We start from the raw sequence: 115343 nt of genomic DNA on the forward strand, positions 1-115343 counted from the left end.
TGTAGAAGGTCGCTTCGGATATTCCGTGCTTGCGGCAAACATCGGCCGTCCTCAGGCCGCTCTCCTGCTCTTTCAATATCCCGATGATCTGCTCGCCCGTGAACCGTGAATGCTTCATCCTGTCCGTCTCCTCAGTGTGACGGACTCTACCAAAATTTGGAGGAAGTTCAGGGGCTCAGGTCAATTACACCAAAGGTCGCCTGATCATGACGGCCCGGGTCCACACCCGAAATTACACCATCTTGACGGACGCTATCAAACTTCAGGTTATGCAGACACGACAAAAAGAAGGGCAACGAAGACAATCGCTACGCCGCCCTTCGCGCTTAACTACATAGATGCCTTGATCTTCCCGGCGGCCTCCGGGGTCACCCATCCGCGCCAGATCGCCTCGTGATGACGCAGGAACTCCAGCGCGCCATCGGCCCCGGTCGCCTGATTGTCCGTCATCCAGCTCAGCATTTTGCTGACCACATTATTGTGAAGCGCCCGCTTGCGCAGATAGTCGATCGTCGGACCGCCCTTCCTGAAGAACTCTCCGGAGACGGCCGTCTCGATCGTATCCGACGGCCAGTCGTTCGGCACAGGATCCGGACAATCGCCGACTGTGTTGCAGCGCGTCCATTCCTCCTGGTTGAACGGCGCACCATGACTGAGCTTCACCATCTTGTACTTGCCGAGCAGCGGTGTCGGCGCCCAGTAAAAGCCTACCCAGCCCTGTTCCTTCTCATAGGCACGCACGAGAACGGCATCGAGCGACGCGGCCGTGCCCGACGAGACCAGCTCGAAGCCGGCGGCTTCCGCCTTGTAGGCCTTGTAATACTGCGCGGTGATCAGCGTCGCCGCCCAGCCTTCAGGACCATTGTAGATCGCGCCCTTCGAGGCATCTTCCGGGGCGGGAAAAAGTTCGGGATGCTTCAGTACCTCGGGGATCGATGTGAGATTGGGGTATTTGTCGACCATATACTGCGGGACCCACCAGCCGAGCTGACCGCCATCCGGGAGGGAGTTGCCGAGCGAAACGATCTTGCCCTCCTCCTTGCCGCGCTTGAGGATGTCCGGCAGCAGCGCTATCCAGTTTTCCGGCGCAATGTCGGGCTCTCCCTTCTCCGCCATGGAGGTCATGCTCGGCACGAGATCGCCGGCGACCAGCGTGGCATTGCAGCCATAACCAGCTTCCAGAATGATCTTGTCGATGTTGGCCAGAAGCGTCGCCGATTGCCAGTTCATGTCAGCGATGGAAACGTCTCCGCAGTCGGCGGCCTGGACGCCGGCGGCTGCGAAGAGAAATGGCAGTGTCATCAGAATGCGTTTCATCGGTTCGTTCCCCTTTTTATAAACGTTGTACCGCAGGTGCCCCGGTCAAGGCGTGTAGACGACGAGTACGGTTGCCCCGGTCGCGCTGCCGGCCGTGTGGTTGGTACCGGCTTCGCGTAGAACGTAGTCGCCCGCATTGTAGGTGCGCATCTGATCGTAGAAGGTGCCATCCACCACGAAGATTTGTTCGGTTTGGTCGTGTGCGTGGCTTTCGGCATGGGCGCCGGCATCCACCTTCATCAGAAAAGTTTGCTCGCGCGCTTTCGGCCGGTCGTAGAGGCGCTTGAGCCAGAAGCCCTCACTGCCACCATATTCCCATTCCTGCTTGGATGTCTCGACAGTGTGGAAGGTGACTACGTCACCATCCTTCATTGCCGCCATGAAGATATCGGTCATGCGTTCGTCTCCTGTTTTCGCTCGTGGAATGAGGGCTTCGACAAGCGCATAGGTCAACGGCAGTAAATCTGCCGGCTTGCATAACACATCGTTATGCGTTTAGGTTTGCCGTCAGGAGCAACCCGCCGTGAGCACATTCAGACGCAACATCCCGTCGCTTTCCGCCCTCGTGACGCTGGAATCGGCCGCCCGTCACCTGAGTTTCACCGAGGCTGCGCGGGAGCTGAACGTTACCCAGCCCGCCGTCAGCCGACAGATCCGCGATCTCGAGAAAAGCCTCGGCTTTCCGCTCTTCGTGCGCCGCCACCGCGCGCTTGACCTGACGCCCAAGGGTAGGCAGATGGCCACGACACTGACTCAGTCAATCGAGCATATCGTCAGCACCTGGCAAGATATCCAGGGCAACACGACGCCCACGCAGCTGCATGTCTCCGCTTATGTCGCCTTTTCCAACCTTTGGCTTGCGCCGCGTCTTCCGCTTTTCCGCGTGGAAAATCCCGAACTCAGCGTATTCGTCGACACACAGGATCACGACCCGGACCTGCGCCGGACCGATTTCGACCTCGCGCTACGCTTCGGCGCCGGGCAATGGCCAGATGGCAAGGCGACCTTCCTGTTCCGCGACGAGATAGTCCCGGTGTGCAGCCCCGCCTATCTTGAGGACCTACCCAGGCTGACGCAGGCCGACGACCTCAAGCGTCACCGCATCATCGATTACAGCCGCGGCGGCCGCGCGTGGCAAGGCTGGGACGACTGGACGCAGTTTTCCTTCGGCTCTGTGGCCGAGGTGCGCGTTGATACCTATTACAGTTATTACATGGATGCCGTGACGGCGGCCGTAGAGGGGCAGGGCGTCGTGCTCGGCTGGAAGGCAATCATCGAGAAATATCTCGCAAGCGGCGCCCTCGTGCCCATCTCCGAAGCCGTCATGACCAGTGCCTCTGCGCACTACATCGTGACGCCGCGAGGCCGAAGAGATACTGAAGTTGTGACACGATTCTCGGCGTGGATTATGGAGGCGTGCTCGCGATACCAAGTTGATCGTTAAGCGAAAGCCCTTGAGATCGGCGTTGGTGCACGGATCGGGAACTGAACGGATGGGGATCTTTGAAACGGCTGACTATGGCGTGGCTGCCTTGGGGCGGACTGAATAGCTCCGAGTTTCGTAGCACCCTCGGGTTAGATTTTCTGCTGCTTCTCGAACTCGACGAGCGATAGCATTCCGTTTCTCACGTGCTTGCGCTTCGGGTTGTAGAACATTTCGATGTGGTCGAACACATCCTAGCGAGCTTCATCGCGTGAAGGATAGACCTGCGACGTATTCTCTCTCGCTTCAGAAGATTGAAGAAGCTCTCGGCCACCGCATTGTCATGGCAATTGCCGCGTCGGCTCATCGAGTGAATTGCCGGTCGAGCGTGTTGTCGATAGCGACAGCAGGCCTGCCGCCATAGATGCCGGGACGGCGTTTGTAGCCAATCTGCGCCTTGATCCCGGCAAGACGGGTCAGACGCGCAACCCGTTTCGGGCAGCACATCTCGCCCTGATCGAGAAGGTCGTCGTGCAGCTTGCGATAGCCGTAGACCTTGCCGCTCTCTTCCCATACCTTCAGGAGCAAATCGGTCTGTCGCTTGTCCTCGTTGGCTCGCTTGCTCAGGGGGTTCTTCAGCCAGGTGTAAAATCCACTCGGGTGAACCCGCAGAAGGCGGCACATCGTCCGCTTCGCTGAAATTCGATTTGCTCGCAATGCTCTTCCTGCCTCAAAATTAAGAAAGAAGACGTCTACAAATCTAGGGGCTATTCAGTCCATGTCGCTGACCTGGAGCCAGATGAAGACGGATCTTGATCCCAGGCGTTTCATCATCCGAACCGTGCCGGCGCTCCTGGCGAAGTTGAGCGCCTAGCAGGATTAGGTACCACCTTCGCGACGGCTACACCACGTGCTGCGACACGATCATCTAAAACGCGCGCCGGTACCGGATCACGTCATTTCCGGGTGACACGAGGTCCCATTGATGTAAGCTGAGGCCGAAAATAGCATTGCCTGTTTGATATAGCTGCGGCTTCGAAGGCTGGGTTCCGCCAGCAGGCAAGACATTTGTCGCCTTGAAATATTTACTGATTTTGAAATAGCCCGCAGCTTGATCAACCATGTCCCGACTGCCCGCCATCATATTTAGTCCGGCAAGGCTTGACCAGGCGCACTCTTCGCGAACAGACCCGTGCGCCCGCACGGGACAGGTATTTTGATGCGCTTCAGGGGACTTGCAAATGGTAAGACACTGGCTGATTCCGGCGGTACTGCTCTTCTCCACCGCTTTGACTGCAAGCCCTTCGCCAGCACAAGAGCAACCCAAACCCGCCGTCACTGTCGCAAAGCCGGTGGTTCGTGACGTCGTTGACCGGGACGAGTTTATCGGCCGATTCGCGCCGGTCGACGAAGTGACCCTGCGTTCGCGGGTCGGCGGATATCTCGACCAAATCGGCTTCACCGATGGTGCCATGGTGAAGAAGGGCGACGAGCTCTTCGTGATTGACCAGCGCCCGTTCCAGACCGCGCTGGATGTCGCCACCTCCTCGCAGGAAGTCGCGAAATCGACACTGACCTTCGCAGAAGCCGAATTTGTGCGTACGGAATCGCTGGTCCAGAAAGGGACGCTATCAGTCTCCACCCTGGATGACCGCCGCCGCGAACTGCAATCCGCGCAGGCCAACATGCGCGGAGCCGAGGCGAGCTTAGCGCGCGCGAAGCTCGACATGGAATACACGGTCATCAAGGCGCCGCTCAGCGGCCGCATCGACCGCCGCCTCATTTCGGTCGGCAATCTTGTTCAGGCGGACCAGACGGCCCTGACCACTATCGTTTCGCTCGATCCGATCGACTTCTACTTCGATGTCGATGAACGTCGTCTCTTGAATTACGCCCGCGTCGCCCGCGAGCACGGCAGCGACCTGCAAGAGGGCGGCGGGTCCCTTGAAGTGTCGGTGACCATCGCCGATTCCACCGAAAAGCCCTTCATCGGCAGGCTCGATTTCGCGGAAAACCGGGTCGATCAGGAAACCGGAACGATGCGTGTGCGGGCTCGTTTCGACAATCCGAATTTCGTCCTGCAGCCGGGTCTCTTCGGCCGCGTCGAGGTTACCGCCTCCAATACCTACAAGGGCATCCTGGTCCCCGACGAGGCAATCGGGTCGGATCAGGACCAGCGCGTCGTCTACGTCCTTGCCGAAGACGGCAGCTTCTCGTCCAAAGCGGTGCGGCTCGGGCCAAGGCTCTACGGCTACCGCGTCATTCGAGAAGGCCTAACCGGCGACGAGACGATCGTCGTCAACGGCCTGACCCGGCTGCGCCCCGGCGTCATCGTCGATCCCACGCTCGTGACCCTGCCGCCCGAAGCCGCGCCGACGGAGAATGGTCAATGAGATTTGCCCATTTCTTCGTCGATCGGCCGATTTTCGCATCGGTCGTGTCCATCTTCCTGCTGATCGTCGGCGGCATCGCCTATTTCCAGCTTCCCGTCGCGCAATATCCGGAAATCGCGCCACCGACCATCGTCATCCGCACCGCCTATCCCGGCGCCGATGCCGAAACGATCGCCAACACGGTCTCGACGCCGCTGGAGCAGGAAATCAACGGCGTCGAGGGCATGCTCTACATGTCCTCCTATTCGACGGCCGACGGATCGATGGCGCTGACCGTCACCTTCAAGCTCGGCACCGATCTCGACAAGGCGCAGGTGCTGGTCCAGAACCGCGTGGCGATCGCCGAACCGCGCCTGCCGGAAGAAGTCCGCCGCATCGGCGTCACCACAGCGAAGAGTTCGCCTGACCTGATGATGGTCGTGCACCTGATTTCGCCGAACGACCGCTACGACCAGCTCTATGTCTCCAATTATGCCCGCAGCCGCGCCCGCGATCTTCTCGTCCGGCTCGACGGCGTCGGCGACGTCATCCTATTCGGCGAGCGCGAATATGCCTTGCGCATCTGGCTCGACCCCGAAAAGCTCGCCGCCTATGGCATGACCTCGGGCGATATCGTCCAGGCCTTGCGCCATCAAAACGTCCAGGTCTCCGGCGGCTCGATCGGCGGGCCGCCAAATGCCGGCACCAATGCCTTCCAGTATACCGTGACCACCGAGGGGCGCTTCAGCGATCCGCGCCAGTTTCGCTATGTCATCGTCAAGGCAACGGCGAGCGGTCGCCTCGTCCAGTTGCAGGACGTTGCCCGCATCGAACTCGGCGCCAAGGATTACGTCACCAACAGCTACCTGAACGGCAAGGCCGCCGTCGCCATGGGCATCTTCTCTCGGCCCGGAACCAATGCGCTTAAGGCCGCCGAAGAGATCAAGGCGACAATGGAGACCCTGAAGAAAGATTTCCCGCCGGGTCTCGAATATACCATCGTCTACAACCCGACCGAATTCATCTCGGAATCCATCAACGAGGTCTACAAGACCATCCTCGAGGCGGCGATCCTCGTCGCCATTGTCGTGCTTGTGTTCCTCCAGTCCTGGCGCACGGCACTGATCCCGATCATCGCCATTCCCGTGTCGCTGATCGGCTGCTTCGCTTTCCTCGTCGCCTTCGGCTTTTCTTTGAACATGCTCACTTTGTTCGGGCTGGTGCTGGCCATCGGCATCGTCGTCGATGATGCGATCGTCGTGGTGGAGAATGTCGAGCGCAATCTGGCCAAGGGCATGACGCCGAAGCAGGCGGCGCACGTGACGATGGACGAGGTCGGTACCGCGGTCGTCGCCATTTCGCTGGTGCTGATCGCCGTCTTCGTGCCGACGGCCTTCATCCCCGGCATTTCCGGCCAGTTCTACCTGCAGTTCGCCGTGACGATTTCCGTGGCCACCGCCATTTCGGCGCTGAACTCGCTGACATTGTCGCCGGCGCTCGCAGCGCTGCTTTTGCGGCCGCACCAGGAACATCACGAGACCCGCAATCCCTTCACCCGCGTCGGTCGGGGCCTCGCCAACGGCTTCAACAGCGGCTTTGACCGGATGACGAAAGGTTATGTTTGGGTCGTTGGTCACCTGGTATCGACGCGGATCGCACTCGCCGCCACCCTGATCGTCTTCGCCGGCCTGCTGGCGGCCACCTGGTATATGGGACGGACTGTGCCCAGCGGCTTCGTCCCGACGATGGACCAGGGCTATGCGATCGTCGTCGTGCAGCTTCCGGACGGCGCCTCGCTTGCACGCACAGATGCGGTGGTCAAGCGTGCCTCCGACACGATCCTGAAGGTGCCCGGCGTCAAGAACGCCGTCGCCTTTTCCGGTTTCAACGGCGCGACCTTCACCAATGCGTCCAATTCGGGCGTGGTCTTTGCCGCCTTCGATACGTTCGAGGAACGGTTGAAGCACGGCCAGAGCGCCAACCAGATCATCGGTCAGCTCTATGGTTCGCTGCAGAGCATCCAGGAAGCCTTCATCATCGCCGTGCCGCCGCCCTCCATTCGCGGCATCGGCAATTCCGGCGGCTTCAAGATGCAGATCGTCGACCGCGAAAGTTCGGACATGCGCCGCGTGCTCGGCCTTGCCTACCAGATGATGGGCGCCGCCGCCCAGACGAAAGAGCTGTCCGGCGTCTTCACCACATTCTCCGCGTCCAGCCCGCAGTATTTCCTGGCTGTCGATCGCGACAAAGCGCGGGCGCTGAATGTCCCGATCCCCAACATCTTCGAAACGCTGTCGATCAATCTGGGCACATCCTATGTCAATGATTTCAACGCTTTCGGCCGCGTCTACCAGGTGCGGGCGCAGGCCGACCAGCAATACCGGCTGGAGCGGGAAGACATTCTTGCCCTGAAAGTCCGCTCCGCCACCGGCGCGCTGGTGCCGCTCGGCACGCTGGTCGACATCCAGGACACGACCGGACCGTCGCTCGTCCAGCGCTACAACATGTATGTCTCGGTTCCGCTCCAGGGCAATCCGGGCCCCGGCGTCTCGACCAGCACGGCCCTCGACACGATGGAGGGGCTGGCCGCCAAGATCCTGCCGCCAGGCACCTCGTTCGAGTGGACGGACCTCGCCTTCCAGGAGCGCAATACCGGCAATACCGCGATCTTCATCTTCGCCCTCTCCGTGATCTTCGTCTTCCTGGCGCTGTCGGCCCAGTATGAAAGCTGGGTCCTGCCGCTGGCGATCATCCTCGTCGTGCCGATGGCGGTGCTCGCCGCCTTGGTCGGGGTATCCCTGCGCGGCCAGGACAACAATATCCTGACGCAGATCGGGCTCATCGTCCTCATCGGCCTCGCAGCCAAGAACGCCATCCTGATCGTCGAGTTCGCCCGGCAGGCCCAGGATGACGGCATGAACCCGGTTCAGGCGGCGATCGAGGCCAGCCGCCTGCGCCTGCGGCCGATCCTGATGACCGCCTTCGCCTTCATTCTCGGTGTCGTGCCGCTGATGATCGCCACGGGTCCCGGCGCCGAGATGCGCCAATCGCTCGGCACCGCCGTCTTCTCCGGCATGCTGGGCGTCACCGTCCTCGGCCTGTTCCTCACGCCGGTCTTCTACGTCGCGCTGCGTTCCTTCGGCTACAAACCAAAGGAAAAGCCGATCCCGCTGGAATCGGGCATGATTTGACGCCTGCGAACCGGGCAGAATTGTTCTGCCGTGTGCATAAGAGCCGGGATGGAAATGGTTCCTGCTTCATTGCACCACACAGTCCTTTGCAGCCGTCCTCAACCTTCTCGCAACCGAGACAGCGGCCCCGGGCCTGGGTGCGGACGCCGCCGTGGCCCGGCTTTTCGTACTGCTTTTCATCCACGCGATCCGCGCCTACGTGGAGGACGACGGCAGCCCGAAACCCGGTTGGCTGGCCGCTGTATCGGACGTCCGTCTGTCAATCGGCTCGGAATGTTGACCCCTTATCGGCGTCCAATCTTGGCTCTGACGCAGATTTGGTGCAATTCCCTCATGTCGCGCCGATCAGGCGGGCTTGAAGCAAATCAAGCTTTCCGCGACCGTACATCTGGCGTTTCACCAGCTTGAGCTTGGTGATCTGCCCCTCTGTTTATCCGTTCGACCACGGTGAGACTATCGCTGCGCGGACAGCCTGAATGTCTTTTGCAACGCCATTGCCAAAGGAAGCAACCAGGCTGTCGCGAGCGCGGTCGATCCACGGCACGAGCTCGTTTTCCGCCTTACGCCGGATCATGCGATGGAACTCATCAGGCTGATTCCTTTTGTGGAAACCAGCAAGGCAGCATCGCCAAAACTGCATCAAATCTGGGTCAGAGCCAATATTCCACGCCGAAACACATCCACCATGGAAGGTTGGTGAAAGGCCGAACGCGTTGCATTGTTTGACATCGGCGATGGCATCTCGTGGGGCTTTAAGCTATCGGCAGATGCAATTCTGCACGCTCTTTTCCGCCGCCTGACCCAACAGCTAACGAGGGAACAAGCCCATTGCGAAAGTCAATGATGACCGCCTTGATGGGATCGGGACCCTCGCCCCTGGCCGATTTGAAGCCGGCGGCCAACGCGGGGTGAATCACCGCGCCGCCCAATTGGCGCCACGGCGGAAGATCGTGCGCATCTGCGGCACGTCGAATTCCTTGGCCACGTGGCCGAGCGACGAGTAGAAAACGCGGCCCTTGCCGTAGTTGCGCTTCCAGACCACCGGCATCACCACGCCATCGATCCAGTAGGCGTGGTCGCCGGTGAACGTTGTCGTTGCCAGCACCTCGTTGGAAGGATCGACATGCATGTAATACTGCTCGGACGTGTAGGGGAAATCGGCGATGCCCTCCATCACCGCATCGTCGGGACGTGTGACATTGACTGTGTAGTCGATGATATTGCCCGGATGGGCGACCCATTGTCCGCCGATGATGAACTGGTATTCGACGCATTCGCGGAAGGCGTCACCGGCGCCGCCGTGATAGCCGGCGATGCCGACGCCGTTCTCGACGGCGGCGGCCAGGTTCTTCGCCTCCTCCTTCTCGATCTTCGACATGGTCATGATCGGCACGATCAGCGACAGGTCGTGGATCGACGGGTCGGCGAAGGCTTCCGTGGTGTTCTCCAGATAGACCTTGAACCCCTCCTCCTGGAGAATTCCTTTTATGATATGGGCGCATTCCTGCGGCTCGTGGCCGCTCCAGCCGCCCCATACGATCAAAGCTTCGCGCATGTCAGTCTCCTCTGAAATCTGTTCTAGCGGACCAGACGGCCGTCAATCAGTGATTGCGAGAGCGGCGCCGGCCGCTCCGGCCTGGTGGTGATGGTGACCGTCTCCCCCGTCTCCGCCGCCGTGCCGAAGGCTTCCATCACCTCGAGCACGTGCAGAGCGAGATCTCCATTGGCCCGGTGCGGTCGGTTCGACAAAATGGCATGCGCCATGTCCGCGACGCCGAGCGAGCGGTAATTGCCGTCGGCATAGGGTTCCGTGGTCGGCTGCGGTTCGAAAGCGCCGCCCTTCTTCAGGAGCTCTATATCACCGCCGAAATGGTTCGGATCGGGCACGATCAGCGTGCCCTCCGTGCCGTAGACTTCCAGCGGAACGTGCTTATGGCCGGCGACGTCGAAGCTCATGCCGATCTGCACGACGGCGCCGTTGTGGAAGGCCATCACGCCAGAAACATGCGTCGGAATATGGACGGGGATCGTCTGGCCATTGCGCGGCTCGCTGGTGATGATGCGTTCGCTGCGCGGCGTCATCGCGAAGCCCGCGACCTTCGCCACCGGTCCGAGCAGGTTGACGAGATCGGTGATGTAATACGGCCCCATGTCGAGCATCGGCCCGCCACCGGCCTCATAGTAGAAGTCCGGGTTGGGATGCCAGCGCTCATGGCCAGGGCACATGAAGGTGGCGGTGCCGCCGACCGGCGTTCCCAGCACGCCGGTATCGATGATCGATCGCGCCGTCTGATGCGCGCCGCCCAGGAAGGTATCGGGGGCAGCGCCGATGCGCAGGCCGCTCGCCTTGGCCGTTTCGGCAAGTTTGCGGCCTTCGGCGAAGGTGACACCGAGCGGCTTTTCCGAATAGGTGTGCTTCCCCTTGGCCAGCACCTGCAGGCCGACCTCCACATGCGCCTTGGGCACCGTCAGATTGACGATCAGCTGGATGTCCGGATCGTCGAGCAATTCATCGATGCCGCGGGCGGCGAGATTGAATTCGCCGGCCCTCTGTTCGGCCAGCCCTCGGTTGAGATCCGCGATGCCGCGGATGTCGAGAACCGGAAACGAGGCCATTGCCTTCAAATAGGCCGATGAGATGTTGCCGCATCCGATGATGCCGATACCGAGCTTGTCCATGGTTCTCCTCCAAGACCGAATGATGTCAGATGGCCGCGCCGCTAGAGGCTCGAGGCCGGGCCCGTGGTTCCCCAGGGCGATTCGTAGAGTTCGCGCAGAGCCACAACCGCCGCCCCTTGCGCCCAGGCCTCGTCCGGCGACGGATCGAACACCAGTTCGGCAACCTCGCGGATCGAGCGGGGGATGGCGCGGGCATAGGATTGTCGCAGGCTGTCGATGAAGACGGAACCCAGCAACAGCGTCGATCCGACGATAATGACGCGCGGCGGCCCGAACAGGGTGACGATGTTGGCGACCGCCAAGCCGACTGCCTCGCCGGCCCGCATGGCGGTGGCCGACAGCGGGTTGTCGTCGGCGGAGATCAGCGCCTGCGCATGCGCCATGCCCCGCCCGACGCGGACGGCTTCGGCGAAATGGCCGACCAGTTGCTGCTCGCCGAAGATCGCCGTCTCGCCGGCGATCTCCGACAGGCGGACCGTCTGGTCCGAGACGCTTCCAAGCACCAGGTCGCCGAGATTGTGGCTGAGGCCGCCGGCGCCGCGAAACAGCTGGCCGTTGTGAAGAAGCCCGAGCCCCAGCGTCTGCTCCAGCGAAACGACGACGAAATCGTCCAGGTCGCGGGCATGGCCGAACCAGTGATGCGCCAGCGCAATGGCATGCGCGTCGCTTTCCACGATGGTCGGGAGATTGAGCCGGCTGGTCATCTCTTCGGCGAAATTGACGTCGATCTCCCGGAAGACGGGGCTGGAGCGAACCCTTCCGGTCCGATGCTCGACGACGCCGGGAAGTCCCAGGCAGACGGTATCGATATCGCTCAGCGACAGGCCGGCATCGACGACGCAGCGGCGCACGCCATCCTCCACCAGATCGCTGATCACGCCGATCGGCAGGCGATCGACGCGCACGGGAATGGTGAGCTTGGAGAGCACCTCGCCGCAGAAGTTCGTGAGCGCGAAGACGATGCGGTTGGTGGCGATCTTAGCGCCGACGACGCGGGCCGCATCCGGGTTCAGCTCCAGCATGACGCGGGGCCGCCCGCGGGCCGCGGTATTGCGTATATCGCCCTCGTGGCGAGTAAGGATCAGTCCATCATCGAGCAGTGATCCGGTGATGGCGGAGACCGTGGTGGTTGACAGCTGCGAGCGCTCGCTAATCTCGACGCGCGAGATCGGCCCGCGTCGACGGATCTTGTCGAGCACGGTAAAGCGGTTGATTGCGCGCATCAATTCTGGGTCTGCAGTCTTCATGAAGGGCCGTATGTTCGCAATCGGTCGGACAGGTTGGAGCCCTGATTTAAGCCGGGCAGCGAATTAAATAACGGCGATACCGGCTCCATTGTCAAGCTGGTGTGTCGCTAAAATCGCCAATTGCGGTTGACAACGCGGCAAATGTCGTTTGAATTAATCCGCATAAGGGAAAAATTGAGGAATATTCCCTTTGGAGGAGGAACAAATGACCAATCATGACAAGGCGACGCCCCTGTGGGGCGTCCGGCTCACTGCGCTTGCTGCTGCCACGGCGCTGACTTCACTTCTCGGCGCCCAGGCGGCGGCGGCTCAGACCGTCGTCAAGTGGATGCATGTTGAAACGATCCCGGCTTACATCGAGGCCTGGGAAGGCATAGCCAAGGACTATGAGACACAGCACCCGGATGTCGACATCCAGCTGCAGTTTCTCGAAAACGAGGCGTTCAAGGCGAAGCTGCCGACGCTGCTCCAATCCGATGCGGCGCCCGATTTCTTCTACAGCTGGGGCGGCGGCGTGCTGCGCCAACAGGCGCAGACGGGCGCGCTGATGGATCTCACCGCGGCCATGAATGCCGACGACGGCGCCTGGGCGAAGACCTACAAGCCGGCCGCGGTCGCAGGCCTGACCTTCGACGGCAAGATCCACGTCGTTCCCTACCGCATGGGCACGGTCAGCTTCTTCTACAACAAGGATCTTTTTGCCAAGGCTGGCGTCAAGGCCGAAGATATCAAGACCTGGAACGACTTTCTCGGCGCCGTAAAAACGCTGAAAGCGGCCGACATTACGCCGATCGCCGGCGGCGGCGGCGACAAATGGCCTCTGCATTTCTACTGGAGCTACCTGGTGATGCGCAACGGCGGCGAGCAGGTGTTCGAAGCGGCCAAGAACAAGCAGGGCGAAGGCTTCATGGACCCGACGGTGATCAAGGCTGGCGAGCAGTTGGCCGAACTTGGCAAGCTGGAGCCATTTCAGAACGGCTATCTCGGAGCAAGCTGGTCGCAGACGCTCGGCACGTTCGGTGATGGCAAGGCAGCCATGCTGCTCGGCTTCGAAAACACCGAACCGAACCAGCGCAAGAATGCGGGCGATGGCAAAGGTCTCGCTTCCGACCAGATCGGCCGTTTCGCGTTTCCCATCGTCGAAGGCGGCGCCGGCAAGGTGACCGATACACTCGGCGGCCTGAACGGCTGGGGGGTGACCAAAGGCGCCTCTCCGGCAGCACTGGATTTTCTGCGTTTCCTGACCAGCCAGGAAACCGAGCGGGAGCTGGCAGCCAAAGGCATGATTATTCCTGCCGCGGCAAACGCCGAGGAAGGCCTGAAAGACCGGCTGATGCGTGAAGCGGCGGACCAGCTTGCCGCATCCACCTGGCACCAGAACTTCTTCGACCAGGATCTCGGCCCGTCGGTCGGACGCGTCGTCAATGACATTTCCGTGGACATCCTGTCCGGCCAAATGTCGCCCGAGGAGGGTGCGCAGGCGATCCAGGACGCCATCGAACTCGAGTAAGCCCAAGGGCCGGTGGCAATCCGCCACCGGCCGACCGGCCGCTGCCGGTTGCGCGACGACGATGAACCATGGGATGAGCCATATGACTGCCAGCGTTGGTGATGCGTCCAGCTTGGATGCCGCGACGAAAATCCGCTACAAGAGCCCGACCGCGCGCGGCCGTTTGCCGGCGCTGATCATCTTCCTGCCGCCTGCCATACTTCTGTTCACGCTGTTCGTCATCCTGCCGATGGGCGAAGCTGCCTGGTACAGCCTCTACCGCTGGAACGGCTATGGCACGCCCACCGAATTCGTCGGGGTCCGCAACTTCGAGGTGCTGTTCAACAACGCCGCCTTCTCGCGGGCGCTGATCAACAACGGCCTGATCATCGTCGTGTCGCTTCTGCTGCAGATTCCGCTGGCGATCTGGCTGGCGGTGATGCTCAGCCGCAAGATGGCCGGGGTGGTGGCCTTCCGGCTGGTGTTTTTCCTCCCCTACGTGCTGGCCGACGTCGCGGCCGGCCTCATCTGGCGCTTCGTCTATGACGGCGACTATGGGCTGTTTGCCGCGATCGCCGGCTTCTTCGGCGTCGCGACACCCTATGTGTTGGCGGACCGGGACCTAGCCATCTACGCGGTGCTCGCGGTCATCATCTGGAAATATTTCGGCTTCCACATGATGCTGTTCATCGCGGGGCTGCAATCGCTCGACAAGAGCATCATGGAAGCCGCCGAGATCGACGGCGCGACCGGCTGGCAGCGGTTTCGCTACGTGACCCTGCCGCTGCTCGGCTCGACGGTGCGGCTGTCGGTGTTCTTCGCCATTATCGGCTCGCTGCAACTGTTCGACCTGATCATGCCGCTGACCGGCGGCGGGCCTTCCAACTCGACGCAGACGATGGTCACCTTCCTCTACACCTACGGCGTCACCCGCATGCAGGTCGGGCTCGGCAGCGCCGTCGGCGTGGTACTGTTCGTCATCTGCGTGACGATCGCCTTCGGCTACAAACGGATTTTCATGCGCCATGACTGAAACATCCTCCTCCGTCCGCGTCTCGGCCGGCACGCGCATCTATCTCTACCTGTCGCTGTCGCTGGTGGCGGCAGTTGTGCTGGTGCCGCTGGTGACCACGGCGCTCGGCGGCTTCAAGACGCTGGGCGACTTGCGGCTCAATCCATTCGGGCTGCCCAGCGAATGGGTGTGGTCGAACTATATCGATATCCTGCTGGGCGAACGCTACTGGCGTCAGATGATGAACTCGCTGGTCATCGCCGCCGCCACAGTGTTCCTGACACTGGTCGTGTCGTCGATGGCGGCCTTCTGCTTTGCCCATATCCGCTTCTTCGGCGCCAACCAGCTGCTCAATTATTTCCTCATCGGACTGATGTTTCCGGCAGCGACCGCCATCCTGCCGCTGTTCATCCGCATCCGCGACCTGGGCCTGCTGGACAGCTACTGGGGGGTAATCCTGCCGCAGGTCGCCTTCGGGCTGGGCATGAGCATCCTGCTGTTTCGCAACTATTTCCGCAACCTTCCGGAAGAGCTGTTCCAGGCGGCATTCGTCGACGGCTGCGGCTACATCCGCTTCTTCTGGTATATCTCGCTGCCGCTTTCGCGACCGATCGTGGCGACCGTCGGCATCGTCACCTTCGTCAGCAGCTGGAACAGTTACATCCTGCCGCTGATCATGCTGAACACCGAAAGCAAGTATCCCTGGCCGCTCGGCATCATGGTCTATCGCGGCGAGTTTGGCACCGACTGGCAGCTTGTGCTGGCCTTTATCACGCTGACCATCCTGCCGACGATTATCGTGTTCTTTCTCGCCCAGAAACATATCATTGCAGGTTTGACGGCCGGCGCCGTCAAGTCCTGATCTCCAAGGAGCAACCATCATGGCATCGGTCGGTCTTCGACACATCCGCAAGAGCTACGGCGCGCTGCAAGTGGTGCACGACGTGTCGCTCACCGTCGAAGATGGCGAATTCATCGCGCTGGTCGGCCCCTCCGGCTGCGGCAAGTCGACGCTTTTGCGGATGATCGCCGGGCTTGAGGACATAACCGACGGTCAGGTGACGATCGGCGGCACGGTGGTCAACGCGATGACGCCCCGCGAGCGCAACATCGCGATGGTCTTCCAGTCCTACGCGCTCTACCCGCACATGACGGTGGGCGAGAACATGGGCTTCAACCTGAAGCTCGCCGGCGTCGCCAAGCCCGAGATCGCCAGCCGCGTCGGCGAAGCTGCCCGCATGTTGGCGCTCGAGCAGCTGCTCGACCGCAAGCCGAGCCAGCTTTCGGGCGGGCAGCGCCAGCGCGTCGCCATGGGCCGCGCCATCGTGCGCGATCCTGCCGTCTTCCTGTTCGACGAACCCCTTTCAAACCTCGACGCGAAGCTGCGGGTACAGATGCGCACCGAGATCAAGTCGCTTCACCAGAAGGTCGGCACGACCTCCATCTACGTGACGCATGACCAGATCGAGGCAATGACGCTGGCCGACCGGATCGTCGTCCTCAATGCGGGCCGCATCGAACAGGTCGGCACGCCGATGGAGCTCTACAGGACGCCCGCAAACCTGTTCGTCGCCGGCTTTATCGGTTCCCCGGCGATGAACCTGATTGACGGAACGGTCGATGGGGAGACCGACAGTCCGGTCGTGCGTCTGGCAGAGGGTGCTGCCATCGCCATCTCACCCGATCGTAAAGTGCGTCGCGGCCAGAGCGTCAAGATCGGGCTGCGCCCCGAGCACCTGACGGCCGGCGGCGACGACAGCATCACCGGGCAGACATTGCTGGTGGAACCGACGGGAGCGCAGACGCATGTGCTGTTCGAATTTGCCGGTCAGCAGATGACCGCCGTCGTCGACGGAGATCATCCAGCCCGTCACGGCACGCCGTTTCGCGCCGGCATCGACCACAACCTGGTCTACGTGTTCGACACGGAAAGTGGAAAGAGCCTGTAGATCCACCGCAGCGTACGCCGATCGCGCTCGTCGTTCCCAACTGCGAAATTTACGCAAAGGCTTCCATCATATCCGGTATGCTGGTACTTACCATAACCAGTGCTTCAACTGGTTCATCCTATGCCCGGAAAAGTTCTCGTAATAGACCCCTCCGAACGTCAAGACATCATCAGAGGTCTTGCCAGCGAAGTCCGTGTTTCAATCTTGAAGCTTCTACGAAGCGGTCCGAAGAACGTCAATCAGATTGCCGAAGAGTTGCTTCTGCCGCAATCTACAGTCTCGTCGAACCTACAGATACTCGAGGAAGCTGGGCTGGTCACGACCGAAAGTGTCAAGGCACGCAAGGGCAGCCAGAAAATTTGCCGCTCGGCGTTCAGGGAAATTCTTGTAGCCTTTCACGAAGACATTGCCGAACGAACTGAGAATATGATCGAAGTATCGATGCCGTTGGGGCTTTACACGCAGTTCGAAGTGAGTAGCCCCTGCGGACTATGCTCGAAGGATGGCGTGATCGGGCTGCTTGATGTACCCGACACCCTTCTCGATCCCGAGAGAATGCGCGCCGGACTGCTTTGGTTCACACGTGGATTTGTCGAATATCAGTTTCCAAACAATACATTGCTAAAAAAGGCGAAACCCAGCGCGCTAGAATTTTCGATGGAACTGAGCTCAGAAGTTCCAGGAACCGCGGCAGACTGGCCATCGGACATATTTCTTCAGGTAAATGGCGTGGATGTCGGCACTTGGACGTCACCTGGTGATTTCGGCGACAAGCGCGGCGTTTACACGCCGGACTGGTGGAAATTGGCAGGCTCGCAGTATGGAAAGCTGAAGTATTGGCGCATCAACGACCAAGGCAGCTTTGTCGATGGCGTAAGAATATCCGATGTCACGCTCGATGACCTTGCAATCGACCAACATCGTTCGATCCGCATGCGCATAGGCGTTAAGGAAGACGCCGAGCACCCCGGCGGCATAAACATCTTCGGCCGCGGGTTCGGGAACTATGATCAGGATATTCTGTTGCGCATCCAGATCTGATACCGCCCAACAAAACGCTTGACGACCGTTGCCCTGGCGAGCTTATATGCCGTATCTTCCGATATGTACCGAAAAACATGGTACATTGGCTTCTTGGGGAGGAACATGGAAGCTAGAGTCGTTGCGCATGCGCGCTATACAATCGCCGACATAGACAAAAGGCTTTACGGATCGTTCCTGGAACATCTTGGGCGCGCGGTCTATACCGGCATTTATGAGCCGGGCCACCCGACAGCCGATAAGAACGGCATGCGCGGGGATGTGCTGGACCTCGTACGTGAATTGAACACACCGGTATGCCGCTATCCTGGTGGCAACTTTGTATCTGCCTATAACTGGGAAGACGGGATCGGCCCAAGGGATGCGCGACCAACGCGGCTTGACCTAGCTTGGCGAACCTCTGAATCGAACCATGTCGGTATTCACGAATTTGCGGAGTGGGCGGCTGCCGCGAACACCGAAATGATGTTGGCGGTCAATCTCGGTTCCCGCGGCCTCGACAGCGCCCGCAGTTTTGTCGAGTACACCAATCACCCCGGCGGAACCTACTGGTCCGATCTCCGGAAAAAGAACGGCCGGGCCGATCCGTGGAATGTCAGGCTCTGGTGCCTTGGCAATGAAATGGACGGCCCTTGGCAGGTCGGCCACAAAAGTGCGGCCGAATACGGCCATCTGGCCAACGAAACCGCGAAAGCAATGCGCGCCTTCGACGACACGCTGGAACTTATCGTCTGCGGTTCGTCGCATTCCGACATGCCGACTTATCCGCAATGGGAAGCCACGGTGCTGGAGGAGACATATGATCAGGTCGATTATATTTCGCTGCACATGTACTTTGAAAACTACGAGAAGAATACTGCCGAGTTCCTGGCCCTGCCCGAGAAGCTCGATCGATACATCGGTACCGTGAGTGGCGTGATCGACTACGTTAAAGGAAAGAAGCGTTCCAAGAGGAACGTCAAGATTTCCTTCGACGAATGGAACGTATGGTATCACGAGCGCCGCAGCGACGCGATCCGCATGAAGGAATGGGACTGGCCGCATGCGCCGGTTCTTCTGGAGGATATCTACAACTTCGAGGACGTGCTGCAGGTTGGCTGCATCCTCAACACGTTTATCCGGCGCTCCGATGTCGTGCGCATCGCTTGCATTGCCCAACTCGTCAATGTGATCGCGCCAATCATGACGATGCCTGGTGGCGGCTCGTGGCGGCAGACAATTTACTACCCCTTCAAATTCGCCTCGCTATACGGCCGGGGGACAGCGCTGCATCTCGACGTCGATTGTGCCAGCTATCGCGCCGACGTGGCCGACAACGTATCCTATCTCGATATTTCCGGCGTGCATGATGGCGATGCCGGGACGCTTACCTTTTTCGCAGTCAACAGGCACGGCGACGAACCGATGGCGATCGATCTGTCGCTTGAGGGCTTCGGCGAGGCCAAGTCCGTCGAGCACACGCTGATAAAGCATCAAGATCTCGAAGCGACAAACACCAGGGAAAATCCGGACAATGTGAAGCCGGAAACAACTGATGACGCAGTTCTCAGCGGGAACTCGGTACAGGTTACTGTGCCGCCATATTCTTATTCGATGATTATCGTGAGGTTGTAGGCAAATATCAACGTTGCGGCGGGAGGCCGCAACACAGATGGGAGGAGAATACCCGATGCCGAGAATCGTAACTTTGGCAAAGTGCGTTGCTTTGACTGTGAGCTTATTCGCATCCACCGCGCATGCAGAAGAAAATGTAGTTTGGTGGGATTTCCTGAGCGGCGGTGACGGCGTCCGCATGAAGCAGATGATCTCCGACTTCAACGCTGCCCATCAGGGAAAGATCAAGATCGATGCGACGACGCTGGAATGGGGCACGCCATTCTACGCCAAGGTCCAGACATCGGCCGCGGTCGGCGAAGCGCCAGACGTGATGACCTATCATGCAAGCCGCATACCGCTGGCCGTCAAGCAGGGAATCCTCCAGGAAATCACGGCCGACGACTGGAAGGCGATGGGGATTTCGAAAGACGATTACGCCAGCGCGACCTGGGATGCCGTCACCTCGGACGGCAAGCAATACGCAGTGCCGCTCGATACCCATCCGATCGTTCTCTATTACAACAAGGACATTCTCAAGAAAGCCGGCCTTCTGACCGACGACGGCAAGCCGAAAGGACTGGATTCGGGTGAGAACTTCACCGCCACGCTGAAAGCTTTGAAAGAGGCAGGCGTCAAGTTTCCGCTGGGATCGGTTACGGCAGACGGCAACTTCATGTTCCGCACCATCTATTCGCTGATGGGCCAGCAGGATGGCGAGTTGATGACAGACGGCAAGTTCCTGACAGGGGACAACGGCAAGAAGCTTGAGAATGCCCTTGCAATCCTGCAGGGCTGGACCAAGGACGGCCTGCAATCGTCCTATACGGACTATCCCGCGACCGTCGCGCTGTTCACGTCAGGTGAAGCCGCGATGATGATCAACGGAGTCTGGGAAGTGCCTACGATGACCGATCTGCACAAGAACGGCAAGCTGTTCGAATGGGGCGCGGTCGAGCTTCCGGTTATCTTCAACCATCCTTCGACCTATGCAGACAGCCACACCTTCGCCATTCCCGCCAACAAGGATAAGGATATGAGCGCCGACAAGCGTGCGGCCGTTCTGGAGGTAATGTCGTGGATGGACAAGAACTCGCTCTTCTGGGCAACGGCGGGCCATATTCCGGCCTATGGGCCCGTGACGGCGAGTGCAGAATATAAGGCAATGCAGCCTAATTCCACTTACTCGACGCTGACTGAAAACATGATCTTCGATCCCAAGTCGCCGCTGGCCGGCATTGCAGGCCCGATCTTCGACGTCATGTCGAGTTCCTTCGTGCCGACCTTGAATGGCGAAATGGAACCGGCGGAAGCCGTCGAGGAGATCAAGGCCGGATTGAACGACATGTAACCTCGCTGCCGGGCTGTCCTGATGGGCGACCCGGCACTTTACAGATGCCGGAGCAGGATTCGGGAGTAAGCATGCTCAGGAACAAACGAAGCGAAGCCCTAATGGCCCTTGCGCTGATTGCGCCCTTTATCGCAATTTACGGCCTCGTCTTCGTCTACCCGACGATCAAGCTGTTCATGATCAGCTTTACCGACGCACCGCTTATCGGCGACGGCACCTATGTCGGTTTCGACAATTATACTCGGCTGGCGAGCGACCGCCGCTTCGACACGGCATTGTGGAACACTGCCTATTTCGTTCTGCTGTCGGTCGTTCCCGGAACACTGGTTGCGTTTTCGATCGCGCTCGGAGTGAACCGCCTTGCCGGCAGGCTGCAATCTTTCGTTCTGGCGCTATTCTTTCTCCCCTATATCCTGCCAGTGTCGGTCGTTTATCTGATTTGGGACTGGACGCTGAATTTTCAGTTCGGCATCGCGATGTATGTTTTCGATATGTTGGGCATCGGCCGGGTACCGATCTTCAAGGCGACGGCCTGGTTCATACCAGCCGTTGCTTTCATCACCATTTGGTGGACCGCTGGCTTTTCCATCCTGTTGTTTCTCGCGGGGCTACGGGCCATCCCGGGCGAAATATACGAGGCCGCTTCACTCGACAATGCTGGCCGATGGGCCACGTTCGCCCGCATCACCTGGCCGCTGATGTGGCCGATAACGGCCCTGGTGTTGACTATCCAGTTGATCCTGCAGCTGAAAATCTTCGATCAGGTCTATCTGTTTTCCACGGGCGGAAGGCCGAACGACAATGTGGTCCTGGTTTATTATGTCTTCCAGCGAGCATTCCAATCTGATCAGGGTGGCCGCGCCGCCGCGGTGGCGGTGGTGCTGTTCCTGATCGTCATCGTCGTTTCAGTCCTGAATTTCCAGCTCACGCGGTTGTCGAGGGGAAATAACCGATGAATGCAGAGACTTTGAGGAGGCTGAATCTCGCCGGCTTCATCATCACGCTGCTGACCGTCATTGTTGCGCTGATCTGGGCATTTCCTCTTTACTGGGGCGTTATCACTTCGCTGAAACCCGAAGACGAAGTCGTGCGCCCCTATATCGAACTCTGGCCGGACACACTGACGTTCTCGCATTATTATTTCGCGCTAACGCAGACCGACATCGGCCGCTGGTATCTGAACTCGATCGTAACCGCCCTCTCCATCACCGTTCTGACCGTATTGTCGTCCCTGTTCTGCGGCTATGCACTCTCTCAGCTCAATTTCCCGTTTCGCAACGCGCTCTGGTGGCTGATCCTTGCAAGTTTCATGGTCCCCACACAGACTCTGATCGTCAACCATTTCGAACTGATTGCGCGGCTTGGCCTCGTCAACACTTGGGCCGGCATCGTACTGCCGCAGTTGATCCACCCGGTGATCATCATCGTCTACAAACAGTTTTTCGATGGCGTCCCGAAGGACTTCCGCGAAGCCGCAGTCATGGACAATGCCTCGGAATGGCGCATTCTCACGCGGATCTACATTCCAATGAACTGGGGCGTAACGGCCGCCCTTTCGATCGTAACCTTCATCTGGTCGTGGAACGCGTTCCTGTGGCCGTTTCTGGCGGTCACACGAACCGAAATGATGACTATCACCGTCGGCATCACGCAAGTCAACGATGCATTTGGTATCTATTATGCGCGCGAACTTACCGCAGCCGTGCTTGCCGGTTTGCCGGTTGCCGTCGCTTATCTGATTTTCCAGAGGCGGGTGACTGAGGCGATCACGCTCTCCGCCGGCATAAAGGGATAGATCCCGAAATTTGCCTATTGCCTAGTCATGACCGGCGAGTGATAGGCCCTGCCCTCTGCATCGAAAAGGTGCACTGCCGACGTATCAAAGCGGAGTGTCAGGATATCGCCGGTCTGCACAACCGAACGGCCATCATCCTGGGCGATGAGTTCCGTGCCGTTCTCCAGCGTGCAGTAGACCAGCGTGCGTTCACCGAGCCGCTCAACCACGCCGGCTGTCGCAGTAGCAACGCCGTCTTCGCCCTTAGGAAGGATGTGGACGGCTTCGGGGCGGATGCCGAGTTCATATGCACCCGGACCGGGATGTGCGACCTCGATGTCGAGTGTCGTTGCGCCTCCGAACCTCACCGTCGTCTTTCCGCCTCCGGCCACCTCCGCCTTCAGGAAATTCATTCCGGGGCTGCCGATGAAGCTCGCGACAAATCGGGAAGCAGGCCGGAGATACACCTCCATCGGGGTTCCGATCTGCTCAATCCGGCAGTTGTTCAGAATTACGATACGGTCGGCGAGCGTCATCGCTTCGGTCTGGTCGTGCGTGACATAAATCATCGTTGCCTTCATACGCTGATGAAGCTTGGCGAGTTCAACCCGCGTACGCACCCGCAGAGCGGCGTCGAGGTTGGATAACGGCTCATCGAACAGGAATGCCTTGGGCTCTTTGACGATCGCCCGGCCAATGGCCACCCGCTGACGCTGTCCTCCTGACAGTTGCGCTGGCCGGCGTTTGAGCAAGACTTCCATTTCCAACATGCGGGCGGCTTCCCCCACGCGGCGATCGATGTCGCCCTGGGGCATTCCGATATTTCTAAGCCCGAAGGCCATATTTTCCTCGACAGTCATATGCGGATAAAGCGCATAGTTCTGGAACACCATGGCGACGTCACGCTGTCCCGGCGCAAGATGTTCGCAGCGTTTGCCGTCGATGGTCAATGTGCCACCGTCGATCTTCTCGAGACCTGCAACCATACGAAGAAGAGTCGATTTTCCGGAGCCGGACGGGCCAAGAAACACCATCAATTCGCCAGGCGCAACGACCAGGGATATATCGTCAATAACATTGACGGTGCCAAAACTTTTCGACACGTTGCTAAGCGCGATCTCTGCCATATGATGCTCCCGACTTTTCAACCATCATTCCCGGTACGTATCAGATGTCAAGATGGATTTGGCTCGACAGTTGGCGTAGACGGTCTCAGGCTCTCCGCAGAGCAGTCGACGAGCTGTCACATTTTCGAGCGATGATGATCCATCTTGCGATTGCCTGAAATCAAGCAATGACACCGGTCAAGGTTTTCCAATCCGTCGCTGCGCGGATGCGGTCAATGTGGGTGGCGAGAGCTAAAAAGGGCGAAATACCGCTACCGCCTATAACCACTGCGTTTGAAAGCATTACTTTCCATCAAGCCACTCCTGCAGCTCTGCTTCTGCCCGTTCCAGGGCGCTGTAGTTCAGGAGTTTGCGTAGGAAGGCAACCATGACGGCCCGGGCGCGGAGATTGAAGCGGCCATCCTCGTGGTCGTCGCCTACGCTCTGGTAGACATCAAGCTTGTCATAGAGCTGCTGCAGGCGATTTTGCACGCTACGCAGCGAGAGGCCCCGGCGTTTGGAGATGGTCCGATCCGTGAGGCCGAGCGCGATATCGACGAGGATCTCATATTCGGAATCGGTGAACCCCTTCGTCTGGCCCAGGCTCTTCTGCTGCAGTCCCCGGACCTCGCGGTCGATGACACACTGGCTCTCGATGAAGATCGAGCGAAGTGCAAGCTTCAGCCGTTCATCGGAGGCGGATTTTAGTACATAGCCGTACGCGGCGCCATCGGGCACGATGCGTGAGACGCCACGCACATATGCCTCGTCGGAATAATTCGACCAGAACAGAATGCGGGTCTCCGGCCGCTCCTTCCAGATGGTGCGTGCCGCCTCAATGCCGTTGCGGCTTGTCATCTGGAGGTCCATGACGATATGCGCCGACTTGTGGTCACGGGCAAGCTTCTCGCCGACGGTTCCGTTCTCCGCCTCGATCACTGTGCCGCATTCCGGCAGGGCCGCGCTGACCGCCTCGTGTAGATAGGAACGGTGAAGCGGGTCGTCTTCGATGATCAGTACTTTCATAATGCCTGTTTCCTCAGTTCGGCTCGCCCGCCGGGTCTCGCGGCACGAGTGGCAGCACGACCCGCACCACCGTCCCGCGATTATTGTGCCCTGGCCCGGTCGTGAAGCGCGCCGAGATCAGCCGCGCACGGGTCTTCATATTATCAATGCCGCCGCCGATCCGTCCCCGCGCCTTAGCGAGCCCGGTCCCATCGTCGGAGATTTCGATCGACAGCCTCGCGTCCTCGGCCTCAAGCCGAACCAAGACAGTCAGCGGGGCGGCATGGCGAACCGCATTGTTGATCGCCTCCTGCGCGATCCGGAAAAGCGCGACGCTGACGGTCGGTTCCAGTTGCTCCAGCGCACCGCGGGTCTCGTCGACAAGGCCCCATTCGATGGCTGATCCGGTGTCGCGGGTTGATCGGTCGAGATGATGCTCGATCGCCTGGGCGAGGCCGAAGAGCTGCAGAACGGAGGGTTTTGCCTGCTCGATGATATGCCGCAAATCCTGCATGCAATGCTGGAGGGAGCGAGAAACAGGCTCCAGCGCCTCGGATATTTCCTCGCCATTGCGCGACGACAGCCGATCGATCCGGCGAGCAAGCCGCGTGAGGTCAGCGAGCGTCTGGTCATGCAGGTCCATGCCGATGCGTTGACGCTCCTGCTCCAAGGCTTCTGTAAGCTTCAGTGCGCCTTGCCGCAACCCTTCCTCACGGGCGCGGGCCTCTGCCTCGACAATAGCCGAGCGTTGCGCCTGCTCGGCCGCCTGCAGCGCGAAGAAATAAGGGGTCAACAGATCGGCAATGATGCGTGCGCGTTCGATATCATCCATCGTATAGACGCCCGGCCTTTGCGACGAACAGGAGAGCGCCGCGATAATCGTGCCCTGCACTTTCATCGCTACATGCAAGCGGCTCCTCAGAGACTGTTCGACGATCGGTCGCTTGAAGGCGCCTTCGAAATGGAATCTCGAGTCCGTCATGGCATCGTCCGAGAGCAGAAAATCCACCTCGCCCCAGAGCAGCGAGCGGATGGGGCTGTTGACGACCGGCGCCCCGGCGAGATCGCCCCAGGCGGTCTCAATGCCCGTCTCGTAGGCAGTGTGGTAGTTTCCGCCCTCAAGGAGTACGCAGACATCGAGATGGTCGTGTGGGATGATATGGGCGACCTCGGCTGCGACCGAACGGATAGCCGAGCGAAAATCGAGCTGGCCCGCGAGCAGCCGGGAAATACCGAGATAGTGGTCGAACATGGCTGCGGGTACCAGATGCAGCATCGTCAGTTCCTTTCCGGGCGGCGCAGGCTATTCAACCCGCCGCAATCGCTTCACTAGTAAGCGCCTGCGGAAGCGCCGCCGTCTTGCGTGAACCCGCAGCTTGTTGTGCAAATCCCGCAAACGACTTGCCGTCTTGCGCCTGTACAGGGTCACCGATCTCCCGCATCCTGCCCTTACTGAGAGGAGGAAGCTCAGTGCAAGAACAATTTCACCCGAACCCGAATTACCGGGCGAGGTGACCGATCCGCCTCTTGGCGCGATCATGAGGGAGAGAGACATGACAATTCGTAAGATGCTTTTGGCATCGGCCGCGATCGCTTTGGCCGCGATGCCCGTTTCCGCCTTTGCCGACACGTCGGCAAAGAAAATCGCCCTTTCCAACAACTATGCAGGCAATTCGTGGCGCCAGGCCATGCTGACCAGTTGGGAAAAAGTGACGGGCGAAGCCGTGAAGGCCGGTGTCGTTGCTGCAGCCGACCCTTTCACGACTGCCGAAAACCAGGCGACGGAACAGGCAGCCCAGATTCAGAACATGATTCTGCAGGGCTATGACGCGATCGTGTTGAACGCTGCATCGCCGACGGCGCTGAATGGCGCGGTCAAGGAAGCCTGCGACGCCGGTATTACCGTCGTTTCCTTCGACGGCATCGTAACGGAGCCTTGCGCCTGGCGTATCGCCGTCGACTTCAAGGAAATGGGGCGCAGTCAGGTCGAGTATCTTTCGAAGAAACTCCCGGAAGGCGGCAATCTGCTCGAGATCCGCGGCCTTGCCGGTGTCTTCGTCGATGATGAGATTTCGGCAGGCATCCATGACGGTGTCAAGCAGTTCCCGCAGTTCAAGGTTGCCGGTTCAGTTCATGGGGACTGGGCGCAGGACGTGGCGCAGAAAGCTGTTGCCGGCATCCTGCCGAGCCTGCCGGATATTGTCGGCGTAGTGACGCAGGGCGGTGATGGTTATGGCGCCGCCCAGGCCATCGCCGCGACCGACCGCAAGTTGCCGATCATCGTCATGGGGAACCGAGAAGACGAACTCAAGTGGTGGAAGGAACAGAAGGATGCGAAAAGTTACGAGACCATGTCGGTCTCGATCGCGCCAGGCGTCTCCACGCTCGCCTTCTGGGTCGCTCAGCAGATTCTGGACGGCAAGCAGGTCAAGAAGGACCTCGTGGTGCCCTTCCTGCGTATCGACCAGGACAATCTCGAAGCGAATCTCGCCAATACCCAGGCCGGCGGCGTTGCCAACGTGGAATACACGCAAGACGACGCTGTGAAGGTCATCGCGGCGTCAAAATAGTTCTCCCGGGGATTGCCGCGCGATCGCAAATGGCGCGCGGCAATTTTTCAAGCAGATGGTGCAGCAGCATGAACGACGTGGCCACGGCTATAATCGCGATCCGGGGCGCCAAGGTGAGTTTCGGCGCAGTCAGGGCTCTCGACGACGTTGACTTGCGCGTTATGCCGGGCGAGTGCGTCGGACTTGTAGGTCACAACGGTGCCGGCAAATCGACCATCGTCAGCGTGATCAATGGCGGCCTCACGCCTCACGAGGGAACCATCGCGAGCGACGGCGAGCAGTTGGAGCGCTACGGCATCAACGCTGCCCGCGCCCGCGGCGTGCGCTGCGTCTTCCAGGAACTGTCCCTCTGCCCCAACCTTTCTATCGTCGAGAACGCCCGCATTATGCACCGTGATCTTGGTGGCTTCAGGTGGCGGACGCGCGCTGCGGACGTCATCGGGAAGAGCCTCGACATCGTTTTTCCCGGTCATGACATCGATACCAGTCAAGTCGTGGGTGATCTTTCGATTGCCCAGCGTCAGATGGTCGAGATTGCCATGGCCTTTTCCGACGCCGGTATTCCGCCACGGCTGGTAATCCTCGACGAGCCGACATCGTCGCTCGATGCAAGCCTCGCCCGCCAGATGCTCGACCATGTCCGCCGCTTCATTGCAAGCGGTGGATCGGTCATTTTCATCTCGCATATCCTGCACGAGATTCTCGAAACCTGCGACCGTATCGTCGTCATGAAGGACGGCCGCGTGGTTGCTGAACGACCGGCGAATGGTTTCGTTCACCACGGCCTCGTGGAGGCCATGGGGAGCGTCGCGAAGGCGCAAACCGGGCAGCGCTCCGTGTCCGGGCAAACCGCTGCGCCGGTCATCCTGTCCCATCGGATGGCGGATATTCCCTTCGCAGCGCGTAAGGGTGAAATCATCGGCCTTGCAGGCCTTGCAGGCCACGGGCAAACCAAACTCCTTCTAGCCTTGCATGCCGCCCGCTCCAGCAATTGGCTGCCGGAGCGCAACCCGCTCGTCACCTTCGTCGCGGGTGACCGCCGCCTCAACGGCGTCTTCGAGTTGTGGAGCATCCTGCGCAATTTCTCCATCGCCTCACTCGCCGACATGTCTCGCCGTGGCCTTATTCTTGTGGGTGAAGAGGAGACGAAAGGTGCCGACTGGAAGCGGCGGATCGAAATCCGCTCGCCCGATATGAGCAACCACAACATCCTGTCGCTGTCCGGCGGCAACCAGCAGAAAGTGCTGTTCGCCCGCGCCCTAGCCACGCGCGCACCGGTCGTCCTGATGGATGATCCGATGCGCGGTGTCGATGTCGGGACCAAGCAGGAGGTCTACGAGATTATCCGCCAGGAGGCGGCGGGCGGGCGCACCTTCATCTGGTATTCGACGGAAATGGACGAGGTTTGCCTTTGCGACCGTGTCTACGTTTTCCGCGAAAACCGCATCACAGCGGAACTCGCCGGCGATGCCGTCAACGAGACGAACATCATCGCCGCCTCCTTCGAGGTAGCCGCCGCATGAAGTTCCGTTTGTCGTCCGACGCCGTGCGTCTTGCCATTCCTGCCCTGTCGCTGACGCTGCTGCTTGCCGCGATCTTCTGGCTGCAGCCGCGCGCCATGAGCTATGGCGGGCTGAACCTACTATTAAATCTCGCCGTGCCGATCGCGCTTGCTACGATCGCGCAGATGTTTGTAATGGCGGTGAATGATCTCGATCTCTCCATGGGAGCCTTCGTCAGCTTCGTCGCCTGCGTAACCGCGACCTTCCTCAAGGATGCGCCCGTGATCGGCATCCTGATCCTTGCCTGCGCGATCGCGGCCTATGCGGCGCTCGGCGTCGTGATCCACCTGCGCAAACTGCCGTCAATCGTCGTGACCCTCGGCATGAGCTTCGTCTGGGCCGGCCTTGCGGTGTTGCTGCTGCCAGCACCCGGCGGACAGGCGCCCGACTGGGTGCGCTGGCTGATGACTGTCAAACCGCCTTTTGCGCCAATGGCAATTGTCGCAAGCATTATCATCGCCATGTTTGCGCATCTGATCGTCATGCGATGCTCACTCGGTGTTCTCATCCGTGGCATCGGCGGCAACCAGCGCTCGGTCGAGCGCGCCGGGTGGTCGGTCGTTGCGGCGCGTGCGGCCGCCTACGGGCTTTCCGGCTTCTTCGCGGTCCTCGCCGGCATCGCCCTCGTCGGCCTGACCACCTCGGCCGATGCCAACATCGCGCTACGCTATACGCTACTGTCAATTGCCGGCGTCATCCTTGGCGGTGGTGAGTTCATCGGCGGCCGCATCTCTCCCATCGGGGCCGTCATTGGCGCGCTGACGCTGACGCTTGCCGGGTCCTTCCTGTCCTTCCTTCGCATTTCGCCAGACTGGCAGATCGGTGCGCAAGGCGCGATCCTGATCATCGTGCTGGCGCTCCGCCTCACGCTGAATCGCATCGAGAATCGGGAGAAACTTCAATGAAGATTCTTGCGCACCTCTCCGGCAAACCTTGGATATGGTCGTGGCTTGCAGCTTTCATCGTCTGGTTCCTGACAATTGTGGTGACCGGCGGTGCCAGCACGCTCGGCCTGTCGCAGGCTGCCCTCACCTTTGCGGCCTTCTCGATTATCGTCGGCATCGGTCAGATGTTCGTCATCACGCTCGGGCCTGGCAACATTGACCTCTCGGTCCCCGCCACCATGACGCTGGCTGGCACGGTGGCGCTAAAGCTGATGAACGTCGAAAACGAGATGATCCTGCCCGGACTTCTGGTTGCCGTCGTCATTGGTCTGGCTGTCGGGCTTGGCAACTATGCGCTCATCAAGGCGCTTCGCATCCCGCCGATCATCGCAACGCTGTCCATGAGCTTCATCGTGCAGTCGGCTGCGATCTGGACGAACCGCGGCCTGCGTATCAAGCCCCCGAGCGCGCTTGCCGAATTCACCACGTCGAACACGCTTGGTGTGCCGAACGTGGCGATCGTCGCGTTAGCGCTCTCCCTTCTCGCATGGTTCATCCTCGAAAGGACCATCTATGGCCGCTGGATCTCGGCAATCGGCCAAAGCATGCCGGCCGCGCGCATGGCAAGCATTCCGGTCGATGGCACGCGCCTCGTCACCTATCTCTTTTGCGCCGTCCTCGCATCGGTCGCCGGCTATCTGCTCGCCTGCTTCTCGGGAGGCGCGGCGCTCAATATGGGCTCGGAGTATCTTTTGATGTCGATCGCGGTCGTGGTAATCGGCGGCACTGCGGTTGCCGGCGGAGATTCCAACGTGCCGGGTATCTGGGGTGCATCGCTCTTCATGTTCCTGGTCGTCTCGATGCTCAACACCTATGGGCTGGGCGCAGGTATCCGTCTCATCATGACCGGCCTCATCATCATCAGCGTCATCATGCTTGCTGGCGGTCGCCGGACAGGCATGCGATAAACGGGAAGACTGCCATGGCCGAGGCCAACATCTACGAAATCCACGATCCGCGTTTCCGGCAGTTGATCGTGACGAGCGCCGCCCTCGATGAGCTCTATTCCGACTGCCGCTGGGCGGAGGGGCCTGTCTGGTTCAACGACGCGAACCAGTTGCTGTGGAGCGACATTCCAAACCAGCGCATACTGCGATGGACGCCGGAGAGCGGTGTCTCCGTGTATCGACAGCCATCCAACTTCGCCAATGGCCATACACGCGACCGTCAAGGACGGCTCATTTCCTGCGAGCACGGCATGCGCCGGGTCACGCGCACGGAGATCGACGGCGCGATCACGGTGCTCGCTGATCGTTTCGAGGGGAAGCGGCTGAATTCACCGAACGACGTGGTGGTGAAATCCGACGATACGATCTGGTTCACCGATCCCACCTACGGCATCCTGTCGGACTACGAAGGCTATCGCGCCAATCCGGAACAACCGACGCGCAACGTTTACCGCCTCGACCCAGCAACCGGCGTGCTTTCGGTTGTCGTCACGGATTTCATGCAGCCGAACGGCCTCGCCTTTTCGCCCGACGAGACGACCCTCTATGTGGCGGACTCGGCAGCAAGCCATGACGAAAGCCTGCCGCGCCACATCCGCGCTTTCGATGTGGTCGATGGCTCCAGGCTCGCGAACGGCCGCGTCTTCTGCCTCCTCCAAAACGGCGTTCCGGACGGTATCCGCACCGATGTGAACGGGAACCTCTGGTCGAGCGCGGCCGATGGCGTGCATTGCTTCGACCCAACGGGCAAACTGATCGGCAAGATCCGGGTCCCGCAGACCGTCGCGAACCTGACTTTCGGTGGCGCCAAGCGCAATCGGCTGTTCATCGCCGCAACCCGGTCGATTTACTCAGTTTACGTCGCTGTAGCCGGATCTCAGACGCCATAGCGGATGTTCGCCTAGAGACCTCGAAAAATGGCGCGTCTCTACGGACGGGCACCGAAAGGCGAGCGTTGCCGGCCTCCGTTACGCACGGCCACTGGAGACAACCTCCTTCACGGCAGGCTTGCGCATCAACGGGATGGCGACACCTATGTTTCTGGACGGACCGATGAACGGCGATGCCTTCTCGCCTGTGTGCGCCAGGTACTCGTTCCCGAGCTGTCAGAAAGACGCATCAACGAAATGGCAGCCATTTGTGTCGCTTCGCAACCTTCCCGCCCCGGCGTGGGAAATTCCAGAATGCCAATCGGCTGAAGCAGCCGACGCAGGAGAGAAGCAATCTGGAAGATGGAATAGCATCTGGGGTGCCTCTGCCACATGGCAAATCGCGGCGACGGTTCGGCTCTTGATCGGCAGTGGTGGTTTCCCGCCCAAGCACGTTCGCGAAAATGGGCACACATGATACGGTTGTTTTACCATCTCGAGCCCGCACTGTAGACAATTCGATGCATTGCGGTGAAGTTGGATAAATCTGGTCTGGTACCCCGGTGAAACAAAGGGAACAATCATGAAAAAATTTGTAGCTGCGGTAGGGATAGTAATTGCTCTATCGTCCTGCACAGCGACTGAGCGAGGAACCGCAATCGGTGCAGGCTCAGGCGCGATTATTGGCGGCGTCGTAAGCAATAGCTGGGGTGGAGCGGCTATTGGCGCTGTGGCAGGAGGAATTGTCGGCAACCTTATCGGGCGTTCCCACGACCGCCAAGGCTATTGCATATATCGTGATCGCCACGGTCGACGCTTCGAAGCGCGCTGCCGATAAGAAATAGTCATTCACTTTTGAGTTTGGCGAAAAGCGTGCGTGGGTCGTTGACTTTAGGGCGATGCGTTGAAATTGGGTCAGGCTCTGGATCACGCGGCACCCGACAACCCCGCTAAGACATCCTCGAACTCTCGGATGCGGCCATTTACCCAGGTGCCCAGCAAATCGAATTCGCCCCACAGCGCAGCGGCTTAGGTTAGAATTGAATCCGGCGCCACTATGCAGGGTGCCGAATCTAACGAGCCGTTTGACGCCAACGGACGCGTCGTCAAGCTTCACATCCACCTCAGGCGGCGCGGGGTCGAAAGTCGGATCGTGCTGCAGGAGGCCGCAGCACTGCCGGCCAACAAGAATCCGATGCTGATCGGAATGATCGCAAGAGCCCATCTTTATCTCGAAGCCCTCACCGATGGCACCAATGCAAGCCATGCCGACATCGCTGCCCGCTTCGGTGCCCATGGCCCGGACATCAGCCGCATCCTTCCCATGGCCTTCCTCTCGCCGAAGATCACCGAGGCGATTCTTACCGGTCAGCAATCGGTCGATCTCAGCATCGCGAAGCTCACCCGTATGCTCGATCTGCCGGTGGCGTGGAGAGAGCAGCAGGCTGTGCTGATGGGTCAGACACCCACTCGATCTCAAATAACGCGATCGGCTCGTCAGCTGCAAAGTTGACGGGCTGATGCTGTTCGGCCGTGGTTGCGAGCTGGGTCTTCTCGCCAAGCGGATGCGGATGACGTGGCCACAGGACAAGCGAACCCGTCTCGCGAAAACGCCAGCTCAATCCCCAAAACTTTTAGCTGCGAGAATGACGGCGCTGAGACAAGGCTAGGAAAATGGAGAGATTTGCGTCTGCAATGCAGCGATTTCGCCGAAAAATCTGAAGAGAATATCGCCTAAGCCACGGAAATCACGCTACGATTTGGAGACCGTAGCCATGAGACTGGTTTGGAAAAACTATATGGTGCCCGGAGGCGGATTTGAACCACCGACACGCGGATTTTCAATCCGCTGCTCTACCAACTGAGCTATCCGGGCATCCCTGCCTTTGGGGCAGATGTTCTCCTCAAGAGAACCGTGGGGCGGTTGGTTGCGCCCCGGAAGCGAGCGGGGTTATAACATCTTGCCGCGCGGTGTCCAGCACCAAATGCGGTTTTTTCGACAGGAAAATGCCGGCTATCGCAAATATTTGAAAAGCCACGGATATCCGTGAAAAGAACGGCCCGCTATTCGTCCTCCTCAGCCTTCGATTGATCGTCCGAAACCGGAATGGCATAGGAACCGGTCAGCCATCGGTTGAGATCGACATTGCGGCAGCGATCGGAGCAGAAGGGGTAGTGATCGCGGTGCGAGGGCCGTCGGCATTCCGGGCAGGGCACGGTCTTGCGCAGCGGCGCCACGTTGGATGCGCCCTTGTTTTCCTCAGCGCTCATCGCCTCAGCCTTTCGCCCAGTTCCGATGCACGTCGTAGCCTTCGCCGGCAAGCAGGCTCACGGTCTCGTAGAGCGGCAATCCCACGACATTGGTGTAGGAGCCCACCAGCTTGACCACGAAGCTGCCGGCGATGCCCTGAATACCGTAGGCGCCCGCCTTGCCGCGCCACTGGCCGGACGCCAGGTAGCTGTCGATATCGTGGCTCGAAAGCCGCTTGAAGCGGACCTTGGTATCAACGACCTTCTGGCGCACCGTGCGGCCGGGCGTGATCAGGCAGACGCCGGTATGGACGCGGTGGCTGCGGCCGGACAGGAGATGCAGGGCGCTCGAAGCGTCGCTGATCAGTTCCGGCTTGCCGAGGATACGGCGGCCGACGGAAACGACGGTATCGGCCGCCAGGATATAGCTGCCCTCCCAACCGGGCTCGCCCTTGATGGCGGCGAGTGCTGCCTGGGCCTTCTCGGCCGAGAGCCGCCAGGCGAGCGAGCGCGGATGTTCGCTGCGCTTCGGCGTCTCGTCCAGATCCATCGGCATCAGGCGCGACGGCTCGATACCCGCCTGGGCGAGCAGTTCGACGCGCCGCGGCGAGCCGGAGGCGAGAATGAGCTTGTCTGTCAATGCCATCGCAACGGGGCCATACAACTTGAGTTCAGGGCAGGATGCGGAGAGGCCATGCGGGTCTCAAGGCCGGATCATGCTCCGCCGTGCCGGCTTCAGGTGGCCGGCGCAAGGGCGCTTACTTGAAGCGGTAGGTGATGCGACCTTTCGTCAGGTCGTACGGGGTCATTTCAACGAGCACCTTGTCGCCGGCCAGAACGCGAATGCGGTTCTTGCGCATGCGGCCCGCCGTATGAGCGATGATCTCATGTTCGTTTTCAAGCTTGACGCGAAAGGTCGCGTTGGGAAGCAATTCGGTAACGACGCCCGGGAATTCGAGGACTTCTTCTTTCGCCATGTAGGATATGTCTTTCTGTGCTTAGATGCGGACGCACTCGGCGTCTTGGAAAAATTCGGCGGAAATTACACAATCGCCGCGGTTTTGTGAACAGCAGCGACCATGTCTTTTGCGTTTTGTCTGTGCGCTATGCCATCTTGTCCGGCATTTGTCCAAGCAAACGATGCGCAATGAGGCCGGACAGGTGATTTCGCACCTCGCGATAGGCCGAAACGATCTGTTCGCGGGTGCCGGTGGCGCCCGTCGGGTCCGGCGTCGGCCAGTAGACGACATCGACGGCCATCGACCGCGTCAGTTCCAGCGCCGCGTGGTGCGCCTCCGGCGCCAGCGTCACGATAAGGTCGAAGTAATCGTCCTCCAGTTCGTCCAGCGTATGCGGCTGGTGGCGCCCGGCCGTCAGCCCGATCTCGTCGAGCACCACATCGACGAAGGGATCGCGCTCGCCAGGGCGCACGCCTGCGGAGGCGACATAGGTGCCGGGCGGCAGCATGGTCCTTGCCAGGACCTCTGCCATCGGTGAGCGGATCGCGTTCATCCCGCACATGAACAGCACCGAAGCGGGCGTTTTCCCGTTCGGCCGGGCTTGGCTTGGGAGGACGGCAGCCGTCACGCTCACCCTCGCCAGTAGAGCACGCAGACCAGCGTGAACAGGCGCCGGGCCGTATCGAAATCCAGCCTGATCTTGCCCGAAAGCCGGTCCATCAGGGTTTGCGAGCCCTCATTGTGGATGCCGCGACGGCCCATGTCGATCGCCTCGATCTGGCTTGGCGTCGAGGAACGGATCGCCTCGTAATAGCTTTCGCAGATCATGAAATAATCCTTCACGATCCGGCGGAATGGCGTCAGCGACAGGATATGGGTGGCGACCGCCGCGCCGGCCTCGGTGGTGATGGCGAAGACCAGCTTGCTGTCGACCAGCGACAGGTTGAGCCGATAGGGGCCGCCGGCATGATCGACCGGCTCGAAGACGTTTTCCTCGATCAGGTCGAAGATCGCCACCGCCCGCTCATGCTCCACGTCCGGCGTCGAGCGGCCGATCGTTTCATCGAGCACGACATCGCAAAGGCGGTGAGCGCTGATCATCCCTCGCCCCCGAGATTGAGGCGGATGGCGACCGAGCGCGCATGCGCCTCCAGGCCCTCCGAACGCGCAAGCGCGATCGCCGCCGGCCCGAGATCGCGCAACTGGTCGGCCCCGAGCCGCAGGATGGAGGTGCGTTTCATGTAATCGAGCACGCCTAGGCCGGAGGAAAACCGGGCGGAACGCGCCGTCGGCAACACATGGTTGGAGCCGCCGACATAATCGCCGATCACTTCCGGCGTGTGACGCCCGACGAAGATGGCCCCCGCATTGCGGATTTTCGGGATCATCGCCTCGGCATCGGCATGGGCCAGTTCCAGGTGCTCGGCGGCGATGCGGTTGGCAAGCGGCGCGGCATGTTCGAGATCCGGCACGAGGATGACCGCGCCGAAATCCCGCCAGCTGGCGGTTGCCGTCTCGGCGCGCGGCAGCGTGCGCAGTTGGCGCTCGACGGCCGTTTCCACCGCCGCGGCAAAGGATGCGTCATCGGTGATGAGGATAGACTGGGCGCCGACATCGTGTTCGGCCTGAGCCAGAAGGTCGGCGGCGATCCAGTCCGGATCATTGTCCCGGTCGGCGATCACGAGCACTTCGGAGGGGCCGGCGATCATGTCGATACCCACCGTGCCGAAGACCTGGCGCTTGGCGGCGGCGACATAGGCATTGCCCGGCCCCATGATCTTGGCGACCGGCGTAATGCTTTCCGTGCCATAGGCAAGGGCCGCGATCGCCTGCGCCCCGCCAATGCGGTAGATTTCACTGACGCCGGCCATGCGGGCGGCGGCCAACACCGCCGGATTGATCACACCCGCATTTGCCGGCACCACCATGACGATGCGCTCGACGCCTGCGACCTTGGCCGGCAGCGCATTCATCAGCACCGAGCTCGGATAGCTGGCCGTTCCGCCCGGCACATAAAGACCGACGGCATCGATCGCCGTCCAGCGCGAGCCAAGGCCGACACCCATCGTGTCCTCGTAGATATCGTCCTTCGGCCTCTGGCGGGCGTGATGGGCCTCGATGCGCACGGCTGCCACCTTGAGCGCGCCGAGCACCTCGGAGGGAACCATGGCGATCGCCGCGTCGATTTCCTCCGCCGTCACCGCCATGCCGGTGACTGCAAAATCGAGCCCATCGAACTTGCTGGTATATTCGGCAAGAGCCTCATCGCCGCGCAGCCGCACATCCTCGATGATCGTCTTCACCACCGCATTCACATCTTCGGAGACTTCCCGCTTGGTCGTCAGAAAGGCCGCAAACTCACGTTCGAAGCCGGGCGAGAGATAATCGAGACGAAGGGCCAATGGAGGACGTCCTTATGCGTGGTCATGGAAATGCGAAAACGAAGGGGGAATGGATCAGTTGCCGGCCGGATGGCGGGGCTTGAGGCCGGTTTCCCACGCGCCGCCGGTATCCGCAAGCTGAACCTCGATACATTCCACATCGAGCATGATCGAGGCGCCGCCGGAAAGAACAAGCTCGATCGTGCCATCCGGCCCCTCGCCTTCCTGCTCGAACTGAACGGCCAGAAGCGACAGCACTTTGTCGTCGTCCTTACGGTCGAAGCCGATGGAGCGCACGGCGGTGACGCGCTTGAAGGCTAGCAGGCTGCGGCGGCGTTCGAAGGATTTGGCCCGCCGCTCCGCCGTTTCCCAGACGAAGCGGTTGACGGCGAGCGACAACTGCCCGGCCTTGGCGGCATAGGCGAGATCGGAAACCTTGAAGACCGCATCCTGCACATGGGCGGAGACGATCTCTAGATCCTCATTGTCCAGCGCCATCAGCTTCAATGCGTCCATGCCATCCATCCTCGCCTGCGCGACCTTAAGGAGCCGCCGTCATCCTGACAAAGGACATAGGACGCCGGCACCCAATCCGCAACAGCGGAACGACGTCCGATAATCCGGATCAGTCGCTGACACGCTCGACATTGGCGCCACAGCGATTGAGCTTTTCCTCCAGCCGCTCGAAGCCGCGGTCGAGGTGATAGACGCGCGACACCATGGTCTCGCCTTCGGCCACCAGGCCGGCGATCACCAGCGACACCGAAGCCCGCAGGTCGGTCGCCATGACCGGCGCGCCCTTCAGCCGCTCGACGCCCTCGATCTTGGCCGTCTGTCCTGAAAGGGTGATCTTTGCGCCGAGCCGGGCCAGTTCCTGCACATGCATGAAACGGTTCTCGAAGATGGTTTCGGTGATATGGGAAACGCCGCTCGACCTGGTCATCAGGCCCATGAACTGCGCCTGCAGGTCGGTCGGGAAGCCCGGGAAGGGGTCCGTCACCACATCCACCGGGCGAATGCCGCCGCCATTGCGCACCACGCGCAGGCCGGTCTCCGTCTCGGTGATCTCGGCACCGGCGCGGCGGATCGCCTCGAGCGCCGTATCGAGCAGCGTGGCATTCGTGCCTTCCAGCACCACATCGCCACCGGTCATGGCGACGGCCATGGCATAGGTGCCGGTTTCGATGCGATCGGGAAGGACACGGTGGCGGGCGCCCGACAGCGAGGTCACGCCCTCGATGGTGATGGTCGCGGTGCCGGCGCCGGTGATCTTCGCCCCCATGGCATTCAGGCAATTGGCGAGATCGACCACTTCCGGCTCGCGCGCCGCATTGCCGATCACCGTCGTGCCATTGGCAAGCGTCGCAGCCATCATCATCACATGGGTGGCGCCGACAGAAACCTTGGGGAAGACATAGCGCGCGCCGACAAGGCCGCCCTTCGGCGCGGTGGCGTTGATATAGCCGCTGTCGATCTCGATCTCAGCGCCGAGCGCCCGCAAGCCCTCGATGAACAGATCGACCGGCCGGGTGCCGATGGCGCAGCCGCCCGGCAGCGAAACCCGCGCCTTGCCCTCGCGCGCGAGAAGCGGGCCGATCACCCAGAAGCTGGCGCGCATCTTGGAGACCAGCTCATAGGGTGCTGTGGTATCGACGATGTTGCGGGAGGTGAAGTGAATGGTGCGCGAATAACCCTCGCCCTGGCGCTCGCGGCGACCATTGACGGAAATATCGGCACCATGATTGCCCAGGATGCGGATCAACTGCTCGACATCGGCCAGATGCGGCACGTTTTCGAGCGTCAGCGTGTCATCCGTCAGAAGCGACGCGATCATCAATGGCAAGGCGGCATTCTTGGCGCCGGAGATCGGGATGATGCCGCGAAGCTCGTTGCCGCCGGTAATTCTGATGCGATCCATACTCTACCTACGGGCCGCGCCCGCCTTTCCTTGGCATATCGTCTTTTAAGAGATTGCGCCTCCTTAAAGGAAGCGCCGTGAAATGAGAAGCCTGTTGACGGCGGGCGCCACAAGCCTTTGGGGACAGTCGATCACAGCAATTTGCCATTCCTGCACGCGCGGCAGAAAGAGCGCCGCGCCGCAGACCGGCAAGCCGCCACCGGCGCTCCGCAAATGGAGCCTTCCGGCAGCACCGGCGATTATTCCGCAGATTGGTCCGTTTTTGCGGCAGGCAGGCCGGATGTCTCGTCGGCGCCGCCGGCGCGCCTCGCCCGCCCCTGCTGCTTGCGCCTGAGGAGATTGTCGCGCAGCGTCTTTGCCGCCCGCGCCTTGCGCGCCTCGGCCTGGCGCTGTGCCTCCCGCCCGGCCATCCCGCTTGCCTGCGGCACGGAACCGCCGCCGTCTGGTTCGTCATCATTTTGCATGCGCCCCAGATAGCGCAAAACCAGCCTCTCTGGAAGAGAGCCGTCTTTTCTCAAGCCAGATGGGATGAAAACTGAGTTTTGCGGCTTGCGCTCGCCAACAAGCTATGGCAATAGGCCCTCGCTCGCGCCGGACAAACACCGTGCCGCACGATGCTGCTATAGCTCAGGGGTAGAGCACTCCCTTGGTAAGGGAGAGGCCGAGAGTTCAAATCTCTCTAGCAGCACCATCATTTTCCCCTTCCGGTAACATCATGCACGGCGCCGGGTGACATGCCTCCTTGACCGGAGGCAGGCGCGACGGTCGGCGATCAGGCGCTTGGCAGGTCGATGCGGGCTTCGAAACCGTCCGTGCGACCCTTAGCGGGTGAAAGCAGCAGCAGGCGGCCGTTCATCTGCCTGAGCAGATGCTCGACGATCGACAGGCCAAGGCCGGAGCCTGCGGCCTCGGTATTGCCGCGGCTGAAGCGCTTGCGGATCGCGGCGAGCTGACCGACGCTCATTGCCGCGGCTCCATTGACGATGCGCAGCGACCCGCCATCCTCCAGGAATATCTCGACCGGCGCGTCCGGACTGCCGTGAACGAGCGCATTCTCGATCAGATTGCGCAGCACGATCGCGAAAGCATCCTCGCTGACCGGACTTACCAGTCGGGCATCGGGCGCGCGATGAAGCACCAGCCGCCCCGGATTTGCCATGCCGCGCTGAAAATCCGTCAACATGAGATCGAGGACGTGGCCGAGATCGGATGGCTTGTCGGCGATACCGATGCCGGCCTCGGCGCGCGAGAGTTGCAGCAGCTTTTCGGCGAGATGGCTGAGCCGCATCAGCGAGGCTTCGATCTGGCCGGCGCGATGGCGGTTCGCACTGTCCTTCAGCTCCGAAATCAGCATCTGCGTTTGCGCGAGCGCGCCGGCGATCGGCGTGCGCAGCTCGTGGGCGCTGTTGGAGGTGAATTCCCGTTCGGCATCGAGCGCGGTGCGCAGCCGCGCCATCAACCGGTTGACCGAGACCGCGATCGGCTGCAATTCGCGCGGCAATATCGCCGCATCGATCGGCTCCATGTTGCCGCCGTCCTTTGTCTCGATCTCGCCACGCAAATCATCCACCGGCCGCACCGCCCAGCGCACCACCAGCCAGATTGCCGCGCCACTGACCGGGATGAGGAGGATAAGCGGCAGGAACAGGGCGACCGCGCCTTCCCGCAGGGCTTCGTCGCGATTCTCGAAGGCATCGGCCATCTGGACGAAGATCGTGCCATCCTCGTTTGTAGCGGTATAGAACCGAAAGTCCCCATTCCTCCAGAAACCCGGCTTCAGCGGCGTTTCGAAAGCCTTTTCCGGCGCGTCATGCGAACGGATCAGCAGCTGGCCGGACAGGTCGCGCACCTGATAGACCAGATATTCCCTGTCGCCGCTCGAACTTCTTGTCTGCAATTGCCATGGGGAGATGCCGGGCGCGCCGCGATGATCGAGCTCATCGACGACCAACGGCACCAGCCGTTCGGCGGTCTCCTGCAGCGTGCCGTCGAAAATCTCGGCGAATTCCTCTTCCATCACCACGAGGCCGAGACCGACCGCCAGCAGCCAGAGAGAGGTCATTGCCAGCGTCAGCGCCAGGATCAGCCGGCGGCTCATCGATGCGCCTGCCATCGGCCAGGCCGCTCTCATTGCTCTCGTCCAAGCCGGTAACCGATACCGCGCAGCGTGGCGATCCGGTCGCGGCCGAGCTTCTTGCGCAGGCGGCTGACATAGACCTCGACCGTATTGCTTTCGATCTCGGAGCCGAAGGCATAGAGAGCCTCCTCTATCTGTGCCTTCGAGACGATGGCCCCGGGGCGCGACGAAAGCACGTCCAACACCGCCCATTCCCGTCCGGAAAGCGAGACCGCCTCTCCGCCGGCACTGACACGGCGGTCGGCGGCATCGATCTTGAGATCGCCGATCTGGATCAACGAGATCGGCCTGCCGCCGTAGCGCCGGCTGACCGCCAGCATGCGGGCCGTCAGTTCGCCCAGATTGAACGGCTTGACCAGATAGTCGTCTGCACCGCTGTTGAGACCCTCGATCCGATCGGAAATCTGGTCATGCGCGGTCAGGATGATCACCGGCGTGGTGACGCCCCTGGCGCGCATATCCTTCAACAAGGCGATGCCGCTGCCATCCGGCAGGCGCAGGTCGAGCAGCACGAGACCGTAGCTGGTCGTCGCAAGCGCACTTGCAGCGGTCTCGATGGTCTTCATCCAATCGACGGCGTGCTCGCCACTGGCGACGTAATCGCGCACCGCCTCGCCCAGGGTCATATCATCCTCGACCAGAAGTACCCTCAAACCGCGGACTCCGCCCAATTGTTTCCTATCTCCTGTCTAGCAGAGGAAATCGAGCAAGTCCGTTGCTTTCGTGCAGATTGCGCCGGCTCGGAAACGTGGAGACGACGGACTGATCAGGATGTCGCCTCCCTGCGGCAGGCGCTGAGGACATCGAGTGCCGGCTCATAGACGGAGGTCCGTACCGCCATCAATCCGAGTGCGGTGTGGAAGAGATTGTCATGCGACGCCGGCTCCGAAGCACGGTTGTCGAGGCAGGAGGAATCGACCACCGCCTTCATTTCCGATCCCTGCCACAGAACGAACGGCACATGCGTCTGTTGCGACGGCGCCAGGAAATAGGGCGCGCCATGCAGGTAGAGTCCGTGTTCGCCAAGCGATTCGCCGTGGTCGGACATATAGATCATTGCCGGGTCGATGCTGCCCTGGCGGGCCTTCAGCGCCTTGATGACCGAGGCCAGGATATGGTCGGTATAGAGAATCGTATTGTCATAGGCATTGACGACCTCTTCGCGGCTGCAGGTGCCGAGAACCCCGGTGCGGCATTCGGGCTTGAAATGCGCGAACCCGGCAGGGTAGCGCTGGTAATAAGTAGGCCCGTGGCTGCCGAGCTGGTGGAGGACCAGCACGGTGTCTCCCCTGACGCTTGCCAGCCAGGAATCCAGTTGCGCGACCATGCCTTCGTCGAGGCACTCGCTGTTCGTGCAATACCGCGGATCATCGGCTTTGGAGAAGGATCTTGTGGTGGTGCGGTCCGCAACGCCCTTGCTGCCGGTATTGTTATCCCACCATTCCGTCCTTATCCCCGCATGGCCGAGAACGTCGAGCAGATTCTCGTTGGCAAGGCCGGCCCGGTGAGAATAACCGGCGCGCGTCAGGTTGGAAAACATGCAGGGCACCGAGACCGAGGTCGCCGTGCCGCAACTCGACGTATCGGAGAAATAGGTGATGTCCAGCTGCGACAGTTCCGGATTCGTCAGACGTGCATAACCACTGAGCGAGAAGTTTTCGGCGCGGGCGGTCTCGCCGGTGACGATCACCAGCACGCGCGGCTTGCCGGAACGGTTCGATACCCCGATATGCGCGTCCGTGCCCAGCGGCTGGAGGACGATATGCTTGTCCGCCTCGCTGGCAAGCCCGAAGGCGATCGCGTTGCCGATGGGGAGGATCGGGTTCAGCGTCAGGAGCAGATCCTTGTTCAGCCGCGTCACGGCGGCGATGCTGCGGGCGCTGCTGACGGCGCAAGCCAGCGACACCAGCAAGAGGAGCGACACCGCCAGAAGGTTCCATCTCAACTTGGCGAAGAAGGCACGATGTTCGATGCGGATCCAGCAGACCAGCAGCGATGGCACCAGGCCGAAAATGCCCATGTGCAGCATAAAGGGTAGCGTAATCAGGTGGCCGGCTTCGGAAGGGGTCGTCTGCACCGCATTGCGGATCATATCGACGTCGATGATCGTCCCGAAGCCGTCCATGAACCAGGATGCGGCGGCAGCGCTGAGAAACAGGAAAACCAGCAGAGGCTTCAACAGGTATTTGACGGACAGCGCCACGGTGATCGCGCAGAACAGGCAGGTCAGGCCAAGCCCGAAGGCCGCCAGAGCAAGATGGCTGTCGAAATCGGAGAATGCGCGCGTCCAGAAAGTGCGATTGGAGACGGCGATCAGGTAAATCGTCCCGAAGATCGCAAGCGTGATGCTGCCTGTCCGCGGACGAGCGAACGACAAGACGTTGTGGGAAAGACTGTCTATGGACAAGGAAGAGACTCCCGGCAATTTCTGTTGCCGGGTGGATCGCACCGCATCCTGACACGCACCTGAATGCGAAAGCCTTTCTCGCCTCGCGGAATTGTTCTTCGATCCGTTCAGGTGGGTGTCAGGTTGGACACGCAGTCTGTCCGCACCGATATCGGAGCGAACAGAGTTGAATAAGGTAAAAGTGCATTTCGGACTCGTCTATATTGTCGTTCTTGTCATGATCGTTTGTTCGATATCGCTTCTGCGGGAGCCCAGACGCCCGCCTCACACCGTGCCCTGGGCGGCGGGAGAGCACCATCAGATCCACGGCTTCAGCGGCTGACGCGGCATGAAGCCGGCGCAGCTTCCCGCATCGCCGATCGAAATCCCGTTGGCTTCCCGGGGGCTTGACTTTTCATTCAAATTAGAACAAATAGAGAACAAATGGAATGACGAGCGCAGGACATGCTGTCAGCACAGTCATTTTCCGGTCTTTCGATGTCGAGGTTAAAATGAGCCATATCGAGGAAATTACCGAACGGACGCAGGCTATCCTGGCGCGTTCCAGGGCTTTTCGGGAGCGTTCGCAGGCCATGCGGGAAGAACACAGGGCGCTGATCGAACGCGCGTCGATCAAATCCGGCCAGCTTCACTTCGTGTTTTCTCCTCCGGGCCAGGAAGGCGCGAAACACTAAAAGCGATCGGGAGTTCATGATATTGCCGCAGCCGCGCAAATCGCCAGGTTCGGATCGCTGGCGGCGGCAGCATGTCTCCCGATTCGGAAGGAGACTGTCACCCGATAATTGGCACTCCTGCCCTTCCTGGCCGCCCGACCCCTTTCCGGCGACGTTCATGCGATTGCATCGCTGTTGATTACGCGCCTGTGCCGGTTTACTTAAGCGGCAGTGAAATGAGGGCCGACGATGGCAATTCCCGATCTGATTCTGCAGCTTCAGCACGCAAAGGAACCCAGCAGAGAACTCGATATCTCCATCGGCATCGTCATGGGCTATAAACGGCATGTGAAAACCATGCCGAAGGGCGAAGGCGGCGAGAAGCGCAAGGTCGTCTGGCTTTATCCGACCGATGGCGATGAGGGCCGTCTGCCAACCTTCACCGCCAAGATCGACGATGCCTATATCCTCGCACAGAATTTGGTGCCCGGTTGTGTCGGCGGCGTCAGTTGGGATCACCGCGGCGGCTCTGCCAAGATCGACGACGGACCCTATTTCACCGCAAGCTCGCCGGCCATCGCGCTCTGTATCGCGGCCCTCAGCGCGAAACATTTCCGCCATGATGACGACGACGCGCAATAGGCCGTGGTGCGGACAGACGCGCGACACGGAAACGCCCCTGCCGAAGATCGGCAGGCCGGCTGCAGGAATCTGCTAGCGTAGAGACCGGCTATCGCGGATGCCGAACAGGAGCGTAAGGCGCACCCAGCCGCCTCTTGGCAGCAGCCGGCTTCATCATTGGCCCGCCTCCTCCCCATGAATTTCGCCTCCTTCGCTACGCTCACGGATGCGCGTGGCCTTGAAGGCGCCGGCAACTCCCTTACATTTCAACGACCAGGCCGTCCCAACCTTCCTTCCGCGGAGCGAGCCCGATGAAATCATTGATTCCCGTCTGTGTCGTGGTCCTCATGCTTGCCGGCTGCAACAGCACGGCGGAAGTCGAGCCCATCCCGGGCAGCATCACCTATGGCGGCCAGCCGCGCACGAAGCTCACCAAATCGCCGATCGGCAGCACCGTCCAGCATGAATTCTTCACGGGTTTCGGCAAGGCGCGCGAGACCTATGTTCTGCAACCCGACAGATCGCTGAAGCTCGTACGGCGCGACATCATCAACGATATCCGATGGTAGGAATCACTGGCACAAATACAAAAGACCGGCCTTTCCCTCGGAAAAGCCGGTCTTTTGCATTTTGTGCCAGTCGTCGAAATCAGTTCGAAAGATCGTCCGCGACATTCGTCACGGCGGCGGCAACGCCGATAGGCCGGGCAACGAGGCTCAGGAACTTGCTCATATCGACCGACGGGTGACGCGAGGCATAGATGACGTCTCGGCTCTTGACCGGGAAGGTCTGACCGACGATGAGGCTGTCGGGTTGGCTCATATTGAGGCGATAGACGATCGGATAGCGGCCGACGCTGTCGGGCTGCATGCCCTTGCGCAGCATGGCGTCGAAGCGCTGCGGTCCAAGCAGGCTCATTACGACATCGGGCTCCTCGTAGCGGAACACGAAATAGCCCCTGGCATCGATGGCATTGTCATTGCCGCCGCCTGCCAGCGCCACGGCCTCGAGCAGGTTGAGATCGTTTGCGCCGAACTCGACGCGCTTGTTGATCTTGGTCGACCCGAGAACCGTGAAGGTGCGCGGATCGCGGGTGACGAAAATCTGGTCGCCCGGCTGGACGCGGACATTTTCCGATGGATTTTCGATGATCGATTTCAGGAGCGCCGTGCCGGTCTTCTTGCCGCGCACCAGCGTCACATAGGTCTCGTAGGGCTGCGCGGTGGGGCCACCCGCCTTGGCGATGACCTCGTTGATGGTCTCGCTGACAAGGCTCAACGGCACGACCGACGAGCGGCCAACGGCGCCCGAAACGGTGACATTGCGCGATGCCGTGCTCGTGCTGGTGACGATCACGTCGGGCTCGACCGCCTTCTTGACCAGGGCATCGAGAATGGTCTTGCGCGCCTGCTCCAGCGTCTTGCCGGCGAACTGCACCGGCCCGACATAGGGGATCGACGCCTGGCCGTTCGGCTGCACCACGAGGTCGAGGCTGGTCTGCTTGGAATCCGTGGTCGAAAACAGGCCGTCGCTGCCGGCTTCGAAAATGGTCACCTTCAACTGGTCGCCGACGCCGATAACGACGCGGCCGACGCCGCCGCCGATGCCGAAGCGACGATTGAGCGCGGTCGCCACATAGTTGGAAACCAGGCGCGCCGAGCGGGCATCGACATCGATGATGTCATAGGCAACGGTATTCCTGCGTCCGATCTCCTGTCCTGACCGGCCCGCATCGCCCATGATATCGGAAGAAAGCGGGCCTTCACCCGGAACGGCCTGACATCCCGCCAGAACGGCGCATATCAGGATTGCATTCAAACGGTTCAATTAAAGCACTCCGAAATCGACGCCGNCCGATCTCCTGTCCTGACCGGCCCGCATCGCCCATGATATCGGAAGAAAGCGGGCCTTCACCCGGAACGGCCTGACATCCCGCCAGAACGGCGCATATCAGGATTGCATTCAAACGGTTCAATTAAAGCACTCCGAAATCGACGCCGTAGCGGCTTGTAACATCTGCAACGGCGCTGCATTCTAGGAACCGGAATTCCGACTGCCCCTTGAAAAGCACAATCATTGTCCCACAACAAGCCATCATAGGCTGCATCCGCTCAAATAATTTACGGTGCGCCTTTCCGGCAATAGGCTGATCACGACGATTGAGGCATGTTTTCAAAAAGTGTTCGGGCGGCCATGCTGCGCACATCTTCGTCGTGGCAGGGTTGAAAGCTAGTGAACTTAAGTTAAAAGGACGCTAATATGCATCGTCGACGATGATGATGACGAGGCGACCCGACCGGTCGGGAAACTATGTCCGATTTGCTTTTTCGCGCTTCAGGTGCGATCAGCAAGACAATCCAGATCAGTTTAGAGCGTTCGATAAAACATGACAGTTGAAATCATAGGGCGTGCATGTCTCGCCCCTGGAGCCAATTCGCCGCAGGCGCTGTTCCGAATCCTGCGCCAGGGCAAATGCACCGTCACGCGCATTCCGGCCGACCGCTGGGATCTTGCCCGCTTCTGGCATCCGGTCATCGGCAATCCCGGCAAGACCTACTCCTTTGCCGCCGGCGTGCTGGACAGTGTCTATGATTTCGATCCGGCTGCCTTCGGCATGTCGCAGCGTGAAGCGATGCACATGGATCCGCAGCAGCGCGTGCTCCTGCAACTCGCCTGGCGCGCGCTGGAAGACGCCAATATCCCGATTCCCTCGCTGCACGGTGAGAATGTCGGCGTTTATATCGGCGCATCGAGCCTCGATCATGCCAATCTCACGGTCGAGGATCCGGCTTCGGCCGGCCCCTATTTCATGACCGGCAATACCCTTTCGATCGTTTCCAACCGCATTTCCCATATTTTCGGCCTGAGCGGCCCCAGCATGACGGTGGACACTGCCTGTTCGTCGTCGCTGGTGGCGCTCGACCAGGCGATGCGGGCGCTGAATGACGGCGAGATCGAGACCGCCATCGTCGGCGGCATCAACATCCTCGCCCATCCCCTGCCCTTCGTCGGCTTTGCGCAGGCGCGCATGCTCTCGCCCGAGGGCCTGTGCCGCGCCTATGACAATGACGGTGCCGGTTACGTGCGCGCTGAAGGCGGCGTCGTCTTCATCCTGCGCCGGTCCGACAGGGCGCGTCAGGAAAAAGATCGCAGCTACGCCAAGATCATCGCAAGCGGTGTCAATTCGGCCGGCCGCACCAATGGTATTTCGCTGCCTTCACGCGAAGCGCAGGCCAATCTGCTGCGCTCGATCTATGAGAGCAACAATATCGATTCCAATCAGGTCGCCTTTGTCGAGGGCCATGGAACCGGCACCAAGGTCGGCGATCCCGCCGAGGTCTGGTCGATCGGTACCGTGATCGGCGCCAACCGGCGCGCGCCTGTCCCGATAGGCTCGATCAAGTCGAATATCGGCCATACCGAGCCGGCTTCCGGCCTGTTCGGCATGCTGAAAGCGGTAATGGCGCTCGAGAATAACTACCTGCCCGCCTCGCTGCATTTCGATACGCCGAACGACAATATCGATTTCGACGGCCTGAACGTCCGTGTCACGGCCAATCCGATCGAACTGCTGCGCGGCAAGCGCGCCCGCCTCGCCGGTATCAATTCCTTCGGCTTCGGCGGCGCCAACGCCCATGTCGTCATCAGTGATCCCGATCCGGTGCAGGACGAGCGCAATCGCAACAACGCCACCGGCCATGTTTTCATGGCAAGCGCCCATACGGCCACCAGTCTCGAAGAATTGCTGAAGTCGTATAAATCGGCCTTCGCCAAGGCGTCGAAAGACGAATCCCGGTCCATCATCGCCGCCTCCGGCGCCAACCGCACCCAGATGCGCCATCGATTCGCCGCCCGCAGCGACCATCCTGAGGACATCGTCCGCGCCATTGCCAGCCATCTCGAAAAGCCGGCGTCCGATATCGGCGAAGCCGGCGAGGCGGTGACCAAGGCCGCCAAGGTTGCCTTCGTCTTTTCCGGAAACGGCTCCCAATGGGCCGGCATGGGCCTTGAGGCCTTCCGCGAGAACCTGCATTTTCGCCAATGCTTCACCTCGGTCAGCGCACTGTTCAAGTTCCATTCCGATATCGTGCTGACGGATCTCCTCACCGATCCGGATCTCGACCAGAAGCTGGCGGATACGAAGGTGGCGCAGCCTCTGCTGTTTGCCGTTCAGGCGGCCCTGTCCGATTCGCTGGTGGCGATGGGCATCAAGCCCACAGCCGTCTTCGGTCATTCGGTCGGCGAAATCGCAGCGGCTTACGCGGCCGGCGCCCTGTCGCTCGTCGATGCGGTGTCGATCGTCGCCAAGCGCTCGCTGCACCAGGACCTTCTGGCCGGCCAGGGCACCATGGCCGCCGTGATGCTTGGCGAAGAAGCGGCAGCCGCCTTTGCCAAGGCGCGCGGTTTCGACGAAGTCTGCGTCGCCGCCATCAATGCCCATAATTCCGTAACGATCTCCGGCCCGGCGCCGCAAGTCTCCGCCTTCCGGGACGCTGCCCGCAAGGCCAAGATCCCGGTCCAGATTCTCGATATCAACTATCCGTTCCACCACCCGATCATCGACCAGGCCAAGAAGGCCTTCCTCGCCGATATCCCCGACATCGCGCCGCGCAATTCGGAATTGGCCTATCTGTCCACCGTCACCGGCGCGAGGCTGGACGGCACCCAGCTTGATCCGGATTACTGGTGGAAGAATGTCCGCGAGCCGGTCCGCTTCAAGGCAGCGACCGAGGCCGCAATCGAGCTGGGTTGCAGCCTGTTCGTCGAGATATCGCCCCGCCCGATCCTGTCCTCCTACCTGAAGGAAACGGTCAAGCAGTCCTCCATTCCCGGCATGGTCGTGCCGACGCTGCTGCGCGATGCCGGCGAGAAGGGTCAGGATCCTGTCTCGCGCGCCATGGCGCGCGCCATCGCGCATGGCGCCGCCTTCGACGAGGCACGCCTGTTCGGCAAGCGCAACGCCTTCGTGCGGCTGCCCAACCTGCCGTTCGAGCAAAGCGAGTTGCGACCGGCCTCGACCAGCGATGCGACGGATCTGTTCGGACGCGGCACGAAGGCACCCTATACGCTGGCCGGCTGGCGCGCCGATCTCAACAGCGGCAGCTGGAAGAACCATGTCGACGCGCATCTCTTCCCGGATCTTGCCGAACATATCGTCGATGGAAAAGCCATCCTGCCCGGCAGCGGCTTCATCGAGATCGCCGTTTCCGTCGCGCAGCAATATTACGGCACGCCGGATATCGATATCACCAATCTGGAAATCGTGCGGCCGCTGGAGCTTTCCGACAACCGGATGATGGAGCTTTCGACCATCCTCTCGCCGGAGACGGGCGACATCGAAATCCGCTCGCGTGAAAGACTGTCGGAAGACGACTGGGCGGTGCATGCGGTGGCGCGTAGCCGCAAGCTTGTTTCGCGCGACGAGACCATTCCGGCCGGCGCCATGGCAACCCTCGAAAAGACCGCGACCGTCACGCCGGCGAAAGCTTATGAGACCGCACGCCAGTTCGGTCTGGACTATGGTCCGCGCTTCCAGCTGATGGCAAAGGCCGTCTCCTATGGCGACCGGTATATCGAGGTAGAGCTGAAAGAACCGGAAGAGGCCGCAAACCCCTTCGTTTCCTATAGTCTCAATCCGATCTCGGTGGATGCGACCTTCCATGGGCTGGTGGCGCTGTTCGACCGGTTTACCGGCGAAGCCGGCGGCGCACCTTATATTCCGATCCGCTTCGGTTCGGTGCGCGTCAGCCATTCCGGCCTGACCGTCAGGCGGGCAGTGGTGGAAATCGAGCGCATCAGCACAAATTCCATCAAGGCGAAATTCCGCTTCTTCGGCAAGGGTGGCGAAGTCATCGCCGCCTTCGACGATTGCCGTTTCCGCCGCACCTATCTGCGCCAGCACAAGACGCTGGACATGCTGTCCTTCCATTACGAGGCCGTGCCCTCCGACCGCGCAGTGCCGCTTGCCGCTGCCGCCCGTCCCGTGATCCTGCCCTTGCCGCTGGTCGGCACGGTCGAGGACACCGGTATCGACAATACGACGCTGCTGTTCAACGCCGCGATCTATCGCGCCTGCCACGAAATCGCACTCAAGCTTGGCAGGGGAACTGCGAAGGTTGATACGCGCTCGCTGCCCGGCGATTTCGCCTTCCGCTGTTTCCTCGCCAATTGCCTCTATGTCCTGGAAGATGCGGGCCTATGCGAACACAGGGGCGGCAGTTGGAAGATCGCCCCGGAATTTTCGCTTCCGCCCGTCGGCGACATTCTGAAAGAACTTTACGGCGAACGCGCCGAGCGTGCCGTCGAAGCCGTGCTGATCAACAATTCCTACGCCGAGGCTCTTGATCGCATCGCCAGCCTGTTTGCCGCGGAAAGTGCCGGTGGCGAGCCCGATACAGCCGACCGGCCGCAAAGCTTCATCAGTGACGCGACGCTGGACCACCAGATGGTCCATTCCGAATCGACGCGCCAGCGCATGGACCTGGTCCTGGCTGCCGTCGAAAAGGCGCTGGACAGCGACACGGCAAAAACGGGCCTGCGTATCGTCGAGGCCGGAACCGTCTCGACCGGCTTTACCCGCAGGCTCGCTCTCCTGGCCAAGGCGCGCAATGCCAGCCTCATCGTCGTCGAGTCGCGGGAAAATGCCCAGCGCAATCTCGAAATCGCCTTCGAGCAGGATGCGCATGTGCGCGTCCTGAAAAAAGACGCGTTTGCAACGCTTCCGGCCTTCGATCTGATCGTCAGCGCTTCCGACACGGTCTTTACCCTGATCGACGAGGATACCGGCATTCGCAATGCCATGCGCGCCGGCCTGCGTGAAAGCGGTGTGCTGGTGGCGGCGACCAACGCTCCGACAGTCTTCAGCGATTTCGCCTTCGGCCTGACGGAAAGCTGGTTTGCCCGCACTCAGGCGGTCGAGTTCCCGATCGGCAAGCTGGCGACCGTGACCCAGTGGCAGAAGTGCCTGACCGATCTCGGCCTCACCGAGGTCACCGTGGACGACCGCGAGCTGTCGCACGGCAATATCATCATTGCCGAGGCACGCGGCACCGCCCTGGCTCCGGCCGTGGAACCGGCGGCAGACATGCGCGCAACCGACGACGACCGTCCTGTGCTCGTCCTGCACGAAGGCAGCGTATCGAAGCTGCACAGTCTTCTGCCCACCGGCAAGGAGGCGATCCGTTCGCCGCTCGTACCCGTCCAGCTGACCGGCGACATGGACATCGACAAGGCCAAGCTGACGGAAGCGCTGGATGAGCTCCAGGGCAAGCCTGTGCGTGCGGTCTATCTCCCGTCGTCAACTCCGGTTGATCGCCGCGAGGATTCCGCCGTCCTGCAAAACCGCGTGCTTACGCTGAGCGCCTTTGCCGAAGCGCTGCGCCAGCGCCATGCGGGTGACGAAACCGCTGCCGGACAGCGTCCGTGCCTCATTGTTGCAATTCCGGGCGGAGCTCCGGTGACGACGGCGTCGCGTCGCAAGGAAGCCGTCGGCGGAAGCGTCAACAGCGGCTTGTGGGCCTTCACGCGCGTTCTGCAGAACGAATATGATTTCATCGACATCCATTCGCTCGATTTCACCGGCGGAAAGGCCGGCGCCGGCAACCAGCTTGCCGCCGCGATCCTGCTTTTGGCGGACGAAGGCACAAACCGCGAATGGCTGCTTGACGGTACGACCGGCCTTCTTTCGGAAATCCGCGCGGTGCCGGGTCCGGTCGGAGACGAACAGCGTCGGACCGACCGTTTCAGCGCCGCCACCATCCGGCAAAGGGTCAGTTCCCAGGTCGGCAGCATTGCCTGGGAAGAATGCGACATTCCGCAGCCCGGGCCTGACGACGTCGTCGTTGCCGTTGCGGCCACCGGCCTGAATTTCCGCGATGTCATGTGGGCGATGGGCCTGCTTCCGGAGGAGGCCCTGGAGGACGGCTTTGCCGGTGCGACCATCGGCATGGAGCTTTCCGGCCATGTGGTTGCCATCGGCAACAGCGTCAGGGATCTTTCGGTTGGCGACGCCGTGATGGCAATTGCGCCGGCGGCCTTCTCCACACATGCCGTCGTGTCACGCTCAGGCGTCGCCCGGCTGCCGGAAACCGTCAGCCCCGTCGCCGCCGCCACCGTGCCCGTCGCCTTCCTCACCGCCTATTACGCGATGATGGAACTCGGGCGGATCCGTGCCGGCGAAACCATCCTCATCCATGGCGCTGCCGGCGGTGTCGGCCTGGCGGCCCTGCAGGTCGCGAAGCTGGCCGGGGCAAAGGTCATCGCCACGGCCGGAACGCGTGAAAAACGCCGTTTCCTGAAAATGCTCGGCGCCGATCATGTGTTCGATTCCCGCTCGCTCGCCTTCGTCGACGATATTCTCGGCGTGACCGACGGACAGGGCGTGGACCTTGTGCTCAACTCCCTGTTTGCCGAGGCCATGGAACAGAGCCTGTCGCTGGTGAAGCCGTTCGGCCGCTTCCTGGAACTGGGAAAACGCGATTACTACGCCGACAGCAAGATCGGTCTGCGGCCATTCCGGCGCAATATCAGCTATTTCGGCATCGACGCCGACCAGTTGCTGGTGAACGCGCCGGATCTTACCAAGCGCATCTTCACCGAGATCGGCGCGCTGTTCGAAGAGGGCAAGCTCGTGCCCCTGCCCTTCCGTGCCTTCGGCTATGACGAGATCGGCAATGCCTTCCGGCTGATGCAGAATGCCGGCCATATCGGCAAGATCGTCGTGCTGCCGCCGGTTAGCGGGCGCGACGAGGTCGCGAACCGCCCGTCCGGCCGCCTGTCGGTCGACAGCCAGGGCGTCCATCTGGTCGTAGGCGGCATCGGCGGCTTCGGCCTGGCCGCTGCCGGATGGCTGGTCGACAAGGGCGCGCGCAATATCGCGCTCTGTACCCGGCGCGGCATCGCCGACATGGAGACGCTGGAAGCGATCGGGCGCTGGGAGAAGATGGGGGTTTCGGCGACCGTGCATGCCTGCGACGTCACCGACGAAACGGCGGCGGAGGCGATGCTGGAAAACCTGCGGCAGATCGGCCCCCTAAAAACCGTCGTTCACGCGGCCATGGTTCTCGACGATGCGCTGATCAACAATCTCAATCGCGAGCGCAACCGTCCGGTCATCGACGTGAAGGCCAGGGGCGCCGCCGTGCTCGACCGGCTGACGCGGGTGGATGCGCTTGAGCATTTCATCCTGTTCTCCTCGGCAACGACATTGGTCGGAAATCCGGGCCAGGCCAACTACGTGGCCGCCAACGGCTATCTCGAAGGCCTTGCCCGGGCGCGCCGGCTGGAGGGTCTGCCCGGCCTTGCCATCGGTTTCGGCGCGATCGCCGACAAGGGCTATCTGGCTGCGAACACCGACGTCAACGACCTGCTTTCCAAGCGCATCGGCAAGACGGCGCTGAAGGCGCAGGTCGCCCTCAACCAGGTCGAGACCTACATCTGTGGCGATCCCGGCACGGTCGATGCGGCCGTGGTGATGATCTCGGAACTCGACTGGGCGGCGGCGCGCAATCTTGCCGTCGTGCGCAATGCCCTGTTCGAGGTCATCCTGCGCAGCGCCGACCAGCACGCGCCCGGCAGCGATGGGCAGGCGATGGACCTGGTGGCGATGATCGAAGGAAAAACGCCGCAGGAAGCGGAAGACATCCTCTATGATCTAGTGGCCAGCGAAATCGCCGCGATCCTGCGCGTCTCGAAGGATACGATCTCGCGCAACAAGATCCTCAAGGAAATCGGCCTCGACAGCCTGATGGCCGTCGAGCTGGGAATCAGCTTCCAGCAGAATACCGGCTTCGACATGCCGCTCAGCGGCGTCGCCGACAATACGACCGTCGGCGACGTCGCGCGCAAGCTTTACGACAAGGTCAGCAAGCGCGACCAGGGCAGCGAGGACGATAATGAGCCGGCCGACAACAGGATCGTCAACGAGCTCGCCCAGCGCCACACCGGCACCGGCGCGGGCACGGAGAAGGCAGCCAGCCAATGAGCAAGGACGAGGATCGCCACAGCGTCTCCAAGATGAATAGCAGCCTGAAGGAGAATCTGCTGGATCGCATGCGCAATGCCCACCAATCGTCGGAGCGAAACCGCATCGCGCGCTCCGAACGCGACGTACCTCCACCCGTCCGGCGAAAGCAGACACGCTTCGAGGACCTGCCCGAATACAAGCAGGTCCTGACGCAGCAAATGGCCAGCGAACAGCTGCATATAGACAATCCCTTCTACCGGGCGCACCAGACGGCGGCCGGCGCCACCACCGTCATCGACGGACGCAAGCTGATCAATTTCGCGTCCTATGACTATCTCGGCCTCAACCGGCATCCGCATGTCCTGTCGCAGGCGCGCGACACGATGAACACATTCGGCATTTCTGCATCCGCAAGCCGGCTTGTGGCCGGCGAGCGGCCGGTCCATGCCGAACTGGAGGAGCGCATCGCCGCCTTCTACGGTGTCGAAGCCTCGGTCTGCTTCGTCAGCGGCTATCTCACCAATGTCGCGGCGATCAGCTGCCTGACCGGGCCGAAGGACCTGGTGGTGCATGACGAATTCATCCACAACAGCGCGCTCGCCGGCATCAAGCTGTCGGGCGCCACGCGCCGCCTGTTCAAGCACAATGACGCAAACGACCTGGAGCATGTGCTGCGCACGGTTTCCGGCGACTACCGCCGCATCCTCGTCATCGTCGAGGGCGTCTATTCCATGGACGGCGACATCGCCAACCTGCCGGCGATCATGAAGCTGAAGGCCGAATACGGCTTCTGGCTGATGGTCGACGAGGCGCATTCGCTTGGTATTCTCGGCAAGCGCGGCAGGGGCACATTCGAGCATTTCGGCGTTGATCCGCGCCAGGTCGATATCTGGATGGGAACGCTCTCCAAGACAACATCCAGCTGCGGCGGCTATATTGCCGGAAGTGCTGCCCTTGCGGCGGTGCTGAAGGCCACTGCCGGCGGCTTCGTCTACAGCGTCGGGCTGGCACCGGTGCTGACAGCCTCGGCAATCGCCAGCCTCGACATCCTGGAAGGCGAGCCGGAGCGCACGGCCGCCTTGAAGCGCAACGGCGCGCTGTTCCTGAGGCTCGCGCAGGAGGCCGGCCTTGATACGGGCCTTAGCGCCGGCTTTTCCGTGGTTCCGGTTTTGGTGGGGGATTCGCTCCGGGCGGTGCAATTGTCGAACGACCTGCTTGCCGCTGGCGTCAACGCGCTGCCGATCATCCATCCCGCCGTACCCGAAGGCATGGCCCGCCTGCGGTTCTTCATCACCAGCGACCATACCGAGGAACAGATCCGCCAAACGGTGGAGCTGACGGCGGAAAAGCTGAAAGACTTGTCCGAGCGAAATTTCGGGCTCGCCTCGATCGACGTCCAGCAGATGATGAAGATGCTCGCCTCCCGATAGCTCTTAGCCGACTGCTGGCGGGAACCTTGTCAACCGGACCGATCTGCGCATGAACCATGTGATCATTACGGGCGGATCGAGCGGCATCGGCCTCGCACTTGCCGGGCTCTATGTGGAAAAGGGTGCACGCATCTCCCTGGTGGCGCGCGCCCTGCCGGCGCTGGAAGCTGCACGAGACAAGCTTTCCCGAGCTTCGAATGTCGATATTTCCAGTATCCATATCGAAAGTGCTGACGTTGCCGACGAAGCGCGGATCGCCGAGGCGCTACGCCATTGCGAGGATATGTTCGGTCCCTGCGACATCCTGATAACATGCGCCGGCATCGTTGAACCGGGGCTGTTCGAAACCCTGTCGCCGGATGGCTTCGAGCGGCAGTTGCGGACAAATCTCCTGGGGAGCGTTCATGCGGTGCGGGCGGTCTATGCCGGCATGAAACAGCGGCGCTCCGGCCGGATCATGCTGGTCTCCTCCGGCGCCGGCCTTATCGGCATCTACGGATACAGCGCCTATTCGGCCTCGAAATTTGGACTTCACGGCTTTGCCGAGGCGCTGCGCTCGGAAGCAAGGCCGCATGGCGTGCGGGTCGCCGTCTGCTTTCCGCCCGATACCGAGACGCCGCAATTTGCCCGCGAACTGGAGCATCGACCGCTCGAAGCCGCGGTGATCATGGGGCGGGTCGCGCCCTGGTCCGCCGATGCCGTCGCCCGCCGCATCGCCGGCGCGATCGACAGGGGTGATTTCGAGGTGTTCTTCGGCTGGACGCTTCGCGCTCTCGGTCGTTTCGGTTCAACGGTAAAGCCGTTTCTCAACTGGTGGTTCGACCGCGCCATCGCCCGTATCGGCCGCCGCCCCTGAAAGGGCACAGATTGCTTGTAACCACCGGAAATAGGATTTAAGTGTCGCAGTGTCGCGGCGGCGCATGACGGGCCGGCACGGATGAAACAGGTGAAGGTATCCGTTTGGCGTCGACGTCGCTTCATATTCATGATTATCCGCTGACGCTGACTGCCTTCTGCTATGTCCTGGCCTGCGCCGTCGTCCTGTTTACCGACAGGTTTGCCCTGCCCAAGCGCGAGCGCCGCAAGAACCGTCCTGCCGCCAGCCTTAGAAGGACCGCCATCGATATCCTGGCAAGGCTGCCGATCATTGCGCTCGTCTTCGCCGGGTTTTTCTCGATTTCCTGGCGCCCGCTCTATGCCGGCGCCGGCACGATGAGCTTCTTCATCATCTTCACCGGAATATCGCGCGCCAAATACAAATTCATCCGCGAACCCCTGGTGTTCTCCGACATTGCGCTCGTCGCCGATGTCTTCAAATACAAATCGATCTTCTACGCCAATTCGCTGAACATCGTCTTCTGGGCCGCGGCCTTCCTCTATGTCTTCGGCGTCTCGGCGCTCTACATGTATTTCGAGCCGAGCATCCTGCATTCGCGCCGTCCCTTGCTCTGGATCGTCGCCATGATCCTGCTTGCCGATCTTCCCTGGGTCCTGCTGTTCTACGGCCCGGTCAACCGGCCGGTGGCGGATTTCGTCCAGCGTCTCGTCGGCAAGCCCAATGTGAAGGTCAGCACCGTTCGCTTCGGCACATTCGCCTCGGTAATCTTCCACTTCATCCTCTGGCTCGGCCGCCGGCGGGAGAAGATCGTTGCCGAGCTGTCTGGACGTCTTATTGCCGCTGTGAAGGACCTGATCGGCCATGATGCCGACAACAAGGCACCGCTGGTCATCGTCTGGCAGTCGGAATCCTTTCTCGACATGCGCCATTGCGGTGTCGATCATGTCAGGCTGCCGACGATCGACAGGCTGCAGAAGATGGCGGCACAATGGGGACGCCTGGCGACAGTTTTCGAGGGCGGTTATACGCTGAGGACGGAGTTTGCTGTACTGAGCGGGCTCGTGCCCGACGATCTCCACATCGATGCGAGCTATCCCTATCTCAGGGCAAGCCACTATACCGACGTGGTCTGGCCGACGAAGCTGAAGAATGCGGGCTGGAGCACGCATTTCATGCATCCCTACGACCGGACCTTCTTCCTGCGCCACAAGGCCATGCCGCAACTCGGCTTCGAGAAGATGACCATGCTCGACGAGTTCGATCACGATCCCGCGCGCGACGGCCCCTATGTCTCCGATGCCGCCCTCACCCGCAAGGTCATCGAGGAAATCGAAACACAGACGGAGGACGACAAGGGCGACTTCCTGTTCGTGGCCTCGATGGCCAATCACGGCCCCTGGGAGCCGGACCGCGTCGAGGGCATGACCGACCCGGTCGATATCTATCTGGACATCCTGCAACAATCCGACAGGGCTCTTGGCGAACTGGTCGATCATCTCGACACGCTCGACCGCCCGGTCTGGCTGGTGTTCTACGGCGACCACGCGCCGCTACTCAAATCCTTCGCCGATCCCTTTCCGGACCCCCGCACCGACTATTTCATCGTTCCGCTGGCCACAGTGAAGCGCGCGCAGCAGGCGCCAACAACGCCGCGTGACGAGGTCCCCTGGAAGCTACTGGAAGCCATGCTCAAGCACGCCAATCTGCAGAAGGATGAATTGCAATAGTGCCGGCGCCCCAGAAGCCTTCGCGCGTGTTCCTGTTTCTCCAGGGACCTTCGTCGCCGATCTTTGCCAAGATCGCCGATCGCCTCGAAGAGCGCGGTCATATCTGCCTGCGTATCAATCTCAATGCAGGTGATCGGATCTTCTGGCGACGGAAGAATGGCCATGACTATAGGGGTCGGGACGGCGACGCCTGGCACGAGCACGTCGCGCTCTTCATGGATCGACATCGCGTCACGGATTTGGTGCTCCTCGGAGAAGAGCGCCCCTACCACTGCATCGCCGTTCTTGCCGCCACGCGGCGCGGGATCGAGATCTCCGTCGTCGAGATGGGCTATCTACGGCCTGATTGGCTGACCCTCGAGCGAGACGGCATGTCGTCCAATTCGCATTTTCCGGTGGATGCCGGCCAGATCATCAGGGCAGCGGCAATCCTGCCCGAACCGGACTGGAAGCGGCGCTATTCGCAAAGCTTTCTTGCCGAAGCCGGCTATGACCTGCTCTACAACCTCCCCAATGTCTTCCTGTGGTTTCTCTATCCGCATTATCGCCGGCATGCGCTCTTCCATCCTCTGGCCGAATATGCCGGCTGGATCAGGCGGCTGGCCGGCGGCCGGAAACGGAAAGCCGAGGCAGCGGCGCTGATCGACAACCTTCTTGCTGGCAAGACGCCCTTTTTCGTCCTGCCGCTACAGCTTCAGACCGATTACCAGCTTCGGGCGCATTCGCCCTATAATGACCAGCGCGAGGCGATCGACGAGGTTCTCCTCTCATTCGCCGGCCAGGCCCCAGACAATGCGCTGCTCGTCGTCAAAATCCATCCGCTCGACAACGGCCTCATCGACTGGCGTGCGCATGTAAATGCCGACGCAGCCAGGCTCGGTATCGGCGAGCGCGTCCACTTTCTCGACGGGGGCAATCTCAATACTTTGCTTGGCGGATGCGCCGGGCTGATCACCGTCAACTCCACCGCCGGACTGCATGCCCTGCAACGGGGCAAGCCCGTAAAAACCCTGGGGGCCGCGATCTTCGACATTGCGGGGCTCACCGACCAGGCCACGCTCGACCGGTTCTGGGGTGCTCCTACCCCACCCGACAAGGATTTACGGCTCGCCTTCCTCCGCCTCATGGCGGCGACGATCCAGGTGCGCGGCAATTTCTATTCCCGCTCCGGAACCGATGCCGGCGCCGAGGCAATCGCCGTCCGGCTCCACGACCGCACGGTCAACCAGCCGGGCGGCTTCGTCGATCCGCCGCCGCGGCAAAGGCCGGCAAAGATCAGTCCTCGTCGCTGATATCCTGATCCGGAATGCGCCAGGCGTCCAGTTCCTCCTGCGAATAACGGCGCTTTCGCCACCTGTTCCAGGTCACGCCGCGCTTGACGATAGTCGCCGGCGTGCCGGCAAGGACGACGCTGCTCTCGGTAAATGCCTTATTGACGAAGGACTTGGCACCGACAACGCAATCCGCCGGGATGACAGTGCCCTTGTTCAGGATCGAGCCCACCCCGACCCAGACATGGTCGCCGACCGTGACGGAGGCCGCGCGGTTGAGACGCCGGCCGTCGCGTTTGCGTATCAGCCCATGCGCATCGCTGGTGCGTACCTCGATGTTGCGGGAAAACATGCACCAGCGGCCGATGCTGATGTCGCAGCGCTCCATACAGAGGAGATAGACCGATTCGAAGGTCGTTCCCTCGCCGACCGTTACCGTTTGGTTGTGACCCTTGACCATGAACTCACCGTACAAACGGCAATTTTCACCGATCACGATGCGGTTTCCCTGTCCGTAAATGGTGATATGGCCGGTAAAGGAGGAGGTCTTCGGCAGCTCGACATAGTTCTGGCTGCCATAGAGACGGATGGTGGCCGTCAGCCGGCCTTTTGCAGCGATGCTATTGCCTTGTCCCCAATCCAGCCGGACGGCGAAAGGGTGGTGAAAACGGAGCCGTGGCAGCGATTTGAGAAAACGGCCAACCCTCGAAAAAACATTCATATAGAAAAACCGTGCACGCGCCATGCCGACATTTGGGGAGGAAGGACGATCCACTGCCGGATCGTCCCTTCGCCGCGCCACAACGGCTTGCGGCAGAAATCAGGCCTCAGGTCCGATCGCGGATATTATAATAGCCCATGACGAAAATGCCCCAGGCAAACAGGAGACCCAGCCCGACCAGGAAAGAATTGAGGATACGCGTCGGATATTGCGCCAGCTGCGACAGCGTCGGCTGGATGAAGACGGCGAGATAACGCTGCTTGTTGGAGGCATCCAGGCGGGCTTTTTCGATGCTGGCCAAAGCACCGGTATAGGCGCGCTCCGCAAATTCGCGCTCGGTTTCCAGAACTTCGAACTGCTGGATGCGGCCGGCAACATCATTGGTGCCGGATTTGGACGGATCGCCGCTGCCAAGCCGTTGCCGTTCCGCGTCGATCTGTTCCTGAACGCTGGCGATCCTCGTCTTCAGGACGCGAACGCGCGGCGTGTCGTCGCTCATCTGCGATTTGGCCGTCGCCAGATCGGCGTTCATCTGCGCCAGTTGCTGTTCCAGGCCGCCAATGAGCTGGAGGGCCAGCTTCGCGCCCTCGACCGGGTCCACTTCCTGCGACACGTCGCGATATTCCCGCACCGCAATCCGGGCCTTGGCAAGACGCCCCTCGGCCACAACCAGTTCATCCTGCGCCGATTTGAGGACGCCGTCTCGAGCCGTGGCCGACAGGTTGTTCACCAGTTCTTCGCTTTTTGCGATGACGAAACTGGCAATCTCCTGAGCCTGCTGCGGTTCGAATGCCTTGACCTGCAACTGCATGATCCCCGACGCCGGATCATAATTCACATGAACCATGTCACGCCAATAGTCGAGCTTGTCCTCGACGGGCAAGCCCGACCACATTCCATAGAAATAATCGGATCCGCGCACGGCGTAGATCGCTTCCAGATCGAACTTCTGCTCGACGGCGGCCAGCATGGCTTCGCTGTGCACGAAATCCATCAATATATAGCTGTCGGAACCGGTGTTACCGGTGGAGGCCTGCGAAAACATCCCGAGAATGTCCGACGTATTGGCGGCCTCGATGCTGCGCACGGCAAAGGAAGAGGAACTGTGATACTGGTCGGCCGCGACAAAGAGCATATAGAGGCTCGCAAGCGTCGCCGGCACGGCAACGAAGGCGAGAAAGCTGCCGAGGATCACGGTATGCCGCAGCCGTAGCGTGCTCAACCAGCCCGTCTTGGCGACCTTCTTAGCGGCGATCGAATAGATCTTGTTGCGGCCTTGGGTTTTCTTTTCCTTGGGCACAAGCAGACGGTCGTCGTTGCCCAGCAGTCCCTCTAGAAGATGGACGCTTTTCGGCTTGACCATATCCTTGCCGGTCATCCGCTCGACGGCGGGATTTTTCGGCCCGGTGTTCGCCGGATTCTTGATGACCGCCATCTACCGTTCCCTCATATTGACATTATGCGCCCGGATCGCGTCTTCAATATCATCATAATAGGTTAATTTGCCATTTTCCATAACCACGCCGCAATCACAATAGTCGCGAATGGTCGACGTACTGTGGGACACCATGATCACATCGGAATCCTGCAGCCTGCTTTCGAACACGACCCGGCACTTCTTCTTGAAATTAACGTCGCCGACGGCGGTGATCTCGTCGACGAGATAATAGTCAAAATTGACGCCCATACTCAAGCCGAATGCCAGCCGCGCCTTCATGCCGGACGAATAGGTGCCGACGGGCGCCTTGAAGAACGGACCGAGTTCGGCGAAATCCGCGACATAGTCGATCAGTTCACGGGTATCGACGCCATAGATGCGCGCGACAAAACGGACATTCTGCTCGCCCGTCATCGTCGCCTGAAAGCTTCCCTGGAAGCCCAGCGGCCAGGAAATCTTACCCCGGCGGATAATCCGACCGCTGTCCAGCCTGATCGTTCCGGCGATCAGCCGAAGCAGAGTGGATTTGCCGGCGCCATTGCGGCCGAGCAGGCCGATGCTCTTCCCCCGCTGCAGGACCAGCGAGGCGCGATCGATGATCGGCTTGTTGATGCCTCTGGTGCGCGCGAATTTGGTGGCCTGTTCAAGCCTGATCATTCATTTCTCAACAGTGCGTATGAAGCGGTGAACAATACCATTCCAATAAACAATGTCAAAAATACGAAACCATAGGCACCAAGGGCGATGGCATCGTAGCCATGACGGACCCTGGACGCAACGACATCAGTCCCATGCACGATTGGATGGAGACGCACCATATCGCGATCATCCGTCGAAGGGATAGAAGAGCCGGCCGATCAGCCTGAATTTGCGATCCGTCAGCTCCCGGAAGAACTGGATGGGGTCTTCCCGGTAGTTTTCCGCATCGCGCTGATGGCCAATCCTGGTAATGGCCAGCGCTATGAGCGGTGTCATCAGATGACGCCAGCCAAGAACGCCATAGGGCCCCCAGGCCTGCCACCGCGGACCGAGTTGCCGATGCGCGCCTTCCATTGCCGTCCCTGTCGAGAAATGTTGCTTCACGGCGGCAACGGTTTCCTCGAACGAGACCTGGTTGCCTGTCGCAGGATCGAAATAGCGCGGATAGAGAAGATAGGCACCGGCAAACAGCGCCTCGATGGACAATCGCCGCTTTCGCCTGGGGTTCGGCTGGCGATCGTCCGTCAGCCCCCAGCCGGCATAAAACGGGCATCCGTAAACCGTGACCTTGATCCCCCTGAGCAACGCCTCGAAGCCGGCAAGCGAGGTGATCGTGTAAACATGATCGATGGTCTCGAAGGCTTCCGCCATCGACAACGGCCGGGTGACGATCAGGCAGAGATGCGCGACGTCCTGCGGGTCCGACTGGGCGAAACGGACGCGATTGAGGATATCCGGATGCGGCTTGTAGATGATCTGCGCATCCGGGTTTTCCGCGGCGGCCAGCCGTACCAGGTCATTGTTGGTAACTGGCGTCAGGCAGCCGTAACGGATGGAGGCGTCGTCCTCCACCTGTCCGATAACCAGCACGCGTTTGCCGGTCCTCTGGCCGTAGAGCGCTGCAACATCGGTTTCCGACCCGGAATTGTACTTGCTGATGCCGGTCTTCAAGAGCGTGTCGATTCCGGCCGCCGCCCGGGCCAGGAGATCCGGCGACCTGTCGAAATCATATTCGGTCAACAGCCGTTCGAGATCGGAAGCCTCGCGACAATCGAAATAGGCGGTGCCCCGATCGAGCGCCAGCGACAATGGCGGCGTCCGGCTGGCATTGGCCTCCACCGAGCGAATGAAGCCATCCTCGATGAAGGTCACGGGAATGCCGTGCCGTGCCGCAAAGGCGCGCAGGCCGTCAGGCACTTCCAGGCTCCAGACGAAAATCTCAGGATTTTTTTCCCGCACTATGCGGGCGGACCATGTCTGCAGGAATTCCCGCCCCCTTGTGTACATTGGCACGAAAATGAACGAGCGTTCTGGAAAATAGCGTTTGAAGATCGACTGCTTCCAGCCGGGAATATGGAAAGCGAAGGTCACGATGCCATCACGTGCGGCCGGCATGTGTTTTGGCGAACTGCCTCCGGAATGGTTCACTTCAGGCACGGATATCCGCTCCCAGACCGCTGTTCCAAGTCCGTATCAACGGCATACCGTTTCGGGCTCAGGCGACGCCGGCGCGAAGCAGGTCGTGGATGTGCAATATGCCGCTCGGAAGGCCCGAATCATCGACGAGGAAGAGGACCGTGACCTTCTGCGCCTGCATGAGCTCCATCGCGGCGCTTGCCAGCATGCCCTGCGTGATGACCCTCGGCTTGTGCGACATCACCGCATCGACCGTTTCCAGGAGAAGGTCGCGCGACATATGCCGCCGCAGGTCGCCGTCGGTGATGACGCCAACAAGTCGGCCCTCTTCATCGAGGACCCCGACGACGCCGAAGCCCTTGGAGGACATCTGGATGACCGCGTCGCCCATGGCGCTGCCCAGCGGCAAAAGCGGCATGGCTTCGCCGCTGTGTGCCAATTCCTGGACTAAGAGCAACTGCGAGCCAAGCTTGCCGCCCGGATGGAAAACCTTGAAATCCTGCGCCGAAAAGCCGCGCCGTTCGAGAAGGGCGATCGCCAAGGCATCGCCGACGGCCAGTTGCAGCATGGCAGAAGTGGTCGGCGCCAGGCCATGCGGGCAGGCCTCCTGCACCTTCGGCAAGGTGATGGCAACTGTGGAGTTTCGCGCCAGGAGGCTATCGGCATTGGACGTCACGGACACGACGGCAACGTTGAAACGCTTGGCATAGGTCAGCATATTGCCAAGCTCGACGGTTTCCCCGGACCAGGAAAGCAGAATGAGCAGATCATCCGAGGTGATCATGCCGAGGTCGCCGTGGCTTGCCTCGGTCGGGTGGACGAAATAGGCCGACGTGCCGGTCGATGCCATGGTGGCGGCGATCTTGCGGCCGATATGGCCGCTCTTGCCGATGCCCGAAACGACCACACGGCCACGCCCCTGGGCGATCAGTTCGACCGCATCGACAAAGCTGCGCGACAGGGCGACATCCGCGGAAAAGCAGGTCGCCAACGCATTCACGCCATCGACCGCAGCCGCAATGGATCGAGCGATCGATTGACGCACTGCATCCTGTTCGGGGGTGTTCATATCGACGTGCCTGAGACCCATCATCGTGCTCCTTGATTATTTGGAACCGCTTATATGCGCGGCATCGTCAGATCAAATGAATATTCCACGACAGTCCGTTTTTTGACTCGCAAAATATTCCGATATCAACCTGCCCGTTTCACCCCAAGCCCATCCTCGTCGAGAAGGGGCTGCCCGGGATTACCGACAAAATCTTCCAGCGTCATCGTATCGAGAATATCGGCGATGGCGTCGCGGACGGTCGTCATCGAGCGCCGCACTTCGCAGGTCTCGGGATCGTTGCAATCGTCGCAAAGTTCATAGGCAGTGCGGCTTGCGCAGCGGATCGGCGCCAGCGGGCCGTCGAGCGTGCGCACCACCTGGCCGATGCGGATTTCGCTGGCCGGCCGCGACAGGGAATAGCCGCCCCCCGGTCCCTTCTTCGAACGCAGGATGCCGGCATTGCGCAGTTCCAGCAAAATCGTGTCGAGAAACTTCTTCGGGATATTGTTGCGGGTTGCGATCTCCGTGATGAACGCGGTTTCGCCCGGTTCCAGCTTGGCAAGATCTACCAGCGCCTTCAGTCCGTATTTTCCCTTTTTCGTCAGCATGCCTATGCTCTTTCACAAAGAGGCGCGCAAAGCCGCGCCGCCTTGTCGATTGCCGTCACATGATCCGGCATAGCACAAGAGAAGCCATGTCAATATACCGATTTGATGAAAATCTCGGCTTTATGCCGCTTCTGCCCGTTCACGGCTCAGGCGGCGGCGTATCCGCCCGCAGCCGCGGGCAGCGATATCGGCGCGTCGGGAATATCGCGAGCGGTCATCAACCGGCTGACCGCCGCCCTCGCCTCGTCCGCCGAGCGAAACCGCCGCGAATCCAGATCCCAGACGTGATATTTGACAGCGACGAATTTCAGCCGACCGGCATCCGGAACGACGACGCCGACGGCTTCCCCGTCGAATTCTATAACCTGCTTGTTCATGGAATGACGCTCCTTCCGCGCGCAGCGCGGACAATTCAAAATCGTGCGAATTTCAAGAAAGGACTGTGTGTGGATCACATTCGCCAGGTGGCGAACGCACAAAGGTCTTTTATTGCGCGACAATGGGAACGCGTGCCTTTGAAGGTGGCAATGCGGTCAATCGAAAACATGGCTCTCTCCCTAGGCTGGGCCGTGGCGGCAAGCACCCGGCAGGTTACGAGCATCCGCCCTTGATTGGCTTGGCGGATGTTCAGACGCTATAATAAACCATCATTTTAATCAATTAAAATAGATGGACGTTGGAAAATAATGCTCATTTACTCAAGATTCTCAGCAAATGAAGCATTTCCTGTTTCAGGATTACTGCAAAGTAGAATGAGAATCTCGTTTCGAGCGATGTTTCCGATACGGGCTTTATCTAGTCCATCGCAGTGACGAAAAAAGGGCGGCCGAGGCCGCCCTTTCGATTTTTATCGTCGACCCGTTCAGGTCTTGACCGATTCGACCCCGGGCGCGCGGGCCGTCTCGCGGTCCTTCCACCAGCGGCTTAGGAAGAGCAGGATCGGTCCGCCGATATAGATCGACGAGGTGGTCGCCACGATGACGCCGAAAATCATCGGCCAGGCGAAGCTCTTTACAGCATCCCCGCCCCAAATCGCCATCGGCACCAGGGAGAAGGCCGTTGCCATCGAGGTGAAGATACACCGCGCTAGAACCTGGTTGATCGACAGGTCGATCAGTTCCGAGAACGGCATCGACTTGTACTTGCGCAGGTTTTCACGCATGCGGTCGTAAACCACCACCTTGTCGTTGACCGAATAACCGATCATCGTCAGCAGCGCGGCGATGGCCGTCAGGTTGAAATCGATACCGCTCAACGCAAAGAAGCCGATCGTCTTGGTGATGTCGAGCAGGAGCACCGCGATGGCGCCCACCGCGAAGTGCCACTCGAACCGCCACCAGATGTAGAACAGGATCGCCAGCATCGCGAGCGCCACCGCGAGGAAGCCCGAACGGGCAAGTTCCGCGCTGATCGTGGGGCCGACGACTTCCGTGCGCTCGAAGCTCACATCGGGCACGACCTTGCCGACCGTCTCCTTGATCTTGTTGAGCGCGACGGTCTGTTCCTGTTCGCCGCCAGGCTGGCGCTGGACGCGGATCAGGACAGTCTGTCCCTGCCCGAATTCCTGCAGAGCCACTTCGCCGATGCCAAGCCCTTCAAGCTCGTCACGCAGGGCCGCGAGTTCCAGTTTGGACTTCGAGACAGCTTCGACCTGGATGCCGCCGACAAAATCGATGCCGTAATTGAGACCGGGCGTGAAGAACAGGACGACGGAGCTTACCGACAGGATAGCCGACATGCCGATGGCGACGAAGCGCCCCTTCATGAAGGAAATCTGTGGCAGATGTCGAACCTTGCCGAACAGCGAAGGGATTTCCAGCTTCTTCATCTTCCGGCGGACGACCACTTCGCGCATTGCAAGACGCACGATGGTGATCGAGGTGAACATCGAGATGACGATGCCGAGCATCATGGTGATGGCGAAGCCGCGCACCGGGCCGGTTCCGAACATGAACAGGAGAATGGTGCCGGTAAGCGTCGTCACGTTGCTGTCGATGATCGTCGCATAGGCCTTGCTGAAGCCGATATCGAGCGCCTTCATGGCGCCGGCACCAGCTGCGGTCTCTTCGCGGATACGGGCGTTGATCAGGATATTCGCATCCACCGCCATACCGATGCCGAGAATGATACCGGCAATCCCAGGCAATGTCAGCGTCGAACCGAGCATGCCGAGCACGCCGATGGTCAGGATGGTATGGAGCAGAAGGCCGAGATTGGCGATCAGTCCCCATGATCCGTAGAGAACCACCATAAGCACGACGACGAGGGCGAAGCCGGCAAGGCCGGTATAGACGCCCATGCGGATCGAATCCGAGCCGAGATTGGGGCCGACGGAACGTTCCTCGATAATGGTGAGCGGTGCCGGCAGGGCGCCTGAGCGCAGCAGCGCCGAGAGCACGGTTGCTTCCTGGGCGGTGAAATTGCCGCTGATCTGGCCCTGGCCGCCCGGGATCGGTTCGTTGATGCGCGGCGCCGTCAGAACCTTGCCGTCGAGCACGATGGCGAAGGGCAGGCCGACATTATCGCGGGTGATCTCGGCGAACTGGCGTGCGCCCTGGGCATCGAAGGTGAAGGAAACGATCGGCTCGTTGGTCTGCTGATTGAAGCCGGCTTTGGCGTCCGAGAGCCGTTCGCCGGAAATCGCCACGCGGCTTTCCACCGCATATTTGCCGCCATCATTGGCACCGGGCAGGATATCGACGCCGCGCGGCGCGATGCCGCTGTTCGGATCGACCGAGGTGTCCACCATGTGGAAGCTCATCTGCGCGGTCGAGCCGAGCAGCTGGCGCAGGCGGGTCGGATCCTGCAGGCCCGGCAACTGGACGAGGATGCGGTCCGAGCCGACGCGCTGGATCAGCGGTTCGGCGACGCCGACCTGGTCGACGCGGCGGCGGATGATTTCCAGACTCTGGTCAACGGCGGCGGTCATGCGGTCGCTGAGACCGGCCTCCGTCAGCCTCACATTGATCGTGTCGCCGGCCGTCGTGACCTCGATGTCGGAGCTTCCCGTCCCGAAACCGAGCGTGCCCACCGGCGCGGCCAGTTCCTGGATCTTCGGCATGACCTTGTCGCGGTCGGCCGGATCGGCGATCTTCACGGCAATCGCGTCGCCGGCAATACGGGCCGAGGACGTGGGCACGCGCTCGGCGCGCAACGCACCACGGATATCGTCGAGAAGCGTATCGAGCCGGGCCTTTCGCAGGCCGGCGGCATCGACCTCGAGCACCAGATGCGAGCCGCCCTTCAGGTCGAGGCCGAGGGTGACCGGCGACACCGGCAGGAAGGCGGCGAACCGCTCACGGGCAGCCGGCGAGAGAACATTGGGAAGTGCCGCGACGATACCAAAGAGGGTAATCGCGACATAGGCCAGGACGGCCCATTTCGAAGTGCGCATATTGAGGTTCCATTATGACCCGCTTCCATCCGGTAAAACCTGGAACGCGAGTATGTGCATCAAAGGAAGAGTGCGCCGACGCGCAAGGACTGCCCCGGGAGGCAGCCGTCAGGCAAAAAACGCCGGTGGTCCGCGGACCCGGACGATATCGCCGCGCGCCGCGATCGTGGACGTCGATGAAATCTCGCCGACAGCTTCCCCACCAAGGGCGACGGCCGGGATGAAGACGGGTGCCGGCAGCACGAACGGACCTGTTCCGCCGGGCGAGGCCTTGCCGTCGGCACGGTCCGCCATGAAGCGCAGATCGGCAACGGGAAAGCCGCGAACCGCATAGCGCGACAGGCTGGGATCGGATGCGTCGCCTTGTGGGCTGGAGAAATCGCCGGCGCTCTGCTGCGCCGCAAGCCGCAAGGAAAAGCCCTGAGCCGTGGCTACGAACTGCATGGCAAGGGCGGCCGCCAGAAACCACAGCACGGCAAGAAACCTGCCGGCTTGGCTGCGATCAATCCTGTTGCCGTTCCAGCCCATGGAGGACATCGTTCCTTTGCTTTGGCACACCAGCCTTTTTGGCGGGCCGGCCTGCCGCGAGATGCCGAAAGAGCGTGCGATTCAGCGCGAGCGGGCCTAAAAACCACCGCCCGTCGCCAAAGTCAAATATTTACCATCGGCGCGTTGTTGTTCAGACCGTCGCACCGGATGTCCGGGTCTGGTGGATTTCGATCAGAGAGGGGCCGTCGCGTCCGGCGGCTTCGACAAGGGCGGCAGCGAGGCCGTCGATCTTCTCCAGTCGCATGGCCGGGACGCCATAGGCGCCGGCGGCGAGCAGGAAATCGGGCGCCGACGGCTTGACGCCCTCCGGCGTAATGTCGGCCTCGACCATGAAATTCTCGATCTCCTGATAACCGTCATTGTTCCAGACGAGGAAAATGACCTTGGCGCCGACATCACGGGCCGAGCCGATTTCGGCCAGCGAGAACTGGATACCGCCATCGCCGACAAGGCAGATCACTGGCCTGTCCGGATCGGCCACGGCAGCGCCGACGGAAGCGGGTGGCGCATAGCCGAGCGCGCCGAAACCGGTGGCCGAATTGAACCAGGACTTGGCCCGCGGCGCATCGCAATAGAGATTGCCGGCATAGATGGCCTGGGTCGAATCCCCGACGATCGTGCACTCCGGCAGGGCCTTGTAGATGGCGTCGATAATGCCGATTTCGGTGCGTATCTTCGGCGTCAGCTCCGCCAGGACCGCCTTGCGCGCCGCCGCCGCCCGCTCCTTGCCCCGGTTCGGCGAATTTGCGGTGAGGAATGCGAGAATGCCGGCGGTTGCCGTTTTCGCGCCCGACAGGATGGAGAGCGCCGCATGCGGCCCGCGCGCCAGTTGCGCGGCATCGATATCGGTGCGGATGAGATTGCCGAGGATCGGAAAGCCGCCATTGGCATACATGTCGTAGTCGGTCTGGCCCATTTCGGTGCCGAGCGCGATCACCAGATCGGCATCCGAAACCAGCGCCCGCACGGCATCGAGGCTGGGGCTTGCCGGCACCCGCAGCGGATGCCCCGCCAGCATGCCGCGGGCATTGACGGTCGTCACCACCGGCGCGCCGATGCGTTCCGCCAGCTCCCGGATTTCCGCCTCGGCCGTGATCGCGCCGCCGCCGCAGATGATCACCGGCCGGCTGGCATCGCCGCAAAGAATGGCCGCCTTCTGCAGGGTTTCGGCATCGGCGCGTGGTCGCGTCGCGCCGGCCTTGCGCAGGACGGGCGTCGGGATCGGCGCGCTCATCACATCCGTCGGGATTTCGATATGCACCGGCCCTGGCCGGCCGGAGCCGAGGATCGCGAAGGCCCTGTCGACGACAGAGGCAAGGTCGGTCGGGTTGAGCAGCGTGTGGGAATAGAGCGCCAGCGTCTTGATCATGCCCTGCTGGTCGGGCAGTTCATGCAGCAGGCCCCGGCCGTGACCGAGCGACGAACGTCGGTTGACGCCGGAGATGACCAGCATCGGGATCGAATCCTGGCGCGCCTGCGCCATCGCCGTGATCGTATTGGTCAGTCCCGGCCCGGTGATGACGAGCGCAACGCCAGGCTTGCCGCTGACCCGCGCATAGCCATCGGCCATGAACCCCGCCCCTTGCTCGTGGCGCGGCGTCACGTGGCGGATCTTCGAGGCGGACAGGCCGCGATAAAGCTCGACCGTGTGCACGCCCGGAATGCCGAAGACGACCTCGACCTCGTTGGCCTCCAGCAGATCGACGAGCACTTCCCCAACGGTTTTCATCGCTTCGCTCATGCCCGACGCTCCCTCGGTGCAGTCAGTCGGGTGGCCAATTTCGATATGCGGCGGCAGGCCTCGTCGATCGCCTCGCCTGGCACCGTCAGGCTGACGCGCACGTAGAAGGCCGCCTCTTCGCCGAAGGAACTGCCTGGCATGACGGCAACCCCTTCCTCCTCAAGCAGTGCCCAGGCAAAGGCCTCGCCGGTGAGTCCTGTGCCTGCCACGTCGAGCAGGATGAACATGCCGGCCTCCGGCGGCAACGCAACAATACCGGGCGCATCCGCAAGCCCTTGGGCGATCCGCTCGGCCCGGCCCTTGTAGGTTCGCCGCATCTCGGCGGAGGTCCCGATCTCATGCGTCAAGGCATAGGCCGTCATGTCGGCAATGAAGGGCTGGACGCCGAACAGCATGGTTTCCGAGACAGGCAAGAGCCGCGCTGTGAACTCGGCAGGGCCGATCGCCCAGCCACTGCGAAAACCGGGCGCCGCATGCGATTTGGAAATCGACGACACCACGATGGTCCGCTCGGCAAGGTCCGCATCGTCGAAGGGCGAGGCGAACCGGCCGGAGAAGATCAGTTCCTCATAGACCTCGTCGCAGACGATCCAGAGATCGTGCTTGCGGCAGATCGCACCGAGCGCTGAAATCTCGTCCGCCGTCAGCACCGCACCGGTGGGATTGTGCGGCGTGTTGAGAAGCAGCACCCGGCATTCCGGGGTGATGGCGCTTTCGAGATCGGCCGCCTGCATGTGGAAGCCATGTTCAGGCCTCAGCGGCACCGTCACGCGGTGGGCGCCGGTCGATTGGATGACGCCGTCATAGGTGGCATAGAGGGGATCGCCGACCAGCACACCGTCGCCGGCCTCGACCAGCCCGAGCATGACGGCGAAAAGGGCGGTCTGGGTGCCTGGAAAACACAGCACGTTTTCAGCCGTCACGTCGGCCCGGCGCTTGGCGTAGCGTGCGGTCAGGGCGTTCACCACCGACGGCTCGCCGCGGCCGTTCGAATAGCGGTAGCGTCCGGCATTCATCGCCCTTTGCGCCTCGGCAAGCAGCGCAGGGTCGGGCGGCAGGTCGGGTTCGCCGATGGTCAGTTCGATAATGTCGGCGCCACTGGCCTTCATCTGTCGGGCGCGGATATGCAGGGCCCATTTTCCCGAGCCGAGATCGGCCAGGCGGTCGGTGATCGATGAATAGCGCATGGGTGTCTCCTACCCCTAGATCAAATATGTACGGCATCTTCAGCGCCCTCCGGCGCCGACGCGATGCCTCGTCCTAGTGGCTGCCGAGCGAAAGCCCGAGCAGGGCTTCGATCGCCGACAGCGCGATCGAGGCGAGTTCCGCCTCTTCGAACAATTCACCTGCGAGGCAACCTTCGAGCCACAGCCCGTCGATGATGCCGTTGATGGCGATCGCGTGGCGGCGGCATTCGGCCTCGTCGGCAGGCCTGCCCTCCGCGACCAGGAAATCGCGAATCAGCGCCTGCAAGTCGTTGCGAAAAGCGAGATAGCCTTCGCGATGGATTGCCGCCAGTTCCGAATCCACCCGCACCTGGCTGATGAAGGAGGCCCAGAGCGACAGGCTGCGATCATTGGCGACCGGCGCCGTAAGGTTGAGCACGATGAACTGCCGCAGCCGCGGGCCGGGCTCACCCGCCACATCGCCGGCCCTTGCGGCGAAATTGGCAAGCATCGCACGATAGGCCTCCGCCACCATCTGGTCCTTGGAGGCGAAATAATGCCGCATCAGGCCGGCCGTCACGCCCGCCCGGATGGCGATCTGGCGCACCGTCGCGCCCTGGAGGCCGAGTTCGGCGATCGTGTCGAGCGTCGCCTCGATCAGGTCCTGCCGCCGCTCGCCCTCCGGTGCGCGATGGAACGTCCGGCGGTTCATGCGGCGCGGCGCAGCACCGGCCTCGTCAGGCAGGTCGGGCCGCCCTCGCAGGCGATGCAGAGCGCATCGGCCTCGAATATCTCGACCTTGCAACCGGCCGCTTCCATCGCCGCCTTGGTCTTGGGGAAGCCGGCGACCATGATCACCTCTTTCGGCCTGACCGGCAGGACATTGAGGCTGAGGCCGTTGCTGGCATGAAATTCGTCGGCCGGCGCCTCGATCAGCGTGATGCCCCATTCGTTCAGCAACTGGTAGAAGGATGCCGGCAGCAGCGGCGCAAAGACCAGCGCCAGATCGGCCGACAGCGGGCTCATCACCGACATCAGATGCAGGCAGGCTTCCTCGCCCTGCCAGAGCGGCAGATCGTAGCCAAGCACGGTGACGCCATGCGGCTCGAGCATCCGCGTCAGTTGAACGATGCCCTCTTCGTTGGTGCGCACGCCGCGACCGACCACCAGCGTCGCGGCATCGAGCCAGATGCAATCGCCACCCTCGACCGTGCCGGGCGCCTCGATGCGACCGAGGATCGGGATACCCGCCTTCCTGTAGGCCGCCTCGTGCAGCGCCGTCTCCTTTTCGCGCAGCGGCTTGCCCATCCGCAGAAGAATGGCGCCGTGATCGGACATCAGCGACGGATCATGGGTGAACATGGCATCGGCAAGCCCGTCGCCCTTGTCTTCGAGCCAGAGGATTTCGGCGCCCGATTTTTCGACCAGACTGGCGAATTCGCCGTATTGCCGCACGGCCTTGTCGCCGTCGAATGTCGGGCCGTAATGCCATTTCGCCGGATCGGCGGAGGCAAGGCTTGCGCCCGGGCGACGCATCAGGACACGCGCCAGATTGGCCGACATTTCCTGCGAACCATAAGCCGTCATCATCTGCTCCTGTTGAAATCTGGTCTGCGGAAGGGCGCCGAAAAATGCGGCATGGCCGTTATTATACGGTTGAATAATTTCTGCACAAGTGCCACCATGACCTTCATGGAACAACGTGACAGGCAAAAATGCCGCACGACAGGAAAACCAGGGGAACTGTTTTCATGCGTTCAATGCCGGCTCTCTGCCTCGACGGGGCAGCTACTTCATGACGGAACCAGCCCAGGCGATTGCGGTCACGGACCTCCACAAACGTTTCGGGCCGCTGGAAGTGCTCAAAGGCGTTTCGCTAACGGCGCGGCAGGGTGACGTCATCGCCATCATCGGCGGCAGCGGCTCGGGCAAATCCACCTTCCTGCGCTGCATCAACATGCTGGAACTGCCGACCTCCGGCTCGGTCGCCATCCATGGCGAAACCATTTCCATGAAGAAAGACGGCCGCGACGGTCTGCAACCCTCGGATCGCAAGCAGGTCGAACGCCTGCGCACCCAGCTCGGCATGGTCTTCCAGAGCTTCAATCTGTGGCAGCACATGACCATCCTCCAGAATGTCATAGAGGCTCCCGTGCATGTGCTCGGCAAATCCAAGGCCGAGGCCATCGAGACAGCCGAAGCGCTGTTGCGCCGGGTCGGCCTGTTCGAGAAACGCGATGCTTATCCGGCCTTCCTTTCGGGCGGCCAGCAACAGCGCGCCGCGATCGCCCGCGCGCTCGCCATCCAGCCGCTGGTCATGCTGTTCGACGAGCCGACCTCGGCGCTAGACCCGGAATTGGTCGGAGAAGTGCTTGCCGTCATCGGCGATCTCGCCGCCGAGAAGCGGACGATGATCCTCGTCACCCATGAGATGAAATTCGCGCGCAATGTCGCCAATCACATCGTCTTCCTCGCCGATGGCGTTATCGAGGAACAGGGCCCGCCGGAGGAGATCTTCGACGCGCCGAAATCCGAACGCCTGAAGAAATTCATCAGCTCCATCCACTGAATGCTCAACGACCAAAAAAGGGGAAACAGCATGAAGAAGACGCTCAACACCATCGCATTGACGTTCGCGCTTTGCATCGCCGCGGCCGGGGTGGCTTCGGCCGAACAGGTCAAGGTCGGCTTTGCCGCCGAACCCTATCCGCCCTTCACCTCGCCGGACGCTTCGGGCAACTGGGAAGGCTGGGAAGTGGAATTCCAGAAGGCCGTCTGCGCCGAAGCCAAGCTTGACTGCGTGATCACCCCCGTCGCCTGGGACGGCATCATTCCGGCGCTGACCTCCAAGAAGATCGACATGATCATCGGCTCGATGTCGATCACCGAGGAGCGCCTGAAGACCATCGACTTCTCCGACAAATACTACAATACGCCGACCGGCGTCATCGGCCCCAAGGGCGAGGCCTTCGAGGCGACGCCTGAGGGTATCAAGGGCAAGACCATCGGCGTTCAGGTCTCGACCGTCCACCAGGATTACGCCAACAAATATTTCGGAGAGAACGGCGCGACGGTGAAAGAATACCAGACGCAGGACGAAGCCAATAACGATCTCGCCGCCGGCCGCATCGACGCCGTCCAGGCCGATGCGATCGCGCTCGATGCCTTCCTGAAAAGCGACCAGGGCAAGGAATGCTGCGAGATGAAGGGCAACGTCAAGGACGATCCGGCCATCCTCGGCGCCGGTGTCGGCATCGGCATCCGCAAGGGCGAAGACGACCTGAAAGCCAAGCTGAACGCCGCCATCAAGGCGATCCGCGAAAACGGCAGCTACGAGACCTTCTCGAAGAAATATTTCGACTTCGATATTTACGGGGGCTGATGTCCGCTCGGTAAGGGCAAGCCCCTCATCCGCCCTATCGGGCACCTTCTCCCCGTGGACGGGGAGAAGGGACAAGCGGCAAACTCCGTCGTCCCCTCTCCCCGCCTGCGGGGAGAGGGCTAGGGTGAGGGGCAAACACTCACGCAAAAGATTGAGGTCAATGGCTGATCCTGCATCATTCATCAACTGGGGCCTGCTTGCGCTTTCGCCGCCCGGCTGGGGCGGCGTGCTGCTGAGCGGCTTTGTCGCCTCGATCAAGATCGCGGTCGGCGGCTATGCCTTCGGGCTGGCACTCGGTATCGGCGGCGCCTGCGGCAAGCTTTATGGCGGGCCGATCCTGCGCGACCTGATGGAATGCTACACCACCATCGTGCGCGCCGTGCCGGAACTGGTTCTCATCCTGCTCCTTTATTATGCCGGCACCGACGCCCTCAACCATGTGCTTGGCCTTTTCGGCATCGGCACCGTCGACATCGGCGGCCTTGCCGCCGGTATCTTCGTCATCGGCATCGTCCAGGGCGCCTATTCGACGGAGGTTCTGCGCGGCGCGATCAAGGCCGTGCCCGCTGGCCAGATCGAGGCCGCCCGTGCCTATGGGATGTCGCCGTTCAAGGTAACGACGCGCATTACCCTGCCGGCCATGCTGCCCTATGCCATTCCCGGCCTTTCCAATCTCTGGCTGATCGCCACCAAGGACACCGCCCTTCTCGCCGTCGTCGGCTTTTCCGAACTGACCCTGATGACGCGCCAGGCGGCCGGCGCCACGAAATCCTATCTCCTGTTCTTCTGCGCCGCCGGTGTCCTCTATCTGGCGCTGACTCTCGTCTCGGATGTCTTCATCAGGCTGATCGAGCGCCGCGCGCGGCGCGGCTTCGTGGAGCAGTCATGACCGAGCCGGCCACGCCCGACGCCACCACCCATGCCATGGCCTTCACGCCGGAAGACCTGCCCACATCGGACAGCTTCTTCAAGCCGCATCGCATCGTTCTTCTGCTCTTGGCCGCGGCGCTGGTCTTTTCCATCGCCTGGTTCATGCGCTGGGACTGGCTGCCCCGCTACCTGCCGCGGCTCGGACAGGGCATCCTCGTGACGCTTGCCATGCTGGTGAGCACCTCGATCCTCGGATTCCTCATCGCCGTGCCGCTCGGCCTTGTGCAGGTCACCGGCCCCTGGCCGCTGAAGGCGCTTGCCAAGTCCTTCTGCACCGTCATCCGCGGCACGCCGCTGCTTTTGCAGCTCTGGCTTCTCTATTACGGGCTCGGCTCGCTGTTTCCGCAATTCCCGGCCATCCGCCAGTCCTTCCTCTGGCCCTATCTGCGCGAATCCTGGCCCTATGGCGTCGCGGCGCTGACCATTTCCTTCGCGGCCTATGAGGGCGAAGTGATGCGCGGCGCCTTTGCCGGCGTGCCGGCCGGCGAGCTGGAAGCCGGCCGCGCCTATGGCATGAGCCGCTGGACCGTGTTCCGTCGCATCTGGCTGCCGCGCGCCATCCACCGGGCCCTGCCGACACTGAACGGCGAGACGGTGCTGCAATTGAAAGCGACGCCGCTGGTTGCCACCATCACCGTTATCGATGTCTATGCGGTGATTTCCAAGGTGCGGCAGGATACCTTCATCACCTATGAGCCGCTGCTGCTTTTGGCGCTCATCTATATGTGCCTGACGGCGATCCTCGTCCTCGCCTTCCGCACGCTTGAAAACCGCATACCAACCCGTGGTGCCTGACATGACCTTGAACGTGAACCTTTCCAATTCCATGCCGGAACTGGTCGCCATCCGTCGCGACCTGCATGCCCATCCCGAACTCGGGCTCGAGGAATTCCGCACCTCCGATGTCGTTGCCGCCCATCTGGAAAGCCTCGGGTATACCGTCACGCGCGGTCTTGCCAAGACCGGCCTCGTCGCCAGTTTGAAGAACGGCACGGGCGCCCGCTCGATCGGCATTCGCGCCGATATGGACGCTCTGCCGATCCTCGAGGAAACCGGGCTCGACTACGCCTCGAAGACGCCGGGCCTGATGCATGCTTGCGGCCATGACGGCCATACGACCATGCTTCTCGGTGCGGCCCGCGCCATTGCCGAACGGAAGAATTTCGATGGCACCGTGCACCTGATCTTCCAGCCGGCCGAGGAGAATTTCGGCGGCGCCAGGATCATGATGGACGAAGGACTGTTCGACAAATTCCCCTGCGACGCGGTCTTTGCGCTCCATAACGAGCCCAGCCTGCCGTTCGGCCAGTTCGCTCTCCGGGACGGTCCGATCATGGCGGCTGTCGACGAGGCGAAAATCACTGTCCATGGCCGCGGCGGCCATGGCGCCGAACCACAGGAAACCGCCGATCCCATCGTCTGTGGCGCCTCGATCGTCATGGCCCTGCAATCGATCGTTTCGCGCAACATCCATCCGATGGACCCGACCGTCGTTACCGTCGGCTCCTTCCATGGCGGCTCGGCCAGCAATATCATTCCTGAACGCGCGGAAATCGTTATCGGCATCCGTTCCTTCGACCCGAAGGTGCGCGACGAACTGGAGCGGCGCATCCGGCTGGTCGCCGAAAACCAGGCGGCAAGCTTCGGCATGAGCGCGAGCGTCGACTATCAGCGCAGCTACGACGCTACGATCAACCACAAGGCTGAGACGGATTTCCTGCGCGATCTCGCCATCCGTTTTGCCGGCAAGGACAAGGTGGTCGATCTCGAACGGCCGTTCATGGGAAGCGAGGACTTCGCCTTCATGCTGCAGGAAAGGCCGGGCAGCTATTTCTTCCTCGGCACCAGCGTCACCGGCAAGGAAAGGCCGCTGCATCATCCGGCCTATAATTTCAACGACGACCTCCTGCCGATTGGCGCCGCCTTCTGGACGGAACTGGCGGAAGCCTATCTGGCAAGGGCATGAGACAAAAGAAAAAGGCCGCAGGAAGGGACATTCCTGCGGCAAGTTGGACAGTTTCAGGCAAATTTGGTTCAGGCAAATTTAAGATCGCGTCCGGCGATCAGTCGATGAAGCGCACCGCGCTTAGCGACGCGAAGTCGTAGCCGCTGTCGCGGCGCTTCATCACCGCCGTCCGGCGATGATCGAGAACGAGATCGCCGGTCGATGTCGCGACGACCAGAACCGAATGGCTGCGGCCTTCCGGCGACAGGACGCTGGCAAGCCGCATGGCGCCTGCGGGCAGGCCGGCGCGGATCAACTGGCTGCGCTTCATCATCGCATGGTCGTCGGCGGAAGACGAAAGGCTGAGCGACAGGAATTCGCGGCGCGCCCGGATCTCCGGCATGGCGCGGTTGACGCCGCGATTGACGGAGGCGAGCACCGTGCGCAGCTTGCTCGTATAGGCCAGCACCTGATGGTCCGATATCCGGCACTGGGCGCCATATTGCAAGCAGAACAGCCGGTTGGAAAGGCTCGTGCGCGCGCTGATTTCGACATTCTTCGCCGGCATGGCGGCGCTGATCGAGCGTGCGGCGGAGGAAATGCTCATCGCCTGCGACGGGGCGGCGGTGGTTGCGGTAATGGCGACCGACATGGTGATCGCAAGGAAAATTCGTTTCAGCATGTGCCCTGTCCCTGTTTCGTTCCGATCGTCTACCCCTGTCCGGGCGCGTCGGTTTGAATGCCGGATTCATTCCAGGCAGCGGAGGGTGCATCATGCGGCGGAACCGTTCACCCGGTTTCGTTCTCCGATGGGAAGACCATAGATCGGACAGTTTGCGGGCCGCTTAAACCGATCTCTACAATTTTACGCAATTCGCATTTTTAAGAAAATCCGATTCAAAAACGCCGACAAATCGATGAAAATGCACCGCATTGGAAGGCAGGCGGGAGGTGCGATTATGCCGCAGGCGGGCGATTGTCGCAGCGTGACATTATGGTCGCCGAGGGATCATTGACCTTTTCTCCAGATGCCGCAGATTAAGCACAAGGGTTCTGGTTCCGCCGAACGGCCAATGCCGGTCAAGGCATGACCGCCGGTTCGGACGAACCCATGAAAGGCCGGCGAAAAGAAAGGCCGACCGCGAGAAAGGAACGTGCCCGTGTTCGAGAATTTTGACGCCGCCCTGCTCGCGCGCATCCAGTTTGCCTTCACCATGTCGTTCCATATCATCTTTCCGGCCTTCTCCATCGGCCTTGCCAGCTATCTGGCCGTCCTGGAGGCGCTCTGGCTGTGGAAGAAGGACCAGGTCTATCTGGACCTGTTCAATTTCTGGAAGACGATCTTCGCGGTGGCCTTCGGCATGGGCGTCGTCTCGGGCATCGTCATGTCCTACCAGTTCGGCACCAACTGGAGCGTCTTTTCCGACAAGGCCGGTCCGGTCATCGGCCCGCTGATGGGCTATGAAGTGCTGACCGCCTTCTTCCTCGAGGCGGGCTTCCTCGGCGTCATGCTGTTCGGTCTCAACCGCGTCGGGCCGAAACTGCATTTCCTGGCAACCGGCATGGTCGCGCTCGGCACGCTGATCTCGGCCACCTGGATTCTCGCCGTCAATTCCTGGATGCAAACCCCGGCGGGCTTCGGCATGAACGAGGCGGGCCAGTTCGTCCCGCTCGACTGGTTCGAGGTCATCTTCAACCCCTCCTTCCCTTACCGCCTGGTGCATATGGTGCTGGCCGCCTATCTCACCACCGCCTTCGTGGTCGGTGCGGTCGGAGCTTTCCATCTTCTGGAGAATACTGCCCCGCGCCGGTCACGCACGATGTTTTCGATGGCGATGTGGATGGCGACGATCGTCGCGCCGATCCAGATCATCGCTGGCGATTTCCATGGTCTCAACACGCTGGAGCACCAGCCCGCCAAGATCATGGCGATGGAGGGTCATTATGACAGCCATCCCGACGGCGCGCCGCTGATCCTGTTCGGCATTCCCAATTCGGCCGAAAAACGGGTCGATTACGCCGTCGAGATCCCCAAACTGTCGAGCCTTATCCTCAAGCATGACCTGAACGCGCCGCTGGCCGGCCTCGACAGCATCCCGGAGGACCTGCACCCTCCTGTCGGCATCGTCTTCTGGTCCTTCCGCGTCATGGTGGCGGTCGGCTTTGCCATGCTCGGCATCGGCCTGTGGAGCCTGTGGAGCCGCTATCGCGGCACGCTCGACAGCAATGACTGGCTGCACCGGGCCGCCGTCCTTATGGGGCCTGCCGGGTTCGTCGCCGTGCTTGCCGGCTGGATCACCACCGAGGTCGGCCGCCAGCCCTATACGGTCTATGGCGAGCTTTTGACCGCGCAATCGATCTCGCCTGTCGAAGCCCCCGCCGTCGCCTCTTCGCTGATCGCCTTCATCATCGTCTATTTCTTCGTGTTCGGCGCCGGCACCTTCTATATCCTGCGGTTGATGCGGCGGCTGCCGCGCGATCCCCTGCCCGATCTCGACGACGGGCCGATCCGCACCTCGGGCATCATGCCCGGTCCCGCCGCCGGCAATATCCATACGGGAAATCCAAAGGGGAGTGCTGGGCATGGACATTGATCTCGCCTTCATCTGGGCCGGCATCATCGCTTTTTCGGTGCTCGCCTATGTTATTCTCGACGGTTTCGATCTCGGTGTCGGCATCCTCTTCCCGTTCTTTCCGGAAAAACACGATCGCGATGTGATGATGAATTCCGTCGCGCCGGTCTGGGACGGCAACGAGACCTGGCTGGTGCTGGGCGGCGGCGGCCTGATGGCGGTCTTTCCGCTTGCCTATGCCATCGTGATGCCGGCGCTCTATGCGCCGATCATCGCCATGCTGCTCGGGCTGATCTTCCGTGGTGTCGCCTTCGAATATCGCTGGCGCACCAGGCGCGGCGAGTTCCTGTGGAACTGGGCCTTTGCCGGCGGCTCGATACTGGCGGCGTTTTCGCAAGGCCTCGCGCTCGGCGCGCTGGTCCAGGGCATCCCGGTCATCGGCCGCGCCTATGCCGGTAGCTGGTGGGACTGGCTGACCCCGTTCTCGATCGCAACCGGTTTTGCCATCCTGATCGGCTATGCCCTGCTCGGCTCCACCTGGCTGGTCATGAAGACCACCGGCGCCCTTGCCGAAAAGGCACGTAGGATTGCGCTGCGCACCTGTTTCGCCACCATTGCCGCCATGGGCGTGGTCAGTCTGTGGACGCCGTTCCTGAAGCCGCTCTATCTCGAACGCTGGTTCGGCTGGCCGACGGCGATCTTCAGCGTCATCGTGCCGCTCCTGGTGCTCGGCTGCTTCGTGTTGCTTTTGACGGGTATTCGCGGCAAGCGTGACGCCCAACCTTTCCTCGCCGCGCTCGGGCTGTTTGTGCTCGGCTTTGCCGGCATCGGCATCAGCTTCTATCCCTTCATCGTGCCGACGTCGGTGACCATCTGGGACGCCGCCGCCCCCGACGACAGCCTGATCTTCCTGCTTGTCGGCGCGCTGATCCTGGTGCCGATCATCCTGATCTATACGGGCTATGCCTATTGGGTGTTTCGCGGCAAGGTCGATCCCGAGGAGGGCTATCACTGATGACGACGGAAAACAGCCTGCCGAAAAAACTGCTCTGGTTCGTCGGCCTCTGGCTGCTCGGCGTCGCCACGGTGACGCTGGTCGGCCTTGCCATCAAATTCACCATCGGATCTTAGCCGCCCAACTCGCGCACTGCCGCACATGCAAAGCCTCGCTCAAGTTTCCCGCGCTACCACTTGGGCACACATCGGCAGGCAATGGCTTTGCGCGGGAGACAGGACCGCACCCTCCTCCGGCAAAAAGCGAATTGCCTGCCGATGTGACCAGCTTGGGGCCGCACATTGAACCGCACGGCTTCGGCGAAGATTGCTGTTCACGAGGCACGCCATGACAAAACTCTCGATCTGCATTCCCGTGGAAGCCGGCGCGCCCGATGCGCTGCCGCTGGTCGCGGCGCTTCTGGAAAACAAAAGCGCGGATCTGGACATCGTCATTGCCAAGCCCGCCGAGATTTCCCTTTCGCAAGCCCTGCTTGCCTTGACGGCAGGCGACGAGCGCCTGACGGTCACCGACGCCGAACAGGGCGCAAGCCGCCAGCATCTGTGGCGCCATGCACTCGCCTCCACCGGCGGCGACTGGGTGACGCTCGTCAATCCCGGCGACATGCTGGAAGGCGAGCTTTCGCTGATGGTCGCATTCATCGAGACCAGTTCGCCCAATGTCGATGCTCTGGCCTGGAACGCCTTCCAGATCGACCGCCTCGCCGAACCCGGCAAGGCGGCGTCGGTGGCCATTCCCGCCAGCTACCATATCGAGACGCTCGACAAGACGGCCATGCTCAAGGCGTTCTTCTACTGGGAAAACAGCCTGAACAGCCCGAAAATGCCCTTTGGCCTGCATCATGCCGCCATCCGTCGCTCGCTGGTCGATGCTCTCCTGCAACTGCCGGCGCCTGAGGACTGGTCGACGCCGGTGCCGCACTATGAATGGGCGGCCAAGGTTCTGTTGTTTGCCAATGAGCTGGCCTTCTGTGCCCGCCCCATGTCGGCGATCAATGTCTCGACCTATGTCGAGACGCCGCCGCTTCATCCCTGGAACTTCCCCTTCCATTCCGGTCTTGGCCTTGCCGGTGCGGTGGCGGAAGTGCAGTTCCATGTTCTGCGCGAACTCGGCTCGCCCTTCGGCGGCGGCAACGAGGCCTTCGTGCGCGCCCTGATGATTGATTGCATGATGGAAACCGAGCGCGCCGCCTATACGAAGAAGGGCAATGCCTATTTCGCGGCCCTGCAAGCCTTCGACGGCGGCCGGCTGGCGCCGCTCTTCCGCCCGGAATTCCACGAGACCCGCGTCAAGGATACCCGCCGCGGCCTGCACGGCAGCGCCCTTCTCATCGACCGTTTCGTCGGCGGGGCGCGGGATGCCGGCGAATTCTACAAGACCGTCAAGCTGATGCTGGCGCCGATCGGACTGATCTGCGGTGGCGTCATGCGCGACAAGGACGGCAAGGCCGCATGAGCGAAAAACCGGCGCGCATCTCCTATACCAGGCCCTCGATCACCGAGCGGGAAGTGGCCTATGCCACTGATGCCGCCGCAAACGGCTGGGGCGAGCGCTGCTATGACTATATCAACCGCTTCGAGGATGGTTTCCGCGCCTATCTCGGCGTAGATCACGCCATCGCCACGTCGAGCTGCACCGGCGCCATGCATATGGGCCTTGCGGCCCTCGGCATCGGCTCCGGCGACGAGGTGATCCTGGCCGATACCAACTGGATTGCCACTGCCGCCCCGATCGCCCATCTCGGCGCCACGCCGGTTTTCGTCGATATCCTGCCCGACAGCTGGTGCATCGATCCGGCCGAGGTAGAACGCCATATCACGCCGAAGACCAAAGCGATCATCGCCACCCATATCTACGGCAATCTCTGCGACATGGACCGGCTTCTCGAGATCAGCCGCCGCCACGGCATCGCCATTGTCGAAGACGCCGCCGAAGCCATCGGTTCGTCTTGGCATGGCCGCCGCGCCGGCTCGATGGGGCTTTTCGGCACCTTCTCCTTCCACGGCACCAAGACCCTGACCACCGGCGAAGGCGGCATGTTCGTCACCAGCGACGCGGCTCTTTTCGAAAAAGTGCTGACGCTCAGCAATCATGGCCGGGCGCGCAACCAGAAAAAGCAGTTCTGGCCCGACGAAGTCGGCTTCAAGTACAAGATGTCCAATATCCAGGCCGCACTCGGCTGCGCCCAGCTGGAGCGCATCAAGGACCTGACGACCCGCAAGCGTGAGATCCTTGCCACCTATGCCGAAAAGCTGAAGGCTTATCAGAGCATCAGCCTCAACCCGCAGCGTGCCGGCACCGTCAACGGCGCCTGGATGCCGACCGCCGTCTTCGATCCTGCCATCGGCATTAGCCGTGAGATGCTGCAGCAGGCCTTCAGCGCCGCCAATATCGACGCCCGCGTCTTCTTCCATCCGCTGACAAGCCTGCCGATGTTTACCGAGCGGCGCGAAAACCGCCACGCCTACGACATCCCCGAACGCGCCATCAACCTGCCCAGCTATCATGACATGACCGAAGACGAGATCGATCGGGTGGCGCGGATCGTGATCGACCTGGTCCATAGCCGCACCGCCGCCGAACCCCGCCCGGCGAAATCCGCCTGAGGCCGAAGTCGGCGACCCCCCGCAGGCATCAGAGCCGCATTGAAAGACAAAGGCCAATCCCATGACAGTCAAAGACGATCGCCAGGAATTCGAAGCGCACAAGGAAAAGATGTGCCTGGCGCTTGGCAGCGACAATGAGGCGTTTCGCCAATCCGTCGATGCCCTCGTCACCCTGGACAAATACGATTATTCCTATCTCTGGTCCTTCCTCGGCGTACCGATCATCCAGATGCCCGCCGACGTCATGGCGACCCAGGAGGTAATCTGGACCACGAAGCCCGACATCATCATCGAAACTGGCGTCGCGCGTGGCGGCTCGATGATCATGATGGCGGCGATGCTGAAACTGGTCGGCAAGGGAAAGGTGGTCGGCGTCGATATCGATATCCGCGCCCATAATCGCGCGGCGATCGAGACCCATCCGATGTCACCGCTGATCGAACTGATCGAAGGCCCCTCGACCGCGCCTGAAACGCTGGCCAGGGTCAAGGCCGCGATTCCAGCAGGCGCCTCGGTCATGGTGGTGCTGGACAGCGATCACAGCCGCGACCATGTGCTCGACGAATTGCGTCATTACGGCCCGATGGTGACCGAGGGCCAGTTCCTGGTCGTTGCCGACACGCTGCTGGGCCGGGTCGAAGCCGCGCAGACGCCGACCAAGCGCTCCAAGATCTGGCATCCGGGCGACGAGCCATTGACGGCGCTGAACACCTATCTCGCCGAGACCGACCGTTTCCAGCCAGACGCCATCCTCAACGGCAAGCTGGTGTTTTCCAGCTCCCCCGGCGGCTATGTCCGGTGCATCCGCAATTGAGCGAGACGCCGGCCAAGGAGAGGCGCATCATCCTTCGCCAGGCGGAGGATGATGATTTCGCGTCATTGGCGGAAATCCGCCGTGACCCGTCAACTCAATCCATGCTGATGACAGTGGCGGATACCGTTGATGACGAGGCGGTGCGGAGCTGGATCGCGCGACGGTGCGGCGATGTGGACGGCGCGTTTCGGATCATCGCGGATGCAGCCAGCGACTGCTCGCTCGGCTTTGTTCAGATCAGTCAGGTGCATCGCCGCAATCGCCACGGCTATGGCGGTCTTGCCCTTTGCCCCGGCGCGCGCGGACGCGGGCTTGGGCATGAAACAGTGCATCTGCTGCTCAGCCTCGCCTTTGAAGAACTGGGCCTGGACAAGCTCATGCTCGAAGTGCGGGAAGACAATGTCGTCGCGCTCGGCATCTATCGGGCGGCCGGATTTCGCCATGTCGGAAGACTGGAGAAGCATTTCCGCGATCAGGACGGGCAGATGTATGACGTTCTGCTTCTCGAACGGCTGTTCACCGCCCAGCAATCCTGAAAAGCCGCTTGATACTACTCGAGGAACTCCTTCCAACCGATCGTTCCCGAGCGGATCATCCTCGCACCTTCGGCGCCGCAATTGGCGACAAGGTCGAGGCCGGTCACATAGGGGGTGAAGTCGCCGTTCAGTTGCGGATAGGGCGTCCGCTCATACTGCATGTATTCCACGGCAATGCCCTTTTCCTCGAAGAGCGCATGGTTCAGATAGTTGCGCGCGCCGTGGCCGGTAATGTAGACCGTGCCCTTGAGATGCTCGACGATAGCGCAGACCCGTTCGCTGCTTGCGCCGGGAACCGGCAGCGAACGCGAAGACAGGAATTGCGGCCTGTCCAAACCGAAATAGGCAGCCAGTTCCAGCATGGACTGGCGCGAAATATGGGCGACAGTTTCAGCGTTGCAGGCAAAGACACGGTCCACGAGCGCCAGCATTTCCTCGCGAAACGGCGCCTTCAGATAGGCCTGTCGCAGGATCTCGCGATGTTTGCCACGCCAGTCCGTCCTGTCATCGAGCATGACCTCGTCGATCCGCTGCCCCAGATGATAATCGCGCAAGGGCAGCGTCATCCAGCCGACCCCGTTGGCGCCCTTCACCTGGACCCGATTGCTGAAACTGCCCTTGGAATATTGCACGTCGTCATAATGCACGAAGACATCCGCCAGCCGGATCTGCTCGAGCAGGCCAACCCAGGGAAAATACATCGATTGCGAAATAACGATATTCCGGCTCATGACTGTTCCAGTAAGGCGTGGTTTCGCGAAGGAGCCTTTCAGGCCTCGATCCAGACAATGTCGAGGCCTGGTCGCTGCAACGCCGTCTGGGCGGCTACGGCGGCGCGAGCCTTCAGCGGATTGAGGCCGACAAAGACCACATCGACATCCGGGTGCAGGTTCGCTGGCGCGAGAACCGGGCGGTTGAAATGGGTCGATCCCTGCAGCTTCGGATTCTGGTCGAGGAAGGCGCGAAAATCGACATCCGCCTCGATGCGGCTGCAGATCCAGCTGCCGTAGAAGCCGGAGCCGTAGACGGCCGCGCGCTTGCCGGAAAACTGCTTGGCAGCGCTGTCGAGCCTCTTGGTGGCCTGTTTCCAGAAGGCGCAGATTTCCCTGGCCTTGTCGGCGGCGGCGGCGATCTGAAGGCGGTCGCTATCGATCGCTACCGGCTCTTCCGAGCGCCGGGCAACCGCAAAGAAGGCACCCGGAAAGGCGTCACTGTCGATCGTTTCGAGCGCAAGGCCGGCCAGTTGCAGCGCTCGTTTCAGAGAAGCTCCGCTGAAATGGTTGAGATGATCGGCGACCGTCATGTCGCCCGGATTGGCGGCCACGTCCGGCATTGACAGAAGCAGCCGCCCGTCCGGCACCAGGAGGCCGCGCAACGTCTTGAGGAAGCTTACGGGCTCGGCGACATGCTCGATGACGAAATGGCTGATGATCGCGTCGAAGCGGCCGGCCCAGCTCTCCGGTACGGTGTAGGTTGACTGGTTTTCGCGGGCAACCCAGCCGTCCCACGCCGGCATGTAGTCGCGGCTGACATCGAAGACATGCGGATGCAGGTCCGGCCGCGCCAGGCACATCTTGCGCAGAGTGGTCGCCTTGCCGGCACCATAATCGAGAATGGAAGCGCCCTGCGGCAGGTCGAGGAGACGCAGGCCGACGGCCGCCTGATGATCGGTGCGGTAGATCGGGTTACCATCCGCAGCGACGGCGAAAATCTGGTCATGGTCGTCGGATTCCAGCGAAATCCGGTAGGTCGTGTCGTAGAAACTGTCGATGTCGGGGAGGTCGGCGCATTGTGCATGGCCGCATTCGTCGCAGACATAGGTGAGTGTCGGAATGTCGATGAAGGACATCATCGAGGTCAATGCGGGTGCCGAGGCCTCGTAGGACGCCTCGGCGATCGGCGTGCTGCAAACGCGGCAGGCGATCGTCATGCCGCCGCCTCGCCGTCGGTCACCAGTTCTGGCAGGATCTTGCTGAAATCGACCCCTGCCGCGAAGGAACCGACCCAACCGATGCGCGTTCCCACCGGATCGGCAAAATTGAAATAGCGAAACTGCAGGCTCCAGCGCGGCATGGCCGAGACGTTGTGGCCACCCTGGTGCATGGTCAGGAAGTCCATCAGTATCAGGTCGCCCGGCTGCGTCAGGGGCGCCACCGTCGGATATTTGGCCAGGCGCTCGTCGCAATTGTCCATGAACAGCGCATAGGCGCCGCTCTTGCCGTGGCCGGCATCGTCCCGGTAGACCGGGATCAGCCCTTCCGCATGGGAACCTTCGGCGATCTGGACAGGCCCCATCTCTTGAGTAACCGGCAGAAGCGGGGTCCAGAAGACGATGCCGTCGAGGCTCCTCAACTGGCCGGGAAATTCCTGGTGCCACTGGGCGCGGAACTTCTCCTCGCCGGGATTGTCGATGCGGATGCCGTAGCCGCCGGCGGCGATGCCGGGAACGGAGCCGGGCCGCAGATTTTCAAAAACCGTGGTGTTCTTCGCCTTGGTCACCAGCTGCATGAAGGCCGGGATCTGCTTGATCGCATCATAGACCTCTCCGCCCCAGGCGCGGTTCTTGGCAATAAGCGCAGGATAGGCCTTGGTCATCGCGTTCCAGGATGTATCCGTCGGCGCATCGACCTCGTATTTGCGGCACAGAATTTCCAGGATGATGCGGATACCCTCCTGGATCGGCGCCACCTCGCGCTGCGCATCGTAGAACTGCGGCAGCATCGTATAGCCCTTGGTGTTGAATTCGTCCCTGGTTGTGGCGGGGATGATCGTCTCGTTCTGAATCATGCCTTGCATCCTTTCGATGTCGAAACGCCGGTATCGAACTCAAGCCGCCTTGAAATGCTCGTTGAAGTTCAGGTTCAGTTCCTCGCCGGGCGCCAGCATCTGGTTGACGAGATGATACAGTTCAGCCGGCGTCCGGACGCCGCCGATTTCCTCGTCGAGATAGAGATGGTTGTTCGAAACGCCGGTGAAGAACATCGCCCCGGTCGGATCGGAATATTTGACCGGCTTGAAATGTTTCAGATAGCTGCCGTTCTTCCATCGTCCGAAGGCGGCACGATAGCCCTCGACGGTCCGGTCGTAATCGGCGCGGCTGCCCATGATGCCGCAGCTCAGGCCGCAAGCTTCGGCGAAGTTGGCTTCCCAGCCTTCGATGGCCTTATAGCCATAAGTTGTCCGGAACCAGTTCTGAACCTGAGCGATGCAGGCCGCAAGCCCGAGGGCGGAAGGAAACGGAAAATCCTTCATATGCGGGTCTTCGTCGATATTGCGGCCGGTCTCGATCATGAACTGCGCGTGCGAGTCTTTGATCTTGTCGGTCATCTTGATCTTGGCGGAATTGCTTTGTGCGCAGGAGCCGAGGACCGAGAAGGGACGTTCGGAATAAAACATGTGCTCGGCGGTCACCAGCACCTTGCAGACATTCTCGAAATCGACCACCGGATATTCGCAATATTTGCCGCCGTATTTGGCCTTGATCTTGTCCATTACCCGCTTGGAAACGGCGCCGTGATAGAAGCCAAAGGCCATGTTCGGGGTTGCCGTCTCGCCTTTCCAGGAGAAGAACTCCTTGTAAAGCCAGGCGCGCGGCAGCCGGTGGACATCGGTGCCGAGCGGTGCGGAGACATTGCAATGGTTCGGCCTGTTGTCCGGCCAGTTATAGGTGAGCCGGCTCCAGACGAAGACGTCGACCTCGGCATGCTCCGTCTGCGAACGGACGATCACGTCGGCGACGTTGACGTCGACATAATCGTCATCGCCGATCATGCAGACGAATTCGCCCTTTGCCGCCTCGATGCAGCGATCCCAGTTCTCCACCATCGAATAGACCCGGTCGCCCGAGGGAAGATAGGTGACGCGCGGATCGCCGATCAGGTCCGCCATGAAATCGTTCATGACCGAGGCATCGTCGGAATTGTCGGCGAAGACATATTCGATATCGGTGCGAAGGTTCGTGAGCTGGCTTCTGATCGTTTCCTGGAAATAGGGCTGGCGGTTCCGCGAGGGCACGCAAATCGTCAGTTTCGGCTGTGCGAACATGAAATTTCTCCGTTTGTCGCACCCTAGCGGCATGGGCTTTCGCGAAGCTTGCCCGCGACCCTTTGGCCGGACGGGGTTTTCAAGCTTTTCAGCGGGGAGATCGCTTGGTAATGAGCCCGGACTTATTTGCGCTGCAGCAGGCGGCGGCATGAAAGCCCTGGGAGACCCCGATGCCAAAAAACCCGGCAGACTGCGCCTCGATGACGGACATCCGGGTCGAGATCGATCGCCTCGACCAGGCTCTGGTCGCCCTGTTCGCCGAGCGCTGGGCCTATATCGGCCGCGCCGCCGAGATCAAGAAGGCAGCCGGGCTGAAGGCGGATATCCCTGCCCGCGTGGATGAAGTCAGGCGCAATGCCCGCGACAATGCGGCAAATGCCGGCCTCGATCCGGATTTCTACGAGGATATCTGGGCTCGCCTGATCCGCCATTCGATCGAGCGCGAACAGGTGATGCTCGGCGAAAGCGCGGACTAACGCGCTTTCGCCCGTTTCGTTAACCGTTCTTGGCAGCCGGCTTGCCGGTCTTGCCAGTTACCGCGACGACGACCGCTGCCGGCCGATCCGTGATCGCGCCATCGGCTACTTGTGTATCGTCAGCCTCGGGACCACTGTCACGAACTTGCCACCCCAATCGTTGATATACGAAAGCTGTTGTCTGATTTCGGCCTGAAGATTCCATGGCAATATGACCACTCTTTCGGGTTTTTCGGCTCTGAGAAAATCTTCGGTGACGACTGGAATGCGGCTGCCGGGAAGCAATGTTCCCTGCTTGGCCGGGTTCCTGTCGACGACGAAGGAGAGGAGGTCCGGCTTGACGCCGGCGAAGTTGAGAAGCGTATTGCCCTTGGCGGCCGCACCATAGGCGGCGACCTTCAGGCCGGCGCGCCGGCTGTCGATCAGGAAGGAGAGGAAGCCGTCGCGCACGTTTTCGGCAGCCTCCTGGAAGCCGGTATAGAATCCGTCGTCAAGCATTCCGGCCTCGCGCTCGGCGGCAAGGGTCGCGGCAACCGCCGGGGTGACCGGATGCCTTCCGGTATCGCTGCGCTGCGCGAACACCCGCAGGCTGCCGCCGTGCCATGGCGTCGTTTCGACGTCGAAGACCGCAAGCCCGTTTGCCTCGAAAACGCGGCAGACCGCCATCAGCGACAGATAAGAATAATGCTCGTGATAGGCGGTATCGAACTGCGCCTCGGCCACCATGTTGAGCAGGTGCGGAAATTCGAAGGTGGCGACGCCCTGCTCTTTCAGAAGCCGCGTGAAGCCTGCGACGAAATCATTGATGTCGGGCACATGGGCGAGCACATTGTTGGCCGCCATCAGGTCGGCGGCACGGCCTTCGCGCGCCAGCCGTTCGCCAAGCTCGGTACCGAAGAATTCCTCGACGATCTCGATGCCTTTCTTTCGGGCCGCCGCCGCCGTGCTGGTTGTAGGCTCGATGCCGAGGCAGCCGATGCCCCGTTCCCTGGCATATTGCAGGAGATAGCCGTCATTGGCGGCGATCTCGACAATGTGAGAGGCCTGCGTCAGGCCGAAACGGGCCTGCATGTCGGTGACATAGCGCTTTGCGTGATCGAGCCAGGAGGTCGAGAAGGAACTGAAATAGGCATAGCTGGAAGAAAAGAAGGTCTCGCGGGCGGCGAAATCTTCCGTCTGCACCAGCCGGCATTCGACGCAGCAGCGGATCACCAGCGGATACCAGAGTTCCGGCTTGTGGCGCTCGGCCGGATCGACATAGGAATTGGACGGCGGCGCGGTTCCGAGGTCGAGAAACGGCACCATATGGGTCGACGCGCAATGACGGCATTTCATGCGGCAACCCCGCGATAATCGCCCGAGACAAACGGGTGGCCAGCATCACGCGGCGAAAGACCGGCGACCGGCAGCGGCCAGTCGATGGAAAGCACCGGATCCTGCGGGTTGAGCCCGCCCTCAGCGGAAGCGGCATAGGGCTCGGAGTGTGCGTAGATCATCCTGACCTCGTCGGTCAGCGCCTGGAAACCGTGCGCAAAGCCCTTGGGAATCAGTAGCGAGCAGGCATTGTCTTCCGACAGTTCGACGGCGAAATGGCGAAGGAAGGTCGGCGAATTCTCGCGCAGATCGACCGCGACATCGAGGATGCGGCCGCGGGTGCAGGTGACGAGCTTGATCTCGGCATGCGGCGGGCGCTGGAAATGCAGGCCACGCACCGTTCCCTTATGCGCCGTCGCCGTCTCGTTCAGCTGCGCGATCGGTCCCTGCCAGCCGAAGGCGGCAAGATCCGTGGCGCAGAAAAGCCGGGAGAGAAAGCCGCGCTCGTCGGAAAGCGTCTTGCGCTGAATGACAATAAGCCCTTCGAGCGGCGTTTCCCGGGCGTCGAAACGGGCGCTCACCCGGCTGCCCTCAAAGGCTCGTCCTCGGAGGCAAGCCCGGCAAAGTCGCGGATATCGGCCAGGCAGAGATCAAGCGCCGCCTCGCCGTCCAGCTGCGCCCGGTACCATTCCATCGTCCGCTTCACCGTTTCCGCCAGCCGCCAGCGCGGCTGGTAGCCGAGATCGGCGCGTGCCCTGCCGCTGTCGAGAACCAGATAGCCGGCCTCGTGCGGCCCCTCGCTGCCATCGCCCAGCAGCATCTCGCCATCGCCGAAATGCCGTTCGGCCATTTTCAGCACGGCTCCGACGGAGGACGCTTCGCCGTGATCGGGGCCAAAATTATAGCTCTCGACGCCGTCCGGCGTCTGCCATAGATGCTCGGCAAGGCCCATATAGCCGCCCAAAGGCTCCAGCACGTGCTGCCAGGGCCGCACCGCGCGCGGACGACGCACCTGCAGCGGCTCGCCGTTCTGCCAGGCGCGCACGGCATCGGGGATCAGCCGGTCCTCGGCCCAATCACCGCCACCGATGACATTGCCGGCCCGTGCCGTGGCAAGGCCGATGCGGCGAGCCGCGAAGAAGGAGGAGCGATAGCTTGCCGCGACGATTTCGGCCGCCGCCTTGCTGGCGCTGTAGGGGTCATGGCCGCCGAGCGGATCGCTTTCCATGAAGGCAAGACCGGTCTCGGCATTGTGATAGACCTTGTCGGTGGTTACCACGACGATCGAGCGCACATCTTCCGAAAGGCGGAGCGCATCGAGCAGGTTGGCCGTGCCGATGACATTAACGTCATAGGTCTCGGCCGGATTGCGATAGCCCGCCCGCACCAGCGCCTGCGCCGCCAGGTGAAAGACCACTTGCGGCCGGGAGCGCAGCACATGATGGGTCACCGCATCGCGGTCGCGGATATCGAGAATGCCCGGCCCTTCCGTCTCGCCGCCGAGAAGCAGGTGCAGGGCCGGTTCGGTTTGCGGCGCCAGTGAAAGGCCCGAGACCTCGGCGCCGAGCTGGCGTAGCCAGAGACTGAGCCAGGCGCCCTTGAAGCCGGTATGCCCGGTTACCAGAACCCGTTTTCCAGTCCAGAAATTGCTTGTCATCGGCGTCACCAGCTCTTCCACGGCGGGGCGCCGCTCTGCCATAGATTTTCGAGATAGTTCTTCTCGCGCAGCGTATCCATCGGCTGCCAGAAGCCTTCGTGGAAATAGGCCTGCAACTCGCCTTCGCTGGCCAGTCCCATCAGGGGATCACCTTCCCAGCTCGTATGGTCCGCTTCGATCCGGTCGATGCAGCGCGGCGAAAGCACGAAGAAGCCGCCATTGATGAAGCCGCCCTCGCCTTCCGGCTTCTCGATGAAGCCCTGCACCTCGGTCCCGTCCAGAAGCAGCGCGCCATAGCGGGCGGGCGGGCGCACCGCCGTCACCGTCGCCAGCTTTCCATGGTTCTTGTGGAAGGCGATCGTCGCGCCGATATCGACATTGCTGACGCCATCGCCATAGGTGAAGCAGAAGGCTTCCTCGTCCTTGAGATAGGAGGCGACGCGCTTCAGCCGGCCGCCGGTCATGGAATTCTCGCCGGTATCCACCAGCGTCACGCGCCAGTTCTCGGCGCTGCGGCGGTGGAATTCGATGCTGTTCTGCGACAGGTCGAAGGTGATATCCGACATGTGCAGGCCGTAATTGGCGAAATATTCCTTGATCATGTAGCCCTTGAAGCCACAGCAGATGACGAAGTCGCGTATGCCATGGGCATAATAGAGCTTCATGATGTGCCAGAGGATCGGCCGGCCGCCGATCTCGATCATCGGCTTGGGCCTGAGATGGGTTTCCTCCGCGATGCGCGATCCAAGACCGCCGGCGAGAATGACCGCTTTCATGCCGTTCCCCTTCAGATGCGAGGGCCGTCGCGGTCGGAACCGTCGATGGCTGCGGGAGAAAAAGGGCAAAGGCCCGACGGATCGCCGCCTGTGAACCGCTCGTCCGGCCCCGGCCGGCGCAGCGCCCTGCATGGCGCAGCCATCGGCTCTTGCGTCAGGCGGTTGTCGGGCTGGGGTCGATTCATGATGCTCAAGGTCCGGTCAGTCTATCCTGACCAGACCCTAGAGCCTGAAACTGTCGTCAAACTGGTGCGATACGAGGTTTTGGCCGGCCAACCGTCCTCGCCCGTGTCTCAATAGGAGTTCTTGCGCATCAGGTGCAGTTCCCAATCGAGCGCGCTGCGGATGATGCCGGCAAGATCGTCATGCTGCGGCACCCAGCCCAATTCCCGCTTGGCAAGCGAAGGGTCGGCGACGATCATGGCCGGATCGCCCGGCCGGCGCTCCGAGAAGCTCACGGCAAAATCGCTGCCGTGCACATTGCGCACCGCGTCGAGCACTTCGAGCACCGAGAAGCCGCGCCCGTAGCCGCAATTGGCGGCCAGCGAACTGCCGCCGGCGCGCATCCGCTGCAACGCCTTCAGATGCGCCTGCACCAGGTCCCAGACATGGATATAGTCGCGGACGCAGGTGCCGTCCGGCGTCGGATAATCGGTGCCGAAGACGCTGATCGACGGGCGTTTGCCGAGCGCCGTGGCACAGGCCACCTTGATCAGATGGGTGGCGGCTTCCGTCGACTGGCCGCTGCGCCCCTTCGGGTCGGCGCCGGCCACGTTGAAATAGCGCAACGCCGTATAGGTGAAGGCATGGGCGCTTGCCGTATCCCGCAGCATGATCTCGGTCATCAGCTTGGAGGAACCATAGGGCGATTCCGGTTTCAGGTTGACGCTCTCCGTCACCGGTTCCAGCACATCGGGCGTTCCATAGACGGCCGCCGTCGAGGAGAAGACGAAATAGGGTATGCCCGCCTTCACGGCGCTCTCGATCAGGCTGCGCGACTTGACGGTGTTGTTGTCGTAATAACCGAGCGGGTCGGCCACCGATTCCGGCACCACGATGGAGCCGGCGAAATGAATGATGGCGTCGATCGCGTTTTCCGAGAAAATCTGCCGCATCAGCGCGGCATCGGCAATATCCCCCTCGTAAAAGCGCGCCTCGGGGGCAATGGCCCAGCGAAAGCCGGTGGACAGGCGGTCGATAACGACGACCTCCTCGCCGGCATCGATCAGCGCCCAGACCATATGGCTGCCGATATAACCGCCGCCACCCGTCACCAATACCGCCATCATGCGCTCCCGCGTTTGTCGTTCCGCCGGGATAAAACCCGTTCGCGGGATGATTCACAAGGGCTTTGTGCGGCTCCGGAGCGGCCGGGTCGCGCTCAGAGCGCGGCGATATAACCGGCCAGACGCTCCGCCGCGATGGCGATCCGGCCGGGATCGCGCAGGAAACAGGCGCGCATGAAGGGCGAACCGCCGGCGCCGAAGGCCGTGCCCGGCGCCAGGCCCACGCCGGTCTTGTCGACAATGTCGAGGGCGGCGGCGCGCACGTCGCTGACGCCGTCGATCTTCAGGAAGGCATAGAGCGCGCCATCCGGTTTCAGCGTCTCCACGCGATTGGTCGCAATCAGCGCATCGCAGAACAGGTTGCGAGAGAGCGTGGCCTTGGCGATATTCTCGCCGACAAAGGCGTCGCCCTCGTCAAGCGCCGCCACGGCACCCGCCTGGATGAATTGCGCCACGCCGGACGTGGAATACTGAATGAGGTTTTCGAGCACTTGGCCGATTGCCGGCGGCGCCACGATCCAGCCGGCGCGCCAGCCGGTCATCGACCAGTTCTTGGAAAAGGAATTGACGAACATTACCCGATCGCCCTCCTCCATGATGTCGAGAAAGGAGGGTGCCCTTTCGCCGAGATAGTAGTAGCGCGCATAGATCTCGTCGGCGACGATCCACAGGCCGTGGCGGCGGGCGAGGTCGAGCATAGCCCGGAGATCGTCATGCGTCGCTGTCCAGCCGGTGGGATTGGAGGGCGTATTGACGAACAGCGCACGCGTCTTGCCGGTGATCGCCCGCTCGAAATCCGCAGGATCGAACTGCCATTTGCCGCCGCTGAAAGTCAGCGGCGCCGGGATCGCCCGCACGCCGGAAAGCTCGGCGCTGGCCGCGAAATTCGGCCAGGCCGGAGACAGGAAGACGATATCGTCGCCGGGCGAGGCGACCGCCTCGACGGCCAGCTTGATCGCCTGCATGCCGGAACCGGTGACATAGAAATTTTCCGGTGAGAGGGCCTTGTCGAAATGGCGCTGGTAATAGCGCGACAGGGCGTCTCGCAAGGGCGGGATGCCGCGCTGCCAGGTGTAGAAGGTCTCGCCATTGCCAAGCGATTGCTGGGCCGCCCGCGAAATGAAATCCGGCGTCGGCAGATCGCCCTCCCCCACCCAGAGCGGGATCAGTCCGTCGCGGCCGCGCGCATAGTTGACCACCTCGACGATGCCGCTTTCAGGCGCTGCAAGCGAACGGGGACTGAGGCTGGAAAGTAGGGTCATCGGCGGGCTCCTGTTGCCCGCCGCTTCTAGCGTTTTTTCAGATCACGATCACGCGATATTCGCTGACGGATCAATCGATTTCCGTGATGGATTCGGAGGTATCGAAGACCGCCTCAGACCCTCTGCGTCTTCAGGAGATCGCGGATTTCGGTGAGCAGCTGCACATCCACCGGCGGCGGTGCTGCCGGCTCCTCGTTCTGCTTCTTCTCCATGGTAACCCGCATCCTGTTGACGGCCTTGACCAGGAGGAAAATGATCCAGGCGAGGATGAGGAAATTCAGGACCACGGTGAGGAAATTGCCATAGGCAAAGACAGCGCCCTGTTCGCGGGCGGCGGCAAGCGAGGTGGCGGTCACGGTGCTGGAGAGCGGAAAGAAGAAGTTGGAAAAATCAAGCCCGCCGGTAATGGCGCCGACGACCGGCATGATGATGTCGTTGACCAGGGAATTGACGATCAGCGTGAAGGCGCCGCCAATAATGATACCGACGGCAAGGTCCATGACATTGCCCCTGGCGATAAACGCCTTGAATTCATCCAGCATTGTTCTCTCCTTTGGTTTTGAAGTCCTGTCCGTGCATTCTGGATGCTAATCACTTTTTCCCGCATGTAAATCGCAAGAATGCATGAACGGCAGAGCGAAAGGCGTGCGCCTGTCATTCTGGAAAGGTCCGTTCCTCTTTGACTTAAGGCTTATGGCCGTGCGATTTTCTTCACCGCCGTCTTGTCCTATGCTTGGGATCGGGACAAGGAGAGGACATGCTTTCAGGCTCGATCATTTTCGCAGCCGCCTTCGCCTATCTGCTTCTGCTGTTCGCGGTGGCAAGCTATGGTGATCGCAAGGCGCGGAAAACCGCTCCCGGCAAGGGCAGGCCGCTGGTCTATGCGCTCAGCCTGGCAATCTACTGCACCTCCTGGACCTATTTCGGCGGGATCGGACTTGCCGCCGAGCGAGGGCTGGAATTTACCGGCATCTATATCGGCCCCATCTTGATGTTCACCATCGGCCTGCCGGTGCTTCGCCGCATCATCGCGCTTGCCAAGGCCCAGAAGCTGACGTCGGTGGCCGATTTCATCGCGGCGCGCTACGGCAAGAACCCGGCCGTCGCCGCCATCGTCGCGCTGATCTCGCTGGTCGGCGCCATTCCGTATATCGCCCTGCAGCTGAAAGCGGTCTCCAGTTCGGTCTCCGCGATAATCGATACCAGCGGCTACGGCATCGGCGCCGGCGAAAATTTCATCGACCTGCCGCTGCTCGTCACGCTGTTCCTCGCCTGCTTCGCCATCGTCTTCGGCACTCGCCACACCGATGCGACCGAGCACCAGGACGGCCTTATCCTGGCGATCGCCATGGAATCGGTGGTCAAGCTCCTGGCGCTGGTCACCGGTGGCCTCTATGTCGTATTCTTCCTGTTTGACGGACCGGGCGATCTCTGGGCAAAAGCGATCGCCAATGAACAGGTCATGTCGGCGCTGCAGTACAAGACGCCGATGTCGCGCTGGATCATGCTCGTCGTGCTTTCGGCCTTTGCCATCATCATGCTGCCGCGGCAATTCCATGTGACGGTCGTCGAGAACCGCACGGAAAAGGATCTACGCACCGCCGGCCTGCTGTTCCCGATCTATCTCCTCGCCATCAACCTGTTCGTGCTGCCCGTCGCCATCGGTGGCGTCCTTACGTTCGGCGGAAGCGGCGAGGCCGATCTCTACCTGCTGAAACTGCCGCTTGCGGCCAATATGCCGATCGTGGCGCTGATCACCTTCATCGGCGGCTTTTCCGCCGCCACCGCCATGGTCATCGTCGCCTCGGTGGCGCTGTCGATCATGATCTCCAACGATATCGTCATGCCGGTCTTCATCAGGCGCAAGCTCACCGGCCATGGCGGCTCGCCTGATGTTACCGGCACGCTGCTGAACGTCCGGCGCACCGCGATCTTCGTCGTCCTGCTGCTCGGCTATGGCTATTATCGCTCCGCCGACATGAGCGCCGGTCTCGCTTCGCTGGGGCTCTTGTCCTTTGCCGCCGTCTCGCAGATGGCGCCCGCTTTTCTCGGCGGCCTCGTCTGGCGCCAGGCCAATGCACGCGGCGCCATCGCCGGCATGACGCTCGGCTTCGTCGTCTGGGCCTATCTTCTGTTCCTGCCGAGCCTCGGCGGACAGGACAATTCCCATGTCGCGACCACGGTGCTCGAATTCCTGTTTCCCTTTACCTCGGCCTTTTCCGGCCCAGATGCCGACCCGCTGGTCAATGCCTCGGCGCTCAGCCTTCTGGTCAATGCACTCGCCTATGTCATCGGTTCGCTCACCCGGGTGCCGAAGCCACTGGAGCGGCTGCAGGCCGGCGTCTTCATTCACCGCAAATCGCGCACCGAAAAAGCCTTTCGCGGCCGCAAGACCAAGATCACCGTTCTCGACCTGAAAACCACCATCGCCCGCTATCTCGGCGAGGAACGGATGAAGCGCTCCTTCCAGACCTATGAACGCCAGTCCGGCCGCTGGCTGGAAGATCATCAGCCCGCCGACATGGCATTGATCCAGTTTTCGGAGCAATTGCTCGGCAGCGCCATCGGCTCGTCCTCGGCACGCCTTGTCCTGTCGCTGGTGCTGCAGCGGCTCGATGACACCTCCTCGGATACCGCCTGGCTTCTCGACCAGGCCTCCGAAGCCTTGCAATATAACCAGGACATGCTGCAGACGGCGCTGTCGCAGATGGACCAGGGTATCGCCGTCTTCGACAGTTCCAATAATCTGATCATCTGGAACCGCCGCTTCCGCCAGCTTCTCGACCTGCCGGAAGCGGCCGGCCAGGTCGGCTTTCCGCTGGCCGATATCCTCGCCATCCTCACCCGGCGCGGCGATATCGGCAAGGAGGACGGAAAGGCGCTGGTGGCTGATTTCCTGACGCTCGACAAGCCGTTCCTGCTCGAACTCGCCGGCGGTGCGCGCATCATCGAGGTGCGCACCAATGCCATGCCCGACAAGGGCATCGTCACCACCTATACCGACATCTCCCGGCGCGTGGCCGCCGACATGGCGCTGAAGCAGGCAAACGAGACACTGGAACTGCGCGTCGCCGAGCGGACTGGCGAGCTCACCCGGGTCAACCGGGAGGTCGCCGAGGCGCGGGCGGCGGCGGAAGAGGCCAATATCGGCAAGACCCGCTTCTTTGCCGCCGTCGGCCACGACATCCTGCAGCCCCTGAACGCCGCACGGCTCTATTCGTCCTCGCTGGTGGAGCGGCTCGGCAGTTCGGAAAACAGTGCGCTGGTGCGCAATATCGATTCCTCGCTGGAATCGGTGGAATCGATCCTCGGCGCCGTCCTCGACATTTCCAGGCTCGATACCGGCGCGATGAAGCCGCGGCTGCAATCGGTTCCTCTCAACGACCTCCTGCGACGCATCGAAACGGACTTCGCGCCCGTCGCCCGCGCCGCCAATCTGAGGCTCAAGGTCATGCCGACCTCGCTCACCGTCCGCACGGATCCCAATCTCCTGCGGCGGCTCGTCCAGAACCTCGTCTCCAACGCCATCAAATACACGCCGGCCGGCAAGGTGCTCGTGGGCGTCCGGCGCGAGGGCGGCAATGCGGTGATCCAGGTGATCGATTCGGGCATCGGCATTCCGCCTTCCAAATTTCGCACCGTCTTCAAGGAATTCGCCCGCCTCGACGAAGGCATCCGGACGGCCTCCGGCCTCGGTCTCGGCCTGTCGATCGTCGACCGCATCTCGCGCGTTCTCAATCACGGGGTCGATCTGCAGTCGCAGCCGGCCAAGGGCACCCGCTTTCGGGTGACGATACCAATTGACAGCGCCGGCACTGACGCTGACGCTCCCAGGGCGACCTCCGCCGAGCTAATCCGCACGGCCGAGCCGCTGCACGGCCTGCGCGTCCTGTGCATCGACAACGAACCGCTCATTCTGGCGGGGATGAAGCTGTTGCTGGAAGGCTGGGGATGTACCGTCGTAACCGTTGCGTCTCTGCAACTATGGCAGGGAAGCCTGTCGGCGAATGACCAGCGGCCAAACGCAATCATCGCCGATTATCATCTTGAGGATGGAACCGGCCTTCAGGCGATCCGCGCGATGCGGGAGCATTTTGGCACCCCCATCCCCGCTTTGCTGGTCACCGCCGACCGTTCGCCCGAGGTTCGGGGCGCGGCGGAACGGGATGCCGTAGCACTGCAGAACAAGCCGGTCCGCCCCGCCTCGATGCGGGCATGGCTGACGCAATTGTCGATATCGACGAAGGCCGCAGCGGAATAGCCCGACAGGTTTCAACGATCCTCGTCAAACGGACACTGCCGGTCATTTATCCGGCAAAGCGCTCCATCACGAAATTGGCCGGTGCGACGGCGGAATCCAATCGGCCTGTTTTCTGCAGGTTGTCACTATCGTTGTTGAAGGAAACGACGGCGAGAAAGCAACCAATGCCGAGAACGAAGCCGAATGCGGCATAAGACAAACGGTTGAGCATGGCAGAACTCCTGTTCCGGTTTCATCTGCAACACGAAACAGTTCGTAAAGTTCCCTCCCGCTTGAACGGGATCGTCAATATTCTGGGCAGTTCTGAATATGGACCTTCAGGAGATCGCCCTAGCTCAAGCCGCCACCGCCGCGATCTTGCCAAGCTGGATCACCGCCTGCGTCCGGCTGTCGACATTGAGCTTCAGAAGAATGGCCGAGACATGGGCCTTGATGGTCGCCTCCGAAACGCCGAGCTCATAGGCGATCTGCTTGTTGAGCAGGCCCTCGGCCAGCATGCCGAGCACACGCGATTGCTGGGGCGTGAGCGTCTGCAGCCGCTGCAGCAGGGCCGCCACGTCGGGCTCATGTTCCATGCCGTACTGGAACCCCGGCGGGGTGAAGATATCGCCTGAAATCACCGTATCGATCCCCTTGCGGATTTCCTCGATGCCGGCGGATTTGGAGAGGAAACCGCAGGCCCCGAGATCAAGGGCGCGCTGGATCGTCGCCGGATCGTCATGGGCGGACACGATCATGACCGGCAGGCTTTGGAATTCGGCCCTGAGCGCAATCAGGCCGGACAGGCCGCTGACGCCGGGCATTGTGAGGTCGAGCAGCATCAGGTCGGCCGAGGCGGTATCGATCGCCGCCTGGCGCGCCGAAGCGAAATCCCCGGCCTCTACGATCTGCGGATTGCCGACCATGCCGGCGAGCGCCTGGCGCATGGCGCCGCGAAACAGCGGATGATCGTCCGCGATGATGATGGTCAATCCTGATGTCATGGCGCTCCCTCCCAAGAGCCCGGCGCGCCGGCAAACCCTCCCGTTCGCCGCGCTCGGATGGATCGCCGGATACCGTCAGGTCTTTTGAGGACTCTCGGGCACCGTATCGGACGGCGACCGCTCCTCGCCCTCCAGATCCTTCACAATTCCCATGAAACTGCGCATCATTCTTTCCATGATGCCCATCGTCTGGTCAATCTCTTCCTTCGTGGGAAGGCGCGGTTTCACGCTCGCCTGGCCCTCTTCAACGGCTTTTTCCAGTGTTTCGACGCGCTTGGTCAGGAGATCCAGCTCCAGTTCAAAGGCAGTGCGCTCGTCGGCCGCCATCCGGCAGACGATATCGCCCTGCGTCTCCCGGCAAAGCGAAACCTCGCCCGTCTGGGTGTCGAGCCGGGCAAGGCCGTTCTCGGTTTTCTGCATGGCATAGCGGCCAGGCGCCGGCTCCTGGGCAAACGCGCCAGGCACGATCGACAAACCGCCCAGGAGCAGGACCGGCATCAATATCCTGTTCATCGCACTCTCCCCTTGATTAAAACCAGGCGCCATTGCCGAAATCCCATCCGATGCGCCGCTTGCCGGTGGACATTTACCCGGGATTTTGGCAATCCCGGCAGACAGATCGTCCAGCCCCGGAGCCGTCGCCATGAGCATCATCTATAAAATCGTTCCGGCAAGTCTATGGCAGGATGCGCAGAATTCTGGAGAATTCAAGGGTGCTGCGGTCGATCTCTCGGACGGCTTCATCCATTTCTCAACGGCCGAGCAAGCCGGGGAAACCGCGGCGCGTCATTTTGCCGGCCAGGAAGGCCTGCTGCTGGTGGCCGTCGATGGGGAGGCGCTCGACGAGCGCCTGGTCTATGAGCCCTCGCGTGGCGGGGCGCTTTTTCCCCATCTCTATGGGCCCCTGCCCCTTGAGGCGGTGCTCTGGCAAAAGCCGCTGCCGCTCGGGGCCGACGGCCTGCACCGGTTTCCGGAGCTTACCCGATGATCGACGTTTTTCAGTCGCTTGCCCGCCGCGGGCTTTTCCTGATCGATCCCGAAACCGCCCATGGATTGACCATCAAGGCGCTGAAGACCGGCCTTGCGCCCAGCTGCGCCGCCCCGGGCGATCCGCGCCTGGCGCAGACCGTGGCCGGCCTCGCCTTTGCCAATCCCATCGGCATGGCGGCAGGCTACGACAAGAATGCGGAAGTGCCGGAAGCGCTGCTGCGGCTCGGCTTCGGCTTCACCGAGATCGGCACGGTTACGCCGAAACCGCAGGCCGGCAACGACAAGCCGCGGCTGTTCCGGCTGGTCGAGGACGAAGCGGTGATCAACCGTCTCGGCTTCAACAATGAGGGCCACGACACAGCACTCCGGCGCCTGCGCGGCTGCGACCGCTCCGCCCTGATCGGCGTCAATATCGGCGCCAACAAGGACAGCGCCGACCGCGTGGCCGACTATGTCGCCGGCATTCGCGCCTTCTCCTCGGTCGCCCGCTATTTCACCGTCAATATTTCCTCGCCCAACACGCCGGGCCTGCGCGACCTGCAGGCACGCGACAGCCTTGCAGCGCTGCTCTCCGCCGTCCTGTCCGCCAGAAGTGAGGAAGCGGCCGTTTCGGGCAAGCGCGTGCCGGTATTCCTCAAGATCGCGCCGGATCTCACCGAAGACGGCATGGACGATATCGCAGCGGTGGCGCTTGCGCATGATCTCGACGGCCTGATCGTTTCCAACACGACCCTGTCGCGCGAAGGTCTCAGGGACCGGAAACAGGCAGGCGAAAGCGGCGGACTTTCCGGAAAGCCGCTCTTTGCTGCATCGACGATCGTCCTTGCCAAAATGCGCAAGCGCCTCGGCCCGGACATGCCGATCATCGGCGTCGGCGGCGTTTCGTCGGCCGAGACTGCGGCGGAGAAGATCCGGGCCGGCGCCAATCTCGTCCAGCTCTATTCCTGCATGGTCTATGAGGGGCCGGCGCTGCCGGGCCGGATCGTACGCGGCCTGTCGCAAATCTGCGACCGCGAGGGACTGGCCTCGATCGGCGATATCCGCGGCAGCCGCACCGATCACTGGGCGGCACAGGGATGATTTGAAAGGCCGAAGGCGATCTCCGGCCTGCCGGCTCAGGCGAAAGTCTGTGCCGACCGGCGTGGAATGAGCATCAGCAGGAGCAGGCCGCGAAACAGCAGGAACAGGTTGAGCGACGCCCAGAGGCCGTGATTGCCGAAGGCCGGCACCAGAAGCGCAACGGCCGCCACATAGCCTATGAACGACAGGAGCATCATGTTGCGCATGTCGCGCGACCAGGTGGCGCCGATGAACACCCCGTCCATCAGGAAGGCCAGCGCGCCGACAACGGCCGTGATCGCAGCCCAGGGCATATGGATATAAGCTTCGGCGCGAACATCTGGCGCCGTGGTCAACAGGTTCACCAACTGGTTGCCGAAGATGAGAAGGCCCAGCGTCGTGACGCCGGCGAGCGCGAAGCACCAGATCGCGGTCATCCTGAGCGCCCGGTCGAAAGCCGGCCGGAAGCGGGCGCCGATTGCCCGGCCGGTCAGCTGCTCGGCGGCATTGGCCAGCCCGTCGAGATAATAGCCGGCAACGAGGAAGATCGTCATCAGCACCGAATTTGCGGCAAGCGTCACCGGCCCGAACGAGGTGCCGATACGGGTCATCAGCGTGAAGGCGGCGAGCAGCACGAAGGAGCGGATCATGATGTCGCGATTGAGCCCGAACAACGGTTTCAGGCGCTCGGTGGAGAAGATCATCGCAAGGTCCGGCGCCTTGGCCCGGTCGAAGCGGCGATAGACGATCGCAAACCCGACGATCGCGCCGACCACTTCGCCCAGCATGGTCGCCATCGCCACGCCCATCACACCCCAGCCGAGATAGAGCCCGAGCGTGATCGACAGAACGATGTTGATACCGTTGATCAGGGTCTGCAGCAAAAGGCCCGTCGTTCCCTGGCCGCGACCGAGCACGAAGCCGAGAATGGCGTAATTGGCAAGGGCGAAGGGGCCGGCCAGGATGCGGTACTGGAAATAGATGCGCGTCACGCTCTCGATTTCCGGTCCCGGCGCGAGAAGCCAGAGGCCGGCCGACAGGAGCAGGGGCGACAGCGCCACGATCGCAATGCCGCAGACGACGGCGATGGTCAGCGAGCGCCAGAAAATCGCCTGTTCTTCGGTGCGGTCGCCGCGCCCGAAGGCCTGTGCCACCAGCCCGGTCGTCGCCGAGCGCAGGAAATTGAATGTCGTGAAGATCAGGTCGAACAGGATGGCGCCAACCGCCAGTCCGGCAAGCAATGTCGCCTGGCCGAGTTGGCCGATGACGGCGGTGTCCACCAGCCCCAGAAGCGGAGTGGTGAGGAAGCCCAGCGTCATCGGCACCGCAATCGAAAGGATCAGCCGGTTGGTGACGAGGAAGGGCCCGGCCCCCTCGGCATTTCCGGCAGGCCCGGATATGTCCGATGCGCTCATGCTTGCGTCCTCAAGCCGGGATAGCCGGTCAGCCGTTCGAAAGCACCATGGCCCAATAGGGCCGGTTGCCGGAAGAGGGATTGCGCATCACGGCAACGCCGAGGCCGCTATAGTTCGGCCCCAGCATGTTTTCCAGATGTTTGGGCGAGGCAAGCCAGGCGGCATAGGCGCGCTCCGCACTGTCCTGGCCGACGGCGATATTTTCGGAAGCCGGCAGCGCCACGCCGCCGTCTTTCATGCGGTTCAGGAAACTGTCGCCGATACCGATCAGATGCGTCATCTTGCCGGCCTTGGCCATGCGGCCCGCCTGGTAGAGGGCCGCTTGCGCAGCAGCCGGATCACGCCTAAGTGGCGAAAGGCCCCTCTGCCTTCTCAAGTCGTTGATATGACCGAGCGTCGCTTCCGTCTGGTCGCTGCCCTTGCCGCCGGTATCCGGCTTCAGCGTGCCGCAGCCGGCAAGCGCGCCCAGTGAAAGAAGGACGCCCGCCCGCAGGAGATGGCGTCTTGAGGCAGTAAAACTCTGGTCGTGCATGTTACCGCCGGAAACTGAAGAGACGCAGGATGATGAATGCCGGGATCACCACCGCGGCGCCGAGCAGCAGATAATCGCCGACCCGGCCGAGGGCGTCAAATCCGGAATACCAGAGATCGAGGAAGAAGTCCCTGATCGTGTAGAGAACGCCGTAGGGCGTCCAGCCGAAAACAGCCATGACGAAGCCGACGATGACCGAGACGACCAGCAGCTTGACGATCACCCGCCCGGGCGTGTCGCCCAGAAACCTGTTCACTCCATCGGCCATATCCGTGATTCTCCTGTTTCACCTGACATAAGTTGCCTGCGCCCCGGTCGCAAGCTGCAAGGCCTATGGCTGACCGTCCGGCCGATTATCTTGCCGTCAAATCGCCTCTTGCTAATTCTATACTGTGGCCTCACAAGCGGATGAAACTCCGGGACTCCGGAAGGCGCAACATCAAGGCACGAAACCATGCCGTTCAATCAGCTTTCCTCCGGCGACCTGATCGCCGACCGGCGCGCCGAATATGCGCATATGCTCGCTGACACCGGCGACCATGCCGGCGCGGCCGAGCTGATGATCCAGGCCTTGGATCTTGCTCCCGACTGGCCGTCCGGGTGGTTCAGGCTTGCCGATTATCAGGAGAAATCCGGCAGCACGGAGGCCGCCATCGATGCCTTGCAACGGGTGCTGGCGCTCAATATCGGGGATATGTTCGGCGCCGCCCTGAAACTCGCCATCCTTGCCGGCACCCCCGCCCCCGATCGGCCATCAAGCCTCTACGTGGCGCAATTGTTCGACGATTATGCCGGCCGTTTCGATACATCGCTGGTAAAGGGGCTTGCCTACACCGTTCCGGAAAAGCTGGCGGAACTGATCTTCGAGCATGCGCGCGACGAGGTCTTTGCCCATGTGGTCGATCTTGGCTGCGGCACCGGCCTGTTCGGCGAGCGTATCCGCGACAGGGCCGGCCATCTCGAAGGTTTCGATCTTTCGTCGAACATGCTGGCCAAGGCCGCAGGAAAAGGCATCTACGATCGGCTCGCGCTGGCCGACCTGTCCCTGCCGCCGGAAGCGTGCGGCCTGTTTTCGGGCGATCCGTTTGCGGGCGGCGTGCTTTCGGGCGGTGGGGAAAAGCGCGCCGACCTGGTCAGTGCTGCCGATGTGCTGATGTATCTCGGTGGCCTCGACAATTTCTTTGCGATCGTCGTGAAACTGCTTGCGGAAGGCGGGCTGCTCGCCTTTTCCGTCGAGGAGGGCGACGACGACGCGGATATTACCCTGCGCCCGTCGTTGCGCTATGCGCATTCGCCAGACTATGTGCGCCGGCTTTGTGCCGTCCATGGCCTAGCGCTCTCCGCCGTCAGCAGAACCGACATTCGCAATGATGGCGGAAAACCGGTTGCCGGCATTCTATTCCTTGCCCGGAAAACGGCCTGAACGCATTTTTCGTGCGAAAGCAAAATAGGTCAGCATTGCTTACATAATTTGCTTGATTGGCAATGGCCGAAAGCCTATTTGCTGCATCGCACAAGAACGACGCGAATGCGTCGCCATCATCATTCCTTCACACCCTTTACGGCTGGCCTCTCCACTCAGGCCAGGCGACGGCGGAGCCTGCGATATGAGCCAGCTAATCAATGCCCTCGGCTTCTGGAACACCAGCGCCACCCGGCATACGCCGGTCGAGGACGTGCAGGGAATTTTCTCCGGCAGCCTCGTGGCCGCGCTCGGGCTTTATGTGCTCGCCAGCGCCGGGCTTTTGACCGGCAGCACCGCCGGCATCGCCTTTCTTCTGCACTATACCCTCGACGTCAATTTCGGGCTGGCCTTCTTTGTGCTCAACCTCCCGTTCTTCTATCTGTCCTGGAGACGGCTCGGCATGGCCTTCACGGTCAAGACCTTCATCGCCATCGCCATCACCTCCGCCCTGACCAGCGTCCAGGGCCAGGTCCTGGAAATCGCCAGCATCCACCCGGCCTGGGCGGCCCTGCTCGGCGGCCTGCTGCTTGGCTATGGCGTACTGGCGCTCTATCGCCATCGCGCCAGCCTCGGCGGCGTTGGCATTCTCGGCATCTATATGCAGGAGCGCTTCGGCATCCGCGCCGGTCTCGTCCAGCTCGGCATCGATCTTTGCGTGCTGGCCGCCGCCTTCTTCGTCACGGCGCCACCGGTGGTCTTCTATTCCGTCGTCGGCGTGGTGGTGCTCAATCTGTTCCTGACCGTCAACCACCGCGCCGACCGCTATATCGCGCTTTGAAAGTCCCTTCCCCCCGCGGGCAAGGGGTATTTTCAGGCGGCCTTGGCGGGCTTATCGACCGGGTGCTGCGCGCGGAAGGAGACCATCAGCCTGTTCCAGACATTAATCGTGCCGATGGCAACGGTGATCTTAACGATCTCTTCGGCAGAGAAATGCGCCTTCAGGGTTTCATAGGCCTCATCCGGAACACCGGTCTGGGCAAGATTGGTCACCGTTTCAACCCAGCCAAGCAGCGCCCGTTCACGCTCATCATAGACAGGCGATTCACGCCAGACGCACAGGAGGTTGATCCATTGCTCGCTCAGCCCGGAATGACGCGCCTCCTTGACATGCATATCGACGCAATAGCCGCAGCCGTTGATCTGCGAGGATCGCAGCTTGATCAGGTGAATGAAGCGAGGCTCGAGACCGGACTTCTGGACATGGGTTTCCAGCGCCAATACCGCCTTGTAGGCGTCAGGCGATACTTTCGTCATGTCGATACGCGTTTGCATGGGTTCTTCTCCTTTTGTTAATGGCTCAGCGAGCCGTTTTACGCTCGTGAATTTCAAGGAAGGCGCAGCCTCTCGCTGCGATCGCTCCATCATCGATTTCGGCCAGTTGCACGCCGAGATCGGCAATCGTGGTCTTGGCCAGTTCCGCCCGGTAGACACGCTCCGCCCTCAGCATGGTGGCCGAGATCGTGCAGGGCTTGGAAAAGTAGTGATTGGGGAGAGGGTTCGGCCCCCGCTGGCGGATTTCGCCGCAGCGAAAAGCCGGTGCCGGGCCTTCGACGGCCAGCACGATATCGAGCAGCGTGATCCGATCCGGGCTCTTTGCCAGCCTATACCCGCCCTTCGGGCCGGGCACGGTGGAAAGAATGCCTGCCCCGGACATGGCCTGCAGATGCTTGAGAAGATAGCTCGTCGACACCCCGTGAAATTCGGCGATCGCCGCCGCCGAAAGCACGCCGCCTTCGGAAAGCCCCGCCAGCATCGCAACGCTGTGGATCGCCTGTTCGACACCCTCACCCAGTTTCACGGCCATCTCCTTTATCGTGGATAATTTATATCCATGATTATGAATGCCTGTCAACGACGAAAATGATCCCCACCGCTTGCCTTTCGAAAAAGCGGCGCGATAGAACGGCATAATGGCGACGGGAACAGAGACGATGATAACAGGATTGCGACGCCCCCTTGCCGCTGTGTCCGCGAACAACACGCCAAGGGCCGCGCCATCGCGGCTCAGGGATGTGACACCTCAACTCTGCCAGCGCCGACCCTTGGCTGGCAAGTGCGCCTTGCTGCTGGCCGCCTGTCTTCTGTTCCGGCCTATTATTGCCCACGCCGAATGGCAGGCCGTCGAAAAGGTCGAGCCCTATGCCATCGAAGGCAGGTCCGGCGCGGAGCTTTACGCATCGATCGGCGCACGCGGCCCGAAGGTCGGAGGCGATATCCGCGCCATCGCCCATACGAATTTCAAGCTGACCTGGACGCGCAAATACGAACCTCGGGACGGGGCCTGCGTTCTCGTCTCCGCCCGCCCCAAGCTCATCATCACCTATACGCTGCCCAAGGCCGCAAAAGGCCTGCCCGACCCCACCAGGCGCAATTGGGCCACCTTCATCGCCGGCGTCGAGGCCCATGAGAAAGTGCATGGCGACATCATCATCGACATGGTCAGGAAGATCGAGGCCGCCACCGTTGGTCTGACCGTTCCGGACGATCCCGGATGCAGGAAGATCAGGACGGAAATGACCAGCCGCCTCTCCGAACTGTCGCAGGCGCAACGCCGGCAAAGCCGCGATTTCGACAGGACCGAAATGAGCAATGGCGGCAATATCCACCAGTTGATCCTCGATCTGGTCAATGGCGGCTAACACCGTCCGGCCGCTTCAATTCCCCCATAATTGCACTACATTGACCGGGTGAACCGGATCGAAGCCCTGACGCGCGAAAACCCGCCCTCCCTTTTGCCGCCCCCTTTCCTGCGCTGGTTCGCTGAAAAGGGCTGGCAGCCGCGCGCGCATCAGCTCGATCTCCTGTCGCGCGTGAGCGGCGGCGAAAACATGCTGCTCATCGCGCCCACGGGCGCCGGCAAGACGCTCGCCGGCTTCCTGCCTTCGCTCGTGTCCCTGACCAAGCGCGGAAAAATCCCGCCGGGTTCAGCCTTCACCGGCATCCACACGCTCTATATCTCGCCCCTCAAGGCGCTGGCCGTCGATATCGAGCGCAACCTGATGAAGCCGGTCGGCGAAATGGGATTGCCGATCCGCATCGAAAACCGCACCGGTGACACGCCAGCCGCCAAGCGCCAGCGGCAGAAACTCAACCCGCCGGATATTTTGCTGACGACGCCGGAACAGCTGGCCCTGCTGCTCGCCAATGGCGAGGCCGAACGGTTCTTCAAGAATCTGAAATATGTCGTCCTCGACGAACTCCATTCGCTGGTTGCTTCCAAGCGCGGCCATCTGCTTTCGCTCGGCCTTGCCCGCCTGCGCCGGCTGGCGCCTGCCATGCAGGCCGTCGGCCTTTCCGCTACCGTTGCCGACCCGATGGACCTGCAGCGCTGGCTTGCGCCGCAACGGGAGAGAGAGGACAACCATGCCGGTCTGATCACGGTCTCCGGCGGGGCCCGACCGGAAATCTCCATCCTCGCCACCGAGGAGCGCGTGCCCTGGGCCGGTCACTCGGCGGCCTATGCCATCGGCGATATCTACCGGGCGATCGGCCAGCAGAAGACGACGCTGCTCTTCGTCAACACCCGCAGCCAGGCAGAGCGGGTGTTCCAGGACCTCTGGACCGTGAACGAAGACAATCTGCCGATCGCGCTCCACCATGGTTCGCTCGATGTCGGCCAGCGGCGCAAGGTCGAGGCTGCCATGTCGGAAAACCGGCTGCGCGCCGTCGTTGCCACCTCTACGCTCGATCTCGGCATCGACTGGGGCGATGTCGACATGGTCGTGCATGTCGGGGCGCCGAAGGGGGCAAGCCGGCTCGCCCAACGCATCGGCCGCGCCAACCACCGCATGGACGAGCCGAGCCGCGCCATTCTCGTTCCGGCCAACCGTTTCGAGGTGATGGAGTGCCAGGCGGCCCTTGATGCCAATTATATCGGTGCGCAGGATACGCCGCCGGTCGGTCGCGGCGCTCTCGACGTGCTCGCCCAGCATGTACTCGGCATGGCCTGCGCCGCCCCTTTCGACCCGCTGGTCCTCTATGAGGAAATCACCAGCGCCGCGCCCTATGCCGACCTCTCCTGGGAGACTTTCGAGCGGGTGATCGATTTCGTCGCCACCGGCGGCTATGCGCTGCGCACCTATGAACGCTATGCCAAGATCCGCAAGACGGCCGAAGGCCTCTGGCGGGTTTCCAATCCGCAGATCGCCCAGCAATATCGCCTCAACGTCGGCACCATCGTCGAATCCCCCATGCTCAACGTGCGCATGGTCAAGCACAATGCCCGCGGCAACCGGAGCAGTCCCGGCCGCGGCGGCATGTCGCTCGGCAAGGTGGAGGAGAATTTCGTGGAGATGCTGTCGCCCGGCGATACGTTTCTCTTTTCCGGCAAGGTGCTGCGCTTCGAGGGCATCCGTGAAAGCGAATGCCTGGTGAGCCAGGGCTACAAGCTCGATCCGAAAGTGCCGGCCTATAATGGCGGCAAGTTTCCGCTCTCCACCTATCTGGCGCAGCAGGTGCGCAAGATGCTGGCCGATCCGACCCGGCATGCGACCCTGCCGGACCAGGTGCGTGATTGGCTGGCCCTGCAGAAGGACCTGTCCATGCTGCCGAAGGAGGACGAACTGCTGATCGAGACCTTTCCGCGCGGCAGCCGGCATTACATGGTCATCTATGCCTTCGAGGGACGGTTGGCGCACCAGACGCTGGGCATGCTGCTGACCCGGCGGCTCGACCGGGCGGGACTGAAACCCCTCGGCTTCGTCGCCACCGATTATTCGCTGGCCGTCTGGGGGCTGGAGGATTTGGGCGCGGCCTTTGCAACCGGGCGCCCGTTGCTCGCCGATCTCTTCGACGAGGACATGCTGGGCGACGATCTCGAAGCCTGGCTGAACGAGAGCTTCCTTCTGAAGCGCACCTTCCGCACCTGCGCGGTGATCGCCGGCCTCATCGATCAGCGCCATCCCGGCAAGGAAAAAAGCGGCCGGCAGGTGACGGTTTCGGCCGACCTCATCTACGATGTGCTGCGCAGCCACGAGCCCGATCACATCCTTCTGGAGGCCACCCGCAACGACGCCTCAAGCGGGCTTTTGGAAATCGAGCGGCTTGGCGATATGCTGGCGCGAATCAAGGGCCACATCACCCATCGCCCGCTGGAGCAGATTTCGCCGCTGGCCGTACCGGTCATGCTCGAAATCGGCAGGGAATCTGTCAATGGCGACGCACAGGATTTCCTGCTTGCGGAAGCCGCGGACGATCTCTTCGACGAGGCGATGGCAACAGCGGCGCGCGCCGGTTGAGGCGCGATGCCGCCGATCGACGGTCCCGACATCAATTGAGACGCAAGCCGGATTCCATGCAACGCCTAGCCTTCAGCCTCGCCGTCCGACCGGACAATCCGGCCCACGCCGCTCCCATTACCGTCAATGGCGTCGCTGCCGTCTGCGATCCGCTCGGCGGGCTCTACCTGCCTGATCTCGATATCCTGGTGGTCTCCGACCTGCATCTGGAAAAAGGCTCGGCCTTCGCCCGGCGCGGCATGATGCTGCCGCCTTATGATACGCTGGCGACGCTGAAGATCCTGGAAGCAGTGATCAGCCGCTACGACCCGAAGACGGTGATCAGCCTCGGCGACAATTTCCACGATCGCATCGGCTCGGCGCTGATGCCGGACCATTTCCGCCAGATGATCGCGACCATGGCGCGCGGCCGCGAATGGATCTGGATCAACGGCAATCACGACCCCGACGGCACGGTGGCGCTGCCCGGTTCCAGTGCCGACGAACTCCACTATGCCGGCCTCACCTTTCGCCACGAACCGGGGTTGAACGCGCCTCTGGGCGAAATTGCGGGCCATCTCCACCCGTCCGCTACTGTGCGCCGGCGCGAAAAATATATGCGCCGCGCCTGTTTCGCCTCCGATGGCAGGCGCCTTGTCATGCCCGCCTTCGGCGTCACCACCGGGGGGCTCGACCTGCGCCACCAGGCCATGCGCGGCCTCTTCGACCATCAGACCCTCGTCGCCCATATGCTGGGACGGGACAGGATCTATTCAGTGAGGTTCGTCAATCTGCTGGGGTGATGGTCCGGGAGTTTTGTCTTTCTCTTCCGTTATGATAGCTATTATCAGTAGCTGCTTAAGATGTATCCATGGCCAGTTTCGCGTTGAACGAACATTATGAAGAGATCATCCGGAAACAGCTGGAATCCGGCCGGTTCAACAATGCCAGTGAAGTCGTGCGTGCAGGCTTGCGAATGCTCGAGGATTTCGAGGCGGCGCGCGAGCGATGGCTGAGGGAAGACATACCGTCCCGCCTTGAAGACATCCGTCAAAACCCTGAAAAGGCCATCGCTCTTGAAGACGCTTTCTCGCGGCTTGAAGCAAGGCATCAGGCGCGTGCTGCGCAGACGAAATAGGAAATGCGCTATCGCGTTCTCCTCCATCCGGAAGCTGAAAGAGAACTCAACGCCCTTTATGACGATCTTGCCGATCGCGTCGGACCGGCTATCGCCTGGAGATTGGTAAGCGGGATTGGCTTTTCTGCTCCGAACTGGCAGATTTTCCCGAGCGCGGCACGCAACGCACCGAATTGAAACCCGGCTTGCGCGTCATCGGTTATCGGCAGCGCGTAAGCATTGCCTTTCCGTAGAAACCGAAACGGTGGTCATCCTCGGCATTTTCTACGGCGGCAGAAACTTCACCGCCGAGACATTCGAGGATCGGCTTTAGCGGGAGCCGCGAAAATTCAGATCAAAACGCATTGAACGTCAGCGTCGTCAGCGACCGGTTGATGCCCGGCACGGTGGCGATATTGTCGTTGATGAACTTGCCGATGTCCTGGCCTTCCTGGAGATAGACCTTGATCATCAGGTCGTAATCGCCGCTGGTGGAATACATTTCCGAGACGATTTCCTTCTTGTAGATGGCATCCGCCACCTCGTAGGTCTTGCCGGGGGCGCATTGCAGTTGGACGAAAATCGGCTTCATCGGTCAATCCTTTCAACGGCCTTCGCGGCCAATCGGGCCTTTTCTCCGCAATAGCCTGTTTTCCGGCGGAGGCAAACCCGGCTGATCAGTCGCGGCGGAAGACGACGCTGGCGAGCCAGCCGGTGATGACCGCCAGGAGAACGGCCATGATGCCGTAGAGGAACGGCGATTGATGGGCGGCAGCGGTGATCGCCTCCTCCAGGCCCGTCTTGGTGACACGCAGAGGCAGGGCCTTGGCGGCCACGAAGACGCCATCGCGAAAGAGATAGGCGCGCACGATATGGACGCCGTTCGGCACGTCGGCCGGCAGGCGCACC

The 115343-nt window shown here is 61.5% G+C and carries 107 protein-coding genes, 2 tRNA genes and 3 pseudogenes (1 of these 112 running past the window's edge); 52 read left to right on the plus strand and 60 right to left on the minus strand.

Annotated features, from left to right (window positions below; translation table 11 throughout):
• The 3 genes from ASD31_RS05160 to ASD31_RS05170 form a co-directional block, all read right to left on the minus strand.
• The coding region (locus ASD31_RS05160) for a transposase (protein ID WP_156392519.1) at positions 1-118 on the minus strand (118 nt) is incomplete at its 3' end.
• A 212-nt stretch (positions 119-330) separates the two neighbouring features.
• Positions 331-1317: a glycine betaine ABC transporter substrate-binding protein gene (locus ASD31_RS05165; RefSeq protein WP_056330382.1), complete on the minus strand. Its 987-nt coding sequence runs from the start codon at positions 1315-1317 to the stop codon at positions 331-333.
• A 45-nt stretch (positions 1318-1362) separates the two neighbouring features.
• Positions 1363-1713 carry a cupin domain-containing protein gene (locus ASD31_RS05170; protein WP_056330384.1) on the minus strand — a complete coding sequence of 117 codons (351 nt, stop codon included), beginning with the start codon at positions 1711-1713 and terminating at the stop codon, positions 1363-1365.
• A gap of 127 nt (positions 1714-1840) precedes the next feature.
• Here ASD31_RS05170 and ASD31_RS05175 point away from each other — a divergent pair, with 127 nt between their 5' ends.
• On the plus strand, positions 1841-2761 hold the full coding sequence (locus ASD31_RS05175) for a LysR substrate-binding domain-containing protein (RefSeq protein WP_056330386.1): 921 nt from the start codon (positions 1841-1843) through the stop codon (positions 2759-2761).
• Positions 2762-2892: 131 nt separating this feature from the next.
• On the opposite strand, the pseudogene ASD31_RS05180 reads toward ASD31_RS05175, so the two are convergent.
• A pseudogene (locus tag ASD31_RS05180) lies at positions 2893-3430 on the minus strand (IS3 family transposase); the annotation flags it as partial.
• A 551-nt stretch (positions 3431-3981) separates the two neighbouring features.
• Here ASD31_RS05180 and ASD31_RS05190 point away from each other — a divergent pair.
• The 3 genes from ASD31_RS05190 (at position 3982) to ASD31_RS25165 (ending at position 8583) form a co-directional block, all read left to right on the plus strand.
• Complete coding sequence (locus ASD31_RS05190; protein ID WP_056330391.1) at positions 3982-5133, plus strand: efflux RND transporter periplasmic adaptor subunit; 1152 nt, start codon at positions 3982-3984, stop codon at positions 5131-5133.
• On the plus strand, positions 5130-8303 hold the full coding sequence (locus tag ASD31_RS05195) for an efflux RND transporter permease subunit (protein WP_056330393.1): 3174 nt from the start codon (positions 5130-5132) through the stop codon (positions 8301-8303). Before ASD31_RS05190 ends, ASD31_RS05195 begins: the two co-directional genes overlap by 4 nt.
• Before the next feature lie 61 nt (positions 8304-8364).
• On the plus strand, positions 8365-8583 hold the full coding sequence (locus tag ASD31_RS25165) for a cupin domain-containing protein (RefSeq protein WP_082520415.1): 219 nt from the start codon (positions 8365-8367) through the stop codon (positions 8581-8583).
• A 51-nt stretch (positions 8584-8634) separates the two neighbouring features.
• On the opposite strand, the pseudogene ASD31_RS25170 reads toward ASD31_RS25165, so the two are convergent.
• The 4 genes and pseudogenes from ASD31_RS25170 to ASD31_RS05210 all read right to left on the minus strand — a co-directional run.
• Positions 8635-8841, minus strand: a pseudogene (locus ASD31_RS25170) (transposase); the annotation flags it as partial.
• Between the two features lie 375 nt (positions 8842-9216).
• Positions 9217-9858 (minus strand): ThuA domain-containing protein, encoded by a 642-nt coding sequence (locus ASD31_RS05200; protein WP_056330397.1) that lies wholly within the window; start codon positions 9856-9858, stop codon positions 9217-9219.
• Positions 9859-9881: 23 nt separating this feature from the next.
• A complete protein-coding gene (locus ASD31_RS05205; RefSeq protein ID WP_056330400.1) occupies positions 9882-10982 on the minus strand; it encodes a Gfo/Idh/MocA family protein in 1101 nt (366 codons plus the stop codon).
• Between the two features lie 41 nt (positions 10983-11023).
• Entirely contained in the window at positions 11024-12229 is a 1206-nt protein-coding gene (locus ASD31_RS05210) for an ROK family transcriptional regulator (RefSeq protein WP_056330403.1), read from the minus strand.
• 205 nt (positions 12230-12434) lie between these two features.
• On the opposite strand from ASD31_RS05210, the gene ASD31_RS05215 reads away from it, so the two are divergent.
• The 9 genes from ASD31_RS05215 to ASD31_RS05255 all read left to right on the plus strand — a co-directional run bounded on the left by ASD31_RS05215 (position 12435) and on the right by ASD31_RS05255 (position 22459).
• The gene (locus ASD31_RS05215) at positions 12435-13739 is read left to right on the plus strand and encodes an ABC transporter substrate-binding protein (protein WP_056330405.1); all 1305 of its coding nucleotides are present in this window, start codon (positions 12435-12437) and stop codon (positions 13737-13739) included.
• A gap of 82 nt (positions 13740-13821) precedes the next feature.
• Entirely contained in the window at positions 13822-14751 is a 930-nt protein-coding gene (locus ASD31_RS05220) for a sugar ABC transporter permease (protein ID WP_320409379.1), read from the plus strand.
• Positions 14744-15592, plus strand: a complete 849-nt coding sequence (locus ASD31_RS05225; protein ID WP_056330411.1) for a carbohydrate ABC transporter permease — start codon at positions 14744-14746, stop codon at positions 15590-15592. Before ASD31_RS05220 ends, ASD31_RS05225 begins: the two co-directional genes overlap by 8 nt.
• 19 nt (positions 15593-15611) lie before the next feature.
• Positions 15612-16679, plus strand: a complete 1068-nt coding sequence (locus ASD31_RS05230; RefSeq protein ID WP_056330413.1) for an ABC transporter ATP-binding protein — start codon at positions 15612-15614, stop codon at positions 16677-16679.
• Positions 16680-16799: 120 nt separating this feature from the next.
• The gene (locus ASD31_RS05235; RefSeq protein WP_056330415.1) at positions 16800-17720 is read left to right on the plus strand and encodes an ArsR/SmtB family transcription factor; all 921 of its coding nucleotides are present in this window, start codon (positions 16800-16802) and stop codon (positions 17718-17720) included.
• 105 nt (positions 17721-17825) lie between these two features.
• Positions 17826-19334, plus strand: coding sequence for an alpha-N-arabinofuranosidase (locus ASD31_RS05240; protein WP_056330418.1), 1509 nt, complete (start codon positions 17826-17828; stop codon positions 19332-19334).
• 55 nt (positions 19335-19389) lie between these two features.
• Positions 19390-20664, plus strand: a complete 1275-nt coding sequence (locus ASD31_RS05245; protein ID WP_056330420.1) for an extracellular solute-binding protein — start codon at positions 19390-19392, stop codon at positions 20662-20664.
• A 71-nt stretch (positions 20665-20735) separates the two neighbouring features.
• Positions 20736-21620: a carbohydrate ABC transporter permease gene (locus ASD31_RS05250; RefSeq protein WP_056330422.1), complete on the plus strand. Its 885-nt coding sequence runs from the start codon at positions 20736-20738 to the stop codon at positions 21618-21620.
• Complete coding sequence (locus ASD31_RS05255) at positions 21617-22459, plus strand: carbohydrate ABC transporter permease (RefSeq protein WP_056330425.1); 843 nt, start codon at positions 21617-21619, stop codon at positions 22457-22459. The genes ASD31_RS05250 and ASD31_RS05255 overlap by 4 nt, the downstream gene beginning before the upstream one ends.
• Before the next feature lie 14 nt (positions 22460-22473).
• On the opposite strand, the gene ASD31_RS05260 is transcribed toward ASD31_RS05255, so the two are convergent.
• The 3 genes from ASD31_RS05260 to ASD31_RS05270 all read right to left on the minus strand — a co-directional run bounded on the left by ASD31_RS05260 (position 22474) and on the right by ASD31_RS05270 (position 25825).
• Positions 22474-23565, minus strand: a complete 1092-nt coding sequence (locus ASD31_RS05260) for an ABC transporter ATP-binding protein (protein WP_056330428.1) — start codon at positions 23563-23565, stop codon at positions 22474-22476.
• A 282-nt stretch (positions 23566-23847) separates the two neighbouring features.
• Positions 23848-24570, minus strand: a complete 723-nt coding sequence (locus ASD31_RS05265; RefSeq protein WP_056330430.1) for a response regulator transcription factor — start codon at positions 24568-24570, stop codon at positions 23848-23850.
• 13 nt (positions 24571-24583) lie between these two features.
• Positions 24584-25825 (minus strand): sensor histidine kinase, encoded by a 1242-nt coding sequence (locus tag ASD31_RS05270; protein ID WP_056330432.1) that lies wholly within the window; start codon positions 25823-25825, stop codon positions 24584-24586.
• Positions 25826-26102: 277 nt separating this feature from the next.
• Here ASD31_RS05270 and ASD31_RS05275 point away from each other — a divergent pair, with 277 nt between their 5' ends.
• The 8 genes and pseudogenes from ASD31_RS05275 (at position 26103) to ASD31_RS05300 (ending at position 32954) form a co-directional block, all read left to right on the plus strand.
• Positions 26103-27119, plus strand: a complete 1017-nt coding sequence (locus ASD31_RS05275; protein ID WP_056330434.1) for an ABC transporter substrate-binding protein — start codon at positions 26103-26105, stop codon at positions 27117-27119.
• A 68-nt stretch (positions 27120-27187) separates the two neighbouring features.
• Positions 27188-28642, plus strand: a complete 1455-nt coding sequence (locus ASD31_RS05280; protein ID WP_056330437.1) for a sugar ABC transporter ATP-binding protein — start codon at positions 27188-27190, stop codon at positions 28640-28642.
• A complete protein-coding gene (locus tag ASD31_RS05285; protein ID WP_056330441.1) occupies positions 28639-29586 on the plus strand; it encodes an ABC transporter permease in 948 nt (315 codons plus the stop codon). Before ASD31_RS05280 ends, ASD31_RS05285 begins: the two co-directional genes overlap by 4 nt.
• Positions 29583-30533, plus strand: a complete 951-nt coding sequence (locus ASD31_RS05290; protein WP_056330443.1) for an ABC transporter permease — start codon at positions 29583-29585, stop codon at positions 30531-30533. The genes ASD31_RS05285 and ASD31_RS05290 overlap by 4 nt, the downstream gene beginning before the upstream one ends.
• A 14-nt stretch (positions 30534-30547) precedes the next feature.
• A complete protein-coding gene (locus tag ASD31_RS05295) occupies positions 30548-31462 on the plus strand; it encodes an SMP-30/gluconolactonase/LRE family protein (protein ID WP_056330446.1) in 915 nt (304 codons plus the stop codon).
• Between the two features lie 24 nt (positions 31463-31486).
• A pseudogene (locus ASD31_RS26615) lies at positions 31487-31684 on the plus strand (IS630 family transposase); the annotation flags it as partial.
• 340 nt (positions 31685-32024) lie between these two features.
• On the plus strand, positions 32025-32279 hold the full coding sequence (locus tag ASD31_RS25175) for a YMGG-like glycine zipper-containing protein (RefSeq protein ID WP_082520416.1): 255 nt from the start codon (positions 32025-32027) through the stop codon (positions 32277-32279).
• 219 nt (positions 32280-32498) lie between these two features.
• Positions 32499-32954: a hypothetical protein gene (locus ASD31_RS05300; protein WP_056330448.1), complete on the plus strand. Its 456-nt coding sequence runs from the start codon at positions 32499-32501 to the stop codon at positions 32952-32954.
• Positions 32955-33241: 287 nt separating this feature from the next.
• On the opposite strand, the gene ASD31_RS05305 is transcribed toward ASD31_RS05300, so the two are convergent.
• The 10 genes from ASD31_RS05305 to ASD31_RS05350 form a co-directional block, all read right to left on the minus strand.
• Positions 33242-33317 (minus strand) — tRNA-Phe (locus ASD31_RS05305).
• Between the two features lie 188 nt (positions 33318-33505).
• Complete coding sequence (yacG, locus tag ASD31_RS05310) at positions 33506-33712, minus strand: DNA gyrase inhibitor YacG (protein ID WP_056330451.1); 207 nt, start codon at positions 33710-33712, stop codon at positions 33506-33508.
• Positions 33713-33716: 4 nt separating this feature from the next.
• Positions 33717-34337, minus strand: coding sequence for a Maf-like protein (locus ASD31_RS05315; RefSeq protein ID WP_056330453.1), 621 nt, complete (start codon positions 34335-34337; stop codon positions 33717-33719).
• Positions 34338-34449: 112 nt separating this feature from the next.
• Positions 34450-34668: a translation initiation factor IF-1 gene (infA, locus tag ASD31_RS05320; RefSeq protein WP_004435948.1), complete on the minus strand. Its 219-nt coding sequence runs from the start codon at positions 34666-34668 to the stop codon at positions 34450-34452.
• Between the two features lie 127 nt (positions 34669-34795).
• Positions 34796-35212, minus strand: coding sequence for a low molecular weight phosphatase family protein (locus ASD31_RS05325; protein ID WP_056330456.1), 417 nt, complete (start codon positions 35210-35212; stop codon positions 34796-34798).
• Positions 35213-35280: 68 nt separating this feature from the next.
• Positions 35281-35751: a UPF0262 family protein gene (locus ASD31_RS05330; RefSeq protein WP_056330458.1), complete on the minus strand. Its 471-nt coding sequence runs from the start codon at positions 35749-35751 to the stop codon at positions 35281-35283.
• The gene (gene hisD / locus ASD31_RS05335; RefSeq protein WP_056330461.1) at positions 35748-37052 is read right to left on the minus strand and encodes a histidinol dehydrogenase; all 1305 of its coding nucleotides are present in this window, start codon (positions 37050-37052) and stop codon (positions 35748-35750) included. The genes ASD31_RS05330 and hisD overlap by 4 nt, the downstream gene beginning before the upstream one ends.
• 54 nt (positions 37053-37106) lie before the next feature.
• Entirely contained in the window at positions 37107-37547 is a 441-nt protein-coding gene (locus ASD31_RS05340; RefSeq protein WP_056330690.1) for a DUF2948 family protein, read from the minus strand.
• 109 nt (positions 37548-37656) lie between these two features.
• A complete protein-coding gene (gene murA / locus ASD31_RS05345) occupies positions 37657-38949 on the minus strand; it encodes a UDP-N-acetylglucosamine 1-carboxyvinyltransferase (RefSeq protein WP_056330463.1) in 1293 nt (430 codons plus the stop codon).
• Positions 38950-39188: 239 nt separating this feature from the next.
• Positions 39189-39413 (minus strand): hypothetical protein, encoded by a 225-nt coding sequence (locus tag ASD31_RS05350; RefSeq protein ID WP_082520423.1) that lies wholly within the window; start codon positions 39411-39413, stop codon positions 39189-39191.
• 152 nt (positions 39414-39565) lie between these two features.
• Between ASD31_RS05350 and ASD31_RS05355 the strand changes: the two genes are divergently transcribed.
• Positions 39566-39640: transfer RNA gene (locus ASD31_RS05355), tRNA-Thr, on the plus strand.
• Positions 39641-39721: 81 nt separating this feature from the next.
• Here ASD31_RS05355 and ASD31_RS05360 read toward each other — a convergent pair.
• The 3 genes from ASD31_RS05360 to ASD31_RS05370 form a co-directional block, all read right to left on the minus strand.
• Positions 39722-41080 carry a sensor histidine kinase gene (locus tag ASD31_RS05360; RefSeq protein WP_244483762.1) on the minus strand — a complete coding sequence of 453 codons (1359 nt, stop codon included), beginning with the start codon at positions 41078-41080 and terminating at the stop codon, positions 39722-39724.
• On the minus strand, positions 41077-41739 hold the full coding sequence (locus ASD31_RS05365; RefSeq protein WP_056330471.1) for a response regulator: 663 nt from the start codon (positions 41737-41739) through the stop codon (positions 41077-41079). The genes ASD31_RS05360 and ASD31_RS05365 overlap by 4 nt, the downstream gene beginning before the upstream one ends.
• A 113-nt stretch (positions 41740-41852) precedes the next feature.
• Complete coding sequence (locus tag ASD31_RS05370) at positions 41853-43493, minus strand: phosphoethanolamine--lipid A transferase (protein WP_320409380.1); 1641 nt, start codon at positions 43491-43493, stop codon at positions 41853-41855.
• Positions 43494-43984: 491 nt separating this feature from the next.
• Here ASD31_RS05370 and ASD31_RS05375 point away from each other — a divergent pair, with 491 nt between their 5' ends.
• The 3 genes from ASD31_RS05375 (at position 43985) to ASD31_RS05385 (ending at position 45336) form a co-directional block, all read left to right on the plus strand.
• Complete coding sequence (locus ASD31_RS05375; RefSeq protein ID WP_056330474.1) at positions 43985-44167, plus strand: hypothetical protein; 183 nt, start codon at positions 43985-43987, stop codon at positions 44165-44167.
• 228 nt (positions 44168-44395) lie between these two features.
• On the plus strand, positions 44396-44788 hold the full coding sequence (locus ASD31_RS05380; protein WP_056330476.1) for a hypothetical protein: 393 nt from the start codon (positions 44396-44398) through the stop codon (positions 44786-44788).
• Between the two features lie 290 nt (positions 44789-45078).
• The gene (locus ASD31_RS05385; protein ID WP_056330478.1) at positions 45079-45336 is read left to right on the plus strand and encodes a hypothetical protein; all 258 of its coding nucleotides are present in this window, start codon (positions 45079-45081) and stop codon (positions 45334-45336) included.
• 79 nt (positions 45337-45415) lie between these two features.
• On the opposite strand, the gene ASD31_RS05390 is transcribed toward ASD31_RS05385, so the two are convergent.
• Entirely contained in the window at positions 45416-46585 is a 1170-nt protein-coding gene (locus tag ASD31_RS05390; protein ID WP_413813796.1) for a polysaccharide biosynthesis/export family protein, read from the minus strand.
• A 568-nt stretch (positions 46586-47153) separates the two neighbouring features.
• Here ASD31_RS05390 and ASD31_RS05395 point away from each other — a divergent pair.
• The 5 genes from ASD31_RS05395 to ASD31_RS05415 all read left to right on the plus strand — a co-directional run bounded on the left by ASD31_RS05395 (position 47154) and on the right by ASD31_RS05415 (position 60018).
• The gene (locus ASD31_RS05395; RefSeq protein WP_056330483.1) at positions 47154-54749 is read left to right on the plus strand and encodes a type I polyketide synthase; all 7596 of its coding nucleotides are present in this window, start codon (positions 47154-47156) and stop codon (positions 54747-54749) included.
• Positions 54746-56161, plus strand: a complete 1416-nt coding sequence (locus tag ASD31_RS05400) for an aminotransferase class I/II-fold pyridoxal phosphate-dependent enzyme (RefSeq protein WP_056330486.1) — start codon at positions 54746-54748, stop codon at positions 56159-56161. Before ASD31_RS05395 ends, ASD31_RS05400 begins: the two co-directional genes overlap by 4 nt.
• A 49-nt stretch (positions 56162-56210) precedes the next feature.
• The gene (locus ASD31_RS05405; protein WP_056330489.1) at positions 56211-57017 is read left to right on the plus strand and encodes an SDR family oxidoreductase; all 807 of its coding nucleotides are present in this window, start codon (positions 56211-56213) and stop codon (positions 57015-57017) included.
• Between the two features lie 104 nt (positions 57018-57121).
• The gene (locus tag ASD31_RS05410) at positions 57122-58726 is read left to right on the plus strand and encodes an LTA synthase family protein (protein WP_056330491.1); all 1605 of its coding nucleotides are present in this window, start codon (positions 57122-57124) and stop codon (positions 58724-58726) included.
• Positions 58717-60018 (plus strand): capsule biosynthesis protein, encoded by a 1302-nt coding sequence (locus tag ASD31_RS05415; RefSeq protein WP_413813797.1) that lies wholly within the window; start codon positions 58717-58719, stop codon positions 60016-60018. Before ASD31_RS05410 ends, ASD31_RS05415 begins: the two co-directional genes overlap by 10 nt.
• Here ASD31_RS05415 and ASD31_RS05420 read toward each other — a convergent pair.
• From ASD31_RS05420 to ASD31_RS05480, 13 genes are all read right to left on the minus strand, one after another.
• Complete coding sequence (locus tag ASD31_RS05420; RefSeq protein WP_156392521.1) at positions 60002-60718, minus strand: acyltransferase; 717 nt, start codon at positions 60716-60718, stop codon at positions 60002-60004. The genes ASD31_RS05415 and ASD31_RS05420 overlap by 17 nt on opposite strands.
• Positions 60719-60824: 106 nt before the next feature.
• Positions 60825-62153: a hypothetical protein gene (locus ASD31_RS05425; protein WP_056330498.1), complete on the minus strand. Its 1329-nt coding sequence runs from the start codon at positions 62151-62153 to the stop codon at positions 60825-60827.
• Entirely contained in the window at positions 62154-62813 is a 660-nt protein-coding gene (locus ASD31_RS05430) for an ABC transporter ATP-binding protein (protein WP_056330501.1), read from the minus strand.
• A 168-nt stretch (positions 62814-62981) separates the two neighbouring features.
• A complete protein-coding gene (locus tag ASD31_RS05435; RefSeq protein ID WP_056330504.1) occupies positions 62982-64250 on the minus strand; it encodes a capsular polysaccharide biosynthesis protein in 1269 nt (422 codons plus the stop codon).
• Between the two features lie 100 nt (positions 64251-64350).
• A complete protein-coding gene (locus ASD31_RS05440; RefSeq protein ID WP_056330507.1) occupies positions 64351-65361 on the minus strand; it encodes a KpsF/GutQ family sugar-phosphate isomerase in 1011 nt (336 codons plus the stop codon).
• Between the two features lie 104 nt (positions 65362-65465).
• Positions 65466-65930 carry an RrF2 family transcriptional regulator gene (locus ASD31_RS05445; protein ID WP_056330510.1) on the minus strand — a complete coding sequence of 155 codons (465 nt, stop codon included), beginning with the start codon at positions 65928-65930 and terminating at the stop codon, positions 65466-65468.
• Between the two features lie 146 nt (positions 65931-66076).
• The gene (locus tag ASD31_RS05450; protein ID WP_056330514.1) at positions 66077-66307 is read right to left on the minus strand and encodes a hypothetical protein; all 231 of its coding nucleotides are present in this window, start codon (positions 66305-66307) and stop codon (positions 66077-66079) included.
• A 485-nt stretch (positions 66308-66792) separates the two neighbouring features.
• On the minus strand, positions 66793-69324 hold the full coding sequence (secD, locus tag ASD31_RS05455; protein WP_056330516.1) for a protein translocase subunit SecD: 2532 nt from the start codon (positions 69322-69324) through the stop codon (positions 66793-66795).
• Between the two features lie 108 nt (positions 69325-69432).
• Positions 69433-69861, minus strand: coding sequence for a hypothetical protein (locus ASD31_RS05460; RefSeq protein WP_156392522.1), 429 nt, complete (start codon positions 69859-69861; stop codon positions 69433-69435).
• 142 nt (positions 69862-70003) lie between these two features.
• Positions 70004-71614, minus strand: coding sequence for a 5-guanidino-2-oxopentanoate decarboxylase (locus ASD31_RS05465; RefSeq protein WP_056330522.1), 1611 nt, complete (start codon positions 71612-71614; stop codon positions 70004-70006).
• A complete protein-coding gene (locus tag ASD31_RS05470; protein WP_056330525.1) occupies positions 71611-72801 on the minus strand; it encodes a pyridoxal phosphate-dependent aminotransferase in 1191 nt (396 codons plus the stop codon). The genes ASD31_RS05465 and ASD31_RS05470 overlap by 4 nt, the downstream gene beginning before the upstream one ends.
• A gap of 73 nt (positions 72802-72874) precedes the next feature.
• Positions 72875-73492, minus strand: coding sequence for a TetR family transcriptional regulator C-terminal domain-containing protein (locus tag ASD31_RS05475; protein WP_056330528.1), 618 nt, complete (start codon positions 73490-73492; stop codon positions 72875-72877).
• Complete coding sequence (locus ASD31_RS05480) at positions 73489-74367, minus strand: dimethylarginine dimethylaminohydrolase family protein (RefSeq protein ID WP_056330529.1); 879 nt, start codon at positions 74365-74367, stop codon at positions 73489-73491. The genes ASD31_RS05475 and ASD31_RS05480 overlap by 4 nt, the downstream gene beginning before the upstream one ends.
• Positions 74368-74575: 208 nt before the next feature.
• Between ASD31_RS05480 and ASD31_RS05485 the strand changes: the two genes are divergently transcribed.
• The 5 genes from ASD31_RS05485 to ASD31_RS05505 all read left to right on the plus strand — a co-directional run bounded on the left by ASD31_RS05485 (position 74576) and on the right by ASD31_RS05505 (position 79058).
• The gene (locus tag ASD31_RS05485; RefSeq protein WP_056330531.1) at positions 74576-75349 is read left to right on the plus strand and encodes an ABC transporter ATP-binding protein; all 774 of its coding nucleotides are present in this window, start codon (positions 74576-74578) and stop codon (positions 75347-75349) included.
• Between the two features lie 30 nt (positions 75350-75379).
• Positions 75380-76162, plus strand: a complete 783-nt coding sequence (locus ASD31_RS05490; RefSeq protein ID WP_056330534.1) for a transporter substrate-binding domain-containing protein — start codon at positions 75380-75382, stop codon at positions 76160-76162.
• A gap of 160 nt (positions 76163-76322) precedes the next feature.
• Positions 76323-77051, plus strand: a complete 729-nt coding sequence (locus ASD31_RS05495; protein WP_056330536.1) for an ABC transporter permease — start codon at positions 76323-76325, stop codon at positions 77049-77051.
• Positions 77052-77086: 35 nt separating this feature from the next.
• On the plus strand, positions 77087-77887 hold the full coding sequence (locus ASD31_RS05500) for an ABC transporter permease (protein WP_056330695.1): 801 nt from the start codon (positions 77087-77089) through the stop codon (positions 77885-77887).
• 1 nt (position 77888) lies between these two features.
• Positions 77889-79058, plus strand: a complete 1170-nt coding sequence (locus ASD31_RS05505; RefSeq protein ID WP_056330538.1) for a M20 aminoacylase family protein — start codon at positions 77889-77891, stop codon at positions 79056-79058.
• A 97-nt stretch (positions 79059-79155) separates the two neighbouring features.
• Here the strand turns inward: ASD31_RS05505 and ASD31_RS05510 are convergent, their stop codons facing one another.
• The gene (locus ASD31_RS05510) at positions 79156-79719 is read right to left on the minus strand and encodes a transglutaminase-like cysteine peptidase (protein WP_056330541.1); all 564 of its coding nucleotides are present in this window, start codon (positions 79717-79719) and stop codon (positions 79156-79158) included.
• A 478-nt stretch (positions 79720-80197) separates the two neighbouring features.
• Here ASD31_RS05510 and ASD31_RS05515 point away from each other — a divergent pair, with 478 nt between their 5' ends.
• The 6 genes from ASD31_RS05515 (at position 80198) to ASD31_RS05540 (ending at position 86581) form a co-directional block, all read left to right on the plus strand.
• Entirely contained in the window at positions 80198-81631 is a 1434-nt protein-coding gene (locus tag ASD31_RS05515) for a cytochrome ubiquinol oxidase subunit I (protein ID WP_056330544.1), read from the plus strand.
• Positions 81621-82625 carry a cytochrome d ubiquinol oxidase subunit II gene (cydB, locus tag ASD31_RS05520; protein ID WP_056330547.1) on the plus strand — a complete coding sequence of 335 codons (1005 nt, stop codon included), beginning with the start codon at positions 81621-81623 and terminating at the stop codon, positions 82623-82625. The genes ASD31_RS05515 and cydB overlap by 11 nt, the downstream gene beginning before the upstream one ends.
• A gap of 327 nt (positions 82626-82952) precedes the next feature.
• Positions 82953-84080 carry a hypothetical protein gene (locus tag ASD31_RS05525; protein ID WP_056330549.1) on the plus strand — a complete coding sequence of 376 codons (1128 nt, stop codon included), beginning with the start codon at positions 82953-82955 and terminating at the stop codon, positions 84078-84080.
• On the plus strand, positions 84077-85231 hold the full coding sequence (locus ASD31_RS05530; RefSeq protein WP_056330552.1) for a DegT/DnrJ/EryC1/StrS family aminotransferase: 1155 nt from the start codon (positions 84077-84079) through the stop codon (positions 85229-85231). The genes ASD31_RS05525 and ASD31_RS05530 overlap by 4 nt, the downstream gene beginning before the upstream one ends.
• Before the next feature lie 61 nt (positions 85232-85292).
• Positions 85293-86045 carry a cephalosporin hydroxylase family protein gene (locus tag ASD31_RS05535; RefSeq protein ID WP_056330554.1) on the plus strand — a complete coding sequence of 251 codons (753 nt, stop codon included), beginning with the start codon at positions 85293-85295 and terminating at the stop codon, positions 86043-86045.
• The gene (locus ASD31_RS05540; protein WP_244483763.1) at positions 86042-86581 is read left to right on the plus strand and encodes a GNAT family N-acetyltransferase; all 540 of its coding nucleotides are present in this window, start codon (positions 86042-86044) and stop codon (positions 86579-86581) included. Before ASD31_RS05535 ends, ASD31_RS05540 begins: the two co-directional genes overlap by 4 nt.
• Positions 86582-86595: 14 nt before the next feature.
• On the opposite strand, the gene ASD31_RS05545 is transcribed toward ASD31_RS05540, so the two are convergent.
• From ASD31_RS05545 to ASD31_RS05560, 4 genes are read right to left on the minus strand one after another with little or no spacing between them, the layout of a single operon-like run.
• Positions 86596-87312 carry a WbqC family protein gene (locus tag ASD31_RS05545; protein WP_056330560.1) on the minus strand — a complete coding sequence of 239 codons (717 nt, stop codon included), beginning with the start codon at positions 87310-87312 and terminating at the stop codon, positions 86596-86598.
• 38 nt (positions 87313-87350) lie between these two features.
• On the minus strand, positions 87351-88511 hold the full coding sequence (locus ASD31_RS05550) for a class I SAM-dependent methyltransferase (RefSeq protein WP_056330563.1): 1161 nt from the start codon (positions 88509-88511) through the stop codon (positions 87351-87353).
• Entirely contained in the window at positions 88508-89368 is an 861-nt protein-coding gene (locus ASD31_RS05555) for a phytanoyl-CoA dioxygenase family protein (protein WP_244483764.1), read from the minus strand. The genes ASD31_RS05550 and ASD31_RS05555 overlap by 4 nt, the downstream gene beginning before the upstream one ends.
• 39 nt (positions 89369-89407) lie before the next feature.
• Complete coding sequence (locus ASD31_RS05560; RefSeq protein ID WP_056330568.1) at positions 89408-90625, minus strand: glycosyltransferase family 2 protein; 1218 nt, start codon at positions 90623-90625, stop codon at positions 89408-89410.
• A 170-nt stretch (positions 90626-90795) separates the two neighbouring features.
• Between ASD31_RS05560 and ASD31_RS05565 the strand changes: the two genes are divergently transcribed.
• On the plus strand, positions 90796-91101 hold the full coding sequence (locus ASD31_RS05565; protein ID WP_056330571.1) for a chorismate mutase: 306 nt from the start codon (positions 90796-90798) through the stop codon (positions 91099-91101).
• A gap of 105 nt (positions 91102-91206) precedes the next feature.
• On the opposite strand, the gene ASD31_RS05570 is transcribed toward ASD31_RS05565, so the two are convergent.
• The 7 genes from ASD31_RS05570 to mscL form a co-directional block, all read right to left on the minus strand.
• Entirely contained in the window at positions 91207-92436 is a 1230-nt protein-coding gene (locus tag ASD31_RS05570) for a class I SAM-dependent methyltransferase (RefSeq protein WP_056330574.1), read from the minus strand.
• Positions 92433-92996, minus strand: a complete 564-nt coding sequence (locus tag ASD31_RS05575) for a dTDP-4-dehydrorhamnose 3,5-epimerase family protein (protein WP_056330576.1) — start codon at positions 92994-92996, stop codon at positions 92433-92435. The genes ASD31_RS05570 and ASD31_RS05575 overlap by 4 nt, the downstream gene beginning before the upstream one ends.
• A complete protein-coding gene (rfbG, locus tag ASD31_RS05580) occupies positions 92993-94072 on the minus strand; it encodes a CDP-glucose 4,6-dehydratase (protein ID WP_244483769.1) in 1080 nt (359 codons plus the stop codon). The genes ASD31_RS05575 and rfbG overlap by 4 nt, the downstream gene beginning before the upstream one ends.
• 5 nt (positions 94073-94077) lie before the next feature.
• The gene (gene rfbF, locus ASD31_RS05585) at positions 94078-94848 is read right to left on the minus strand and encodes a glucose-1-phosphate cytidylyltransferase (protein ID WP_056330582.1); all 771 of its coding nucleotides are present in this window, start codon (positions 94846-94848) and stop codon (positions 94078-94080) included.
• Between the two features lie 293 nt (positions 94849-95141).
• Positions 95142-96134: a UDP-glucose 4-epimerase GalE gene (gene galE, locus ASD31_RS05590; protein ID WP_056330697.1), complete on the minus strand. Its 993-nt coding sequence runs from the start codon at positions 96132-96134 to the stop codon at positions 95142-95144.
• A gap of 95 nt (positions 96135-96229) precedes the next feature.
• Positions 96230-97396 carry a pyridoxal phosphate-dependent aminotransferase gene (locus tag ASD31_RS05595; protein ID WP_056330584.1) on the minus strand — a complete coding sequence of 389 codons (1167 nt, stop codon included), beginning with the start codon at positions 97394-97396 and terminating at the stop codon, positions 96230-96232.
• A 113-nt stretch (positions 97397-97509) separates the two neighbouring features.
• A complete protein-coding gene (mscL, locus tag ASD31_RS05600) occupies positions 97510-97938 on the minus strand; it encodes a large conductance mechanosensitive channel protein MscL (RefSeq protein WP_056330587.1) in 429 nt (142 codons plus the stop codon).
• 215 nt (positions 97939-98153) lie between these two features.
• Here mscL and ASD31_RS05605 point away from each other — a divergent pair, with 215 nt between their 5' ends.
• Complete coding sequence (locus ASD31_RS05605) at positions 98154-101657, plus strand: NahK/ErcS family hybrid sensor histidine kinase/response regulator (protein WP_056330590.1); 3504 nt, start codon at positions 98154-98156, stop codon at positions 101655-101657.
• 46 nt (positions 101658-101703) lie between these two features.
• Here the strand turns inward: ASD31_RS05605 and ASD31_RS25790 are convergent, their stop codons facing one another.
• The 3 genes from ASD31_RS25790 to ASD31_RS05615 all read right to left on the minus strand — a co-directional run bounded on the left by ASD31_RS25790 (position 101704) and on the right by ASD31_RS05615 (position 103153).
• Positions 101704-101868 carry a hypothetical protein gene (locus ASD31_RS25790; RefSeq protein WP_156392523.1) on the minus strand — a complete coding sequence of 55 codons (165 nt, stop codon included), beginning with the start codon at positions 101866-101868 and terminating at the stop codon, positions 101704-101706.
• 124 nt (positions 101869-101992) lie between these two features.
• Positions 101993-102640 (minus strand): response regulator transcription factor, encoded by a 648-nt coding sequence (locus ASD31_RS05610; RefSeq protein WP_056330591.1) that lies wholly within the window; start codon positions 102638-102640, stop codon positions 101993-101995.
• Between the two features lie 75 nt (positions 102641-102715).
• Positions 102716-103153, minus strand: coding sequence for a hypothetical protein (locus ASD31_RS05615; RefSeq protein WP_056330595.1), 438 nt, complete (start codon positions 103151-103153; stop codon positions 102716-102718).
• 130 nt (positions 103154-103283) lie between these two features.
• Here ASD31_RS05615 and ASD31_RS05620 point away from each other — a divergent pair, with 130 nt between their 5' ends.
• Both ASD31_RS05620 and ASD31_RS05625 read left to right on the plus strand, forming a co-directional pair.
• A complete protein-coding gene (locus ASD31_RS05620) occupies positions 103284-103628 on the plus strand; it encodes a DUF952 domain-containing protein (RefSeq protein WP_056330599.1) in 345 nt (114 codons plus the stop codon).
• Positions 103625-104710, plus strand: a complete 1086-nt coding sequence (locus tag ASD31_RS05625; RefSeq protein ID WP_056330601.1) for a quinone-dependent dihydroorotate dehydrogenase — start codon at positions 103625-103627, stop codon at positions 104708-104710. Before ASD31_RS05620 ends, ASD31_RS05625 begins: the two co-directional genes overlap by 4 nt.
• 35 nt (positions 104711-104745) lie before the next feature.
• On the opposite strand, the gene ASD31_RS05630 is transcribed toward ASD31_RS05625, so the two are convergent.
• The 3 genes from ASD31_RS05630 to ASD31_RS05640 are packed head-to-tail and all read right to left on the minus strand — an operon-like array spanning position 104746 to position 106904.
• Positions 104746-106104 (minus strand): MATE family efflux transporter, encoded by a 1359-nt coding sequence (locus ASD31_RS05630; RefSeq protein WP_056330604.1) that lies wholly within the window; start codon positions 106102-106104, stop codon positions 104746-104748.
• A gap of 28 nt (positions 106105-106132) precedes the next feature.
• Positions 106133-106636: a CAP domain-containing protein gene (locus tag ASD31_RS05635; RefSeq protein ID WP_056330607.1), complete on the minus strand. Its 504-nt coding sequence runs from the start codon at positions 106634-106636 to the stop codon at positions 106133-106135.
• Between the two features lies 1 nt (position 106637).
• Positions 106638-106904, minus strand: coding sequence for a DUF6460 domain-containing protein (locus tag ASD31_RS05640; protein WP_056330611.1), 267 nt, complete (start codon positions 106902-106904; stop codon positions 106638-106640).
• 186 nt (positions 106905-107090) lie between these two features.
• On the opposite strand from ASD31_RS05640, the gene ASD31_RS05645 reads away from it, so the two are divergent.
• Both ASD31_RS05645 and ASD31_RS05650 read left to right on the plus strand, forming a co-directional pair.
• Positions 107091-108059 carry a methyltransferase gene (locus ASD31_RS05645; protein WP_056330614.1) on the plus strand — a complete coding sequence of 323 codons (969 nt, stop codon included), beginning with the start codon at positions 107091-107093 and terminating at the stop codon, positions 108057-108059.
• A 184-nt stretch (positions 108060-108243) separates the two neighbouring features.
• Complete coding sequence (locus ASD31_RS05650; RefSeq protein ID WP_056330616.1) at positions 108244-108879, plus strand: YitT family protein; 636 nt, start codon at positions 108244-108246, stop codon at positions 108877-108879.
• Between the two features lie 32 nt (positions 108880-108911).
• On the opposite strand, the gene ASD31_RS05655 is transcribed toward ASD31_RS05650, so the two are convergent.
• Together ASD31_RS05655 and ASD31_RS05660 are read right to left on the minus strand one after the other, a co-directional pair.
• Positions 108912-109373, minus strand: a complete 462-nt coding sequence (locus ASD31_RS05655) for a carboxymuconolactone decarboxylase family protein (RefSeq protein WP_056330618.1) — start codon at positions 109371-109373, stop codon at positions 108912-108914.
• Between the two features lie 25 nt (positions 109374-109398).
• Positions 109399-109899: an RrF2 family transcriptional regulator gene (locus ASD31_RS05660; protein ID WP_056330698.1), complete on the minus strand. Its 501-nt coding sequence runs from the start codon at positions 109897-109899 to the stop codon at positions 109399-109401.
• A gap of 244 nt (positions 109900-110143) precedes the next feature.
• Here ASD31_RS05660 and ASD31_RS05665 point away from each other — a divergent pair, with 244 nt between their 5' ends.
• The 5 genes from ASD31_RS05665 to ASD31_RS26960 all read left to right on the plus strand — a co-directional run bounded on the left by ASD31_RS05665 (position 110144) and on the right by ASD31_RS26960 (position 114632).
• Positions 110144-110740 carry a DUF922 domain-containing Zn-dependent protease gene (locus tag ASD31_RS05665; protein WP_056330621.1) on the plus strand — a complete coding sequence of 199 codons (597 nt, stop codon included), beginning with the start codon at positions 110144-110146 and terminating at the stop codon, positions 110738-110740.
• A 39-nt stretch (positions 110741-110779) separates the two neighbouring features.
• Positions 110780-113338 (plus strand): ligase-associated DNA damage response DEXH box helicase, encoded by a 2559-nt coding sequence (locus ASD31_RS05670; RefSeq protein ID WP_156392526.1) that lies wholly within the window; start codon positions 110780-110782, stop codon positions 113336-113338.
• Positions 113339-113394: 56 nt separating this feature from the next.
• Positions 113395-114120: a ligase-associated DNA damage response endonuclease PdeM gene (gene pdeM, locus ASD31_RS05675; protein ID WP_056330627.1), complete on the plus strand. Its 726-nt coding sequence runs from the start codon at positions 113395-113397 to the stop codon at positions 114118-114120.
• Positions 114121-114188: 68 nt separating this feature from the next.
• Entirely contained in the window at positions 114189-114455 is a 267-nt protein-coding gene (locus tag ASD31_RS05680) for a type II toxin-antitoxin system ParD family antitoxin (RefSeq protein WP_056330630.1), read from the plus strand.
• A gap of 3 nt (positions 114456-114458) precedes the next feature.
• Positions 114459-114632 (plus strand): hypothetical protein, encoded by a 174-nt coding sequence (locus ASD31_RS26960; protein ID WP_320409381.1) that lies wholly within the window; start codon positions 114459-114461, stop codon positions 114630-114632.
• 157 nt (positions 114633-114789) lie between these two features.
• Here the strand turns inward: ASD31_RS26960 and ASD31_RS05690 are convergent, their stop codons facing one another.
• Complete coding sequence (locus tag ASD31_RS05690) at positions 114790-115026, minus strand: Lrp/AsnC ligand binding domain-containing protein (protein WP_056330633.1); 237 nt, start codon at positions 115024-115026, stop codon at positions 114790-114792.
• Positions 115027-115111: 85 nt separating this feature from the next.
• A protein-coding gene (locus tag ASD31_RS05695) for a TIGR02186 family protein (RefSeq protein ID WP_082520420.1) crosses the window boundary here: on the minus strand, positions 115112-115343 show its end. It continues 557 nt past the right edge of the window; the window shows 232 of its 789 coding nt (coding positions 558-789); its start codon lies off the right edge, out of view; the stop codon is at positions 115112-115114.

Source organism: Rhizobium sp. Root482 (genome assembly GCF_001426565.1).
In the GTDB taxonomy this organism is placed as follows: domain Bacteria; phylum Pseudomonadota; class Alphaproteobacteria; order Rhizobiales; family Rhizobiaceae; genus Pararhizobium.

Bases quoted from the DNA above. Each gene is read 5' to 3' on its own strand.
- ASD31_RS05290 (WP_056330443.1), top strand. From the start codon at position 29,583: ATGAAGATTCTTGCGCACCTCTCCGGCAAACCTTGGATATGGTCGTGG.
- ASD31_RS05385 (WP_056330478.1), top strand. From the start codon at position 45,079: ATGAAATCATTGATTCCCGTCTGTGTCGTGGTCCTCATGCTTGCCGGC.
- ASD31_RS05605 (WP_056330590.1), top strand. From the start codon at position 98,154: ATGCTTTCAGGCTCGATCATTTTCGCAGCCGCCTTCGCCTATCTGCTT.
- ASD31_RS05315 (WP_056330453.1), bottom strand. From the start codon at position 34,337: ATGGCATTGACAGACAAGCTCATTCTCGCCTCCGGCTCGCCGCGGCGC.
- ASD31_RS05255 (WP_056330425.1), top strand. From the start codon at position 21,617: ATGAATGCAGAGACTTTGAGGAGGCTGAATCTCGCCGGCTTCATCATC.
- ASD31_RS05270 (WP_056330432.1), bottom strand. From the start codon at position 25,825: ATGCTGCATCTGGTACCCGCAGCCATGTTCGACCACTATCTCGGTATT.
- ASD31_RS05225 (WP_056330411.1), top strand. From the start codon at position 14,744: ATGACTGAAACATCCTCCTCCGTCCGCGTCTCGGCCGGCACGCGCATC.
- ASD31_RS05620 (WP_056330599.1), top strand. From the start codon at position 103,284: ATGAGCATCATCTATAAAATCGTTCCGGCAAGTCTATGGCAGGATGCG.
- ASD31_RS26960 (WP_320409381.1), top strand. From the start codon at position 114,459: ATGCGCTATCGCGTTCTCCTCCATCCGGAAGCTGAAAGAGAACTCAAC.
- cydB (WP_056330547.1), top strand. From the start codon at position 81,621: ATGGACATTGATCTCGCCTTCATCTGGGCCGGCATCATCGCTTTTTCG.
- ASD31_RS05645 (WP_056330614.1), top strand. From the start codon at position 107,091: ATGCCGTTCAATCAGCTTTCCTCCGGCGACCTGATCGCCGACCGGCGC.
- ASD31_RS05330 (WP_056330458.1), bottom strand. From the start codon at position 35,751: ATGATCAGCGCTCACCGCCTTTGCGATGTCGTGCTCGATGAAACGATC.
- ASD31_RS05525 (WP_056330549.1), top strand. From the start codon at position 82,953: ATGACAAAACTCTCGATCTGCATTCCCGTGGAAGCCGGCGCGCCCGAT.
- ASD31_RS05465 (WP_056330522.1), bottom strand. From the start codon at position 71,614: ATGAGCGAAGCGATGAAAACCGTTGGGGAAGTGCTCGTCGATCTGCTG.
- murA (WP_056330463.1), bottom strand. From the start codon at position 38,949: ATGGATCGCATCAGAATTACCGGCGGCAACGAGCTTCGCGGCATCATC.
- ASD31_RS05420 (WP_156392521.1), bottom strand. From the start codon at position 60,718: ATGAATGTTTTTTCGAGGGTTGGCCGTTTTCTCAAATCGCTGCCACGG.
- ASD31_RS05635 (WP_056330607.1), bottom strand. From the start codon at position 106,636: ATGCACGACCAGAGTTTTACTGCCTCAAGACGCCATCTCCTGCGGGCG.
- infA (WP_004435948.1), bottom strand. From the start codon at position 34,668: ATGGCGAAAGAAGAAGTCCTCGAATTCCCGGGCGTCGTTACCGAATTG.
- yacG (WP_056330451.1), bottom strand. From the start codon at position 33,712: ATGAGCGCTGAGGAAAACAAGGGCGCATCCAACGTGGCGCCGCTGCGC.
- ASD31_RS05275 (WP_056330434.1), top strand. From the start codon at position 26,103: ATGACAATTCGTAAGATGCTTTTGGCATCGGCCGCGATCGCTTTGGCC.
- ASD31_RS05625 (WP_056330601.1), top strand. From the start codon at position 103,625: ATGATCGACGTTTTTCAGTCGCTTGCCCGCCGCGGGCTTTTCCTGATC.
- ASD31_RS05425 (WP_056330498.1), bottom strand. From the start codon at position 62,153: ATGGCGGTCATCAAGAATCCGGCGAACACCGGGCCGAAAAATCCCGCC.
- ASD31_RS05400 (WP_056330486.1), top strand. From the start codon at position 54,746: ATGAGCAAGGACGAGGATCGCCACAGCGTCTCCAAGATGAATAGCAGC.
- ASD31_RS05240 (WP_056330418.1), top strand. From the start codon at position 17,826: ATGGAAGCTAGAGTCGTTGCGCATGCGCGCTATACAATCGCCGACATA.
- ASD31_RS05170 (WP_056330384.1), bottom strand. From the start codon at position 1,713: ATGACCGATATCTTCATGGCGGCAATGAAGGATGGTGACGTAGTCACC.
- ASD31_RS05265 (WP_056330430.1), bottom strand. From the start codon at position 24,570: ATGAAAGTACTGATCATCGAAGACGACCCGCTTCACCGTTCCTATCTA.
- ASD31_RS05350 (WP_082520423.1), bottom strand. From the start codon at position 39,413: ATGCAAAATGATGACGAACCAGACGGCGGCGGTTCCGTGCCGCAGGCA.
- ASD31_RS05165 (WP_056330382.1), bottom strand. From the start codon at position 1,317: ATGAAACGCATTCTGATGACACTGCCATTTCTCTTCGCAGCCGCCGGC.
- ASD31_RS05205 (WP_056330400.1), bottom strand. From the start codon at position 10,982: ATGGACAAGCTCGGTATCGGCATCATCGGATGCGGCAACATCTCATCG.
- ASD31_RS05570 (WP_056330574.1), bottom strand. From the start codon at position 92,436: ATGAAATGCCGTCATTGCGCGTCGACCCATATGGTGCCGTTTCTCGAC.
- ASD31_RS05475 (WP_056330528.1), bottom strand. From the start codon at position 73,492: ATGAACCGCCGGACGTTCCATCGCGCACCGGAGGGCGAGCGGCGGCAG.
- ASD31_RS05690 (WP_056330633.1), bottom strand. From the start codon at position 115,026: ATGAAGCCGATTTTCGTCCAACTGCAATGCGCCCCCGGCAAGACCTAC.
- ASD31_RS05505 (WP_056330538.1), top strand. From the start codon at position 77,889: ATGACCTTGAACGTGAACCTTTCCAATTCCATGCCGGAACTGGTCGCC.
- ASD31_RS05495 (WP_056330536.1), top strand. From the start codon at position 76,323: ATGGCTGATCCTGCATCATTCATCAACTGGGGCCTGCTTGCGCTTTCG.
- ASD31_RS05470 (WP_056330525.1), bottom strand. From the start codon at position 72,801: ATGCGCTATTCATCGATCACCGACCGCCTGGCCGATCTCGGCTCGGGA.
- ASD31_RS05615 (WP_056330595.1), bottom strand. From the start codon at position 103,153: ATGAACAGGATATTGATGCCGGTCCTGCTCCTGGGCGGTTTGTCGATC.
- ASD31_RS05300 (WP_056330448.1), top strand. From the start codon at position 32,499: ATGCAGGGTGCCGAATCTAACGAGCCGTTTGACGCCAACGGACGCGTC.
- pdeM (WP_056330627.1), top strand. From the start codon at position 113,395: ATGCAACGCCTAGCCTTCAGCCTCGCCGTCCGACCGGACAATCCGGCC.
- ASD31_RS05325 (WP_056330456.1), bottom strand. From the start codon at position 35,212: ATGTGCGGGATGAACGCGATCCGCTCACCGATGGCAGAGGTCCTGGCA.
- ASD31_RS05445 (WP_056330510.1), bottom strand. From the start codon at position 65,930: ATGCTGACGAAAAAGGGAAAATACGGACTGAAGGCGCTGGTAGATCTT.
- ASD31_RS05595 (WP_056330584.1), bottom strand. From the start codon at position 97,396: ATGACCCTACTTTCCAGCCTCAGTCCCCGTTCGCTTGCAGCGCCTGAA.
- mscL (WP_056330587.1), bottom strand. From the start codon at position 97,938: ATGCTGGATGAATTCAAGGCGTTTATCGCCAGGGGCAATGTCATGGAC.
- ASD31_RS05200 (WP_056330397.1), bottom strand. From the start codon at position 9,858: ATGCGCGAAGCTTTGATCGTATGGGGCGGCTGGAGCGGCCACGAGCCG.
- ASD31_RS05640 (WP_056330611.1), bottom strand. From the start codon at position 106,904: ATGGCCGATGGAGTGAACAGGTTTCTGGGCGACACGCCCGGGCGGGTG.
- ASD31_RS25175 (WP_082520416.1), top strand. From the start codon at position 32,025: ATGAAAAAATTTGTAGCTGCGGTAGGGATAGTAATTGCTCTATCGTCC.
- ASD31_RS05655 (WP_056330618.1), bottom strand. From the start codon at position 109,373: ATGCAAACGCGTATCGACATGACGAAAGTATCGCCTGACGCCTACAAG.
- ASD31_RS05220 (WP_320409379.1), top strand. From the start codon at position 13,822: ATGACTGCCAGCGTTGGTGATGCGTCCAGCTTGGATGCCGCGACGAAA.
- ASD31_RS05230 (WP_056330413.1), top strand. From the start codon at position 15,612: ATGGCATCGGTCGGTCTTCGACACATCCGCAAGAGCTACGGCGCGCTG.
- ASD31_RS05485 (WP_056330531.1), top strand. From the start codon at position 74,576: ATGACGGAACCAGCCCAGGCGATTGCGGTCACGGACCTCCACAAACGT.
- rfbG (WP_244483769.1), bottom strand. From the start codon at position 94,072: ATGACAAGCAATTTCTGGACTGGAAAACGGGTTCTGGTAACCGGGCAT.
- ASD31_RS05535 (WP_056330554.1), top strand. From the start codon at position 85,293: ATGACAGTCAAAGACGATCGCCAGGAATTCGAAGCGCACAAGGAAAAG.
- ASD31_RS05405 (WP_056330489.1), top strand. From the start codon at position 56,211: ATGAACCATGTGATCATTACGGGCGGATCGAGCGGCATCGGCCTCGCA.
- ASD31_RS05210 (WP_056330403.1), bottom strand. From the start codon at position 12,229: ATGAAGACTGCAGACCCAGAATTGATGCGCGCAATCAACCGCTTTACC.
- ASD31_RS05295 (WP_056330446.1), top strand. From the start codon at position 30,548: ATGGCCGAGGCCAACATCTACGAAATCCACGATCCGCGTTTCCGGCAG.
- ASD31_RS05680 (WP_056330630.1), top strand. From the start codon at position 114,189: ATGGCCAGTTTCGCGTTGAACGAACATTATGAAGAGATCATCCGGAAA.
- ASD31_RS05650 (WP_056330616.1), top strand. From the start codon at position 108,244: ATGAGCCAGCTAATCAATGCCCTCGGCTTCTGGAACACCAGCGCCACC.
- ASD31_RS05380 (WP_056330476.1), top strand. From the start codon at position 44,396: ATGGCAATTCCCGATCTGATTCTGCAGCTTCAGCACGCAAAGGAACCC.
- ASD31_RS05545 (WP_056330560.1), bottom strand. From the start codon at position 87,312: ATGAGCCGGAATATCGTTATTTCGCAATCGATGTATTTTCCCTGGGTT.
- rfbF (WP_056330582.1), bottom strand. From the start codon at position 94,848: ATGAAAGCGGTCATTCTCGCCGGCGGTCTTGGATCGCGCATCGCGGAG.
- ASD31_RS05460 (WP_156392522.1), bottom strand. From the start codon at position 69,861: ATGTCCTCCATGGGCTGGAACGGCAACAGGATTGATCGCAGCCAAGCC.
- ASD31_RS05195 (WP_056330393.1), top strand. From the start codon at position 5,130: ATGAGATTTGCCCATTTCTTCGTCGATCGGCCGATTTTCGCATCGGTC.
- ASD31_RS05500 (WP_056330695.1), top strand. From the start codon at position 77,087: ATGGCCTTCACGCCGGAAGACCTGCCCACATCGGACAGCTTCTTCAAG.
- ASD31_RS05450 (WP_056330514.1), bottom strand. From the start codon at position 66,307: ATGAACAAGCAGGTTATAGAATTCGACGGGGAAGCCGTCGGCGTCGTC.
- ASD31_RS05340 (WP_056330690.1), bottom strand. From the start codon at position 37,547: ATGGACGCATTGAAGCTGATGGCGCTGGACAATGAGGATCTAGAGATC.
- ASD31_RS05490 (WP_056330534.1), top strand. From the start codon at position 75,380: ATGAAGAAGACGCTCAACACCATCGCATTGACGTTCGCGCTTTGCATC.
- ASD31_RS05245 (WP_056330420.1), top strand. From the start codon at position 19,390: ATGCCGAGAATCGTAACTTTGGCAAAGTGCGTTGCTTTGACTGTGAGC.
- ASD31_RS05215 (WP_056330405.1), top strand. From the start codon at position 12,435: ATGACCAATCATGACAAGGCGACGCCCCTGTGGGGCGTCCGGCTCACT.
- ASD31_RS05530 (WP_056330552.1), top strand. From the start codon at position 84,077: ATGAGCGAAAAACCGGCGCGCATCTCCTATACCAGGCCCTCGATCACC.
- galE (WP_056330697.1), bottom strand. From the start codon at position 96,134: ATGGCGGTATTGGTGACGGGTGGCGGCGGTTATATCGGCAGCCATATG.
- ASD31_RS05395 (WP_056330483.1), top strand. From the start codon at position 47,154: ATGACAGTTGAAATCATAGGGCGTGCATGTCTCGCCCCTGGAGCCAAT.
- ASD31_RS05565 (WP_056330571.1), top strand. From the start codon at position 90,796: ATGCCAAAAAACCCGGCAGACTGCGCCTCGATGACGGACATCCGGGTC.
- ASD31_RS05285 (WP_056330441.1), top strand. From the start codon at position 28,639: ATGAAGTTCCGTTTGTCGTCCGACGCCGTGCGTCTTGCCATTCCTGCC.
- ASD31_RS05280 (WP_056330437.1), top strand. From the start codon at position 27,188: ATGAACGACGTGGCCACGGCTATAATCGCGATCCGGGGCGCCAAGGTG.
- ASD31_RS05260 (WP_056330428.1), bottom strand. From the start codon at position 23,565: ATGGCAGAGATCGCGCTTAGCAACGTGTCGAAAAGTTTTGGCACCGTC.
- ASD31_RS05375 (WP_056330474.1), top strand. From the start codon at position 43,985: ATGAGCCATATCGAGGAAATTACCGAACGGACGCAGGCTATCCTGGCG.
- ASD31_RS05610 (WP_056330591.1), bottom strand. From the start codon at position 102,640: ATGACATCAGGATTGACCATCATCATCGCGGACGATCATCCGCTGTTT.
- ASD31_RS05360 (WP_244483762.1), bottom strand. From the start codon at position 41,080: ATGAGAGCGGCCTGGCCGATGGCAGGCGCATCGATGAGCCGCCGGCTG.
- ASD31_RS05560 (WP_056330568.1), bottom strand. From the start codon at position 90,625: ATGTTCGCACAGCCGAAACTGACGATTTGCGTGCCCTCGCGGAACCGC.
- ASD31_RS05550 (WP_056330563.1), bottom strand. From the start codon at position 88,511: ATGACGATCGCCTGCCGCGTTTGCAGCACGCCGATCGCCGAGGCGTCC.
- ASD31_RS05250 (WP_056330422.1), top strand. From the start codon at position 20,736: ATGCTCAGGAACAAACGAAGCGAAGCCCTAATGGCCCTTGCGCTGATT.
- ASD31_RS05430 (WP_056330501.1), bottom strand. From the start codon at position 62,813: ATGATCAGGCTTGAACAGGCCACCAAATTCGCGCGCACCAGAGGCATC.
- secD (WP_056330516.1), bottom strand. From the start codon at position 69,324: ATGCGCACTTCGAAATGGGCCGTCCTGGCCTATGTCGCGATTACCCTC.
- ASD31_RS05440 (WP_056330507.1), bottom strand. From the start codon at position 65,361: ATGGGTCTCAGGCACGTCGATATGAACACCCCCGAACAGGATGCAGTG.
- ASD31_RS05190 (WP_056330391.1), top strand. From the start codon at position 3,982: ATGGTAAGACACTGGCTGATTCCGGCGGTACTGCTCTTCTCCACCGCT.
- ASD31_RS05480 (WP_056330529.1), bottom strand. From the start codon at position 74,367: ATGACGGCTTATGGTTCGCAGGAAATGTCGGCCAATCTGGCGCGTGTC.
- ASD31_RS25790 (WP_156392523.1), bottom strand. From the start codon at position 101,868: ATGCTCAACCGTTTGTCTTATGCCGCATTCGGCTTCGTTCTCGGCATT.
- ASD31_RS05630 (WP_056330604.1), bottom strand. From the start codon at position 106,104: ATGAGCGCATCGGACATATCCGGGCCTGCCGGAAATGCCGAGGGGGCC.
- ASD31_RS05555 (WP_244483764.1), bottom strand. From the start codon at position 89,368: ATGATTCAGAACGAGACGATCATCCCCGCCACAACCAGGGACGAATTC.
- ASD31_RS05510 (WP_056330541.1), bottom strand. From the start codon at position 79,719: ATGCTGAAACGAATTTTCCTTGCGATCACCATGTCGGTCGCCATTACC.
- ASD31_RS05435 (WP_056330504.1), bottom strand. From the start codon at position 64,250: ATGCCGGCCGCACGTGATGGCATCGTGACCTTCGCTTTCCATATTCCC.
- ASD31_RS05235 (WP_056330415.1), top strand. From the start codon at position 16,800: ATGCCCGGAAAAGTTCTCGTAATAGACCCCTCCGAACGTCAAGACATC.